General features: G+C 59.1%; 92 protein-coding genes and 4 pseudogenes (1 of these 96 only partly in view). 50 read left to right on the top strand and 46 right to left on the bottom strand.

All coding sequences use genetic code 11. The features are described from left to right. Nucleotides 1-656, bottom strand: the 5' portion of a protein-coding gene (locus ACXX83_RS08125) for a peroxidase family protein (protein ID WP_458548071.1). It extends 5,290 nt beyond the left edge of the window; 656 of the gene's 5,946 nt are visible here — the first part of the coding sequence; the start codon lies at nt 654-656; its stop codon lies beyond the left edge, outside the window. A gap of 77 nt (nt 657-733) precedes the next feature. Here ACXX83_RS08125 and ACXX83_RS08120 point away from each other — a divergent pair, with 77 nt between their 5' ends. Further along, a complete protein-coding gene (locus ACXX83_RS08120) occupies nt 734-2,221 on the top strand; it encodes a sensor histidine kinase (RefSeq protein ID WP_458548070.1) in 1,488 nt (495 codons plus the stop codon). Here ACXX83_RS08120 and ACXX83_RS08115 read toward each other — a convergent pair. Then, the gene (locus tag ACXX83_RS08115; protein ID WP_015094728.1) at nt 2,218-2,922 is read right to left on the bottom strand and encodes a response regulator; all 705 of its coding nucleotides are present in this window, start codon (nt 2,920-2,922) and stop codon (nt 2,218-2,220) included. The genes ACXX83_RS08120 and ACXX83_RS08115 overlap by 4 nt on opposite strands. Before the next feature lie 731 nt (nt 2,923-3,653). Between ACXX83_RS08115 and ACXX83_RS08110 the strand changes: the two genes are divergently transcribed. From ACXX83_RS08110 to ACXX83_RS08100, 3 genes are all read left to right on the top strand, one after another. Continuing rightward, entirely contained in the window at nt 3,654-3,950 is a 297-nt protein-coding gene (locus ACXX83_RS08110) for a hypothetical protein (RefSeq protein WP_217838060.1), read from the top strand. Nucleotides 3,951-4,147: 197 nt separating this feature from the next. Next, a complete protein-coding gene (locus ACXX83_RS08105; RefSeq protein WP_458548069.1) occupies nt 4,148-4,801 on the top strand; it encodes a hypothetical protein in 654 nt (217 codons plus the stop codon). A gap of 90 nt (nt 4,802-4,891) precedes the next feature. After that, complete coding sequence (locus ACXX83_RS08100; protein WP_116583088.1) at nt 4,892-5,098, top strand: co-regulatory protein PtrA N-terminal domain-containing protein; 207 nt, start codon at nt 4,892-4,894, stop codon at nt 5,096-5,098. A 419-nt stretch (nt 5,099-5,517) separates the two neighbouring features. Here the strand turns inward: ACXX83_RS08100 and ACXX83_RS08095 are convergent, their stop codons facing one another. The 6 genes from ACXX83_RS08095 to ACXX83_RS08070 form a co-directional block, all read right to left on the bottom strand. Then, nucleotides 5,518-6,045 carry a hypothetical protein gene (locus ACXX83_RS08095; RefSeq protein WP_458548068.1) on the bottom strand — a complete coding sequence of 176 codons (528 nt, stop codon included), beginning with the start codon at nt 6,043-6,045 and terminating at the stop codon, nt 5,518-5,520. 401 nt (nt 6,046-6,446) lie between these two features. Next, a complete protein-coding gene (locus tag ACXX83_RS08090; RefSeq protein ID WP_458548067.1) occupies nt 6,447-7,196 on the bottom strand; it encodes a transporter family protein in 750 nt (249 codons plus the stop codon). Between the two features lie 102 nt (nt 7,197-7,298). Then, nucleotides 7,299-8,846, bottom strand: coding sequence for a DUF5666 domain-containing protein (locus ACXX83_RS08085; RefSeq protein WP_458548066.1), 1,548 nt, complete (start codon nt 8,844-8,846; stop codon nt 7,299-7,301). Continuing rightward, a complete protein-coding gene (locus ACXX83_RS08080) occupies nt 8,843-9,685 on the bottom strand; it encodes a DUF6502 family protein (RefSeq protein WP_217838057.1) in 843 nt (280 codons plus the stop codon). The genes ACXX83_RS08085 and ACXX83_RS08080 overlap by 4 nt, the downstream gene beginning before the upstream one ends. Nucleotides 9,686-9,963: 278 nt before the next feature. Next, nucleotides 9,964-10,395, bottom strand: a complete 432-nt coding sequence (locus tag ACXX83_RS08075) for a glycine zipper domain-containing protein (protein WP_458548065.1) — start codon at nt 10,393-10,395, stop codon at nt 9,964-9,966. A 243-nt stretch (nt 10,396-10,638) separates the two neighbouring features. After that, nucleotides 10,639-11,229: a CGNR zinc finger domain-containing protein gene (locus tag ACXX83_RS08070; protein WP_458548064.1), complete on the bottom strand. Its 591-nt coding sequence runs from the start codon at nt 11,227-11,229 to the stop codon at nt 10,639-10,641. A gap of 129 nt (nt 11,230-11,358) precedes the next feature. On the opposite strand from ACXX83_RS08070, the gene ACXX83_RS08065 reads away from it, so the two are divergent. Next, on the top strand, nt 11,359-12,240 hold the full coding sequence (locus tag ACXX83_RS08065; RefSeq protein ID WP_458548063.1) for an alpha/beta fold hydrolase: 882 nt from the start codon (nt 11,359-11,361) through the stop codon (nt 12,238-12,240). Between the two features lie 13 nt (nt 12,241-12,253). Here ACXX83_RS08065 and ACXX83_RS08060 read toward each other — a convergent pair whose 3' ends face one another. Further along, entirely contained in the window at nt 12,254-13,039 is a 786-nt protein-coding gene (locus tag ACXX83_RS08060) for a FadR/GntR family transcriptional regulator (protein WP_458548062.1), read from the bottom strand. Between the two features lie 160 nt (nt 13,040-13,199). On the opposite strand from ACXX83_RS08060, the gene ACXX83_RS08055 reads away from it, so the two are divergent. The 7 genes from ACXX83_RS08055 to ACXX83_RS08025 all read left to right on the top strand — a co-directional run bounded on the left by ACXX83_RS08055 (nt 13,200) and on the right by ACXX83_RS08025 (nt 28,296). After that, nucleotides 13,200-14,510: an MFS transporter gene (locus ACXX83_RS08055; protein ID WP_116582214.1), complete on the top strand. Its 1,311-nt coding sequence runs from the start codon at nt 13,200-13,202 to the stop codon at nt 14,508-14,510. A 15-nt stretch (nt 14,511-14,525) separates the two neighbouring features. Then, entirely contained in the window at nt 14,526-15,518 is a 993-nt protein-coding gene (denD, locus tag ACXX83_RS08050; RefSeq protein ID WP_458548061.1) for a D-erythronate dehydrogenase, read from the top strand. A 2-nt stretch (nt 15,519-15,520) separates the two neighbouring features. Beyond that, the gene (gene otnK / locus ACXX83_RS08045) at nt 15,521-16,813 is read left to right on the top strand and encodes a 3-oxo-tetronate kinase (RefSeq protein WP_458548060.1); all 1,293 of its coding nucleotides are present in this window, start codon (nt 15,521-15,523) and stop codon (nt 16,811-16,813) included. Next, nucleotides 16,810-17,448 carry a 3-oxo-tetronate 4-phosphate decarboxylase gene (gene otnC, locus ACXX83_RS08040; protein WP_458548059.1) on the top strand — a complete coding sequence of 213 codons (639 nt, stop codon included), beginning with the start codon at nt 16,810-16,812 and terminating at the stop codon, nt 17,446-17,448. The genes otnK and otnC overlap by 4 nt, the downstream gene beginning before the upstream one ends. Nucleotides 17,449-17,482: 34 nt before the next feature. After that, nucleotides 17,483-18,286 carry a 2-oxo-tetronate isomerase gene (gene otnI, locus ACXX83_RS08035; protein WP_458372769.1) on the top strand — a complete coding sequence of 268 codons (804 nt, stop codon included), beginning with the start codon at nt 17,483-17,485 and terminating at the stop codon, nt 18,284-18,286. Between the two features lie 278 nt (nt 18,287-18,564). Next, on the top strand, nt 18,565-27,216 hold the full coding sequence (locus ACXX83_RS08030) for a GH36-type glycosyl hydrolase domain-containing protein (RefSeq protein WP_458548058.1): 8,652 nt from the start codon (nt 18,565-18,567) through the stop codon (nt 27,214-27,216). Between the two features lie 357 nt (nt 27,217-27,573). Further along, a complete protein-coding gene (locus ACXX83_RS08025) occupies nt 27,574-28,296 on the top strand; it encodes a Crp/Fnr family transcriptional regulator (protein ID WP_458548057.1) in 723 nt (240 codons plus the stop codon). A 190-nt stretch (nt 28,297-28,486) separates the two neighbouring features. On the opposite strand, the gene ACXX83_RS08020 is transcribed toward ACXX83_RS08025, so the two are convergent. Further along, entirely contained in the window at nt 28,487-29,014 is a 528-nt protein-coding gene (locus ACXX83_RS08020) for a hypothetical protein (protein WP_458548056.1), read from the bottom strand. 379 nt (nt 29,015-29,393) lie between these two features. Continuing rightward, nucleotides 29,394-30,026, bottom strand: coding sequence for a DUF6988 family protein (locus ACXX83_RS08015; RefSeq protein ID WP_458548055.1), 633 nt, complete (start codon nt 30,024-30,026; stop codon nt 29,394-29,396). A 680-nt stretch (nt 30,027-30,706) separates the two neighbouring features. On the opposite strand from ACXX83_RS08015, the gene ACXX83_RS08010 reads away from it, so the two are divergent. From ACXX83_RS08010 to ACXX83_RS08000, 3 genes are all read left to right on the top strand, one after another. Continuing rightward, nucleotides 30,707-30,904 (top strand): hypothetical protein, encoded by a 198-nt coding sequence (locus ACXX83_RS08010; RefSeq protein ID WP_458548054.1) that lies wholly within the window; start codon nt 30,707-30,709, stop codon nt 30,902-30,904. A gap of 217 nt (nt 30,905-31,121) precedes the next feature. Further along, the gene (locus tag ACXX83_RS08005) at nt 31,122-31,529 is read left to right on the top strand and encodes a hypothetical protein (RefSeq protein ID WP_217838046.1); all 408 of its coding nucleotides are present in this window, start codon (nt 31,122-31,124) and stop codon (nt 31,527-31,529) included. Between the two features lie 764 nt (nt 31,530-32,293). Continuing rightward, complete coding sequence (locus ACXX83_RS08000) at nt 32,294-32,758, top strand: hypothetical protein (protein ID WP_217838045.1); 465 nt, start codon at nt 32,294-32,296, stop codon at nt 32,756-32,758. Between the two features lie 726 nt (nt 32,759-33,484). Here the strand turns inward: ACXX83_RS08000 and ACXX83_RS07995 are convergent. The 4 genes and pseudogenes from ACXX83_RS07995 to ACXX83_RS07980 form a co-directional block, all read right to left on the bottom strand. Then, nucleotides 33,485-33,850 (bottom strand): hypothetical protein, encoded by a 366-nt coding sequence (locus ACXX83_RS07995; protein ID WP_217838044.1) that lies wholly within the window; start codon nt 33,848-33,850, stop codon nt 33,485-33,487. A gap of 47 nt (nt 33,851-33,897) precedes the next feature. Then, nucleotides 33,898-34,092 (bottom strand): annotated as a pseudogene (locus ACXX83_RS07990) (transposase domain-containing protein); the annotation flags it as partial. Nucleotides 34,093-34,187: 95 nt separating this feature from the next. Then, on the bottom strand, nt 34,188-35,555 hold the full coding sequence (locus ACXX83_RS07985; RefSeq protein ID WP_217838043.1) for a tetratricopeptide repeat protein: 1,368 nt from the start codon (nt 35,553-35,555) through the stop codon (nt 34,188-34,190). A gap of 264 nt (nt 35,556-35,819) precedes the next feature. Further along, nucleotides 35,820-36,407, bottom strand: coding sequence for a TetR/AcrR family transcriptional regulator (locus ACXX83_RS07980; protein ID WP_458548053.1), 588 nt, complete (start codon nt 36,405-36,407; stop codon nt 35,820-35,822). 144 nt (nt 36,408-36,551) lie between these two features. Here ACXX83_RS07980 and ACXX83_RS07975 point away from each other — a divergent pair. The 4 genes and pseudogenes from ACXX83_RS07975 (at nt 36,552) to ACXX83_RS07960 (ending at nt 40,513) form a co-directional block, all read left to right on the top strand. After that, nucleotides 36,552-37,651: pseudogene (locus tag ACXX83_RS07975) on the top strand (alkene reductase). Nucleotides 37,652-37,703: 52 nt separating this feature from the next. Further along, nucleotides 37,704-38,492: an SDR family NAD(P)-dependent oxidoreductase gene (locus tag ACXX83_RS07970; protein WP_458548052.1), complete on the top strand. Its 789-nt coding sequence runs from the start codon at nt 37,704-37,706 to the stop codon at nt 38,490-38,492. A gap of 84 nt (nt 38,493-38,576) precedes the next feature. After that, nucleotides 38,577-39,446 (top strand): alpha/beta fold hydrolase, encoded by an 870-nt coding sequence (locus ACXX83_RS07965; protein WP_458548051.1) that lies wholly within the window; start codon nt 38,577-38,579, stop codon nt 39,444-39,446. A 68-nt stretch (nt 39,447-39,514) separates the two neighbouring features. Continuing rightward, nucleotides 39,515-40,513 (top strand): NADP-dependent oxidoreductase, encoded by a 999-nt coding sequence (locus ACXX83_RS07960; RefSeq protein ID WP_458548050.1) that lies wholly within the window; start codon nt 39,515-39,517, stop codon nt 40,511-40,513. A 298-nt stretch (nt 40,514-40,811) separates the two neighbouring features. On the opposite strand, the gene ACXX83_RS07955 is transcribed toward ACXX83_RS07960, so the two are convergent. Next, on the bottom strand, nt 40,812-41,249 hold the full coding sequence (locus ACXX83_RS07955) for an NUDIX hydrolase (RefSeq protein ID WP_217838390.1): 438 nt from the start codon (nt 41,247-41,249) through the stop codon (nt 40,812-40,814). Nucleotides 41,250-41,498: 249 nt separating this feature from the next. Here ACXX83_RS07955 and ACXX83_RS07950 point away from each other — a divergent pair, with 249 nt between their 5' ends. From ACXX83_RS07950 to ACXX83_RS07940, 3 genes are all read left to right on the top strand, one after another. Next, nucleotides 41,499-42,311: a lytic transglycosylase domain-containing protein gene (locus ACXX83_RS07950; RefSeq protein WP_458548049.1), complete on the top strand. Its 813-nt coding sequence runs from the start codon at nt 41,499-41,501 to the stop codon at nt 42,309-42,311. 238 nt (nt 42,312-42,549) lie between these two features. Further along, a complete protein-coding gene (locus ACXX83_RS07945; RefSeq protein WP_458548048.1) occupies nt 42,550-43,704 on the top strand; it encodes an HD domain-containing phosphohydrolase in 1,155 nt (384 codons plus the stop codon). Nucleotides 43,705-43,742: 38 nt separating this feature from the next. Continuing rightward, the gene (locus ACXX83_RS07940) at nt 43,743-48,164 is read left to right on the top strand and encodes a response regulator (RefSeq protein ID WP_458548047.1); all 4,422 of its coding nucleotides are present in this window, start codon (nt 43,743-43,745) and stop codon (nt 48,162-48,164) included. A gap of 35 nt (nt 48,165-48,199) precedes the next feature. On the opposite strand, the gene ACXX83_RS07935 is transcribed toward ACXX83_RS07940, so the two are convergent. The 5 genes from ACXX83_RS07935 to ACXX83_RS07915 all read right to left on the bottom strand — a co-directional run bounded on the left by ACXX83_RS07935 (nt 48,200) and on the right by ACXX83_RS07915 (nt 54,507). Next, nucleotides 48,200-49,519 carry an outer membrane protein transport protein gene (locus ACXX83_RS07935; protein ID WP_458548046.1) on the bottom strand — a complete coding sequence of 440 codons (1,320 nt, stop codon included), beginning with the start codon at nt 49,517-49,519 and terminating at the stop codon, nt 48,200-48,202. Between the two features lie 163 nt (nt 49,520-49,682). Continuing rightward, nucleotides 49,683-51,584, bottom strand: coding sequence for an acyl-CoA synthetase (locus ACXX83_RS07930; RefSeq protein ID WP_458548045.1), 1,902 nt, complete (start codon nt 51,582-51,584; stop codon nt 49,683-49,685). After that, nucleotides 51,584-52,540, bottom strand: coding sequence for a fumarylacetoacetate hydrolase family protein (locus tag ACXX83_RS07925; protein ID WP_015094698.1), 957 nt, complete (start codon nt 52,538-52,540; stop codon nt 51,584-51,586). The genes ACXX83_RS07930 and ACXX83_RS07925 overlap by 1 nt, the downstream gene beginning before the upstream one ends. A gap of 175 nt (nt 52,541-52,715) precedes the next feature. After that, entirely contained in the window at nt 52,716-53,807 is a 1,092-nt protein-coding gene (locus tag ACXX83_RS07920) for a VOC family protein (RefSeq protein WP_458548044.1), read from the bottom strand. 85 nt (nt 53,808-53,892) lie between these two features. Then, nucleotides 53,893-54,507: a TetR/AcrR family transcriptional regulator gene (locus ACXX83_RS07915; RefSeq protein WP_015094696.1), complete on the bottom strand. Its 615-nt coding sequence runs from the start codon at nt 54,505-54,507 to the stop codon at nt 53,893-53,895. 348 nt (nt 54,508-54,855) lie between these two features. Between ACXX83_RS07915 and ACXX83_RS07910 the strand changes: the two genes are divergently transcribed. Beyond that, nucleotides 54,856-56,094 carry an NADH:flavin oxidoreductase/NADH oxidase family protein gene (locus ACXX83_RS07910; RefSeq protein ID WP_015094695.1) on the top strand — a complete coding sequence of 413 codons (1,239 nt, stop codon included), beginning with the start codon at nt 54,856-54,858 and terminating at the stop codon, nt 56,092-56,094. 18 nt (nt 56,095-56,112) lie between these two features. Here ACXX83_RS07910 and ACXX83_RS07905 read toward each other — a convergent pair whose 3' ends face one another. Both ACXX83_RS07905 and mhpA read right to left on the bottom strand, forming a co-directional pair. Beyond that, nucleotides 56,113-56,760: a TetR/AcrR family transcriptional regulator gene (locus ACXX83_RS07905; protein WP_217838011.1), complete on the bottom strand. Its 648-nt coding sequence runs from the start codon at nt 56,758-56,760 to the stop codon at nt 56,113-56,115. Between the two features lie 2 nt (nt 56,761-56,762). Beyond that, complete coding sequence (gene mhpA, locus ACXX83_RS07900; protein ID WP_458548043.1) at nt 56,763-58,421, bottom strand: bifunctional 3-(3-hydroxy-phenyl)propionate/3-hydroxycinnamic acid hydroxylase MhpA; 1,659 nt, start codon at nt 58,419-58,421, stop codon at nt 56,763-56,765. A 385-nt stretch (nt 58,422-58,806) separates the two neighbouring features. Between mhpA and ACXX83_RS07895 the strand changes: the two genes are divergently transcribed. The 6 genes and pseudogenes from ACXX83_RS07895 to ACXX83_RS07870 form a co-directional block, all read left to right on the top strand. Continuing rightward, the gene (locus ACXX83_RS07895; protein WP_458548042.1) at nt 58,807-61,704 is read left to right on the top strand and encodes an AAA family ATPase; all 2,898 of its coding nucleotides are present in this window, start codon (nt 58,807-58,809) and stop codon (nt 61,702-61,704) included. Nucleotides 61,705-61,818: 114 nt separating this feature from the next. After that, nucleotides 61,819-62,034 (top strand): hypothetical protein, encoded by a 216-nt coding sequence (locus ACXX83_RS07890; RefSeq protein ID WP_015094691.1) that lies wholly within the window; start codon nt 61,819-61,821, stop codon nt 62,032-62,034. 218 nt (nt 62,035-62,252) lie between these two features. Beyond that, the gene (locus ACXX83_RS07885; RefSeq protein WP_458548041.1) at nt 62,253-63,671 is read left to right on the top strand and encodes an efflux transporter outer membrane subunit; all 1,419 of its coding nucleotides are present in this window, start codon (nt 62,253-62,255) and stop codon (nt 63,669-63,671) included. 30 nt (nt 63,672-63,701) lie between these two features. Continuing rightward, nucleotides 63,702-64,814, top strand: coding sequence for an efflux RND transporter periplasmic adaptor subunit (locus ACXX83_RS07880; RefSeq protein ID WP_217838008.1), 1,113 nt, complete (start codon nt 63,702-63,704; stop codon nt 64,812-64,814). Then, entirely contained in the window at nt 64,811-67,906 is a 3,096-nt protein-coding gene (locus ACXX83_RS07875) for an efflux RND transporter permease subunit (protein WP_458548040.1), read from the top strand. The genes ACXX83_RS07880 and ACXX83_RS07875 overlap by 4 nt, the downstream gene beginning before the upstream one ends. 255 nt (nt 67,907-68,161) lie before the next feature. Continuing rightward, a pseudogene (locus ACXX83_RS07870) lies at nt 68,162-68,500 on the top strand (lytic transglycosylase domain-containing protein); the annotation flags it as partial. A gap of 124 nt (nt 68,501-68,624) precedes the next feature. Here ACXX83_RS07870 and ACXX83_RS07865 read toward each other — a convergent pair. Both ACXX83_RS07865 and ACXX83_RS07860 read right to left on the bottom strand, forming a co-directional pair. Then, on the bottom strand, nt 68,625-69,059 hold the full coding sequence (locus ACXX83_RS07865) for a GFA family protein (RefSeq protein WP_458548039.1): 435 nt from the start codon (nt 69,057-69,059) through the stop codon (nt 68,625-68,627). Between the two features lie 71 nt (nt 69,060-69,130). Continuing rightward, complete coding sequence (locus ACXX83_RS07860) at nt 69,131-70,072, bottom strand: carbon-nitrogen hydrolase family protein (protein ID WP_407801800.1); 942 nt, start codon at nt 70,070-70,072, stop codon at nt 69,131-69,133. A gap of 103 nt (nt 70,073-70,175) precedes the next feature. On the opposite strand from ACXX83_RS07860, the gene ACXX83_RS07855 reads away from it, so the two are divergent. The 4 genes from ACXX83_RS07855 (at nt 70,176) to ACXX83_RS07840 (ending at nt 73,304) form a co-directional block, all read left to right on the top strand. After that, nucleotides 70,176-70,877, top strand: a complete 702-nt coding sequence (locus ACXX83_RS07855) for a winged helix-turn-helix transcriptional regulator (protein ID WP_217838004.1) — start codon at nt 70,176-70,178, stop codon at nt 70,875-70,877. 95 nt (nt 70,878-70,972) lie between these two features. Next, complete coding sequence (locus ACXX83_RS07850; RefSeq protein WP_458550168.1) at nt 70,973-71,425, top strand: thiol-disulfide oxidoreductase DCC family protein; 453 nt, start codon at nt 70,973-70,975, stop codon at nt 71,423-71,425. A gap of 113 nt (nt 71,426-71,538) precedes the next feature. Beyond that, nucleotides 71,539-72,411, top strand: coding sequence for a GNAT family N-acetyltransferase (locus ACXX83_RS07845; protein WP_095967176.1), 873 nt, complete (start codon nt 71,539-71,541; stop codon nt 72,409-72,411). Next, nucleotides 72,411-73,304 (top strand): polysaccharide deacetylase family protein, encoded by an 894-nt coding sequence (locus tag ACXX83_RS07840; protein WP_458548038.1) that lies wholly within the window; start codon nt 72,411-72,413, stop codon nt 73,302-73,304. Before ACXX83_RS07845 ends, ACXX83_RS07840 begins: the two co-directional genes overlap by 1 nt. Before the next feature lie 546 nt (nt 73,305-73,850). Here ACXX83_RS07840 and ACXX83_RS07835 read toward each other — a convergent pair. Further along, the gene (locus ACXX83_RS07835; RefSeq protein ID WP_458548037.1) at nt 73,851-74,108 is read right to left on the bottom strand and encodes a hypothetical protein; all 258 of its coding nucleotides are present in this window, start codon (nt 74,106-74,108) and stop codon (nt 73,851-73,853) included. 117 nt (nt 74,109-74,225) lie between these two features. Here ACXX83_RS07835 and ACXX83_RS07830 point away from each other — a divergent pair, with 117 nt between their 5' ends. Beyond that, nucleotides 74,226-75,098 (top strand): helix-turn-helix transcriptional regulator, encoded by an 873-nt coding sequence (locus tag ACXX83_RS07830; protein WP_458548036.1) that lies wholly within the window; start codon nt 74,226-74,228, stop codon nt 75,096-75,098. Nucleotides 75,099-75,123: 25 nt separating this feature from the next. Here ACXX83_RS07830 and ACXX83_RS07825 read toward each other — a convergent pair whose 3' ends face one another. From ACXX83_RS07825 to ACXX83_RS07790, 8 genes are all read right to left on the bottom strand, one after another. Further along, nucleotides 75,124-76,068: a hypothetical protein gene (locus ACXX83_RS07825; protein WP_458548035.1), complete on the bottom strand. Its 945-nt coding sequence runs from the start codon at nt 76,066-76,068 to the stop codon at nt 75,124-75,126. Continuing rightward, nucleotides 76,065-77,744, bottom strand: coding sequence for a hypothetical protein (locus ACXX83_RS07820; RefSeq protein WP_458548034.1), 1,680 nt, complete (start codon nt 77,742-77,744; stop codon nt 76,065-76,067). Before ACXX83_RS07820 ends, ACXX83_RS07825 begins: the two co-directional genes overlap by 4 nt. A 7-nt stretch (nt 77,745-77,751) precedes the next feature. Then, nucleotides 77,752-78,261: an SMI1/KNR4 family protein gene (locus tag ACXX83_RS07815; RefSeq protein ID WP_458548033.1), complete on the bottom strand. Its 510-nt coding sequence runs from the start codon at nt 78,259-78,261 to the stop codon at nt 77,752-77,754. Between the two features lie 722 nt (nt 78,262-78,983). Further along, the gene (locus tag ACXX83_RS07810) at nt 78,984-80,180 is read right to left on the bottom strand and encodes an ABC transporter permease (RefSeq protein WP_458548032.1); all 1,197 of its coding nucleotides are present in this window, start codon (nt 80,178-80,180) and stop codon (nt 78,984-78,986) included. Further along, nucleotides 80,180-81,391: an ABC transporter permease gene (locus ACXX83_RS07805; protein WP_458548031.1), complete on the bottom strand. Its 1,212-nt coding sequence runs from the start codon at nt 81,389-81,391 to the stop codon at nt 80,180-80,182. The genes ACXX83_RS07810 and ACXX83_RS07805 overlap by 1 nt, the downstream gene beginning before the upstream one ends. Then, nucleotides 81,391-82,077, bottom strand: a complete 687-nt coding sequence (locus ACXX83_RS07800) for an ABC transporter ATP-binding protein (RefSeq protein ID WP_015094670.1) — start codon at nt 82,075-82,077, stop codon at nt 81,391-81,393. Before ACXX83_RS07800 ends, ACXX83_RS07805 begins: the two co-directional genes overlap by 1 nt. Next, nucleotides 82,074-83,225 carry an efflux RND transporter periplasmic adaptor subunit gene (locus tag ACXX83_RS07795; RefSeq protein WP_458548030.1) on the bottom strand — a complete coding sequence of 384 codons (1,152 nt, stop codon included), beginning with the start codon at nt 83,223-83,225 and terminating at the stop codon, nt 82,074-82,076. The genes ACXX83_RS07800 and ACXX83_RS07795 overlap by 4 nt, the downstream gene beginning before the upstream one ends. A 933-nt stretch (nt 83,226-84,158) precedes the next feature. After that, the gene (locus ACXX83_RS07790) at nt 84,159-84,530 is read right to left on the bottom strand and encodes a hypothetical protein (protein ID WP_458548029.1); all 372 of its coding nucleotides are present in this window, start codon (nt 84,528-84,530) and stop codon (nt 84,159-84,161) included. Nucleotides 84,531-85,102: 572 nt separating this feature from the next. On the opposite strand from ACXX83_RS07790, the gene ACXX83_RS07785 reads away from it, so the two are divergent. The 4 genes and pseudogenes from ACXX83_RS07785 to ACXX83_RS07770 all read left to right on the top strand — a co-directional run. After that, nucleotides 85,103-86,272 (top strand): PAS domain-containing sensor histidine kinase, encoded by a 1,170-nt coding sequence (locus ACXX83_RS07785; RefSeq protein WP_458548028.1) that lies wholly within the window; start codon nt 85,103-85,105, stop codon nt 86,270-86,272. Between the two features lie 465 nt (nt 86,273-86,737). Further along, nucleotides 86,738-88,138 (top strand): GABA permease, encoded by a 1,401-nt coding sequence (gene gabP, locus ACXX83_RS07780; protein ID WP_458548027.1) that lies wholly within the window; start codon nt 86,738-86,740, stop codon nt 88,136-88,138. Nucleotides 88,139-88,247: 109 nt separating this feature from the next. After that, nucleotides 88,248-89,360: a choline metabolism transcriptional regulator GbdR gene (gene gbdR, locus ACXX83_RS07775; protein WP_458548026.1), complete on the top strand. Its 1,113-nt coding sequence runs from the start codon at nt 88,248-88,250 to the stop codon at nt 89,358-89,360. Nucleotides 89,361-89,467: 107 nt separating this feature from the next. Further along, nucleotides 89,468-89,677 (top strand): annotated as a pseudogene (locus ACXX83_RS07770) (histidine phosphatase family protein); the annotation flags it as partial. A gap of 270 nt (nt 89,678-89,947) precedes the next feature. Here ACXX83_RS07770 and ACXX83_RS07765 read toward each other — a convergent pair. Beyond that, nucleotides 89,948-90,301, bottom strand: a complete 354-nt coding sequence (locus ACXX83_RS07765) for a BON domain-containing protein (RefSeq protein WP_217837986.1) — start codon at nt 90,299-90,301, stop codon at nt 89,948-89,950. A gap of 283 nt (nt 90,302-90,584) precedes the next feature. Here ACXX83_RS07765 and ACXX83_RS07760 point away from each other — a divergent pair, with 283 nt between their 5' ends. The 3 genes from ACXX83_RS07760 to ACXX83_RS07750 all read left to right on the top strand — a co-directional run bounded on the left by ACXX83_RS07760 (nt 90,585) and on the right by ACXX83_RS07750 (nt 94,305). Next, nucleotides 90,585-92,093: a sensor domain-containing diguanylate cyclase gene (locus ACXX83_RS07760; protein ID WP_458548025.1), complete on the top strand. Its 1,509-nt coding sequence runs from the start codon at nt 90,585-90,587 to the stop codon at nt 92,091-92,093. A 747-nt stretch (nt 92,094-92,840) separates the two neighbouring features. Continuing rightward, entirely contained in the window at nt 92,841-93,455 is a 615-nt protein-coding gene (locus ACXX83_RS07755) for a 3-keto-5-aminohexanoate cleavage protein (protein ID WP_458548024.1), read from the top strand. A gap of 280 nt (nt 93,456-93,735) precedes the next feature. Further along, nucleotides 93,736-94,305, top strand: coding sequence for a hypothetical protein (locus ACXX83_RS07750; RefSeq protein ID WP_015094646.1), 570 nt, complete (start codon nt 93,736-93,738; stop codon nt 94,303-94,305). Nucleotides 94,306-94,502: 197 nt separating this feature from the next. On the opposite strand, the gene ACXX83_RS07745 is transcribed toward ACXX83_RS07750, so the two are convergent. Together ACXX83_RS07745 and ACXX83_RS07740 are read right to left on the bottom strand one after the other, a co-directional pair. After that, complete coding sequence (locus ACXX83_RS07745; RefSeq protein ID WP_458548023.1) at nt 94,503-95,258, bottom strand: tetratricopeptide repeat protein; 756 nt, start codon at nt 95,256-95,258, stop codon at nt 94,503-94,505. 403 nt (nt 95,259-95,661) lie between these two features. Beyond that, nucleotides 95,662-96,207: a hypothetical protein gene (locus ACXX83_RS07740; RefSeq protein ID WP_041474827.1), complete on the bottom strand. Its 546-nt coding sequence runs from the start codon at nt 96,205-96,207 to the stop codon at nt 95,662-95,664. Here ACXX83_RS07740 and ACXX83_RS07735 point away from each other — a divergent pair. Next, the gene (locus ACXX83_RS07735; RefSeq protein WP_217837982.1) at nt 96,206-96,715 is read left to right on the top strand and encodes a YkgB family protein; all 510 of its coding nucleotides are present in this window, start codon (nt 96,206-96,208) and stop codon (nt 96,713-96,715) included. The two genes, ACXX83_RS07740 and ACXX83_RS07735, sit on opposite strands and share 2 nt — an antisense overlap. A 45-nt stretch (nt 96,716-96,760) precedes the next feature. Here the strand turns inward: ACXX83_RS07735 and ACXX83_RS07730 are convergent, their stop codons facing one another. Further along, entirely contained in the window at nt 96,761-97,606 is an 846-nt protein-coding gene (locus tag ACXX83_RS07730; RefSeq protein ID WP_458548022.1) for an AraC family transcriptional regulator, read from the bottom strand. Between the two features lie 124 nt (nt 97,607-97,730). After that, nucleotides 97,731-98,687, bottom strand: a complete 957-nt coding sequence (locus tag ACXX83_RS07725) for an AraC family transcriptional regulator (RefSeq protein WP_458548021.1) — start codon at nt 98,685-98,687, stop codon at nt 97,731-97,733. A gap of 199 nt (nt 98,688-98,886) precedes the next feature. Here ACXX83_RS07725 and ACXX83_RS07720 point away from each other — a divergent pair, with 199 nt between their 5' ends. The 4 genes from ACXX83_RS07720 (at nt 98,887) to ACXX83_RS07705 (ending at nt 101,927) form a co-directional block, all read left to right on the top strand. Continuing rightward, a complete protein-coding gene (locus ACXX83_RS07720) occupies nt 98,887-99,840 on the top strand; it encodes a diiron oxygenase (protein ID WP_458548020.1) in 954 nt (317 codons plus the stop codon). A 58-nt stretch (nt 99,841-99,898) separates the two neighbouring features. Further along, complete coding sequence (locus ACXX83_RS07715) at nt 99,899-100,333, top strand: MAPEG family protein (RefSeq protein ID WP_217837978.1); 435 nt, start codon at nt 99,899-99,901, stop codon at nt 100,331-100,333. Between the two features lie 88 nt (nt 100,334-100,421). Next, nucleotides 100,422-101,036 (top strand): dihydrofolate reductase family protein, encoded by a 615-nt coding sequence (locus tag ACXX83_RS07710; protein WP_458548019.1) that lies wholly within the window; start codon nt 100,422-100,424, stop codon nt 101,034-101,036. Nucleotides 101,037-101,129: 93 nt separating this feature from the next. Beyond that, nucleotides 101,130-101,927: a glycosyltransferase family 2 protein gene (locus ACXX83_RS07705; protein WP_458548018.1), complete on the top strand. Its 798-nt coding sequence runs from the start codon at nt 101,130-101,132 to the stop codon at nt 101,925-101,927. 75 nt (nt 101,928-102,002) lie between these two features. Here the strand turns inward: ACXX83_RS07705 and sorB are convergent, their stop codons facing one another. The 3 genes from sorB to ACXX83_RS07690 all read right to left on the bottom strand — a co-directional run bounded on the left by sorB (nt 102,003) and on the right by ACXX83_RS07690 (nt 104,615). Beyond that, complete coding sequence (gene sorB / locus ACXX83_RS07700) at nt 102,003-102,635, bottom strand: SorB family sulfite dehydrogenase c-type cytochrome subunit (RefSeq protein ID WP_458548017.1); 633 nt, start codon at nt 102,633-102,635, stop codon at nt 102,003-102,005. Between the two features lie 10 nt (nt 102,636-102,645). Beyond that, nucleotides 102,646-103,887: a SorA family sulfite dehydrogenase catalytic subunit gene (gene sorA, locus ACXX83_RS07695; protein WP_458548016.1), complete on the bottom strand. Its 1,242-nt coding sequence runs from the start codon at nt 103,885-103,887 to the stop codon at nt 102,646-102,648. A gap of 419 nt (nt 103,888-104,306) precedes the next feature. After that, nucleotides 104,307-104,615 (bottom strand): DUF6124 family protein, encoded by a 309-nt coding sequence (locus tag ACXX83_RS07690; RefSeq protein WP_458548015.1) that lies wholly within the window; start codon nt 104,613-104,615, stop codon nt 104,307-104,309. A gap of 477 nt (nt 104,616-105,092) precedes the next feature. Here ACXX83_RS07690 and ACXX83_RS07685 point away from each other — a divergent pair, with 477 nt between their 5' ends. Then, nucleotides 105,093-106,124, top strand: coding sequence for a hypothetical protein (locus ACXX83_RS07685; RefSeq protein ID WP_458548014.1), 1,032 nt, complete (start codon nt 105,093-105,095; stop codon nt 106,122-106,124). A 114-nt stretch (nt 106,125-106,238) separates the two neighbouring features. Here ACXX83_RS07685 and mqo read toward each other — a convergent pair whose 3' ends face one another. Next, nucleotides 106,239-107,882, bottom strand: a complete 1,644-nt coding sequence (gene mqo / locus ACXX83_RS07680; RefSeq protein WP_458548013.1) for a malate dehydrogenase (quinone) — start codon at nt 107,880-107,882, stop codon at nt 106,239-106,241. A gap of 401 nt (nt 107,883-108,283) precedes the next feature. Here mqo and ilvD point away from each other — a divergent pair, with 401 nt between their 5' ends. After that, nucleotides 108,284-109,966 carry a dihydroxy-acid dehydratase gene (ilvD, locus tag ACXX83_RS07675; protein ID WP_217837954.1) on the top strand — a complete coding sequence of 561 codons (1,683 nt, stop codon included), beginning with the start codon at nt 108,284-108,286 and terminating at the stop codon, nt 109,964-109,966. A gap of 72 nt (nt 109,967-110,038) precedes the next feature. Here the strand turns inward: ilvD and ACXX83_RS07670 are convergent, their stop codons facing one another. After that, nucleotides 110,039-110,854, bottom strand: coding sequence for an AraC family transcriptional regulator (locus ACXX83_RS07670; RefSeq protein WP_217837951.1), 816 nt, complete (start codon nt 110,852-110,854; stop codon nt 110,039-110,041). Between the two features lie 134 nt (nt 110,855-110,988). Between ACXX83_RS07670 and ACXX83_RS07665 the strand changes: the two genes are divergently transcribed. Continuing rightward, nucleotides 110,989-111,507, top strand: coding sequence for a carboxymuconolactone decarboxylase family protein (locus tag ACXX83_RS07665; protein WP_458548012.1), 519 nt, complete (start codon nt 110,989-110,991; stop codon nt 111,505-111,507). A gap of 184 nt (nt 111,508-111,691) precedes the next feature. Here the strand turns inward: ACXX83_RS07665 and ACXX83_RS07660 are convergent, their stop codons facing one another. Together ACXX83_RS07660 and ACXX83_RS07655 are read right to left on the bottom strand one after the other, a co-directional pair. Further along, nucleotides 111,692-112,780, bottom strand: coding sequence for a polyamine ABC transporter substrate-binding protein (locus ACXX83_RS07660; RefSeq protein ID WP_458548011.1), 1,089 nt, complete (start codon nt 112,778-112,780; stop codon nt 111,692-111,694). A gap of 55 nt (nt 112,781-112,835) precedes the next feature. Further along, complete coding sequence (locus tag ACXX83_RS07655) at nt 112,836-114,137, bottom strand: NAD(P)/FAD-dependent oxidoreductase (protein ID WP_458548010.1); 1,302 nt, start codon at nt 114,135-114,137, stop codon at nt 112,836-112,838. A 157-nt stretch (nt 114,138-114,294) separates the two neighbouring features. Between ACXX83_RS07655 and ACXX83_RS07650 the strand changes: the two genes are divergently transcribed. Next, nucleotides 114,295-115,182, top strand: a complete 888-nt coding sequence (locus ACXX83_RS07650; protein ID WP_458548009.1) for a LysR substrate-binding domain-containing protein — start codon at nt 114,295-114,297, stop codon at nt 115,180-115,182. The last annotated feature ends 161 nt before the right edge of the window (nt 115,183-115,343 follow it).

Genomic DNA, 115,343 nt, shown 5'->3' with positions numbered 1-115,343 from the left:
CCGCTGACAGTATTCTGGTTTCGGATGTAGTACTGGCCGGAGTCCGGCGACGTGGTATCGACTTCGCCAATGGTGCTCAGGATCCCCGGATCCGTAACGATCGCAACGCCAGTGGCTGTGTGCTGTATGTGCCCGCTGGCATCGGTGGCAAACGTCACTCCACCACTGACGATGGTCTGGCTGATCATCCGTGGCGTGTAGTCCACCAGTGAAGCTGTCGGATCGCTATACAGTGAACTACTGTCAATCATGGGCGTAGCGCCCACAGGTACACCCGCCCCCGTCAATGCCGAATTGCTCAGGTTCTGTTGGACGTAGTGCGTGTAGTCCGAATGGGTCAGGCGTATGAAGTTTTGGCCGAAACTGCCCCAGGCCTGCCCATCCAGGGTCATGTTATTGAAGTGCCCCGAGACGTTGCGCAAGCCGATCGGGTCGCGGGCACCGTTGTACCAGATGGCTTCACCAAGAGGCGCGTCAAGCGGATTGAAACTTCCCAGCACGCCGAGCACATGGACACTACCATCCGAGCCCTGATAGCCGTAGAGCGGATCACCGGCGGTGTTGTAACCGACGACATGAATGGTCGGAAAGGAAACCTGCTGGTCAAGAAACGAAATATCGTTTTGATTGAGGGTGAAGCGCTTTAGCTCATACATGATGGCAATCTCCGAATGACCTTTGAGTTGCAGGGTTTACCAACCGACTTGTCACCTATGTTCAGGGAATCAAGGCCATGGCAAAAGATGCAAAGGTCGAATCAAAAAACGAGACTTTTATCGCAGACGAGCCTGAAACTTTGGTCGGACCTGCCTCTGTTTCCAATGTCGATGGCAAGGGACATTGGCGCACCCGGATAGCGGCCCAGACGCGCAAGCTGAGTCGCTCGACCCAGTTTGTCATTGCCGCCGCACTGATCCTGGGACTGACCATGTTCTTCGTCGGCAAACTGGTGAGCACACGAATAGAAAGCGCCGCGGTACAGAGCGCGGCAGAAGCGGGCGCCCACTACATGGAAGCTTTTCTGGAGCCCTATGTGCAGGAGATGGGGCGGGACAACAGCCTCTCGGCTGAAAGTATCCAGTCCCTGGACCGCCTGATGGAAAGTCGTTCGCTAAATCAGCACATTGTCTCGATCAAGATCTGGCGAGCGGATGGCACGGTGCTCTACAGCACGAACAAAGCCATCACCAACCGCAAATTCCCGACAGACGAGATAAGCGAGGCGCTCAAGGGAAATGTGGTCACCGACCTTGAAGAACTGGACCAGGATGAAAACGTGTTCGAGCGCAAGCTCAACCTGCCGCTCTATGAGATCTACGCGCCGCTGCGGGACTTCGACTCCAGGAAAGTCATCGCGGTAGGCGAGTTTTATGAAAGGGCCGACAGTCTCAAGCGCGAGATCAATCGGGTCCGACAGCAGGTATGGATAGTTGTCGGCACTGCGACACTGGCCATGCTGACGCTGCTTTTCTTCATCGTGCGACGCGGCGACAAGATTATCCAGCAACAACAAGTGGCACTGCGCGTACGGCTGAAGGAGCAAACCCGCCTGCGCATCGGCATTGCCGCGCTCCAGCGCAAGATGGCGACGGCTACCCAAGAGTTTTCCCGGGTCAACGAACTCACCTTGCGGCGCATTGGTGCAGACTTGCACGATGGGCCGGCGCAGTTATTGACTCTGATCCTGATCCGACTCGACGATCTGGTGGAAAACTGCTCGGCTGTCGATCAAGAGTCGCTGGAAACCATTCGTGGTGCCGCCACCGACGCCTTGCGTGAAGTCCGCGATCTATCACGGGGCCTGGCGCTTCCGGAAATCAACGATTTGAGTCTGGTGGAAGAGTTGCAACTGGTGGCGCAACGGCACGAGCAGCGCACAGGCACCAGGGTCACATTAACCCTGGGGTCGCTACCGGAGGCCGCGCCGCTGCCGCTCAAACTCTGCTTGTACCGTTTTGTGCAAGAAGCCCTCAACAACGCTTACCGGCATGCCAACGGCGAGGGTCAGGTCATCCAGGCTCAATACGTTGATGACGTATTGGACATCAGTGTCCGGGACAGTGGTCCGGGCATGGCGGCGGACGCCATGCTGCTCGAGAAATCCGGTAGAACCCGATTGGGGCTTGCCGGTTTGCGTTATCGCATTGAAGCGCTGGGCGGGTTGTTCAGCATCGACTCCAGCACCTCGGGTACATCGGTCAATGCACAGTTCAAACTCTAGTAGTCAGGAGCCGCTCCGGGCATCCCTTGTGTTGTCCCTGCGCTGATGTGAAGTCGCCCGACAACTTCGCGCTCCCGGTAATGCCGCAAGGCCGTGACCGCTTCGACACGATTTCGAGCGTGCAGCTTCTGCATCACGCAAGTCATGTGGTGCTTGACGGTTTTTTCGCTGATCAACAGCTTTGACGCAACTTCCTTATTGGTCAGCCCCTTTGAAACTTCACGAATGACCTGCTCCTCGCGATGGGTCAGATCAATCTTGTGAATCTCCGCTGCGCGCTTCTTGAAGTTACTCAGCAGCTTATTGGCAAACTCGGGGGTGATATACGTCTCACCCTTGGCAACCGACCTGATCGCAAAGACCAGTTCCGGTCCGCTGACACCTTTCAAAACATACCCGCGCGCGCCGGCCTCCAGTGCCGAATAGGCGTGATCTTCGGATTCTGAAACCGTCAGCATCAGCACCTTCACATCCGGTAATTCAGTGGAAATGAACCGCACCGCGGCGAAAACATCGCCCGGCATATTGACGTCCATCAGCATCACGTCCGGGAGCGCCCTCTGGGCAATATCCCTGGCATCCTGCGCATTGACGCCCTGCTCCACGACCTGAAGATCCGCCCGTTTTCTCAACGTATTGGCAACGCCCTCACGCAACAATGGATGATCGTCGGCAATGCCGATGCGAATGACTGGATTCATGAGACGCTCCCGAAAAGATAAGCACTCGAACATTGATTGATTAATAGCAGGTTACCGGGGATGACGCGGGTCACCGGTCGTAAGTCCAAGTCTCCGGGGCGTTCGGAAATAAGACTTAAGTCGCACGAAATCCGTTCGTCAAAAAGCAATCACCTTCACATCAAGCTGAAGTTTTTGACGTTAACCTATTGTTTTATATTAGCTATAAAATCGTCAAAAACAAGGCACCCTCATGAAGCCCCGATCCATCATTTTTCCGACCAACAGTCGATCTCCTGCTTATATATAACAACCTCACTGGCTCCTCCGCCGGATAGACAAAACCTGCGACGCTCCAGGTTTATCGAAGCGGTCGCGCAGGCGACCTCGTTCAGGTCAGGCATCGCTCAAGGCGCAGTAACGGGTTCGTTCGCGGGTTGTAATCGTCACAGGCCGCGTTGGGAATTTCCGTCAGTCGCGCACGCACGCTTGATTCGCGCACGGCCTTCTACTACGGCTACACGTCACCGGCGGCCGCCCCTTTGAGTCGTTCTTCACGAAAGAGTGGCGCCCGAGCGAGGTCGAACGGGTTCGGTAAGACAAAAAACGGGTCAGTCAGCAGCACCTCCCAGGCGGTGTTGACCGCTCTGTTAATGCCGACGCAATCAACTGTCCGGAATGTGCTTTTTCGAGGGGAAAAAATGTCAGTGCATTAACCTGGTTTTTTACCCCGACCAGGGCTTTTTTGATGGTTGATTGGCTTACAACCGCCGATTTTCACCCTGGAATATGCAAAAAAACACGAAAAAATCGACGGGGCTCTCATCCGCCTCCCGACCCGCCGAAAGCCAGTGGTGCTGCTGGCTGCACCCTCTGGCGATAGCAATATGAAATCAATTTCGGTACTGCCGTTGGTCAGCAAAATTGATCAAAAAATGAACGGAGACGGCTTTTTTCGTTCAGAATACGCAACAGGTCACACGGGCTCCGATGCTCAGCTGACTCAAGAAGCGGAAGTTAAACCTCATATAGACGCCCAGTGCGAATGAGGTTTTTTGTTACCTGAAAATGGAACTAATCGAATGATCAAAAAGTTCATTCGCTAAACTCGCTTTTTTCTTCGCAGCACAATGCCGCAAGATTAAACAATAGAAATTTCTGGATCCTGACTGCAGTCAGTAACGGACAAATGCAACTAAGCCGTGCTGAAGTCATGTTGATCCACTAAGAGTACAAAGAGGTAATCATGGATCTTGGTATACTGACTTCGCCAGCCGCGGAATATGTTCGCCTGGGCGTTGTATATTTCCATCTTATCGCCTGCTGCGTTGCAATCGGGCTTGTGTTGACCAGTGACATTGCCATGGTCAAGCAACTCCTGAAGGGGGATGTGTCGGGTCACCATGATGACGCGCATCTGGAAAGCCTTCAAAAAACCGTATCACTTGCACTTGTTGCTCTTTGGATTACGGGCATTGGTATTATCGGAATAGATTATGCCGGCAAGGGGATGGAATATTTCCTCAATCCAAAGTTGCAAGCCAAAATCGGCATCGTTGTATTGTTGACCTTTAACGGTTTCCTGTTGCATAGCGCTGTATTGCCGGCGCTGAAAAAAGCCGGTTCGATACTCAAACTCTCCTTCAACTTGCGCATGCTGGCGCTGTTCTCCGGCGCGCTCTCTGGTGTGTCGTGGTTCTATGCCGCCATGCTCGGTGTCGGTCGTCCGCTGGCCTGGAAATACTCGCTGGTCGAGTTGCTGGCAGCCTATCCGGTTCTCATCGTCGGTGGCTTTGCAATGATGGTGCTGCTCACTGCCTGGGCGAAAAACAAAGACGCTGAAGGCCGTATGGAGCAACGCACCTGGGGAACCGGAAACGCCGCCCTGGCTGGCTGGTGAAGCCAGGTTGAACAAGCCCGTTCAGCCTTGGCCAATAAATTGCGCTTTTCACTGTTTACCCATTTCACTTTCTCACTTGAGGATATCCAAATGAAATCCATGAAAGCTCTCTTCGTAATCGCCGCTCTTACCGCTTCTTCTCTGGCGATGGCCACCGGTGGTGGTGACAAGACGTTCAATCGCATGGAGTCGGCCCGCAAGGTCTCGATGGAAGCCTTCCAGGTTGCGCAGAAGCAGAAGGCTGAAGCCGCTGTAGCTCAAAGCAAGGCCAAGGCAAGCAATCGCACCAACGGCTGATCCGTGTAGCGCGACCGCGCAACACGATGGCAAAAAAAGTCGCAAACCCTGCAGGGTTTGCGACTTTTTTTTCGATACGCCCTTCAAATTCCCTGGACGCTTTCTATGGGTATGCCTGCCGTTGTGTAGCGTGCAGGCCTAGTTCCGTGCCTCAACCACGTCGACATCCGGCGCGTCTGGGGCATCGGGAGCATCCGGGGCGTCTGGAGCGTCCGGGGCATCCGCCACATCCTCTCTGGCTGCCCTCTTATCGGCCTTGGCCGCCTCTCTGGCCGCGTTCGCATCAGCTTTTGCGGCGTTCCTGGCAGCATCTGCAGCAGCCCTGGATGCATCTCTGGCTGCATCTGCGTCTGCCTTGGCAGCGTCCCTGGCGGCATCTGCAGCGGCCCTGGCAGCATCTCTGGTTGCATCTGCACCCGCTACACCTGCAGCTTTTGCAGCGTCACGGGCAGCATCAGCCGCAGCTCTGGCGGCATCTCGGGCTGCGTCTGCATCAGCTTTGGCAGCGTCTCTGGCTGCATCTGCGGCATTGTTGTCAGCCCTATTAGCCTTGTCGGCTCTATCGGCCTTGTCAGCCTTGTCAGCCTTGTCAGCCTTGTCAGCCTTGTCAGCCTTATCGCCACGGGCATTGCCTGGGCCTGCGTTTCCGGCAACACCACCATGGTCAGCATCGCCGCGCCCCTTGCCGCCATGTCCTGCGGCACCATCACCGCCACCATCGCCATGGCCGCTGCCAGCGTTACCGCCACCGCCACTACCACCGTGACCACCGCCTCCGGAACCTCCACTGCCGGAGCCACTGCCACCACCGCTACCACCGTGGCCGCCTCCGCCGTCACCACCATGACCGCCGCCTCCGGAGCCAGAGCCTCCACCGCCACCACCGTGACCGCCACCGCCTCCGCCTCCGCTGCCGCCACCACCACCGCTGCCGCCATCTTTGGCATAAGCGCTGGAGAAGCTACCGATGTAATCGGGCACCAGCACAGTCGATGCAGACAGAACTGCGCCAATTGCCAGAGCCAACAAACATTTTTTTAGAAGCATGATGCACCTCCGCTTGGAGTTGCGTAGTCATGTCCGTATCGAACGCAATGTCCAGTGAGTTCCCGGCCGCCCATTGGAGCGGCCAGCCAACCGGCACGGCCATTAATTTGCAGCAATAACAAGCAACTGCGGTTTCCGAACGATCCTTCAGAGCCAGTCGGCATCCGTGCGTGGGAAATATTCCCACACTTTTAGATTAGGCCTGTCAGCCCGTGTGTCAACCACCGACCATCAGAACCGAAGCAGGCGAAGGCCTGGGTTGAGACGACGAAACCCATCGAGGCCCGGAAACTGGCAGGTATCAGTAGGTGTGGGTGAACACCAGCCCAGCCTCGCCATCCGGGCTGGCGTCGGAAAACCCCTTGACGGCATATAACTGAAACTTCCAGTTCTGATTGAGCTTGTGCGTGAGGAAGAGGGTGAGTTCCTTGATCTGGTCGCCCGTGGATACGACCTTCTGCCGCCAGTCGTAGGACACCCCCGCCGAAGTGCGCGCGAACACGGGCATGGCGAAGCCGAGGCCGGCGAATATCGGGTTGTCGAAGTCGGAGCCCGACGGATCGCCGAATTTTTTCCAGCCCAGCGTGGCGAACCCGGTCACCCTGCCGAAGGCTTTGGCGACATCGACCTGGGCGGAATAGTCGGTTTTTCCGGTGCCCAGGCACTTGTCTTCGTCGGCTGTGGGCAACTTGACCTTGCCGATCAGATCCACGAACAGCCCGCCAATATTGCCGTCAAGCAAGGCATAGTCGGCACCGACAACAGTGTCGCCCAAACCGCTTTCCACTTTGTCGCAACCGCCGGGCAACGGCTCGCCGTCAGGGCCGACCGAAGGATTGGTGATGCGCAGCCAGGGCACTGTGAGCTTGTAGGTCATGGGGCCGGTTTCGTATTTGCCCACCAGCGGGACGTACCAGGTTTCGGAAGTGGTGTCGGTGCCATAATCGCCCCGGGAGTAGTCGGTTCCGATCGAGGTCGAGAAGGTATCGGCCAGGGCCGGCAAGGCCAGGCTGGCCAGCCAACCGACGAGCAGGATGCGCTTGGGGTCCATGTTCACCTCGTGTCTTGCGTCATCGAAGTTCACACGCAGGCTTTGTTGCGTGACTTACACAGCCTAGTGACTTATGGCGCAAGTGCATCATGCCTTCACTGTTTAACCCGACTTGCCAGAGCGGTCGACTTTTTCAACGGTCTCGACCTTTTCGACTTTTTCGACTTTTTCTGGCCGATCAACCTTGTCTACTTTCTCAACCTTTTCTGGCCGATCGACTTTCTCGACTTTCTCCGGACGTTCAACTTTTTCGACTTTCTCTACCTTCTCTACCCTCTCCACTCTCTCGACTTTGCCGGATTGCTCGACCTTCTCGACACGCTCCGACTTGCCGGACTTGTCCACGTCCACGCGTTCGATCCTGTCGCCAGCGCCATGACTGTCATTGCCCCCGTGGCGAGTATCGTCGACGACGCTGCCACCGCTCTCGGAACGGCCGCTCCTGTCACTGCCCGAGTTCCCCGAATCCCGCGAGTTGCCGGAACTGTTGGAGCCGCTCGAGTCGCCGGCGCTGTTGAAATCGTCCGAGCTGCCCGAATTGCCCGAGCCGCTTGGGTCGTCCGTGTTTTGCTCGCTGTTTCGAATCCGCCCGTGCTGGTTGCCGGCTGGCGAATCGGAGCGCTCGCGGGGCAATTCGATACGCGTGGCCTGTACCTCCCGTGCGCCGCTGAACACGCCGGTGACCCGCACGCGTCGATCCAGCGTCAGCTGCGAAGACTGCACACCGACAAACACGGTGTCGCGCGCCATCGTCACTTTAAAGCCGCCCACCACCAGGCGACTGTCCTGCCGGCCCTGTACCAGGCCCTCGATCACCGCATTATGTGCACGGCCAATGAAAGGCAGGCTCGGGTCGGGGCGACTTTGGCTCACCTCCAGCTCGCGTCCCGACCACTGGCCGCGCACCAGCATTTCCTGCGCCGGTCCCGGATGGTTGCCGAGTTTGAGGCCCTGCAGATAACCGCTGCGATCGATCGGGCCGATGGCGCTGGCCTCCTTGAGGCCGGGCGCACGGTCGATGCGGCTGGCCACCACTTCACCCCGGGCATCGCGCAGCCCGCTGACCCGTACGGGATCACCCGCACGCAGGCCGGGAGCGACTTGAGCACCGTTGGCCAGGCGTACCGGCTGGCCCATGACACGCATGGGCAGGGAGTCTCTGGGCAGGGCTGTCAAAGGGCCTTCATAGACATGCAGGATAGCAATGCGCCCGGCCTCCAGACCGCGCCGGGAATTGAACGCTTCCACGGCAACCACCTGGCCAACTGCCAGACGGGTGCTGGTGGCGGCAATGCCGTTCTCGCTGACAGGGACGTTTTTGTTGAAGTGCACTTCCATGCCATTGACGCAGATCGAGGCGAACCCGGTGATGGTGCCGACAATGCCGGTGCCGCCGATCCCGCCGGGGCGCTTGTTCAGCGGTGCGCCGGTACCGCCCACCCCGCCGTTGTCAGTGCTGATGCCAGTACCGCCCATGCCGCCAGGCGCCGCGCCCGTACCGCCGGTGCCACCCGGCGCCTGGATGAGCGGCACTTCACTGCTGCCCGCGTCATTCTGGCTGACACAGGCCGGCGCGGCTTGCAACACAATCGCAAACCCGAGGCCCAAAGCGAGGGCGGCGGCTCGAATCAGGCGCAAATGGATGGTCATGGCTTGGGAGCCGTCGGTGAGTTGGGGTCACAAGCCTCAGTGTAGAAGTACAGGCCGACCGTGATGCGCTGGCGCGGTTCGAGGCTGGGCAGGTCGCGAAATTCCAGCTCGGCGGCGAGTCGGTTGAAGCTCAACAGGGCCTGCATTCCCTCGCTGGCAACGGCCTCGCGCAGCGCCTCGACGCTCATCGGGGCCAGTGCGTCATAGTGGACGCTACGTTCAAAAAAGGCCGGGGCTTCGCCGCTCAAGTTGTGTACCGCAGCGCAGGCATGATCGTGCAGGTTATGCCCCAGGTAAGCCGCTTTCTCATCGAAGCCCTTTTGCGGCACGAAGGCCTGGGCTTCGAGGTGCACACGCTCCTGTTCGTCAAGGCGCACGACGCCCAAGCGCAGCCATTCGTCCAGTACCACCCGCGCCCGGATGTCCGTGCTGACCTTCGCCACCAGAGCATCAAAGGAACGGTCGCCGCCGACACTGGCCAAGCGAGGCAGCGGCAATGGCTGGCCGGCGTCGTTGCAATAGGGGGCACTGGTCCAGGCGTTGACCAGTTGCGCACCGAAGGTGATGTTTTCCGGAAGCGTGGAAGTGGCGGGGTCGCCGCTGTTGCGCAAACGCCGTACGTCCTTGCGATGCACGCCGGTGAGCAGGCTGATGCGGCTGTCGGTCGGTGCCTTGTCGTCCAGACGGAACTCACGGTCCGCCACATCGACGAAAACCTCCTTGAGCAGGTCGGCGAAAACCAGGTACGTGACGCCTTTGCGCAGCATCAGGCGTACCAGCGGCCGCATGACATGGCGCAGGGCTTTGAGGAGCGAGGTGGGCAAGGTAGACGATTGCATTCAGCGCATTCCTGGACAGTTAACCCCAGTATAGCTACGTGGGAAATATTCCCATGAATGCAGGCAGTATCTTTTGCGTGCTCCCTTGCAGAACCGGTTCCCCGGGTTTTGCATGGGGCATCAGGCCGCTTCAGGTCCGGCTGTCGTCGCCGCCGACGTGGACACCATGATCGTCCCCCGCTTCTGCATGGATACCCACTGCGACCTGTGGCGGGGGAGCAAGCTCCCTCACCACAGGTTCAGGGTCTCGGCTTAGTCTCGGCTCTCGGCATCCGCGATCAGTCGTGATGTTTGTGTTTATGTTTGTTCTTGTGTTTATTCTTTTGCTTGTAGCCGGAATCGTGATGATCGTCGTCATCGGCCATATTGTTGCCGATCGCACCACCTGCTGCGCCGCCCAGACCCGCACCGATCAGGCCGCCGGTGGAACCACCGACACTGTTGCCGATGACCTGGCCACCCGCTGCACCGAGACCTCCGCCAATAGCCGACTCGGTCTTCTTGCCACTCTTGGCGGTCATCGCGCCCCCGGCCGCGCCACCGACGCCGGCTCCGATCGCAGCGCCGGTGCTACCTCCAACAGCCTGACCGACCACGCTGCCAAGGGCGCCGCCGACACCGCCACCGATAGCCGTATTGGTGGCTTCGCCAGCGAGGGAGTACTGCGATACAAGAAGGCTTAATGCCACGACAGTGAATGACTTACGCATCAGACAGACCTTTAGGAATACACAAAAGACGGAAGTCTGTTGGTACGAAACAGTCCGGTCAACAGATATTCGGCCGGGCATGGGATTGGATCAGCCAATCGGTGGGTAGCAGAACCGCCTATCGATCAACTCCCCTGTCCCGGGGCTCAAGCGGCGCCATCAGGATCACTTGAAATCCTGATGTCAAAGGACTCGACTCCGGAAACCAATAAACCCCGCCAATACCGCGCAGCGCTATGCCCTTCAGTCCGCGACACCCTGGCGTCGCTTGCGGAATTCGGCGACCTTATGCCGGTTTCCGCACAGCGCCATGCTGCACCAGCGTCGTTTGTGGGATTTGGTGCGGTCGTAAAACATCAATGAACATTCGGCGCTTTCGCATTTGCGTACCAGGCTGAAATCGCCTTCGGCCATTAACTGCGCAGCAGCGTAAGCGAGCCTGCCCAGACGCTGGTGGCCGGCATCGCCCTGGTGCAAGCGATCCAGCACCGGCGCGCCCGCCTCCTCCCACACCAGTTGCGGCACGACCCGCAGCAGAAAGGCATTGAGCGCTGCCGGATCCGCCACGCGATTCTCTCGACGGGCAGCGAGCAGGCTCTCGATGCAGTCGCGCAGCTTGCGCAATCGGGCAAGCAACTGCCCGTCACCCTCCGCCACTTCCGACGCCAGACCGAAACCGATCTGCTCCAGCCAGCGCGCCGCGTCGGCATCGCTGTTGAGCAGGTCGCGCCGCTGGCCTTCGACCACCATTCGGGTGTTCAGCAGATCCAGCGCCGGATGGTCGGCCAGCACCAGCGGTACGGGCAAGCCAGGCGTGGTCACAGCGTCAGTCATGGAAATCTCCCGGAAATCAATACCCGGATTGTAACCCATAAAAATGATTTGACCAGTTACGAAGTCCGTGCAAAATGAAAACAGGTAACCAGCAAAAACAAATTTAACAAGTTACATTGGAGATCCGTCATGACCACGCTCCCGCACACCACCACTGCCTGCAAATTCGTCGAAGCCGACGGCATTCGGGTTTTCTACCGCGAGGCCGGTGCTGCCGACGCTCCCGTACTCTTGCTGCTGCACGGTTTTCCCAGTTCATCGCACCAGTTCCGGGGCCTGATCCCGCTGCTCGCACACAAATACCGCCTGATTGCGCCGGATCTGCCCGGTTTCGGTTTCACCGAGGTGCCCGCCGAACGCAACTACGTCTACACCTTCGATGCCATCGGCGAGACGATCCGCCAGTTCGTCGATGTGCTGGGCCTCAAGCGTTACGGGATGTACTTCTTCGACTATGGGGCGCCGGTCGGCCTGCGCCTGGCGCTGGCGTACCCGGAGCGGGTCAGCGCGATCGTTTCGCAGAACGGCAATGCCTATCTCGAAGGCCTGGGGGATGCCTGGGCGCCGATCCGCCGGTATTGGGACGAGCCGTCGCCCGCCAATCGCCAGGTGATCCACGATGCCATCCTGCACCTGGAAGGCACGCGCTGGCAGTATGTGGAAGGCGTGAGCAACCCCGATCTCATTGCACCCGAGGGTTATCATCTGGACGCGCTATTGCTGGAACGGCCCGGCAACAAGGACATCCAGCTCGACCTGTTTTATGACTATCGGAACAACCTGAAGCTGTACCCGGCGTTCCAGCAATTCTTGCGCGATGCCCAGGTGCCGACGCTGGCGATCTGGGGCAAGGGCGACCCGTTTTTCATTCCGCCAGGTGCCGAGGCCTACAAGCGTGACAACCCCGATGCGGTGGTCGAGATGCTCGATACCGGCCACTTCGCGCTGGAGACCCACGCCGTGCAGATTGCTCAGCGGATAGTCGAGGTGGTGGGCAGCCATCTCGACTGAGATGGTGCACAGACTAGGACTTTCTCGTTCCCGGGTTCTGCCAGAACGATGGATCGGCGCTCTTGAGCCGCTCGACTGCGTTATTGATGTGATTGAGTGCCGCATGCCGCGCGCCTTCGGGGTCGCGCGCGGCAATGGCCGAGTACACCGCGAAGTGTTCGGCCCGCACGGTCTTGGCCAGATCCCGGCGGCGCTCTTCGTTGGAGCGCGTGATGCGGATCGCCTCTTTGATGAATTGCGCGATGAACTCGTGCAATGACGGGTACAGCGGATTGCCGGTAGCCCTGGAAATGGAGTGATGGAACCCCAGGTCTTCCTCTACCCCATCGCGTCCCGCCTGCTCGGCTGCATCGATGGCCTTCAGCGCCTGGTGGATGGCTTCAAGCTGAGCAGGTGAATGCCGCTGGGCCGCCAGTGCCGCCGCCTCGCCTTCGATGCCGCGGCGTAATTCAGTGACCCTCAATACCGCCTCGATCGAGCCGCCGACATCGAGGTCGATCGTGAACGCCTTGATGTGCGCACCTTCGCTGACCACGGTACCGCTGCCCTGGCGAACCTCCACCAGACCGGCTGACTTCAGGCGCGAGATTGCCTCGCGGATAACTGTCCGGCTAACGCCGAACCGTTCCGAGAGGACGGGCTCGGTGGGCAGGCGATCGCCCGGCAGTGCTTCGCCGCTGGCGATATAGGCCTTGAGGGCCGCCGTCACCTGATCGGACAGCGTGCCCTTGGCGGCGTCCTTCAGGACACCCAGCGCATCGGCGCTACAGGAAGATTTATCAGGAATGGGCATAGGCATCTCTGGGCTCAAATCGGTGAACGGTACTGCATTTTAGACCCGCCGTCCTCTTTCGATTTAGTCGTTGAGTTCGTATGACGTATTATGATAAAAAACGCCACATCATGTAATCCGACAAAAACAAAGTCACCCACTACAACAATAAGGATGGGGGAAACACATGACTGAATCAGTGATTCAAACCGGTGCCGCCGTGCCCGCCGATCGCTTCGAGGATCTGGCGTATCGCAAAGTGGCGTGGCGTATCCTGCCGCTGCTGTTGCTGTGTTACCTGGTCGCCTATCTGGACCGGGTGAACGTCGGTTTCGCCAAACTGCAGATGTCCGACGATCTGCAATTTTCCGAAGCCGTCTACGGCCTTGGCGCAGGGATTTTCTTCATTGCCTACTTCCTCGTGGAGATTCCCAGCAACCTGATCCTGCATCGCGTCGGCGCGCGGTTGTGGATCGCACGCATCATGATCACCTGGGGAATCATCTCCTCGGCCATGGCACTGGTGAGTACGCCAATGTCCTTCTACATCATGCGCTTCCTGCTGGGGATCGCCGAAGCCGGGTTCTACCCGGGGGTCATCCTCTATCTGTCCTACTGGTTCCCGACCCATCGCCGCGGCAAGATGTACGCCCTGTTCGCCACCGCCGTGCCGCTGTCCGGCCTGATCGGCGCGCCGTTGTCCGGCTGGATCATGAGCGCCTTCAACGGTGACCACGGGTTTGCCGGCTGGCAATGGCTGTTCTTTCTCGAAGGACTGCCCTCGATCGCCGTCGGCATCCTGGTGATTTTCTGCCTCAGCGACCGCATCTCCAGTGCCGGCTGGCTCACCCGGGAAGAGAAAACCCTGCTGCAGACGCGCATCGACGCGGAATCCGCCGGCCACCAGAAACACAGCCTCAAAGAGGTGTTCCTGCAGCCGCGCATCTGGCTGCTGACGGCCATCTACTTCTGCATGATCGCCGGTTTCTACACCGTCGGTTTCTGGTTGCCGACTCTTATCCGCCAGGCCGGCGTCAGCGATGTCCTGCAAGTCGGCATGCTCACCGCCATCCCTTACGCCGCGGCGGCAATGACCATGATCCTGGTCTCGCGTAGCGCCGACCGGCTGCGCGAGCGGCGTTGGCACCTGGCGCTGACCGCCGTACTCGGCGGTATCGGCCTGTTCATCTCCGCGACCTGGAGCGACAACTTCACGGTTTCCATGATCGGCCTGACCCTGGGCTCGATGGGGGCCATGAGCACCCTGCCCTTGTTCTGGAGCCTGCCGACTGCCTTCCTCGGCGGCACGGCAGCGGCAGCCGGCATTGCCCTGATCAACTCCTGGGGCAACCTGGCGGGCTTCGTCTCGCCGTACCTGATGGGGTTCCTCAAAGACGCCACCCACAGCACCACGATCGGCATGTATGTGATGGCAAGTGCATTGTTCCTCGGCGCCCTGCTGGTCTTCAGAATTCCCGGAAAACTCGTCAACCGCTGACGTTTGGAGTAACTCATGAATATTCTCGTGACCGGTGCGGCAGGCTTCCTCGGCCGCCGCCTGATCGAAGCGCTGTTGCTGCGTGGCTCGCTCACCGACCGTACCGGCCAGTCCCGGCCCATCGGGCAAATCGTCGCCTTCGACATGGTCGAACTCACGGGGATCGATGATCCCCGGGTGAAAGTGGTGTGTGGCGATATCGCCAACCCTGACGTGCTGGACCGCCTGATCGATGCCAACACCGACAGCATCTTCCATCTGGCTGCGGTGGTTTCCAGCCAGGCCGAAGGCGACTTCGAACTGGGCATGCGCATCAACTTCACCGCCACCCAGAACATGCTCGAACGCGTTCGCCGGCTCGGTACCTGCCCGAAATGGGTGATGACCAGCTCGGTCGCGGTGTTCGGCGGGCAGTTGCCGGAACGCGTGCGCGATGATCAGGTCTGGGCGCCGCAGAGTTCCTATGGCACGCAAAAGGCCATGAACGACCTGTTGCTCGCCGACTACAGCCGGCGCGCCTTCGTCGATGGCCGCAGCCTGCGCATGCCGACCATCGTGGTGCGTCCGGGCAAGCCCAACCTCGCCGCGTCCAGCTTCGCCAGCGGCATCATCCGCGAACCGCTCAACGGCCAACCCAGCGTCTGTCCGGTACCGCTCGATACCCGGCTCTGGCTGATGTCGCCCGCACAGGCGATTGCCAACCTGATTCATGGTCATGAATTGTCCGGCGAGCAATTGACCCAGGGTCGGGTGATCAACATGCCGGGCCTGTCGATCACCGTCGAACGCATGATCGACGCCTTGCGCCAGACGGCCGGTGCAGAAGTGGCCGGGCGCATCCGCATGGAACGCAATCCGGCGATCGAGCGCATCGTCGGCTCCTGGCCAGGCGCCTTTTGCGCCACCTACTCCCGGGACCTGGGCTTCACCGCGGACGAGGATTTCACCGATGTGATCGAGCAGTTCATCAACGAGTACCTGCCCGGCCAAACCCGATTGAGGAGTTGAACATGTTGAATGCCCCTGCCCGGCCGCTGCTGGGCTGCATCGCCGACGACTTCACCGGTGCCACCGATCTTGCCAACATGCTGGTGCGCGGCGGCATGCGCACCGTGCAAAGCATCGGCATACCCGCCGGCGATACCGCCGGCCAACTCGACGCCGACGCTATCGTCATCGCCCTGAAGTCGAGGACCGTGCCGGCCACCGATGCCGTGAAGGAATCGCTCGAAGCGTTGCGCTGGCTGCGCGAGCGTGGCTGCGAACAGATTTTCTTCAAATACTGCTCGACCTTCGACTCGACCCCGGCCGGCAATATCGGCCAGGTCAGCGACGCCTTGCTCGAGGCACTGGACTGTGATTTCACCCTCGCCTGTCCGGCCTTCCCGGAAAACGGTCGCACGGTCTTTCGCGGGCATTTGTTCGTACAGGATCAATTGCTCAGTGAGTCGGGCATGCAGCATCACCCGCTGACACCGATGACGGACGCGAACCTGGTTCGCGTGCTGCAAGCGCAGACCCGGAGCAAGGTTGGCCTGTTGCGCCATGACAGTGTGTCCGGGGGCGTCGAGAGCGTTCGAGCGCGCATCGCACAGCTTCGCGCCGAAGGGGTACGCATGGCCGTCGCCGATGCCTTGTCCGATGCCGATCTCCATGTGCTGGGCGAAGCCTGCGCCGACCTGGCGCTGCTCACCGGCGGTTCCGGGCTGGCGCTGGGCTTACCGGACAACTTTCGACGCGCCGGCCGGTTGCGCGACCTGGACGCCGCACAACGGCCTGCGGTCGAAGGCGGTGAAGTGGTGCTCGCGGGCAGCGCTTCGCAGGCCACCAATGGTCAGGTAGCGACCTGGCTGCAGGCAGGTCGCCCGGCCTTTCGTGTCGACCCCCTGGCCCTGGCGGCGGGACAACCGGTCATCGAGGAGGCATTGGCCTTCGCTGCTGACCATGGGCAAACAGTGCTGATCTACGCCACCAGTACCCCGGATGAGGTCAAGGCGGTACAACGTGAGTTAGGAGCCGAGCGCGCCGGGCATCTGGTCGAGCAAGCGATGGGCCGGATCGCCGGCAGGCTGCGCGAGGCAGGTGTCCGGCGCTTCGTGGTCGCCGGTGGGGAAACGTCGGGAGCCGTGGTCCAGGCGCTGAACATCCAGTTGTTGCAGATCGGCGCACAAATCGCCCCGGGTGTGCCCGCTTGCGTCAGCACGCCCGGAGAACCGCTGGCCCTGGCGCTCAAGTCGGGCAATTTCGGCGGCGCGGATTTCTTCGACAAGGCCCTCAAGCAACTGGCAGGAGTACTGGCATGAGTAACGAAAACGCTCTGCGCGAAGAGATCTGTGAAGTCGGCGCTTCGTTGTATGCCCGTGGCTACACGGTGGGCAGCGCCGGCAACATCAGCGCCCGGCTGGAGGACGGCTGGCTGATCACGCCCACGGACGCGTGCCTGGGGCGCCTCGACCCGACCGCGATTGCCAAGGTCAGCCTGGCGGGTGAATGGGTCAGCGGCGACAAACCGTCAAAGACCCTCGCCCTGCACCGCCAGGTCTACGATCGCAACCCGGGGGTTGGAGGCATGGTACACACCCACTCGACCCACCTGGTGGCATTGACGTTGGCCGGTGTCTGGCACGAGGATGACATCCTGCCGCCGCTGACGCCCTATCAGGTGATGAAGGTCGGGCACATCCCGCTGATCGCCTATGAACGTCCGGGTTCACCGAAGGTGGCCGAACGTGTGGCGCAACTGGCCAACCGCGTGCGCGGCGTGATGCTTGAACGCCTGGGCCCGGTGATCTGGGAAAGCTCGGTGTCCAAAGCCAGCTATGCCCTGGAAGAACTGGAAGAAACGGCACGCCTGTGGCTGATGAGCAATCCGAGACCGGCTCCGCTGCACCAGGCGGCGCTGGATGAATTGCACGAAGCCTTTGGTGTGCAGTGGTAACCCACAGATTGATTTTTTGACCGCAGGAGTCTTCATGCCTCGTTTCGCTGCCAACCTCAGCATGCTCTACCCCGAACATGACTTTCTCGACCGTTTCGCCGCCGCCGCAGCCGATGGTTTTCAGGCAGTGGAGTACATGTCCCCCTACGACTACAGCCCACAGCAATTGAAACAGCGGCTCGACGACAATGGCCTGGTCCAGGCCCTGTTCAACGCACCGCCTGGCAATATCGCGGCTGGCGAAAAAGGCACCGTGTCCTTGCCGGGCCGTGAGTCGGAGTTCCGCGCCGGTTTCGACCAGGCCCTGGAATACGCCGCAGTACTGGGCAACGACCGCATCCATGTCATGGCCGGGCTGCTGGCCAACGAAGCGGATCGCGCCAGGCACCAGCAAACCTACCTGGAAAACCTCAGCCACGCAGCGACACAAGCCGCCAAGGCTGGCATCACTGTATTACTGGAGCCGATCAACACCCGCGACATGCCGGGGTTTTTCCTCAACCACCAACATCAGGCTCAGGCTATCTGCAAAGCGGTCGGCCAGGCCAACCTCAAGGTCCAGTTCGACGTCTACCATTGCCAGATCGTCGAGGGCGACGTGGCGACGAAGCTGCGACGGGATATCGCCGGCATCGGCCATATCCAGATCGCGGGCGTGCCGGATCGCCAGGAGCCGGACATGAACAACGAGCTGAACTATCCCTACCTGTTCGAGCTGATCGATCAACTGGGGTACAGCGGTTGGGTGGGTTGCGAGTACCGGCCACGCGGCGACACCTCCAAAGGCTTGCAATGGCTGCGCGATTGGCAGGGTCGGTCAACTCAAGGCCAGGAATAGGCATACGACGCCAACGTTTAGCGAGCACTTCCACGGCGACGGTCATGCCGTCGCTTTGCGGCCAAAAGCGGCATCCCGGATCGCTCACTGATCACACAGCCCCGCCGCGTTTGACATGGCCTATGTTCGCTAGCGAACAGACTTCGCCGCGATGAATCCTCCACACTCGTCGGTGGAATGCAGCGCCCGGCGGCGCAATGCCCCGCACACCTGGCCTGGCGTAGAACCGCCTTCATTCCACAAGCGACCTGCCCTGCGCGGGTCGTACGAAGGAATTCATGCAAAATATCCTGACTCGCACGCTGTCCAGCCTTTGGCGCTCACCGGCCATCTGGCTCAGGTGGAGTGCAGCACGGCACAAGTTCGAGTACGAGCCCATTCTGCGTGCCGACCTGTTCAATGCCCAGCAGATGGCAGACCACGGCATCGTGCTGGCACGCCAGCATTTGCTCGGGCGCCTTTCAAAAAAGGATGCCTTGCTTGGCCGCCTGACTGACAACCAACTGCTTCTGGAACGTAGCTGCGCAGCGCTCAAGACCGTTCAACTGTCCACCCGACGCCCAACCCCTGCGGCGGAATGGCTGCTGGACAACTTCTACCTGATCGAAGAAAACATCCGTACCGCCAGGACCCACCTGCCCGACGGCTATAGCCGCGAGCTGCCACGCCTGGCCGAAGGCCCTTCGGCAGGCCTGCCGCGGGTCTACGACATCGCCCTGGAAACCATCGCGCACGGCGATGGCCGGGTCGACGCGCCAAGCCTGAACTGTTTCATCGCCTCTTATCAGACCATCACGCCGCTGACCCTGGGCGAGCTATGGGCGATCCCGATCATGCTGCGCCTGGCGCTGATCGAGAACTTGCGGCGCGTGGCATCCCGGGTCATGGCCAACAGGGATGACCGTAACCTCGCCGATGACTGGGCCGATCGATTGATCGAAATGGCCGAGCGCGACGCCAAGAGCGTGGTATTGACCGTTGCCGACATGGCGCGATCGGCGCCGCCGATGACGCCACCCTTCGTTGCGGAACTGGCGCGCCGACTGCACGGACAAAGCGCCGCGCTGATATTGCCCATGGCGTGGATAGAACAAACGCTCGGTGAGTCCGGCCTTACGGTCGAACGCCTGGTGCAGATGGATGCCCAGCAGCAATCCGGTGATCAGGTGTCCATCAGCAACAGCATCGCCAGCTTGCGCTTGCTGGCAGCGACCGACTGGCGCGAGTTCGTCGAGCTGCTCAGCCATGTCGAACAGGTATTGCGCACGGACCCGGCAGGCGTCTACGCGAACATGGACTTTGCCACCCGTGATCGTTACCGCCATGTGGTCGAACGCCTTGCCCGGCATTGCGTGCACTCCGAAACCAGGGTGGCACAAGCCACCATTGAACTGGCCGCGAGCACACAACCCACGGCCGGTGTAACCGGGCATGTGGGCTATTACCTGGTGGCTGACGGGTTGCTCAGCCTGGAGCAGGCGCTGCACGCCAGCATGCCGCTGCACGAGCGATGGAAGCGACTGCTGCAGAGCGCGCCGTTGAAGTTCTACCTGTACCCTGCCCTGCTGCTGACACTGCTGCTGGCCTGGCCATTTCTCGGCAGTGCCTATCACAGCGGCACGCCATTGTGGAGCCTGGTCCTGCTTGCCGTGCCCGCGTTATTGATGACCAGCCGCCTGGCGATCGGGCTGGTCAACTGGCTGGTGACGCTTACGGTAGTCCCGTCGCTGTTGCCGCGCCTGGATTACAGCAAGGGCATACCAGCCGAGGCGCGAACGCTGGTGGCGGTGCCGACGATGTTTGCCAACGCCGGCGACATCGAGGCCCTGGCGGAAGGCCTGGAAGTGCGATTCCTCGCCAATCGCGATGCCAACCTGCATTTTGCGCTGCTCAGTGACTTCATGGACGCCCCTGCCGAGGTGATGCCCGAGGATGCCGAATTGCTCGCCCTGGCGCGCCAACTGATCGAGGCGCTCAACCACAAGTATGCCGATGGCCAGGTCGACCGGTTCTTCCTGCTGCACAGGCCCCGGCACTGGAACGCGACCGAGCGGGTATGGATGGGGCATGAACGCAAGCGCGGCAAGCTCGCCGAGCTCAACGCGTTGCTGCGAGGTAAAGGACAGCAGCGCTTTGCATTGATCGTCGGTGATGTCGCGCCACTGGAATCGGTGCGTTTCGTCATCACCCTGGACACCGATACCTTGCTGCCCCGGGATGTCGCGCGCCAGTGCATCGGTGCGATGATGCACCCGCTGAACCATCCGGTATTCAATGAACAAAGCGGCAAGATCGTCAGCGGTTACGCCATCCTCCAGCCACGCGTGGGGATCAGCCTGCCCAGCACGGCACGCTCGACCTACGCCCGCCTGTTTGGCAGCGATGCCGGTGTCGATCCTTATACCCGTGCCGTCTCCGATGTTTATCAAGACCTGTTCCAGAACGGTTCCTTCATCGGCAAGGGCATCTATGCCGTCGACGCCTTCGAACAGGCACTCGAGGGCTGCCTGCCCGACAACCGCATTCTCAGCCACGACCTGATCGAAGGCTGCTATGCCCGCTGCGGGCTGCTCAGCGATGTACAGCTGTATGAAGAATACCCGTCTCGCTACAGCGCCGATGCCAAGCGCCGACACCGCTGGATTCGCGGGGACTGGCAAGTGCTGTACTGGGCCTTGCCGTGGGCACCGAAACCCCAGGGAGGATTTGCGCCCAACCTTCTTTGCAACCTTGCCCGCTGGAAGATTTTTGACAATCTGCGCCGCAGCCTGGAGCCAGGCGCCTTCCTGGTCATGCTGACATGGGGCTGGCTGGGTTCGAGCGAGGCCGTCTCCTGGACATTGGCGGTGGTCATCCTGGTATTTCTCCAACCCTTGCTGCAGTCGGTACTGGCGCTGGTACAGAAAGCTGCCGATATTCCATTGGGGCAACACCTGAGTGCGGCATTACGGACCTCGGGCCAGCATTTCATGCGCGCGCTGTTGTCGATTGTCTGGTTGCCGTCCGATGCGTTGTTGAGCTTCGATGCGATTGCCCGCTCACTGTGGCGCATGCTGATCAGCAAGCGCCGCCTGCTGCAATGGCAACCGTCTCGTGAGGTCGAGCGCTCCAGTGGCAACGATCTGTCCGGCATGTATAAAAGCATGTGGATTGCCCCTGCGCTGGCGCTGACTCTATTCGCGGCCCTGCTCCCCACTCTTCATGTACTCGCACTGGCGGCACCCTTGCTGCTGGTGTGGCTGGCAAGTCCGGCGATTGCCTGGTGGATCAGCCTGCCGACAACCCCGGCGGGGTTTGACCCGTCAGTGCAAGAGCTGCGCTTCCTGCGCATGCTGTCACGCCGGACCTGGGCGTTCTTCGATCGGTACGTGGGGCCTGAGGACAACTGGTTGCCGCCGGACAACGTCCAGGAGATACCCAAGCCAACCATTGCCCATCGCACCTCACCGACCAACATGGGCATGGCCTTGCTCTCGCACCTGGCGGCCCACGATTTCGGTTACCTGAGTACCGGGCGCCTGCTTGAACGCGTCACTGCCACGCTTGAGTGCATGGCCGGTCTTGAGCGACACCATGGGCACTTCTACAACTGGTACGACACCCAGTCACTCCTGCCGCTGGCGCCTCGGTATGTATCCACCGTGGACAGCGGCAACCTGGCGGGTCTGCTGCTCACCCTGCGGCCTGGGCTGCTGGGATTGATTGACACGCCCCTGTTCGATCAACGCACCCTCAGCGGTCTGGGCGACACCCTCGATGTGCTGCAGCAGGCCTTACAAGACGGGAACCTCGATGACCGCGCCGTGCTTGAACTGCGCGCGAAGGTGGCGTCGGCGATTGTCCAGGCCCCCCCGGACAACCTCCTGCAAGTACTCGATCTGGCGGATGCCTTGGCAATCGACACCGCTGCTGAAGAAGTACACTACTGGCTGCAGGCATTGCAGGCGCAGTGTGCGGATCTGCGGGCAGAACGACTGCGCTTCGAGCTGCCATTGGCACCCGCCCGGGCACCAGCACCAGCACCAGCACTCAGCCTGCGGCAAATGGCCGAGCTCGATTGCACGCTGTGGCAGCCTGCCGATCAGGCGCAAGTGCAGGCGGTACAACGCCTGGCGCGCGCACGAATCAGCCACCTTGAGCGTCTGGTCGAACTGTCCGCGTCACTGGCGAGCATGGACTTCACCTTCCTCTACGATGCTCAACGTGACCTGTTCTCGATAGGCTACAACGCCGACGAGCGCAGGCTGGACAACGGTTATTACGACCTGCTCGCGTCAGAGGTTCGCCTGACCAATTTCGTGGTCATCGCCCAGGGCCAGCTGCCGCAACAGGCCTGGTTCACCCTCGGACGCTTGCTCAGCAACAATCGGGGGGTACCGGTACTGCTTTCCTGGTCCGGATCGATGTTCGAGTACCTGATGCCCAACCTGGTCATGCCCAGCTATGAAGGTACGCTGCTGGAGCAGACTTGCCGCGCGGCCGTGGCCTTGCAGATCGAGCATGGCAACCTGTTGGGCATCCCCTGGGGCGTGTCCGAGTCGGGTTACAGCACCCTGGACGCCCACTTCAATTATCAGTATCGGGCGTTCGGTGTTCCAGGCCTTGGCCTCAAGCGCGGACTGGCCGACGATACCGTGATTGCGCCGTACGCCAGCGCCCTGGCGCTGATGGTCGAGCCGCAAGCGGCCTGCCGCAACCTGCAACGCCTGGCGGCCCAAGGGTCGGCCGGCCGCTACGGGCTGTACGAAGCGGTCGACTACACCGAGACACGCCTGCCACGCGGCCAGCGCTATGCGGTCGTGCGCTCGTTCATGGCACACCATCAGGGCATGAGCCTGCTGGCCTTGACCAGCCTGCTGCTGGACCGGCCCATGCAGCGACGCTTCGAGTCGATCCCGGCCTTCCAGGCGACCATCCTGTTACTGCAGGAACGCGTCCCCAAAACCGCCGCACCTTACCTGCATGCAACCCTGGCACCTGCCACAGATGAAAACGGACGCGCGCAGGAAACCAGGCTGCGAGTGTTCGCCGATCCCGGGCGCAAGCGCCCCGCCGTCCAGCTACTGTCCAACGGCCGTTACCACGTCATGCTCAGCAGTGCCGGCGGCGGTTACAGCCGCTGCAACGACATCGCCGTGACCCGCTGGCATGAAGACGCGACCTGCGACAACTGGGGCATGTTCTGCTACCTGCGCGATGTCAGCAGCGGCGTGTTCTGGTCCTCCGCCCACCAGCCGACCCGGCACAAGCCAGAAAGCCATGAAGCGATTTTCAGCGATGCCCGGGCCGAGTTTCGTGTTCGCGAGCTCGACTTCGATACCCACACCGAGATCGTCGTGTCCCCCGAAGACGATATCGAGCTGCGCAGGCTGCACATCACCAACCGCAGTCGCGTGCGCCGTAGCGTGGAGCTCACCACCTACGCCGAGGTGGTCCTGGCCCCGGCAATCAGTGATGCCATGCACCCGGCCTTCAGCAACCTGTTCGTGCAGACCGAATTGTTGCCGGCGCTGCAGGCCATCGTCTGCACCCGCAGGCGGCGCTCCAGTGAGGAAGCCGTCCCCTGGATGTGCCACCTGCTGGCCGCCCATGGCGTGGACATCGACGCCATTTCCTACGAGACCGATCGAGCGCGTTTCATCGGCCGCGGACGCAGCGTTGCAGCGCCGGCGGCGCTCGATGGCAATGTCGAGAAGTTGTCCGGCACCGCAGGCTCGGTGCTGGACCCGATCGTGGCCATCCGCTGCCGTATCACCCTGGAACCCGGACAAACGGCGACCATTGACCTGGTGACCGGCATCGCGGACAGCCGTGAGGACTGTCTGTACCTGATCAATAAATACCGCGACCGGCACCTCGCCGACCGCGTCTTCGACCTGGCATGGACCCACAGCCAGGTGTTGCTGCGCCAACTCAATGTCTCGCCGGAAGATGGGCGCCTGTTCGAACAGATGGCCTCTTCGATCCTCTACGCCAATGCCTCGTTGCGCGCGGAAAACAGCGTCCTGATGGCCAACCGACGCAATCAATCGAGCCTCTGGGGCCAGGCGATCTCCGGCGACTTGCCTATCGTTCTGCTGCAGATCGCCACCGTCGACAACATCGAACTCGTGCACCAGATGGTCAAGGCCCACGCCTACTGGCGGCAAAAGGGACTGATGGTGGACCTGGTCATCTGGAACGAAGACCAGGCCGGCTATCGCCAGCAACTCCAGGACTTGATCATGGGGGTGGTGACGTCCGGCAGCGAAGCTTCGCTGATCGATCGTCCCGGGGGCATTTTCGTGCGTCCGGCACAGCAGTTGTCGAACGAGGACCGTACGCTGATCCTGTCGGTGGCGCGCCTGGTGCTGAGTGAAGGCAACGGCAGCATTGCCGAGCAGGTACATCGGCGTCATGCAAGCCCGGCCTACCCGGCATTCGTGCCCACGCTCAAGCGCCAGGCAAAGGCCGCCGCTACCCTGCCCGCCATCGAAGGTTTGCTCCTGGGCAACGCCTATGGCGGCTTCAGTGCCGATGGCAGCGAATATGTCATGACCTTGCAGCCGGGCAGGCCGACGCCGGCGCCATGGGCCAACGTGTTGGCCAACCCGCACTTCGGTACGGTGATATCCGAAAGTGGGGGCGCTTACACCTGGATGGAAAACGCTCACGAATTTCGCCTGAGCCCCTGGCATAACGACCCGCTCACCGACGCCAGCGGCGAGGCGATCTATGTGCGCGATGAAGAAACCGGGCATTTCTGGTCGGTGACGCCACAGCCTTGTCCCGGTACTGGCGCATACCGCACCCGGCACGGCTTCGGCTACAGCGTCTTCGAGCACGATGAAGACGGTATCCACACCGAGTTGTGGGTGTACGTGGCGCTGGATGCTTCGATCAAGTTCTCGCACTTGCAGATTCGCAACCGTTCAGGCCGCGCCCGGCGCCTGTCGACGACCTGCTATGTCGAGTGGGTGCTGGGCGACCTGCGCAGCAAATCGGCGATGCATGTGGTGACGGAAGCCGACCCCAGCAGCGGCGCATTCTTCGCCAGGAACGCCTATTCGATCGAGTTTTGCGAACGGGTGGCGTTCCTCGATACCGACTCCACCGCCACCAGCATCAGCGGTGATCGCACCGAGTTCATCGGCCGCAACGGCAGCCTCAAGGCGCCTGCCGGACTGCAGCAGGCACGCCTGTCGGGCCGTACCGGTGGTGGCCTGGATCCCTGTGCGGCGATTCAGGTGGCCCTCGACCTCGACAACGGAGACGACCAGGACGTGGTCTTCCGCCTCGGTGCCGCCCGGGATACGACCTCAGCCCTGCGCCTGGTTCAACAATACCGAGGCCTGGGGGCGGCCACCGCAGAACTCGAGGCGGTACGCGAGCATTGGCGTTCGCAGCTGGACGTGATTCAGGTCCAGACCCCCGACCCGAGCATCGATGTCATGGTCAATGGCTGGCTGATGTACCAGGTGATCGCTTGTCGCTTCCAGGCTCGCAGCGGTTACTACCAGTCCGGCGGGGCCATCGGCTTTCGCGATCAACTGCAAGACAGCATGGCGATGATCCATGCCGATCCCGCCAGCGTACGTGGCCATTTGTTGCTGTGTGCAGCCCATCAATATGCCGAAGGCGACGTGCAACATTGGTGGCACCCGCCGCTCGATCGGGGGGTGCGCAGTGGCTGTTCGGACGATTATCTGTGGCTGGCGTTGGCGACCAGCCACTATGTCAGCGTCACTGGCGACCTCAGCGTGCTGGCCGAACCCGTGGGTTACCTTGAAGGCCGACCGCTCAATGCCGGGGAAGAGTCTTATTACGACCTGCCGGGCAAATCACACCTCGAAGAAAGCCTCTATCAGCATTGTGTACGCGCCATCGAACACGGCCTGCAGCGTGGCAGCCACGGCCTGCCCTTGATGGGCACGGGCGACTGGAACGACGGAATGAATCGGGTCGGCCATCTGGGCCATGGGGAAAGCGTGTGGCTGGGCTTCTTCAGCTTTGATGTGTTGCAGCAGTTTGCCATCACTGCCCAATTGCATGGCGACCCTGCTTTCGCACAGCGTTGTACCCGGCAGGCCGCCTTGCTGCAGGCCAGTCTGGAAGAGCATGCCTGGGACGGTTCATGGTACCGGCGCGCCTGGTTCGACGACGGTCAGGTCCTGGGCTCGGCCAACAATGACGAATGCCGTATCGACTCGATCTCGCAAAGCTGGTCGGTACTGTCGGGTGCCGCCTCGCCAACGCGGCGCCGCACGGCCATGGCGTCATTCGAGCAGCATCTGATACGGCCCGACACCGGCGCGGTCCTGCTGCTCGATCCGCCCTTCGACACAGGCTCGCTCGAGCCCGGCTATATCAAGGGCTATGTGCCGGGCGTACGGGAAAATGGCGGCCAGTACACCCATGCTGCGGTCTGGGCCGGCATGGCGTTCGCCGAGCTTGGCGACAACGTCAGGGCCTGGCGCTTGCTCAACATGATCAACCCCGCCGGCCATGACGTCGCCAAGCGGCTCGAAACCTACAAGGTCGAGCCCTATGTCATGGCTGCCGACGTCTACGGCACGCCGCCCCATGCAGGCCGTGGGGGGTGGACCTGGTACACCGGGTCGGCCGGCTGGACGTACCGCTTCATCGTCGAGTCATTGCTCGGATTGCAGCGGGTCGGGACTGCATTACATATCGTACCGCTGCTGGCGCAAGGCTGGCCTGGCTACACGCTGCGCTACCGCTATGGGGCGACGCATTACCATATCCATGTACGCCCCGGCACGAGCACTACAGCCTCGATCACGCTGGACGGCGAGCTGCTGGGCAACGACACGCTGGAGTTGCTCGACGACAGCACAGAACATCAGGTCGTGGTGACCTGCCCGGTAAAAGCACAGCAACCCGAAACCCCAGGGTGGGATAGAACCGTCGAAGCCGATCTTGAGCGCTGAGAGACAGCGCTCCTGGCGGGCCTGGATTCAGACTGGATGACTCGGACCCTGGTGGTGCGGCTGCAAGGCCTCGCCCAGTTTGATGTGTACGGGCGGCTGGTTGGCAGCCTGCCCGGGCTTGTCATGCAGGGGGACCGGCGTGCTCTGTGGCTGTTTCGCAGTGGGCTTGCCAGGGCCTTGGCGAAGATTCGGATCAATGTGCTTGCTCATACAACCTCCAACGTTCGGCGCTGCAGAGGCAGCGTCGCTCCCTTGAGCATCGCAGATGGCAGCAACTGCTTCGGTGCGCTGCCCCGCATAGCGCGCTTTGGAGTAACCTGTCCCCCTCAGGGAATTCTCCCTCGAAGGGTGGCTGATATGTTTGCTGTACCCAAGCCACAACAGAACTACCTGCTAGCGGCGCTTCCGGCGCCAGCGCTGGATCGCCTGCTCCCCCACCTCGAACTGGTCGAGCTGCCACTGGGCAAAGTGCTCTATGAGTCCGGCGGCGCCCTGCGGCATGTCTACTTCCCCACCGACTCCATCGTGTCGCTGTTGTATGTGATGGAGAACGGTGCCTCGGCCGAGATTTCGGTGGTCGGCAATGAAGGCCTGATCGGCGTTGCAGTCTTCATGGGCGGCGAAAGCACCCCCAGCCGCGCCGTTGTGCAAAGCGCCGGGCATGCCTACCGGTTACCCGGCCAGCAACTCAAGGACGAGTTCAACCGCCATGAAGAGATGCTGCTGCTGATGCTGCGCTACACCCAGGCCCTGATCACGCAAATGGCCCAGACGGCAGTGTGCAACCGCCACCACTCCATCGACCAGCAGCTGTGCCGCTGGTTGCTGTTGTCGCTCGATCGCTTGCAAGGCAATGAACTGACCATGACCCAGGAGCTGATCGCCAACATGCTGGGTGTACGCCGCGAAGGCGTGACCGACGCCGCGGGCAAGCTCCAGCGCCTGGGTGTCATCGAGTACAGTCGGGGACACATCAAGATCCTGGACAGGGCCCGGCTCGAGGCGCTGAGTTGCGAATGCTACGCCGTGGTCAGAAAGGAAACCGAACGATTGCTGCCCTACTTTCCCTGGGCGACGTGACCCGTGAAGGCCTGTCGGGACGCCCCCCCGGTCAGGCCACGACGACCGCTTTTTGCTCGATTTTTGTCAGGTGTAACGGGGAGGAGTCGGCCAGAAGCGGATCACCCGGCGAAAACTTTCACCTAAAAAAGGACTCCGCAAAAAAACAATCCAAAACTTCTAATACATGCCAGCGCTTACTACGACCAGACTAACTTTTAAATGCTTCGACCGCTTCGCACCAAGGACCATTTTCGAAACGCGGCTTTGTTTGTTTAACCTGCCTTGAATTTAACTTTACTTTTTGTATTAAAAAAACCGAAGCATCTAATACGTCTCTGCGAACCTCAAAATCACAGTTGTTATACACATTTTCCAGAATTACAGTGTATGCATCAGACTCATCCGCCCGAAATGTATACGTAGCATTGCAACTGCGGGGATAAAAATTCACTCCATCGAATGCGCTGCCCAAATACTGAAATGAAATAGTTTGATAGGGCTTCTTCTCTAAAGTCAGGGTGATATTTTTTTGCGTTGAATTGGTAGCAATTGGTTTAATATTGAAACAGTCGTAACTTTCTTCAAAATAAACAGCAGAAAGTTTATCTTTTGATGAGCGATTTATGATATCGATAGTAACCATATCTTTTGTTTTGCTTGTAGTATTACTGGGTGTAGCGCAGCCAGCCAAGCCAAGAAAAAGCGCCACACAGATGTACATGACTCTCATATTCATGACCCACCATTTATCGTAATATTTTTAGAAATCAAGATCAGTTAAAACCAGCCAATGTGTGCTCGTTCATTCTATTGGATAGTGCGGGATGATACTATTTAGCCACTACCCTGTCATCTGTTGTTTTGCTCAGCCGCAGTCGCTTTGGTGATGGATTGGAACAGATATCCATAAAGCCCTTTAAGACAAAGGGTTACACCAATTTTCTATTCCGCTCGTACCAATCCTGTACTACCCAACTCTCTCAACCCACCTTTTCGCCATGGCTAACTGCATCTACATCGGGCAGATAACGGCCAGAAGAGTTTGTATCGCCTCTGATTTCCTCGACACGTGCGGCTGCCTGATTTGGGTCGGGTGCCGTCGGTGGCCATAGGTCTCAGTCAATGACTTCGGGAATCTGATCCGGTAAAACCTGATGGTGCTTTTCCTGCACGGCTCTCACAGTACCTGACAGGCACGGGTCACCCGTAAGAATCACTCCGAGCTGAAGTGTCATGACGTTAAGCCCATTGCTATTCTGGATGCCACTCTGAATCAGCTCAGGTGGATAGCCTTCGGAGTGTCGGCGCAGAGGGTGAATACCGCTGTGTACGAACGAGTTCATGGCGTGATAATTCACATCCTTGAAATTCATTAGCATGCTCGATACCTGCACAGGAGCCCTTTCGACGATCTCATGGAGCATCTGCGAGAACATCGGGAGTTTCTTTGCGCTGTGTTCGGCTTCCAGTGTGAGTGCTGCCGCGAGGCTTTCGACCTGCTGATCCTTAGCCGCATACAGAAGCCAAACGGCTCTTGTAAGGGCTTCATATTGCAAACGCAGCATCGCCAGAGCTGACGTGTAGCATTGAGTTCTTACCAACAGGCGCAGACTAAGAGCATGTTCCAGCGCCATGTCGCAAGCCACCATTGCGACCTCATGCCGTGTGCCGGGGAACGGAGTAACTCCCTTCAAAAGGTGAAGGATCTCTATATGAAGCTCATCAGATCTATTCAGAAAATCTTCCATCACCCCGTCTTTCCTTATGTTTACGTGCAAGTTCATTTGGTCACAGTGAAGGCGTTCATACCTGAGCCTAAGCATGCAGTCGATTGCAGCCTGTCGCGAAGGGGAGGAAACGGCGAGTAGCAGACAGTGAGTACCAGCAGAAATCGATGAAATATGCCACAGCAGACTGGCTGCTATATTCAATGCACCTGTCCGCTCACGTTGCTCACCGACTAAGGAGGTAATGATTGATTTACTCCTCGCTATTCTGAACCTCTTAGGCCTGATTGATTCTGAGGCTGGAACAGATGGCCCATCCACGTGGCCTCGACGTCATCGAAAATTAATCCGAGTGGCGCTCATCATTTGCTCGGCTCCCGTCTGCGCAGGGCTTTTTATTCTCTTTGTCCAATGGCTGAGCGGCCTGAGCCCCGTGGCACAGAGGGTGGTTATAGGAGTGGGCGCAATCCAGCTGATTGGTTTTTTCGTCTTGCTAAATCGCCGGAACAAAGACTAGGCGCTCATTTTTTACACACTCCCGGGCCATCGGTAGCTTGCCTTCAAGAGCGCAAATCCTTCCAAGGCTTGACGGTCCACTTCACTTGGGTCGGTTGCAGCCCTTCGAGACAGGCAGCAATCGGCCAGAATAGTCATTCGGGTGTGTGCGTAGAAAAACCGACAAGGAAATACGAGGATCAAAAATGGAGTTCATCTCAGACATCGTAATCAACCTGTTGGCTCATCGCATCGGCGTTTGCGTGCTGGGCTTGATTACTGGCGGCCGATTTAAAGGGGAAAGCGGTTTTGCCTGGGGCTGCGCCGTTGCCGTAGGCTGCGTGGTACTGTTCGCTCCTTTCGCGGCTTTCATAGCCTGGCTCATCTATACCGATGGCCGGTGAGGTGATGTCCGGTATGGGTAGGTTTCAGCCCATCGCAACAGACCACAATCGGCCAGAAGTGGACATTCAACGCCAAAATCGTGCCCCCATGAGCAAACGGTCCATCCTGCCGCTTCTCGTCGCAATTACTGAACTCAGGTAGCAAAAGATCAGAAACCCGCTATTACGTTAGTAATTGCCCTTCATTCATTGCAGATCGTCACAGGTACGCCCCACGATGCGAAATCCACTTAAGCATTCGCGAGTTCGTTTTGTTTTCTTACTGGGTTTTATCTCATTGGGGCTGACCGCTTGCAGCAGCGACGAGAACTATATTGCATCGACTAAAGAAATCACTCGACCACCTGTCGATGACAGCGACACTTCGTCTGTGCGAGTCACGACCAGTTGGCTAAAACACTCACTTAGCCAAACTGGCTGCCTGGAGCACGCTAGAGCGGCTCTAAAAAAAGCGAGATATTTTGTTGAAGCAGGAGAAAGATCAGTCTATGGGTTGCGTGAAGGTATGACTTTTTCGATTCGCTGCGACTACGAAGGCGTTGCATTTTTTGCAGTTGCTTATCGCCACAGGCCAAGTACTCAAACCCAGGATCGGATCCTGAATGAAATCACCAGGTTATTTTAAGGACTCCAGGCAGGAGGCACGGGGCTCGCCCGCAGCGAGACCAATGCCGGATCTCCTCTCTGAAACAAAGACTTGGTCTTTCCCCTCCCAGGCGGTAGCCGGAATACGCGTTCGAGGGACAAGCCAGAAGACATTTTTCCTGTTTCTTCCCTTACGTCACCCACAGGCAGCAATCGGCCGATTCTGTTGAAAAAGTCGGCCATAGTTTCCACGATAGAAAAGTACGAGCTTGAGATTGAAATCTTTACTTTGAGCAGAGCAATTCCGGGCTCAGATTTCGCGTAGCTGCGCGCAAGCTAATCTGCGATCAGGTGGCTCCTGGAGCACCAAGAGCAAACATCAACGACTACAAGGCCGTTCTCTTGCAAGCGCTACCAGACCTTCCTTATACCGATGTCTTTGTCCCTCGTTACGGGTTGTCATACCGTCCATGGTCTAACTGGGAGGGCGATAAAAACCCAGACTGGTGGCGAAGTTACAACAACGTGAAACATGAGCGAGACACGCACTTTAACGAAGCAACACTCAACAACTCGCTGAATGCTCTTGGTGCCTTGCTCGTACTTACCGTCCACTATTACTCTCGAAAGTTGGCTCCAGAGTATGGACAGGTATTGAGGCCGAAGGACACAACGCGGCAGCTAATACCAGAATCGACGCTGCTTCGTCTTCAGGATGACAACTACTTTTCACACCTCATTGTGTGAACTCTCGGGAGCGGAGCGGTTACTGGGGTCTATTTCAAGTTGGCCAAGGGATACTTCATGAAAAAAGTGTTGATTTTAATGCTCGCGACTCTGATCGCTGGATGCTCTACGTCAGGAACATCCATTTTGATCGGTGAAGGTGGTGCGCTTCCACCCACAGACCCAAGCTCGATCTCATTGCTCTTGGGGCCACCGCAGAAGAAGCACACGGTCGTTGCCCTGGTTGAGGGTGTCGCGGCAACAGACGATTACTTCACGAAAGCAAAGACTGAAGCCGCTGCGATTACGGCCATGAAGGAAGAAGCCGCAAGGATTGGCGCAAACGCCATTGTGCTAACCGGTAAGGGCACTCAGCCTTATGGCCAGGTAACGGTTGGGAACAGTACTGGCTCGGCGTACGGTTCCGCAACGGCTACTGGCTTCAACACCAACTCTTATGCAACAACTGTCAGCTCTGCTATGGGCTGGGAAAAGATTACCTTTAGCGGCACAGCAATCCGATACACGGATGAGTCTGAGTAGACTGCTTTTCGCACTTCGTGCGCAAAACGCACCGGCCTCCGGTTATCAAAGGCGTTAGGGGATTTCATGAGAAAGCTGCTGGCTGTTTTCACAATTGTGCTTTGTGGGTGTTCAGGCTCGAACTCGGACTGGACCGCCTTCGTATACCCCGATGTAGAAAGCATTCCTGGCCCCGACCAAGTCCAGAATTACACCATAGGAAACTACAGTTCCTTTGAGGAATGTCAGGTTGCAGCCATTGATCGCTTGCGAAGAAATGATGCACAAAGCGGGAAGAGCGGTGATTACATGTGTGGCTATGAATGCAGCCACAGAGAAAACCCAGGTGGGTTACTGGTTTGCGAAGCAAAGCGCAAATGATCCTCCCCCTAACAACTCGTTAAAGGCGGACGCGCGCCGCGCCGCCTGCCTGAATGTCTGCAACGGGTTGAAGACGGTCGCTTGTGAGTGGCTGCTTTTGGCCCAGAGTGTGTAAAAACGCTTCGTCAAAATCGAGGTGTGCGTGTCTACGTTCAATCTGAAATTTGTCGGCACGTCAGAGATGTGGATTTCGCGTAGAAGCGCGATTTTCAGTCCGGTTTTGAGTACCTGCCGCGCTCAAAAACGTTTTTACACAGCCTCGGCCGATTTCTGCCCGTCACAAAGGGCTGCAGTCCAACGCAGCCGCTCGCCTAGGTGTACTTTCGGTACTTCCTGAACAGTGAGCCAACGTCGTCATCAGCCTATTCAAATCCCCCCCTGGCTGTTGAGGGAAGCCATTGCTCGCTGCTCTGAAATCGGCATAAGCACAGGATTTGTGTCCTCGACATGGATGTAGACAAACCAGCGATCCGGCGGGCAGTGAAGAATCCTGTGGGCATCGAACAGCCTTTTCCCGACTTTGCCACGGGCCCCTAACATTGTGTGATCCTGTCGGATTTCCACATTTTCAATACCGTGCTGCGCCATGGCTTTGCGAAACGCTTCGTCGATTTGTTTTTTGTTGCTGCGCTGATAGGTCACATGCGTGTGGTACATCACATAGCAAAAAAGTACGCTGAACGTCATCAACATCAGTTCGAGGCTAAACCTGCTCCAGAAAGAATCGCCCATGCCAGATAGTCCTGAGATAGTCCTTGGGTTGTACTGTCTGTAAACGTTTACCTACCATCCCTGCGTATGTTGATCAGACGTCCATTTATGTTATGCGGGAGCAGCTCGGCAATGTCATTTGCCTGCTGCGTCGGCAGACACCTGAGCACGTCCTTCAAAAAAGCATACGAACCATGCCCGTTGAGCCGTGCTGACGGGATTCGACTCAGCATAGCAGCGGCTCGCTGGCCGTTGCTTAGCGACGTTTACTTCTGCTCGAAAGCAGCTTTGGATCGAACGTCCGCTGCTGGCCGTTTTCTGCCTGTGGTGACCGGCTGAAACCGACCCATAGCGGTCATCAGTAAGCGTCGTCCTGTAGTAGACGGTATCCCGCAGGCAGCGACTGTAATTGATCAGTGCGCATTTTCCAGGCGCGGTTGATCGGGCTCTCAGGCTTTAATGCAAGGCGCTCGGCAACCAGTGCCTCGGCAAGTGCGCGGTTGCCAAGGCGAATAGCTGCTTCGGTCAGCGTCCATGAGAAGACATCACGCTGCGCGTGACTACCGCCGAAGCGGTTAGCTTTGGCGCGTAGAGGCATCAACGAAGCTATAGCTTGGGCGTAATCCCCACGACCAAACGCCACCAACCCTTCGCACGCTGGCACACCAATCTCTCTACTCATCATGGCTTTGGTACCACTGCCAGCAGCGGCCCGCCTCAGGGCATCCAACTGCTGAGCTTGTGCGCGACTGTTTCCAGTACCCACGAATGACATCATCGCGTTCACGTCGTTAAAGGCGTAGAAGCCGTCTTCACAACGGGACTCCCATTTTTTGGCCAGTCCTTTCCACCGGTCTCCAACGTCATGACCGAGCAGGGAGAGTCTCCAGAGCAGCGCTGATCCATCAAGTAGCTCAAGCGCTTGACCAAATCCACCAGCTGAAATGTCCTCATCAAAGAGACGAAGCGCGCCAGCCACGTCATTTGCCTCAAGGAGGAATAGCGCTTTGTGCCACCACAAGTGGAAGGCAAACATGCTATTGGGAGCCCAGGCATTGGCGCTGGATGAAAGGTACTTAGCCCCCTCTTCGCTACGGCCCTGCATTTCCATGACATGAGTGACGGCATGCACTGCCCAACCATCCTGCGGGTTCAAGGCAACAGCCTCGCGACCCTGCTCTTCGGCCTGCCGGTAATCACCTGCCTCTTCCAGGCCAAAGGCATACATCCCTTTCACAAAGCCAAAGCCAGGAACGTCGTTATCCCAGCGCGACATCACACGAGCCACGCGATCACGTAGCATGTGCGAGTAACCTAGATAGAAGTCGCCCAAATGGGCGTATTGCAGTGCCAGCAGATCGCGGGGGTGCTCGATCGAAACACGCCCCCAGATTTCGATGGCCCGCTCCCAGTCGCCGTCGAACCAAGCGCGTACTGCATGGATATGCTGCCGCTCGCGATCATTCGCTTTCGGTGCCAACTGCTCTGCCACGTCCAAGCTCTTGAACAGCTCTGAGTCAAACGCTTTGTCGGTCGCAGTCGCAATCGCGCCAGCACGAAAGGCGTAGGCCAGCGCAAAATCCGGGTGCTCCGCGATAATTTTGTCCGCCGCAGCCAGAGGATCGGCCTGGTAGGCATGCAGCAAGTCGCAAGCTCTATCCAGAGCATCGATTGCCTCCTGCGAGCCATAGGAAACAGGATTGCCACGCTTGTCGCGTTTGCTCATGGTTTCCTCCTGACCACGCCCTGAGGGCATAAATGATCGAGATGTGAAGATCGCTCTCGATTGTCTCCCCGAATTTGGCTCAGAGACACTTTTCCGACGAAACGTGAATGGCTGCTTCTGGCCGTTTTCTGCCTTTGGTGACCGGCAGAAATCGACCAAAATCCGTCATTCGTGAGCCGCAACTTTCGCCCCCCAAATTGACGTTCTGGTCCGAGCATAAAATCGAACTTCAACCGAAAACCACGCTATGAGCAATCCGCCCTTCTAAACCGCTTCCACATCATCGTTCGGCAACGAAGCAAACATTTCAGCGCGGCACACTTCAAGGATCTCATCCGCCAGCGCGGAATCATCCGGGCAGGCTCGCGACAAAATAATCGCGCCGACAGCACGTGACAGCAGGTCGATCATTTTCTTTCTCCCCTCTCCCTCCGAGGCATCCGGCCCCGTTGGATATCTCTCCCCCAGCGTTTGCAGGGTGTATTCGATCCCTTCGGCAAACGTCGTTTTCAAATCATCCGATTGACGCGCCGCGTCGCCACACAACGCGGCCATGGTGCAACCGCTGTCGCGTCCATCCCGGTGTTCCCTCGTCACATAGACGTCGATGAAGCCGGGAACGTCGAGCGCTTTGGCACCTGCCAGCGACTTGGCAAGACTGCAGGCAGAGGCTTCGGCCATCAGGGCGGCCTTCGAACCGAAATGCTTGTAGAAACCTCCGTGGGTGAAACCGGCAGCCGCCATGAGATCCGACACACCCACGCCGTCAAAGCCACGCTCACGGAACAGCCTGGATGCCGTCTCGACGATGTGTTCTCGATTGGCCTGCGCCTGGGCCTTGGTCACTCTCACGTGCAATACCTCATGTTCACTGGGAAATCATGCGGCCAAGCATACATAGATGCTGATCATAATCAAAGCCGTTGACAGTTTAGATTAAGATCATCATCCTAATTGCACACACCACCGATCCAACGGGCACGGAAGAAATACCAGATGACCGATCAGAATCTGTTCACCCCTTACACGCTTGGCGCCCTCACGCTGTCGAACCGCATCGTCCTGGCGCCGCTGACACGTAACCGCGCCGGTCAAGCTTTGTCCCCAGCGAGTTCGCGGCCACTTATTACAGCCAACGTGCCAGCGCAGGCTTGCTGATCAGCGAAGCCACGCAGATTTCCCGGCAAGGCCAGGGCTATCAGGACACCCCCGGGATCTACACACAGGCGCAGATTGACGGCTGGCGCACAGTGACCGATGCCGTCCATGCCAAGGGCGGAAAAATCTTTCTGCAGCTGTGGCATGTCGGCCGCGTGTCGCACGTTGATCTGCAAGAAAACGGCGCCGCACCCGTGGCCCCTTCTGCGCTGCGCGCCGCCACCAAAGTATTCGTCAACAACCGCTTTGAAGACGCTTCCGAGCCGCGCGCGCTGGACATCAGTGAGCTGTCAGGGATCGTCTCCGATTTCCGCCACGCCGCGGCAAACGCTGTCGCTGCCGGATTCGACGGTGTGGAGATTCACGGTGCAAACGGCTATTTGCTGGATCAATTCCTCAAGGACAGCGCCAATGTGCGCACTGATGCTTACGGCGGTTCGATTGAAAATCGAGCGCGTCTGTTGCTCGAAGTGACGGCGGCGGTCGTCAATGAGATCGGCGCGGATCGCACTGGTGTGCGCTTGTCTCCGGTATCGCCGGCCAATGGCGTATCCAGCAGTGATCCGCAGGCGCAATTCGATTACGTCGTGGAGCAACTCGACGCCCTCGGCGTGGTTTATCTGCACGTCGTCGAAGGCGCGACCGGTGGCCCGCGTGACGTGGCGCCATTCGATTTCGGCGCCCTGCGCAAGCGCTTCAAAAACACCTACATCGCCAACAACGGCTACGACCTGGACCTGGCGACTTCAAGGCTCGCCGAAGACCTGGCCGATCTGATCGCATTCGGTCGCCCGTTCATTGGCAATCCGGATCTGGTAGAGCGCCTCAAAAGCGGCGCGCCGTTGTCCGCTCTCAATCCCGCCACGCTCTATGGCGGCGGTGCAGAGGGCTACATCGACTACCCGACATTGGCTGAATCGAGCGCCCCCGCAAGCTGAGTCATCAGTGATCACGCTTTCTGTTTAACACATCCTCAAAGAGAGATAACCCATGAGCACTCGTCCCGCTGTTCTCATCACCGGCGCCTCCACCGGCATTGGCGCCGTCTACGCCGAGCGCTTCGCGCAACGCGGCCACGATCTGGTATTGGTCGCCCGAGACCAGGCACGTCTGGACGCACTTGCAACCCGATTGCGCAACGCACACGGCGTCACCATCGAGGTGATTGCGGCGGACCTGACCCAACTCGGCGATCTGACAACCGTTGAAAGCCGCCTGCGCGACGACGCCCGTATCGGCATCCTCGTCAATAACGCCGGCGCCGCGCTGTCCGGTCACTTTATCGACCAAAGCACCGACAGCGTCGCGCAACTGGTTGCCCTCAACACCACAGCGCTGGTGCGCCTGGCCAGCGCCATCGCCCCACGACTGGCCAAGGCAGGCGAAGGCGCGATCATCAACATCGGCTCGGTGGTGGGTCTTGCTCCGGAGTTCGGCATGTCGGTCTACGGTGCGACCAAGGCATTTGTGCTGTTCCTTTCCCAGGGCCTGAGCCTGGAACTTTCGCCTCAGGGCGTCTACGTGCAGGCCGTGCTGCCGGCCGCCACCCGCACGGAGATCTGGAATCGCTCCGGCGTCGACATCAACACCTTGAACGAAATCATGGAAGTGGACGATCTGGTGGATGCCGCACTGGTCGGTTTCGATCGTCGTGAACCGGTGACGATCCCGCCGCTGCACGAAGCTGAACGCTGGGATGACCTGCAGAGCGCACGTCAGGGCTTGCTGGGGCAAATCCGCCAGGCTGCGGTTGCCCAGCGCTACCAAACCCGACAGTGATCTTTTGGTAGCGAGCGTTCGCGCCGGATTCGATGCAGGCGCGCCAGACACTGCATCGAGTCAGGCTCGCTGTGCGGAGTAGAAATGAATCCAACGAAGACAAATACCCCCTCGGGTTCGCAGACGTCGTTCATCAACGCGGCGAACCAGTCGATCACGGTCAACGGCATTCCCTTCGCCTACCGCGACACCGGCCCCACAACCGGTGTGCCTCTCGTACTGTTCAACCATTGGGGCGCGGTGCTGGACAATTTCGACCCCGCGATCATCGATGGCCTGGCACAAACCAGGCGCGTCATTACCACCGACTATCGCGGTATCGGCGGCTCTGGTGGAACCGCACCACTGACGGTCGGCGAAATGGCTGACGATGCCATCCAACTGATGCAGGCACTGGGGTTCGAAACCGTTGATTTGCTCGGTTTTTCGCTCGGCGGCTTCGTCGCTCAGGACATCGCCCTGAAGGCGCCTGAACTGGTGCGCCGTTTGATTCTGACCGGCACCGGGCCGGCCGGCGGCACCGGTATCGACAAGGTCGGCGCGGTCACGTGGCCATTGATACTCAAAGGCTTACTGACCTTACGCGATCCCAGGTTCTACCTGTTCTTTACTTCGACGCCCAACGGCCGTCGATCCGCCTCGCAGTATTTGCAACGCTTGAAAGCGCGCAAGAAAAATCGCGATAAAGGCCCGACGCCCTGCGCTTTCCTGCGGCAGTTGAAAGCCATCACCGCGTGGGGCAATCAGGCGCCGCAAGACCTCGGGCGCTTGCAGGCGCCGACGCTGATAGTCAACGGCGACAACGACATCATGGTGCCCAGTGTTAACTCGCTGGCGCTGGCCAACCGCGTCCCCAACGCACAGTTGGTTATTTATGAAGATGCCGGGCACGGCGGAATTTTCCAGAACTACGCTGACTTCGTGGCCAAGGCACTGGCATTCCTCGATGCCTGACAACGCGGCACATCAACACCGAAAACGTACCGCCCACCCTCCCTCCAACCGACAAGAGCCGCACCACGATGAAGGCATTTCTAATTGATCGCTATGGCAATAACAACGGGCGCATTGGCGAAGTGCCCGTCCCTGAAGTCGGCGCCCACGACGTCTTGATCGAGGTACACGCCAGCAGCGTCAACGTGCTGGATTCGAAGATCAGCAAAGGCGAATTCAAACTGATCCTGCCCTATGCATTTCCGCTGGTGCTGGGCAATGACCTGGCCGGCGTAGTGGTTCAGATTGGAGCACAGGTGACGGGGTTCAAGCCGGGAGACGAGGTCTACGCTCGCCCGCCTGAAGCACGGATCGGAACGTTCGCCGAATTGATCGCTGTGGACGAAAACGCGGTCGCACACAAACCCGCCAATACCACCATGGCACAAGCCGCGTCCCTCCCCTTGGTTGCACTGACCGCCTGGCAAGTGCTGGTCGAAACCGCCCAACTGAAAAAGGGCCAGAAAATACTGATCCACGCCGGCTCCGGCGGCGTCGGCACGCTCGCCATCCAGCTCGCCAAACACCTCGGCGCTTTTGTCGCGACCACCACCAGCACCGCGAATGTCCAATGGGTGAAGGCACTCGGGGCCGATGCAGTGATCGACTACACACAGCAGAACTTCGAGAGTGTCCTGTACGACTATGACGTGGTGTTGAACAGCCTCGGCGCCGATGTACTGGAGAAGTCACTCAAGGTCCTCAAGCCCGGCGGCCAGCTCATTTCCATCTCAGGTCCACCCACTGCACAGTTCGCGCAGGAGCAAAGGTTGTCCTGGCCATTGCAGCAAGTCATGCGCCTGCTGAGCCTTGGCATTCGTCGCAAAGCGCGCAAGCAGGATGTCAGCTATGCGTTCGTGTTCATGCGGGCCAATGGCGCTCAACTGCAACAAATCACCGCGCTCGTTGAGGACGGAATCATCAAGCCTGTAGTTGATCGCTCCTTCACCTTTGAATCAACGGCAGTGGCGTTGAAGTACGTCGAGCAGGGACGCGCCAAGGGCAAGGTCGTTGTTACGCTCAAATGACGACGCCACAGATCGATGAGCTAACCGCAGGGGCTGAGCAATTTTCACTGCCTCAGCAGTCATCATCCGGGGTGACCTCGCCAGAGTCGCGAAAACAGCAAGGGCCGCAACCGGACGTTGTGTTCATTGAACCGCCAGTGATCGTTTGGCGCAGTTTGATGCTTGAGCAGCAGGAAACCGGTTGCATGAAGGGGGGGCGAGCATGGCTGGCTCCAACTATCGCTAACGCCGACTCACTATCCGAGGGCGGCAGAATCGGGTGACGCTTCCAGCCAAAAGCAGTCGTTCGTCAGCTGAATCAAGGATGCTTGTCCATCAAGTGACCACGCGCCTCTAAGACCTCACACAAAAAGACCAGCGCTCGACGAAAAACAGGGTGGCAATCTTCATAAGGTAAACGGTCGAGCGAAGCCCAGAAAAACTCGAAGAGGTGGCCATGGTCATCGAGCGTCTGGTGTGACCATTGTTCAGGTAGTGGTCCACCCGCGTGGCAAAGTTGAAACGACCAGATCTGACCGTGATGACCGGACTCCCAACATCCTAGATCGTCTTCGATTGCGGCGGTGCTTATACCCGATTCTTCCGCCAGTTCACGCAGGGCTGCTTGACCCGGTGCTTCTCCCTTTTCAATGGTTCCCTTCACCAGTTGCACCCCAGCCTGAGGATGACGGAACAAAAGGATTCTGGGGAGCCGCGCGTAAGAAAGCACTACTGAGCAGGCCTTGTCGGGAAGCATGGCGATTTCCTTATCGGTAATGAAGCTCAGCATCATACGCTTTCAGCTATTGCGTAACGGGTGCGGGATTGCATCGTGATTGTCAGCCTGGGTCGCAAGCAGCCCGTACGTCAACGCAAGTTCCAAGGCCGGTAACAAGGGGTATAACTATCAGAACAAAAGGCGGGTCACCCAGAACAGGCCCTCCAACGGCAGCGCCCGGACCAGGCGCCCCAAGCCTGATCGGCGCCTGCGGCGCGGAGCGATGTGATGAGTTCCAGTGCATGGCGATGGGCTCGCAAGAGCCTTCTTGGCTGCATCGAGCTGACCTTGCTGGTCGCTCCACTGTGCGCCAGCGCCATGTACAAGTGCCAGGCCAGGGACGGAGCCATCAGCTACACCAGCCAAGCCATCGCCAGCGCCCGCTGCACTCGCCTCAATGGCATGGCAGGCGCCGGTGTCGGTGTCGGCGCCAAGGCAATGGCCCAGCCACGGCTTGTGCGGGACGACAGCTCGGGCGCGGTGCGGGTTCGGGTGTTCACCTTCATCCACAGGGGTGTTCGTCAATATGTGAGCCGGCGCCCCGTCGGGATTTCCGCACGGGTCGATGTCATTGATCTCTATTACATCAAGGGCTGCTATCTGTGCAGGGCGCCGAAGGATTTCAAGGTCGCCTCACTGCGCCTGGACACCCAATCCTATCGGTGGGAAATCGAAGCCGCTTCGGGTCTTTATGGTGTCGACCGGGCGCTGGTCCGCGCAGTGATACATGCCGAATCGGCGTTTCGCCCCTACGCCATTTCCGAAGCCGGCGCCCAGGGGCTGATGCAGTTGATGCCCGCCACCGCCGCGCGTTTCGCCGTGGACGATCCGTTCGACGCACGACAGAACATTCGTGGCGGCGTGCGCTACCTGGCCTGGCTGCTCAAGCGCTTCAACGGCAACCAGGTGCTGGCATTGGCAGGTTACAACGCCGGCGAAGCGTCCGTGGTCGAGTACAACGGGGTGCCTCCCTACGCCGAGACGCAATCCTACGTCACCCTCGTGCAGTCCTTGACCGAGCGCTATCGCAACCATCGCTAGTACCGGGAATCACTCAAGCGAACTTTCACGATCAGCGGTCGCTATCGGCTGTGGGTTCAACCGGTCGTTGCAACAGATTGGCTGAATCGTTCAGCGGGTGTTTCGTAGTGTCGTGTGTTCCGAGGGCGGCTATTGAGCTGCCTTGATTCTCCATCAGCAATTGCGATGAATAGAGCTACGCTTGTCTGCAATGGAGGGACTTTGCGCAGTCCTTCATAGGGCAGCGGAGCCAAAAGACATGGGAATTGAACAGGATGTTTATCCTGCGGCCACCGTTCTGGTGGTCGATGACACGCCAGACAACTTGATGCTGATGGCCGACCTGCTCAAGGACAGGTATCGGGTCAAGGCCGCCAACAGCGGCGAAACGGCGTTGCGCGTGCTGCAAAACAATCCACTGCCGGATCTGATCCTGCTCGACATCATGATGCCGGGGTTGTCGGGTCATGACGTCGCCCGGCTGCTGCAGCAAGATCCGCGCACCCGCCAGATTCCAATCATTTTCCTCACTGCCCTGGCGTCAATGGAAAACGAAATCCAGGGCCTGGAGCTGGGCGCGGTCGACTACATCACCAAGCCGATCAGTCCGCCATTGGTCCTGGCCCGGGTGCAGACCCAACTGAAGATCAAGGCCGCGGCTGACTTCCTTCGCGATCAGAACGACTTCCTCGAACAGGAAGTCCAGCGCCGTACCCGTGAGGTGGTAGCCATTCAGGATGTCACTATCCAGGCGATGGCTTCGCTGGCAGAGACCCGCGACAACGAGACGGGCAACCACATCCGTCGTACCCAACACTACGTCAGGCTGCTGGCTGAACTGTTGCGCGATCATCCGCGTTTCAATCCGTTCCTGGACGATGACAGCATCCGCCAGCTGTTCAGGTCGGCACCGCTGCACGATATCGGCAAGATCGGCATTGCTGATCACATCCTGCTTAAACCGGGGCGATTCACCCCGGAAGAATTTGAAATCATGAAGACCCACACCACCCTGGGGCGCGATGCCATTCAGCGTGCCGAGGATCAGTTGGGCCTTTCGGTGGACTTTCTGCGCATGGCCAAGGAAATCGCCTACAGCCACCAGGAGAAGTGGGATGGCAGCGGCTACCCGCAGGGACTGGTTGGCGAAGAAATCCCTATGAGTGCCCGATTGATGGCGGTTGCAGATGTCTATGACGCACTGATCAGTCGTCGTGTGTACAAGGCTGGAATGCCGCATGAACAGGCCGTGGAGATCATTCGGCAGGGGCGCGCGAGCCACTTCGACCCAGACGTCTGTGATGCCTTCCTTGCCAACGCCGAGCAATTCCATGTCATTGCCGAGCGCTTTGCCGACAGCGATCAGGACATGGCCATGCTGGTCGACCTGCAACGCACTCTCCAGAAACCCTGAACGGTCAACGCGCCGGTTTTTCATCAGCGGGAATTGCCATGACCCGAGTACTCGCTCAGCTTGAACGTCTGCCTCTTCGTATCAAGCTGATCCTCGGCTTCGCGACGCTAGGGGCGCTGGTTCTGGTGCTCGGCGTGCAGAGCCTGCGTACCCAGGATTTGTTGAAAGCGGATATGCAGAGGCTGTACCAGCATGAGTTGGCGGGCATAGAACCCTTGCAGGAAGCGCGGGTGCAGATGTCGCATCTCATGCAGGGATTGCAGCATGCCGTCGGCAGCAGCAGCAGCAGCGAAGATGATCGTAGCAAGGGCGTCGAGCAATTTCGTGAGGCTCGACAACATCTTCAAGAAGCGTTGCTGCAAACACAACCGACCCTCTGGCGCGAGGAAAATCAAGAGCGATTCGCCACCTTCGAGGTTTTGTTGAAGCGTTTGCTGCACGACGGTGAAACAGCACTGGAACTGGCCGATAAAGGGGAGCAAGCGCAAGCCTTGCGGCTGATCAATAGCATCGGGTTCCAGGGGGTGGATGAGCGAGGGGACAACTTGCTCAAGCAGATGGCGCAAATCAAACAGGCGTCCATTCATAATACGGCCAAACAGATCGCAGAATTTGCCGGGCGCAGCACCCGGCTCACCTATCAATTGCTGCTCGGCGGCCTGACACTGGCGCTGTTGATGGGCTGGTTGATCAGCCGTTCGATTCGCCTGCCCCTTTACCGGGTTCGCGCCGCCGTTGACGAGCTGACCGCCGGCCGACTGGACGGGACGATTCCCCATACCGATCTGCAAAATGAAACCGGTGATCTGGCGCGTGCAATCGCGACGCTGCAGACCGAGTCGCAACAATTGGAACGCCAACGCTGGGTCAAGGCGCAAACCGAGCAACTCCAGGCTGACTTGCCACAAGCGGAAACGCCACGCGAGCTGGCCCAGGTCTTTTTGCGGCATATGGCGAACATGCTCGGCATCTGCCGGGGCGTGCTCTATAGCGTGCAAGAGCAGGATGAAAGCCTGCAGCTGATTGGCGGTTACGCGACCGATCCCGATTACCCGCCGGCGCCGACGGTGGCTCTGGGAGCCGGGCTTCTAGGGCAATGCGCGCTGGATCGAGCGCCCCGTGAATTGCAGGGGCTGACGCAGCCGCTCGGACGGTTGCATTCGCAGTTGGGTGAAGTGCCGGCCAGCTATCTGCTGGTGCAGCCGGTATTGCGTGGTGAACGTCTGCTCGGCGTGCTCGAGCTGGCGGGTCATCAACCGCTGGGGGCCCGTGAACAGTCGCTGTTGCAGGAGGCCATGCCACGCCTGGCCGGGGCCTTGGCGGTGATGGAGCGTCATCTGGCGGTGCAATCCTTGCTGATCGAGACCCGGCGCCAGGCCGACGAAATGGGTCAGCAGGCCTTGCGGCTTGAGCTTCAATCGAAGGAGCTGGAGGCACAACAGACTGCGTTGCGTGCCACCAAGGCCTGGTATCGCGCGATCCTCGAGGCGGCACCGGACGGCATGATCGTCATCAATGCCGAGGGCGAAATCCTGATCACCAACCCGCAACTGGACACGCTGTTCGGTTATGCCACGGGTGAGTTGGTGGGCGAGACCATCGAGCGGCTGGTGCCTGATGCGGCGCGCGGCCGGCATGTGACGTTGCGCAATGGCTTCATCGCCCATGGCAGCACCCGGCAGATGGGCGCGAAACTGGATGACCTCAAAGGCCTTCGCAAGGATGGCAGCCAGTTTTCCGTGGAGATCGGCCTGTCGCACTTGCCGCTTCTGGAGGGGCGAGGCACCTGTATCTGCGCTTCGGTTCGTGATGTCAGCGAGCGACGGCAGATGCAAGCGGCGCTCAAGTCCAGCGAAACGCAGTTGCGTGCGGTATTGGACAGCAGTCCGGTGGCCATGCTGATCCGTGGCGATGATGGCCGCCTGAGTTACTGCAACCCGGAGCTGGAGAGCCTGTTCGGCGTCAGCCGCGAGCAACTTGGCGAGATGGACGAAAGTCGCTTCTGGTGCGATGCACAAGCGCGCGACCGCTTCCTGGACGCGGCCGCCAAGGGCGCGGTTTTAAACTTCGAGGCCAGCCTGCAGCGCGATGGTGGAAAGCGTTTCGAGGTCTTGCTCTCGGCCGTCCCCCTGACACTCGGTGAGCGCAACATCAGCGCCAGTTGGTATTACGACATCACCGACCGCAAGGCCGCCGAGGCGCTAGTACAGCACGCCCGGGAGATCGCCGAAGAGGCGACACGGGCCAAGAGCGAATTCCTCGCCAACATGAGCCATGAAATCCGCACGCCGATGAATGCCATTATCGGCATGAGTCACCTGGCGCTGCGCACCAACCTCGATAACCGGCAACGCAACTACATTGTGAAAGTGCATCGCTCGGCGGAGAACCTGCTGGGGATCATCAACGACATCCTCGATTTCTCCAAGATCGAAGCCGGCAGGATGGACCTGGAGCGTATTCCGTTCCGCCTGGAAGACGTGCTGGAGAATTTCACCAACGTGGTGGGCCTGAGGGCCGAGGATAAAGGCCTGGAGCTGCTCTACAGCACGGTTGCCGATTTGCCGACCGCACTGATTGGCGACCCGCTGCGGCTGGGCCAGGTCCTGGCCAACCTGGGTAACAACGCGACGAAGTTCACCGAACAGGGTGAAATCGTGCTGGGCATCGAGCGCCTCGGGAGTGACGAGGGCAAGGTCGAGCTGCATTTCTGGGTGCGCGACACGGGCATCGGCATGAGCGAAGAGCAATGCCAGAGAATTTTTCAGTCTTTCATCCAGGCCGATAGTTCCACGACTCGCAAGTACGGAGGGACCGGCCTGGGACTGGCGATTTCCAAGCGACTGGTGGAGATGATGGGAGGCCGCATCTGGGTCGAAAGCGCACTGGGCAGCGGTTCGACGTTTCACTTTTGTGTGAGTCTGGACATGCAGGCAGATGCTCCTGCGCGACGCATGTTCACCGCCGATGAGCTGCTGGGCATCCGCGTGCTGGTGGTCGACGACAACGCCAGTGCCCGGGAAATTCTTTCGGGCATGGCGCACAGCTTCGGTGTCGAAGTGGACGTCGCCGAAAGTGGTCGCATGGCCTTGCGCATGCTGGCGCAGGCCGAGAAAGATTCACTGCCTTTCGACCTGGTCCTGATGGACTGGCGGATGCCGGGCATGGATGGGGTGGAGACGGTCCGCCAGATGCGCTGCGCCAACCTGGCACGCACACCGTCAGTCATCATGGTCACCGCCCTTGATCGCGAGGAGTTACTTGAACAGGCCAGGCACCAGGATGTACATCTGCCGGTGGTGCTGACCAAGCCGGTCACTCCGTCCACCTTGCTGGAAGCCTTAGGCACAGTGTTCGGCAAAGTGCCGCAAACCGGTACCCGCGCCCATGAGCGCAATGAGCAGAGCGCTGACAACATGGCACGCCTGAAGGGTGCACGCCTGCTGCTGGTGGAGGACAACGAACTGAACAGGGAGCTGGCGTGCGACTTGTTGCAAGAGGCAGGCATCGAGCTCGAACTGGCATTCGATGGCCAACAGGCACTCGACTGGTTGGCCCGGGACAGCGATTTCGACGGTGTGCTGATGGACTGCCAGATGCCGGTGATGGACGGCTATACCGCGACCCGCAGGATTCGCCAGCAATCGAACTTCGCGGCGTTGCCGATCATCGCCATGACCGCCGACGCCATGGCCGGGGACCGCGAACGCGCCCTGGCCTGCGGCATGAATGACCACCTGTCCAAGCCATTGGACGTAGACGGCATGTTCGCCACGCTGGCCAGGTGGATCAAGCCACGGCCCGGGCGTGGCGGCCGGGCGCGGGAGGTGACCGTTGCCGAGACATCCGGACAGTTGCCCGCCGAGCTTGCAGGTATCGATCAGGTCGCCGGACTGGCTGCCTGCTCGGGCAAGACGACCCTTTACTTGCGACTGTTGCGCACATTCCATGGGACCCAGAAGAACTTCGTCGAACAGTTCAAAACGGCAATCACCGATGCCGATCCGACGGCGGCTGTTCGAATGGCTCACACGTTGCGTGGTAACGCGGGGAACATCGGCGCCAAGGCGCTGGCACAGGCTGCAGCACTGCTGGAGCAAGCTTGCCGGGCTGGCGAGCCGAGCGATGGAGTGCAGGCTCACTTGACCGAGGTCAGGCGGTGTTTGATACCCGTGTTGAGCGCGCTGGCGCTTTTGCCCGAGGAAAAAACGCCTATAGGGGCGAAGCCGCCGCAGGCCGAGGCGGAACTCGGTGACCGGCTCACTCGGCTCGGGCAATTATTGGCCGAGAGTGACACCGCAGCCTTTGAAGCGCTTGATGAGTTACGGCGGTTGTCTCTCGATAATGCATTGGCCAGGCGTCTGAACCGGGTGGCGCAGCAACTTGAGCGCTTCGACTTTGATCGGGCCCTGGCGTTGCTGCAAGGGGAAATCGAACGCTCCGCCCTGCCCCCCGACTGACCAGAGTGCACCGACAGCAAGGAACCTGGAGTCGCTTAGTACCGATAGGTTGCCTGCACTGAAACGCCATGCGCACTATTTTGGTAATTGGCACTGTATTCCGGTTGAAGACCGGAGTTGTTCGACTGCTTCACCGAGACTTTGGAATCCCAGAGATAACCATAAGCAAAGTCTATCGTCAGATCTGGACTCGGCGAGTAAGCCCCCCCAAGGGTCACGGCCTGGCGATTGCCAACCGGAACGCGCACGCTGCGATCGGCATTTCTGATGGGCGAAGGATCATAGGCGTAGCCCGCGCGCAGCAGCCATTGTTGGTTCAATTGATACGAGGCGCCAACGGCGGTGCTCCAGGTGTCCCGCCAGTTCATTTCTTCGATCACATGTCCCAGGCCAACCGCCTGGCCCAAGGGGGTAAGACCGCTGTTGACGGCCTCGACCTTCTGGATCCGGCTCCAACGTTTCCAGGTGGTTCCCAGGTAGCCCGTCCAGCGACTATTGAAATGATGGGTGATAGACGTGTCCACGGATTCGGGCATCGTGAGGTCTATCTTGTTGTCATAATTTCCGTCCAGCGGAATAACGCTCGGGGAGCCAGAAACCTCAGTATGCCCCTTGAGTTCATAGTCCACCTTCGAGTGGTAGTTGATTCCCCAACTGGTTGCCTCAGTAAAGTCGACCAGGATGCCGACGTTGTAGCCTAGTGCCGTGTCATCGCCTTTGACGGTGACCAGTGTGTCCTCGCCGTTGTTCAGGGCGCCGGTGGCCAGGTAATTCTGAAGCTTTGCATTGAAACGGTTTATGGTCGGTCCGCCACCAATGGACACGTAATCATTGATCCGCCAGGCAATGGTGGGCTGCAGGGTGACTTCTTTGGTCGTGCTATAGGAACCATGGTAGCGGCCCTGAAAAGAGCCCTCGTAATCATTGATCAGACCACTAGGCGCATAGAGGCCCAAACCAATCGAAAAACGATCATCAAGTGGCGTCGACATATAAGCGAAGGGCACGACCCCCAAAGGTACCGAGTCCCCCTCATTCGTTCCTGGGGCGCTGCTCTGCGCATCACTGATATCGTCGCTCACCGAGACGACCGCGGCTCCGCCGGAAATCTCACTACGCTTCAACTTGGTCAAGCCCGCGGGGTTTCCAAAAATGGTGCTGGCGTCCAGCGCGGAAGACGACCTTCCCGCATAGGCAGTTCCTGCACTGCTTGCACTTTGTTCGTTCAGGGCAATGCCATTGGCGCTTGCAATGGTGGAGGCGCTGAGTAGTGCGATGGCACTGCTGAATTTAATCCAGACAGCACACTTACGCTGTGCAGAGAGACACGGGATCACGCGGCTATTCAGTTTCATTATCCACCTCTTGTTTATTGTTTTTGTTGGTTGCACGCAGGCAAGGCTTCGCCGTCCCGTGCACTTCTTAGTGCCGGTTGGAGTTGATTGATGTTGTGTAAAACACCCTGACTGAACAGCGCCAGGGCATGTCTGCCGGACTTACAGATTACAAATCAGGAACTCAATTGATCCACTCCACATGAAAGCTGTAACGCCCCAGGAGCGGAGCCAGCACTTGCTGGCCAGTGCCGGCCCTGACGCAGGCAACCTGCCCACGACGATTGTCCTGCACGACTTCAACAGCAATATCCGAAAGCCCCAGTCGTTCCACTTCCTGCTGAACTACTTTGGCAATTTCGCGCTGCTGCAAAGCGGGCTTGAATATCTTGCCCACGGCAGTCAGTGGCAGTGCTTCGAGGATTTCAATTCGCTTGGGAACGGCTGCCCGCTCGCTGATGTTGAGATGAGCGAACGCCTCAAGTTCTTCGGCATTGCACACTTGCCCGGGGCGTAGTTGAACGTAGGCGACCGGCACCTCGCCCGAGTAGGCATCGGGACTGCCGATAGCGGCGGCCAGAGCGACGGCGGGATGCGCCTGAAGCGCCTCCTCGATTTGCTTGGGATCGATGTTGTGGCCGCCACGGATAATCAACTCCTTCTTGCGCCCGGTCAGCCAGAAATAACCCTGCGCATCCTGGCGACCCAGATCGCCCGTATTCAGCCAGCGCTGACCGTCGATGTCGATCCAGAGGCCGTGGTTATGACGCTCCTCCAGATAACCCTCGAAGAGGTTCGGACCGCAGATTGTGATCAGACCGATCTCATCCACGTTGGCGTCGCGCAGATACTCTCCCGAATCATTGAGCACGACCGCGCGCATATTCTGGTAGGCGATCCGTATCCCGATAGAGCCAATATGGCGCTCGCCATGGGGCGGATTGATTGATGAGACGCAGGCGCCCTCAGTGAGGCCGTAACCTTCAAGGATTTTTACCCCGGTACGGTTCTCGAACTCTCGGAAAAGCTCAGCCGGCATGGGTGCGGCGCCACACATGGCAAAGCGAAGACTGGACAGGTCGCGGCCCTGCCATTCATTTTGCAGAAGTGCGGCATAGACAGTGGGCACGCCGGAAAAGAGGTTGATACCGAAGTGCTCGACCATCTCCCAGAATCGTGGGATCACGCCCTCGCCACGATACCCTTGAGGCGTGCCGAGAATCACATGGTCGCCTTGAGTCCAAGGCATCAGCCCAGTCACCAGCTGGCCATTGACATGAAACAGCGGCAGGCCACAAAAGATAACCTGGCCACCATTGCGTGGCTGCAAGTGAGCGGCCACGGCCCATGCATTGAATACTTCAGAGCCATGGCTACGCGCGGCGATCTTGGGAAGTCCCGTGGTGCCGCCCGTACAGATGTAGGAGGAGCACTCATCCTGGCGAATTTGCCGTCCGCTCTTGAGGTGCGTGTGCGGCTGGGCATTCATCAGCGTTTGCCAATCGTGGATCGCAATATCGCTGTGTAAGTCTCGTTCCTTCAGTGCCACGGCTTTCAGGACCCCACGCACTGGTTCGTCGACATAGGGCGCCATGCCGACCCAAACGACAGACCTGATCCCGGGCAACTGATCCAGCTGCGAAGACAGTTTCGGCCACAAGTCGCTGCCTGGAGTCGGCGCGAGAGTCACCACCACCGATGCCTTCGCGGCATTCAGCAAGCCAGCCATCTGCTTGGCCTCAAGCAGAGGATTGATCGCCATGACGATCCCTGCCGCCTCCCCGCCCCATATCGTGAAATGGGTTTGCGGCAGGTTGGGCAGGATGAAGGCAATCACCTCGCCCGGTTTTATGCCCAGGTCATGGAAGGCATTTGCCGCGCGGGTGATATCCGCCAAGAGTTGGGAGTAGTTCCACTCGTGGGTGCGCTTGAAATCGGCGGCATCGACGAAGAAACTGAGCGCCGGTGCCTGAGGGGTGCGCTCGGCTGCCTGACGCAGCGCTTCATAAGTGCTGCAAGCCAGACCACGCTCCGACAAGGGGACTCGTTCGAGGCTTTCGATGTCATTCAGGGTCTGCACGACCATCAGGCTTCCCCCACGACTCGGTTGCGTTGTACGCCGAGGTCGACCACACCATCGGCACTGCGAATACGCGCCTCGACCACGTCACCGGCGTTAAGGTACTGCGTCCGGCCCTCTTGTGCCTTGAGGAAGAGTTTCCATTTGGTGGCTTCGGGCAGCAGGGCTGCTATGCGCATTTTGGCGGGTGACGGGATCGTCAGGGCACAGCCGGCAGGCGTACCGGTGGCGATCAGGTCTCCAACGGCGAGATCTTGCAAGGCAGAAAGTTCGGTCAGGGTTTCAGCGGGGCCGTAAACCAGGTTGGCCGTGCTGTCGTCCTGTCGCACCTGGTCGTTCACCGTCAGGCGTAGCTGCAGTTCCTTCAGGTAATGAATGTTCGAGGCATCCAGAAGGCACAGGTACGGGCCGACCGGACCGAAAGTGCGGTAGCTCTTGCCCTTGTAGAACTGCATCTGGGGAATCTGAATGTCACGCGCCGAGTAGTCATTGACAATGACGACACCTGCAATGAACTCATGCAGATTGGCGTCGGTGACAGCAACAGCGCCGGTGATCGAGCGCTTCATCACAAGGCCCAGCTCGATCTCGTAGTCAAGGAAGCGCACGTGGCGCGGCTTGATCAGGTCGCTGTCAGCCGCCACCAGGCAACTCGTCGCCTTGGTGAAGATCATGTTGAATTTCTTCGCATCAGGGTCCATGCCAGACTCGATCATGTGCTGACGGTAATTGGCACCCTGGCAGACAAACTGCTGGTTACGGGTCACCGGCGACAGCAGTTTTACTTCGCCCGCCTCCAACTCAGAACCTTTCAGTTGAGCGAGGTCGTCGAGACTGTTCTGGCTAATGAAGTCACCGGTGGTTTCGAAAACACCAGGGACAATTGTGATACGGCCCTGGCGAAGCACGCCCCAGTGGATACCGTTTTGATATTCAAAGCGGACTACGTGTACAGCAGACATTGAAGGTACTCCTGGAGCGGCGTTTGTCCCGCGTTCGGTGGCGCGGGAACTGTGGTGTTGTTCTGAAGGCGGGCTGGAAACGGTGTACACCCACGCACCGCCAGCAATCAAAGCGCCGGCTTTAAGCACGTCCCGCCGGCCAAACCGGGTTGAGTTGTCCGACATGGCGGCAGCTCTACCCAAACATCCGCATGAGTGTTATCAGCTTGCGAATGGTCAGGTCCGGGCTGCGTCGCAGGTTGCGGATCAGCAGCAGCACATTGGGTAGGGACAACTTGGGTTTGGTAAAGCTCTTGGGCATGCGCTGCCCCCACTGCGCCATTGCCTCGGGACTCACCGGATGAATGCCGGTAGGCCGAGTGGCCGTGAAAACATCTCCGTCGCAGTAATGCTCGTGCTTGTCGCCCCAAGGGTCTTGCCAGTAATCGAAGATCTGACTGCCCAGAATGTGCCGGCCGATGCCCCATGAGTGCGCCCAACCCCGCTCCCGCAGGACGCGCTGCCCCATGCCCACGGCGTCTGCATCGACAACTTCATAGGCGCTATGGCTGTAGGTGGCCATGAACCCTTGCGCAATCGCGAGCGTATGGTGAGCCGCGGGAATGTCACCGAGATCAAGGCGCATGAAAGTGACGATAGGCGTGCCGTCGTGGAGTACCTGCACATCGCTGGGAATAAACCCGAAATGCTGCGTATACCATGCACAGGTCGCTTGATAGTCGGCCACTTCAATGACGATGTGACCCAGTTTGAGGACTTCAGGGGGAGCAATCGGCGGACGCTGCGTGGCGTTGATCCGCGGTTGTTCCTGCGCCTGATTCCAGATGAGAGGAGCTCTGTGTGCCAGCGTCTTGCCCGGCGTCTGATCGCAGACGGCTTCCACAATGAAACCAGACGGATCCGTCAGTCTGACGCAATACCCTTTACCGGGATGTTCCGATTTCTCGACCGATGACGCACCCGGGATTCGAGTGAGCTTTTCCAGATCTTCCAGGGACTGCACGGCAAGTCCGAACCCGATAAAGCGCGCATGTTCGCCACGTTGGACACGGTAACAATAGGCAGTGGCTTCGGTGGCCCGCATATAGAGCGTATCGGCCTCCTGCCGACTGACCGTCAGGCCGAAGTCAGTCAGGAAACGCGCCGCCTCATTCAAGTCCGGCCGCTGGAAGATCAGGTGAGTCAGATCCTGGGCCTTTACCGTCGGCTGCGGATGCCGCGCAGGGTGTGGTGTCGTCAACCGGTGCAATTCGTTTTTGTTGTTCATTGTTTTTGTTTTCCGGGTTTTTAGGGCAAAGCTGTCCCGCCCCCCTGAAAAATCGGGGGTTTATCCAGTCAAATCAGTTACGGACTCAGTCGAGAGTAGGCAGTACCGGCAACTCCTGGATCGCCAACAGACGAGCCTCCTCTGGTGGCACACCCAATGCCCGCAACACCAGCTCAGCGGTGTCAGAGCCCGATTCGCGCCACGTTTTGTGACCTTCCAGTACCAGGAAAATCGAGCCAAGCACGCTGCTCGATATCAGCGTCAGTACCGAGAGCAATTGCTCCTGCGCAAACGTGTAGCGCCCAGTAGTAAGCCCGCTCAGAAGATCCTTGGTCGCCTGGCTGCTGAACATTTCGCGCAACGCCGAATTGCTCATGGCGAATTTATGGATGAACGCGCCCCACTGGGAGTCTTCATGCGCACGGCGAATGAAGAATCGAATGCCATTGGCAAGGCGATGAGCGGGATCCGAGAGGGAATCGAAGCTCTTGTTGATGCGCTCATGCATTTCCCTCGCGAGATGGCTGGCGACCGCCTCGAACAGGTTTTCCATGCTGTCGATGTTGCTATAGACCGTTCCGCGCGCTACGCCTGCCTCTTGTGCGAGATCGAGGATGTTCACTTGTGAGGTGCCTCTCTCGGCGAACAGGCGAAAGGCAGCTTGATGAATGCGGCGCTGTGTTGCACTCAGGGATTGCACGGTTCTCTCTCCAGGATTACCTCATGAACACATTGAACACTTGTGTTCACTTATCGTCAACCGCATTTTTATGCATGTTGGATTTTTCGTCTGAATATGGCATTTAACCCTAATAATCTAGATACCCTGATCGACGTCGCCGGATCAACACAAGTCCTTCACATTGACATAATTGAACACACATGTTCAATTATGTCACGATCTGGCTCGCCCTCTCGGCAGCCTTCAAACCGGCCCATCGATGGAATGCAGGAGCTCAACCTCTGAGCAAGTACTGTGCATACAGCGCTCAAACGGTATGACCCTCAGCGATCGCTGGCCGACTTTTCATTAGCTGAAGGACAGAACATGACCGGCTCAAATATCTTCAAACCGCTTCGATTACCCAACGGCACGGTGATTCCAAACCGAATCGCCAAGGCTGCTATGGAGGAGAACCTTGCCAATGAGGAACACGCACCAGGCGAAGCGCTGATTAAGCTCTACCAGCGTTGGGCGGAGGGTGGAGCCGGCCTGATCATCACTGGCAACGTAATGGTCGACCGCCACGCCTTGACCGGCCCAGCTGGCGTAGTGCTTGAGGACGATCGGGACCTGGGTAAATTCAAGCTATGGGCAGACGCTTGTCGCAGCCGTGGAGCCCAGGCCTGGATGCAAATCAATCATCCCGGACGGCAGCTCTTGGCTTCAATGGGGCAATCGGCAAGGGGCCCCTCCGCTGTTGCGGTCGATATTCCCGGACTTTCAAAAGCGTTTGTGCTGCCCAGGGCTTTAGAAGAGCAGGAGATCGAAGAGCTCATCGGGCGCTATACCCAAGCGGCGGTGCTGGCGGAGCGTGCCGGATTCACCGGCGTGCAGATTCATGCCGCGCATGGCTATCTATTCAGCCAATTCCTTTCGCCCTTGACCAATCGACGTGATGACTGCTGGGGCGGTAGCCTCGAAAATCGTGCAAAAATCCTATTGAAAACTATCGACGCAATTCGCCAGCGAGTGGCGCCGATTTTTTGCGTCGCTGTGAAGCTCAACTCGGCGGACTTTCAGCGCGGCGGGTTCGATGCCGAGGATGCGGCTCGCGTAGTGGAAATGCTTAACGCCAAGGCGGTCGACCTGGTCGAGTTGTCGGGTGGCAGCTACGAAAGTCCGGCCATGCAGGGGCAGACCCGCGATGGCAGCAGCCTGGCTCGAGAAGCCTACTTTCTCGAGTTCGCAGAAAAAATTGGAGAAATAGCGCGCATGCCGTTGATGGTCACCGGCGGCGTGCGCAGAAAGGAGGTCGCGGAGCGTGTGGTGAGCGGCTCGGTGTCGATGGTCGGACTTGCCACTGCACTGGCAATCGAGCCAGCCCTGCCGAAACAGTGGATGGCAGGTCGGGACATCAAGGTGGAGCCCATCGTCGTCCGCTGGAAGAACAAGACGCTGGCATCGCTGGCAGTGGCATCGGTGATCAAGAAGCAGCTCGGCTTGCTAAGTCAAGGGAAACGGACAAAACCCGGGACGTCGCCACTCATGGCATTGATCGGCAATCAGTTGAAGGCCCGTCGCCAGGCGAAGAGCTATCGGCAATGGATCGATCAAGCCAGGTAGATCAAGAACGATATCGGATCAGGCCGGTAGCGGCTTGCTGGCGATTTCCCTGGCTCTGGCAGGTGTGACGCCCAGAGCCTGGAGAACCATTTCGGCGACCCGTAGATCGTGCTCCACTACTGCCCGCCCCTCGACAACCGAGCGCATTGCTCCGGTTGTGCACGACAATACAATATCCAGGGCGACCCCTTCGTCCTCGTAAGCAAGCGCGCCCGCACGCAGCCCCTCACGCAGATCGCCCAGTACATGGTCAGCCAGACGCGAGCGCATCGCCTGGTCGAAATGGATGATACGCAGCAACGCATTCGCCCATTGGTGGTCGGCAGCGGCCCGGCACACAAACATGCGCACACCGATCGAAAGCCGCTGTGCTCCGCAGTGCACATCCGCGTTCAGGACGGCAATGGCGTCGGAGAACTCGGCGGCCATGGCAATGCCCACTGCTTCGAAGACTTCGTCGCGCGTTCGGAAATAGTTGTAGATGGTGCCGTTGGATACCTCTGCCTCCGCGGCCACCTCGAGCAGTGTGATTTCCCCCGCCTCCTTACGTGCGACAAGGCGCAATGCCGCGTCCATCAGGCCACGACGGGTGCGCTCACGCTTCTTGTGCCCCCGAGTGAGAGGTTCTGGTACAGCAGCTTCTAAAGGAGGTGTGGAGGAATGCATGATCAAGCTCGTAATCTAATCGGCTCGTTGATGGTAATGGAAGCGCTGTCAGCAGTGGCGTCATCACTCATCAGCAGGTCCCGGCAGTCTTGAAGGAGTCTGCTGGCCTCTGTGCCAGGGGCGTGGTGCATGATGATACGGTCAGGACGAACGGCGACCAATGTTCCTTTTGCAGCCAGCGACAGGATCTCATGGTTCATGTCTTCAATGAAGTCACAACGGCCGTCGGAGCGTAGGCCACGGGGTCTGACTTCCAGGAAGTGGCCGCCCATCTTTTCCCAGGCAACGATTTGATCAGTGGTGAGCAGTGATAAGGGGTCGACACCGAATCCAACCAGGGTCAGGTTGTCGCCCAGCGCATCGTCGCTCAGCGTGATCTGCTTTTGCAGGGTGCGAACCCAAGCCTGGGGAAACAGGCTGCCACGTACCAGCTTATCGCCGCGACGATGTGGCACGAACAAGCCTTTCTTGAAGGTGTTCTTCGGCTTGATGTCCAACTGCTCGAAGTACCTTCTGGTGGCGGGGGTCAATCCCAGCATGCGCATCAAGCCGTGGATAAAGAACGCTGCGATCTTGTTCTTGGGCATGACCAGGCGACCCATGAGTTTCGCCAGATTAATCATGGCCTGAGCATGTGGTCGCCGCTCTACGTCATAAGTATCGAGTATCGCCGGCGCCGCATGACCACGAAGAACCCAAGCCAGCTTCCAGGCCAGGTTGGCACCATCACGCAGGCCCGCTACGAGACCTTGTCCCACAAAAGGGGGAGTGATGTGTGCGGCGTCGCCGACCAGGAAAGTACGCCCCTTACTGAATCTATTGCAGCAACGCGCGTGGAATCGATAGACCGCCTTGCGCTCGATTTCCAGTTCCTGCGGATTGACCCATGGCGCAATGAGCCGCGCGATGCTTTCCGGGCTTTCCAGCTCCTCCCGGGATTCGCCGGGCTGCAGCATGAATTCCCAGCGTTCCCTGCCACCGGGGGCGGGCATGTGCGGCGTGGGCCGCCGCGGATCACAGATAAATTCAATGTGATCAATGGCTGACTGATGCCGGTTCCTGGCATCGACAATCAGCCAATCCTCTGCATAGGTTTGCCCTTCGAACTCCTGGCCGATCAGTGCCCTGACCCTGGAGCTGGCGCCATCCGCTCCGATCAGGTACTGGGCGCGAACGGAGTGCGAATGCCCATTTTCATCCCGTACGGTGGCGATCACGCCGTCCGCTTCCTCAACCAGACTCTCCAGCTCGAAACCACCCAGGCTGGTCACTGATTTGAGTCGGGAAACCTGGCCACGCATCGCTCGCTCGAGGTCGGGTTGATAGAAGGTCACAAGCTTGGGATGGCCATCGATGCACCCTTGAGTATCGGCTCGACCGAATTGCCCGAGGACCGGAGAGTGCATCTTCACTTCAGGGATAACGATCTTCTCGAAAGCGTCCTCCGACAATCCGGCGAGTTGCAAGATGCGCAGGGCTTCGTTGTCCAGAGCAATGGCACGAGGCATCAGTACGATTTCATGGAGCTTGTCCAGCACCAGGGTCGTAACCCCGTAGCGGCCGAGCAGCGCCGCGATTGTCGCCCCTACCGGACCGTTACCGACGATCAGTACATCGACGGTGGAGGTAGGCAATTCGGAAACGTTCTTGTTGTTGTTCATCTCGAGCCCTTGTTGTGATTGAAGTCGTGAGGCGCATAGGTCTCATCGTCAGGCGGAATCAAGATAAGCAAAATTGAGACATATTTCAATATTGATGATTTTGTCATATTTTTTTGAGATAATTGAAAAGCCGTGATGTGGTCGAATGAACCAGCGCAGAGGCCAGGTGTCACTGCCCGCGTTTAGGCAAACAAGGCTCGTGGCATAAAGTTTTGGGTACGCCAGTTTCCGACCGACGACGCTTGGCGTCAGGGTCGATCAGGGGTGTCATGGGAACAGTGGCCCATGACTAAAGCGCGTCACTGCGAGGGACCGAGGCTAGATCGAAGACGATCGATACCGTGCGAATTTTCAGCACCACGTTTTAAGTTTTCAGGAATTACCCGTGGCCCGTCCGCAGCCCCATCCAACCCCCGTCCTGCTGAGCTTCGGCGAGTTCGAGCTCGATGAGGCCAACGCTTGCTTGTTCCACGCTGGGCAAGCGGTGGCTTTGGCGCCGACCCCTTTCCTGTTGTTATGTGTGCTTGCCCGCCAGCCGGGGTCATTGGTATCCAAGGATTCTTTACTGGATGCGGTGTGGGGGCATCGGTTTGTCAGTGATTCAGTCCTGAAAACGGCCATCAGTGACCTGCGCAAGGTATTGGGCGATGACCCCAAGCACCCTCGTTTTATTGAGACGGTGTCGCGGCGCGGCTATCGCTTCATCGCCGTCTCGTCTCTTACTGCTTCGGTGCCTCCTGCATCTACGGCAGTCCCGGAAGCCGGCTCACCTCAATTGCCGACATTCATCGGTCGCATTGCCGAAGTCGCCAGGCTGCAACGGGCGTGGGAACGGGTTAGTGGAGGCCAGCGGGCCGTAGTTTGGCTGGCTGGAGAACCGGGGATCGGCAAAACCACATTGATCGAGCATTTTCTTGCCGGTCTTGGCGGCATCGCCTGCGCCCGCGGCCATTGCATGGAGCACTTCGGCACCGGTGAACCGTACCTGCCGGTACTGGAGGCGTTGGCCGATCTGTGCCGCAGCGACCCGACCCTGCCGGCGTTGTTGCGCGAAGTAGCACCCACCTGGCTGTTGCAATTGCCGTGGCTGAGTAGCACGCAGGAACGAGACACATTGCGGCGCGAGCTGGCCGGCGTCGGCCCGGAACGCATGCTGAGGGAATTTGGTGAATTGTTGGACCGCTTCACAGAACTGCGCCCGCTGTTGCTGGTAACCGAAGATCTGCACTGGAGCGACCGGGCGACGGTTCAGTTGATTAACTACATGGCGCGACGCCGTGGCCCCGCACGGCTCATGTGGCTATCAAGCTTGCGTCTTGCCGAAGTGGTGGCTCTCGAACATCCACTCAGCTCATTACGTCACGAACTGCGTCTGCAACGCTTGTGCGAGGAAGTAGTACTCGACCCGTTTTCCGAAACCGAGGTCGCCGACTATGTGGCGTTGCGTTCAGCCTCACTGGCATGCAATGAAACCTTCGTGCGCGCCCTGCACGAACGGACCGACGGCGTACCGTTGTTCGTTTCCTCAATCATCACTGAAGTGATGGATGTAAAAGAGGACGAAACCACCATCGAAGCTCGGCTGGCGGATCTGGTGGTTCCCGAGAACCTTGCGGCCATCATCGATCACTACATTGCCAAGCTGGCTCCCGAGCAACGAACACTTCTCTGCGCGGCTGCGGTGTGCGGGTCCGATTTCCGGATTGAGACGGTTTCGCTCGCCCTCGAGCGCAATCTCTCTTCGGTGATCGGGGCCTGTGAGGAACTGATGCGTGAGCAGGTATGGCTCACACAATCGCGGACACCCGATATTGACGAAGCGGTAGAGCGGCCTTACTCGTTCCGCCATGCCCTTTTTCGTCAGGTACTGTACGAACGCACGCCTCGTCCGTTGCGCATCGATCTCCATCGCCAGGTTGGCACTGTCCTCGAACGCGAGCGCTCGACCGGTGTGCCGGTTGCGGCCTCGGAACTGGCGATGCACTTCGACCGTGCTCGGCTACCGATGATCGCGCTGCGCTATTACGCCGAAGCGGCAGAAGCCGCGCTACTGCACTTCAGCCCGGACTTGTGCATCGGCCTCACTGAGCGCGCCTTGGCCCTACTTATGCAGGCCCCCGCAGGAGCGGAACGCGATACGCTCGAAATTACCTTGGCCACGTTGCAGGGGGTTTCGGCTTTCCACATGTTCGGTGTCGGCAGCAAGGCCAAGGGCGCTTTCGAGCGGGGTTACACTCTGCTAGTGGAAGTCCCCGAGCACCCCATGCGCGGTCGCCTTTTGCACGGATTCGGCTATCTACTCGGTCTACGCGGCGACTATTTGCAGGCGTTGGAAGTGGCAGAGCGCGCTGAGGCTCTCTCCCTTAACGCAAACGACCAAGAGCTCATGCTGGCGGCATGCATCGTTCAGGGCGAGGTGCATCACCTCCAGGGCCGCACGAAAATGACACGCAGCTGGTTAGAGCGCGCCCTCGCGATCGCCGAGCCGCTGGGCATAGGGACAAACGAGATCTTTGCGGCAGATCCCCAGGTCATGCTGCACGGCATGCTGGCTATCGAGCTGGTTCGGTCTGGTCTGATTGAGCAAGGGCGAACCCATATGCAGCAGGCACGAACCCGCGCGCATACGCTTCGACAACCTATGACATGGCTGGTCGCTACCTGGCAGGAGGTGTTGATCGAGGTACGACTGGGAAACTCTGTGCGGGTGGCAGCGCTGGCTGATGACATGCACAAGCTCGTCGATGAATATTCGCTCGCGCTTGGGCGCACGGCTTGCCGCTGGTGGCGCGGCTGGGCCGACGCGCGCAACGGTGCCCCCCACGACGGCTACCGTCACATCCGTGAGGCCTACGAGGAACACACTGGACTCGGTATGCGCTCCGGTGCCAGCGAGGTACTCGGCTACGCCGCCGAGGCGCTGCTACTGACAGGCGATTACGACGCAGCGCACGTTGAATTGCAGGAAGCCCTCCGGGTGGGAGAGGAATTGGGCGAACGCGTATACCTGCCGCAACTGTTGCTGTTGGAGGCCGCGATCGCTCGAGCTCAGGATCGGTCGGATGCCAGTAACGCGGCGGTACGGGCTGCGATTGAAGAGGCGCGCGACCAGGAAGCATTGTGGCTGGAGCTGCTCGCGCTGGTTGAATTATGTGAGTACCACGACGCCGTACCAGCGGATCGCCAAGCATTGGTGATGCTGATTGATCAGTTACCCGAAACGCATGCAACCGAACAGGTCAAACGTGCACGCTCGCTGGTTGAGGCTGCTAAACGGGCTTGAAGTGACGGTTGTGGGAGCGGAGGTCATCCGACCGAAGTCTGACCTTTTGCTTACGACTCGAACCAGGGGGACGGCTTACGCTGGCATCGAACCTTCTAGAACCCCAGGTCTGCGATGAGCCTTAACCCTGAATCCAAATACCCGAGCCGCCGCGCATACGTCGTCAAGCTGCGCAGTGATGCCGGACCGGAGGCCCTGATGGGCCGACTCGAAAACCTGGTCACCGGACGTCAGCGCGAGTTCTCGTGCGCCGAAGAGTTGCTGGAGTCGATTGGCGAGGATCTGGCGACAGCAGTCGGTGAGCAGGCGATAGAAAGCGATGGTGAATGATCCTTTCCAGCATCGACAGACAAAGCGCATGGCGACCGAACGCTGACGGTTCGCTGACGACTTTGCGCACGCAGTCCCCCTACGCTGACGCCACCTCGAACTACACGAGTCCATTTCTAATGCCGCGACTTTCAATCCCCCATCCGCTGCCTTGCCATGCCGGTGGGGCAACTTTGCAACGTACCAAGTGCCCGACCGCGGTTGTCATGGCGGCGGCCTTGGCCACGTCGATCGCCTTCGCCCTTTCTGGCTGCTCCACACCGGTCGCCAAACCCTCGGTCGACGTGCCAAGCAACTTCGCCGCGAGTACGGCGTCCGAGATGGAACCCGAGGCGGCCTGGTGGGAGGTCTACCACGACCCATTGCTGACGGATCTGGTCCGTCGAGCCGCGCGGGAGAACCGCGACGTCAAGATTGCCGCCGAACGGTTGCGTGCCGCGCGTGCTGGAGAAACGGTCAGCCAATCCTGGCTACTTCCGAGCGTCGGTGCGTCGGTCTCCGGCAGTGACCGCAGCACCGGCTTCAATTCGGCCATAAAGCAGGGGTATCCGGATATCAAGAGCGCCAGTGCGGGCTTGGACGTCTCGTGGGAACTCGATCTGAGTGGCCGCCTTAGAGCCGGCGCGGCGGCGGCTGACGCCGATGCGCTAGCCGCGGAACACAGCATGCGGGGAGTACGCCTGCTGGTGATGAGCGATGTCGTCAGCAACTATTTCACACTGGTCGGCGCGCAACGCCAGGTCGCAACGCTACGAGCAATCTCGGCGATGCAGGATGAAACGCTGCGCTTGGTTACCGCACGTCAACAGGTGGGGCTGGCATCCGCCTTCGACGTCGAGCGCGCACAAACCGACGCCTTGTCGGCGCGGGCGCAGATTCCGCCGTTGGAGACCCAAGTGGCGGTGGCCCGCCACCGTATCGCGGTGTTGATCGCCGACCAGTCTTTCAACAGCACCAACATTCAGCCCTCGAGCGGCGATATGACGGATGTGCCTGAGGCCAAGCCCGGGCAGCCGGCCGAATTGCTGCAACGCCGACCTGACGTGCTGGCGTTGATGGCTCAACTCGACGCTGCCAATGCACGTCGTCAGCAAGCGAAAGCTGAGTGGTTCCCGCAACTTTTTCTCGGTGCGTCCTTTGGACGCCAGGGTCTGAACCTGAACGGAGCCGATCTTGGTGCTGCGCGCTTCACCAATGTCGCGGGTCTGCTGGCAATGCCGCTCTTCAACGCGGGGCGTACGCAAGCAATCAACGATGCGGCCGAAAGTGCTCAACAAGAGGCCGTACTACGTGCCGAAGACGGCATCGTGCGTGCGCTTGAGGATGTGGAAAACGCCTTGGTCACACTTGCGCAGGAACGCCGCCGTTCCGGGTCGCTGCAATTGGCCGCCGCTTCCGCAGAGACGGCGCAAAGTCGCGCCCAGTCGCTCTATAACCGCGGACAGATCGACCTGTTGCCACTGCTGGACTCGCAGCGCGCGCGCCTGGCGGCACGCCTGAGTTCCAACGAAAGCAACACCCGCCTGCTGCTTGATAGCGTGCAGCTCTACAAGGCACTGGGCGGGGGCTGGCAGGTGTTCGAACAACCCGCCACTCCAACCGCATCCACCAAAGCCGAACGGCCACCACTTTCCTAAGAATCTGTCGTTTTCCAAAGAGGAACCGTCTTGAAGAATTCCCTTACTGCGGCCGGCATCTTGGCCGTAGCGGTCATGCTGTCCGCGTGTAGCCCCGACCAGCCCTCTGTGCAGGCACCACGACCGGTGCGCACCGTTGCAATCAGCTACGACAATGCCCGCGACATCAGTCGCTATGTGGGCACCGTACAGTCGCGACATGAGGTAGACCAGGCCTTCCGCGTGGGTGGCAAGGTAGACCAGCGCAAGGTCGATGTAGGCCAGTTTGTGCGTGAAGGCGACATCCTGGCTGTGCTGGATGATAGCGACTACCGCCTCGCTGAGGAAACGTCGCGACAACAGTGGTCGGTTGCCGTCGAGCAGACTCGCCAAGCCGACTCGGACAATCAGCGCCTGTCCGCGCTAAAGACTGACGGCTCGGTCAGTGCGGCCGATGCCGAGCGCGCGCATACCAATGCCCAAACCGCGCATGCGACCGCCGAGGCCGAAGCGCGAAAGCTCGAACTCGCGCGCAACCGGCTCAAGTACACCGTGCTGCGCGCCTCGCGTAGCGGCGTCGTCACGGCTGTGCGCTTTGAGGCAGGGCAGGTCGTGCCGGAGGGTCAACCGGTTGTCTCGATCGCGAACCCGGGCGAATCCGAGATCGTCATCGACGTGCCCGAGGATCAACTGGCTGTCTTCAAGGACGCGCGCTTCAAGGCCTCGCTGGCCAGTGCGCCGAACGAGATCTTCGATGTCACGCTGCGCGAGCTGTCGCCACAGGCGGCAGCGCAGACACGCACCTATCGCGCGCGGCTCAAGCCGTTACAGGCACTGCCGCTGGGCGCCACCGCCACGGTGATGGCCGAGCGAGTCATGACCAGTGTATCTGTGGCGGCAGTGCCAGCCACGGCATTGACGCAGAACGGCGGTCAGCCGGCGCTGTGGGTGGTCACGCCCACGGGCAAGGACCCCGTAGGCATCGTCGATCTGGAGCGTGTGGCAGTTTGGGGTTACCGCAACGACCAGGTGCTCGTCTCCGGGCCGCAGGCTGGCGCATTGATCGTCACCGCCGGTGTCCAGAAGATGACGTCCGGACTGAAGGTCGCGCTTCCCGGTGCGGCGATTGTTGACGCGAATACCACGCAGCAGGCCACTCGATGAACAATTTCAACCTCACCGACTGGGCGCTGCGCCATCGCGCCATCGTTCTGTTCATGCTCCTCATTGTCGCGGTGGCCGGCGCCTTCAGCTTCACCCGGCTCGGCCAGCTCGAGGATCCGAACTTTTCCGTGCCTTCCATGACCGCCATGGTCATCTGGCCGGGCGCCACTGCCCAGCAGTTGCAGGACCAGGTCCTCAACCGTATGGAGAAGAAATTCGAGCAGATTGACAACTTCGAGAAGGTTGTCACCTATGCGCGGCAAGGCTATGCCGGCATGACGCTCACCGTGCGCGGCGGCACTTCCAAGGCTGACCAGCGCGAAGCCTGGTACCAGGCGCGCAAGAAACTCAACGACCTGAGCCTCGAGATGCCTGACGGCGTGATCGGCCCGATCCTCAACGACGAGTACGGCGACGTGTATGGCTTGATGTACGCGGTCAAGGGCGACGGTGTCGGCCACGCCGACCTGTCGGACGCGGCCGAGGACATCAAGCGCCAGATGCTGAAGGTGCCGATGGTCAAAAAGATCGATCTGATCGGCAAGCAGGCCAAGCGTGTCTACGTCGAGTTCTCACACGAACGCCTGGCAGCGCTGGGCATTACACCGCTGGCCATCGCCGAAAGCCTCAAGAGCCAGAACGCGATGTTGCCCGCAGGCCAGATCGACACCCGAGGCGACCGCGTCATGGTGCGCGTGAGCGGCCAATTCGCCAGCGAAGAGGCTATCCGCAATGTGCCCATCTCCGCGGGCAGCCGGCTGATCAAGCTCGGCGACGTCGCGACCGTTACCCGTGGCTTCGAGGATCCGCCGACCTACACGGTACGTCACAATGGCCAACCCGTACTGATGCTCGGCATCACGATGACCAGCGACGGCAACATCGTGGACCTTGGCAAGGCGATGGACATGGCAGTCGCCAAGATCCAGTCGGAACTTCCGCATGGTGTGGAGCTGGAGCTGGTGGCCGATCAGCCCACCACGGTGAGGGATGCAATCCTGGACTTCGGGCGCGCGCTAGTCGAGGCGCTAATCATCGTGATTGCGGTGAGCCTGGCCAGTCTGGGCTGGCGCGCAGGCCTCGTGGTCGCAGCCACGGTGCCGCTGGTGCTGGGCGGCGTGGCGCTGGTGATGTTGGCGATGGGCTGGAACCTCGAGCGCATCTCGCTCGGCTCACTGATTATCGCGTTGGGACTACTGGTGGATGACGCCATCATCGCCATCGAGATGATGGTGGCGAAGATGGAAACCGGCATGGACCGCGTGAAGGCCGCCGCCTTCTCCTATCAGTCCACCGCCATGCCGCGCCTGACCGGCGCGCTGATCACGGTCGTGGGCTTTCTGCCGATCGGCCTGTCGAAGTCCACCACCGGCGAGTACGCGGGGGGCATTTTCTGGATCGTCGGCGCCGCAGTGCTGTTCTCGTGGATCTGTTCCGGCATCTTCACACCGTACCTGGCGGTCAAGATGCTGCCCAACGACTTGGGCACGCACCAGCACGCTGATCCACACGACACCAAGTTTTACCGCAGCCTGCGCCGCCTGATCGACGCCGCCATCGAGCGTCGCTGGGTGGTCATCGGTGCGACGGTGGGCGCTCTGGTGCTTGCTCTGGCCTGTATCAAGCTGGTGCCGCAGCAATTCTTCCCCAACAGTTCGCGTCCTGAACTGGTCATTGACCTGCGTGTCAAGGAAGGCTCCTCGTTCGCCGCGACGACCGAGCAGGTCAAGCACATGGAGGAGATCCTGGCGAAAGACGAGGACGTGCGTTTCTATACCGCCTACACCGGCGCCGGCGCACCGCGCTTCTATCTCTCGCTCAACCCCGAGCTGCCCAATCCGGGTTTTGCCCAGTTCGTTGTGATGACCAAAGATCTGGAGGCACGCGAGCGAGTACGTGCGCGGCTGGTGGCCTCGGCTGACCAACAATTCCCGCAGGCGTGGGTGCGCGTGACCCGGCTCGAGTTGGGGCCGCCTGTCGGCTACCCGGTGCAGTTCCGCGTCGTAGGCCCCGATACCCAGGTGGTGCGCAAGATCGCCCGCGACGTAGAGAAGGTAGTGGCGTCCAATCCGAAGGTGCGCGACCTCCAGCTCGACTGGAATGACCCGGTGCGAACACTGAAAGTGGAGCTTGATCAGGACAAGGCGAGCGCGCTTGGCCTCACGCCGGCCGACGTGTCGCTGGCGACCCAGACCGTGATGAACGGCGCAACCCTGTCGCAGCTGCGTGAGCGCGAGGACCTGATCGACATCGTGGCCCGTGCCGTGCCAGAGGAACGCTTGAACCTCGACACACTGAAAAACATCAACCTTTACACACGCCAGGGCACAGTGGTGCCGCTGTCGCAAGTCGCCCAGGTGCGCGCTGAACTGGAAGAGCCAGTACTGTGGCGCCGTAACCGCGACATGGCGATCACTGTGCGTGCGGACGTGAAGGATGGTGAACAGGGTGTATCGGTGACGCAGGAAATCCAGCCGTTGCTCAAGGACATCGAAGCCAAGCTGCCGACCGGATACCGCATCGATGTAGGCGGAGCGGTTGAGGAAAGTGACAAGGCCAACAAGGCGCTGCTCGCGGTAGCCCCGTTGATGCTGGTCACTATCCTGCTATTGCTCATGCTGCAATTGCAGAACTTTTCCCGCATGTGGATGGTGATGCTGACCGCACCGCTGGGCTTGATCGGTGTGGTGCCCGCGCTGCTGGTGTTTCAATCGCCGCTGGGCTTCGTCGCGATCCTGGGCATCATCGCACTGGGTGGCATGATCATGCGCAACGCGGTGATCCTGATCGATCAAATACAAATCGAGATCGCTGAGGGCCGCGCCCCCTGGAATGCTGTGCTGGATGCCGCCATTCACCGAGCGCGTCCGGTGATGCTGACGGCGCTGGCCACCGTTCTTGCGATGATCCCGTTAACGCGCAGCGTGTTTTGGGGGCCGATGGCGATCGCGATCATGGGCGGCCTCACTGTGGCGACGCTGCTGACGATTTTCTTCGTCCCGGCGCTATACGCCGCATGGTTCAAGGTGGATCGCCAGACGACCACTGATACCCAAAAGGTACGGGGGAAGGCCACGCTTGCTTCTGAGTGATGAGTGCCGTGACTTTTGTCCCCGGCCCCACCGCTGTTAGAGAAGTTTTTTCAGCACGGTTTCTGAAACAACCGAGGTCAGCGGTGGGGGGGGCCTGCGAAAATTCCTTTTCTTTCGCACTTCGCGGCTCACAGGCAAGGCTGATGGCCATAATAGCTGCTGACGGCATAGCCCACGATCAGCATGCGGATCATCAGCTCAGGGTCAATCGAAGGACGCCCAATTGGGCTTTAAAAATCGGCGAGGTAATGGCGCAAGTCGCTGGTCCGCGCAGTGATACATGCCAAATCGGCGTTTCGCCCCTACGCCATTTCCGAAGCCGGCGCCCAGGGACTGATGCAGTTGATGCCCGCCACCGCCGAGCACTTCGCCGTGGACGATCCGTTCGACGCACGACAGAACATTCGTGGCGGCGTGCGCCACCTGGCCTGGCTGCTCAAGCGCTTCAACGGCAACCAGGTGCTGGCGTTGGCAGGTTACAACGCCGGCGAAGCGTCCGTGGTCGAGTACAACGGGGTGCCTCCCTACGCCGAGACGCAATCCTACGTCACCCTCGTGCAGTCCTTGACCGAGCGCTATCGCAACCATCGCTAGTACCCTGGGGCGCATAACCCGCAACAGGTAATACGCCGGGCGGGGAATGGATCAAGCGAACTTCCACGCTCACCGGTGGCTATCGACCCATAGCGACCCGTCACAGCCTCTGGAAAACCTGGCGCTACTCGTCCACGCTGACGCCCGATCCGCCTGATTCGCTGGGGACATCCTTCAGCTTGGGCAACCCATCCTTGATGCGCAGCCTGGCCTCCTGATAGTGGACATGAACGCCTGGCGAATACACGAGATCCGGGATGACAGCGGCATACACGTCGATGAGCCCCATCCCCGGGTGTTCGGTGAAGAGGTGCCCGCCGCAACGCTTGCACCACTTGCGATAACTCTGCGGTGTCTTGTTGTAGGTGCCAATGTTGTCAGCCCCCCGGGTTACTTGCACCGCCTCGGGTTTCCACAGCGTGAAGGCATTGACCGGCGCTGCTGACCAATGTCGACACGACTCGCAATGGCAATAGCCCATTGCAGCCGGCTCACCGCTGACGGTGAACTCGACTGCGCCGCAAAAACAACTGCCTTTGTAAGACCTTTGAATGCTCATGGAATGACTCCTTCATCAGTTGTTACGCATACCGTCGAAGTTGAGATGGATCGCCTGAGCGTTGGTGACTTTCACCCGTCGATATAGCGCACCGCTGTCGCCGGCGTGCGTCGCACCTGCAGTTCGAAAATGTCAGGGCGCGCATAGTGCCCGGTGACGTCGAGCGTGCGCCGCGCTGGCGCCACGAGTGAGACGTCGATGTCCGCATACAGAATGCCTGTCTCTCGGTGCAGTGGACCGGCTGTGATCCGGCCTTGAGGGTTGACCACCACCGAGTCGCCGTCGTTGATCCACTCTTGCGGATCGGGAAACAGTTGCATGCGAGCCGGAAAGTCATCGGGAATGTCGCTGCCGCGCAGCGAGGTGCCACTGCCGAGCACCCAGCATCGCCCTTCGAGTGCAATGTGACGCATCGTGCTGATCCAGCCCTCGCCGGTGTCGTACGTGGGGGCGACGTAGATTTCCACGCCCTGGGCATACAATGAATAGCGCGCCAGGGGCATGTAGTTTTCCCAGCAGATGAGCGTACCAATGCGGCCGACGGGTGTATCGACCGTACGCAACCCTGACGCATCACCGAAACCGTGGACCATGCGCTCGGGGTTCGTTGGCATCAGCTTGCGATGCCGGTTGAGCACTTCGCCGTCCGTACCGATAACGACTACGCTGTTGTAGAGCGTGCCGCCTCCATTACGCCCCTCGCATTCATTGATGCCGCATACGATTGTCACGGCATGAGCGCTGGCGGCCTCGCACAATTCGTTCAGGTCACCGTTCGCGATATCGACGGCGTTGGCCAGCAGACGCGTGTGCAACTGGCCCATTAAAGCTCCGTCTTTTCCCGCCGCCAGCCGCCAGATCCACGACGGGTAACCTGGAATGAACGATTCGGGTAAAACAATCAACGAGGCTCCCGCCGCCGCGGCCTCAGCGACCGATTGCACGGCTCGGGCGATCGTCGCGCTGCGATCGAGCAGCACTGGCGGCCGCTGAATGATGGCTATCTTGGTCATGACGTTCTCCTGAGACAGTGGGTTTCGCAGGTTTGAGCGTGCACGTGGCGAAGTCGCGAGGCTAGTTCAGAAACTGAAGCGTTGTAGTTGCGGAGTACAGGCGATGGACGAAAGCTACGGTCAGTTTTGTACGGTCGCGCGTGGTGCTGAAGCACTGTGCGAGCGCTGGACGCCTTTGGTCGTGCGCGAGCTGCTATGTGGCAGTAAGCGCTTCAATGAACTGCACCGCGGCGTACCGCGAATGTCCACCAGCTTGCTGGCACAGCGGCTGCGCCACCTGGAAGATATCGGTGTCGTACATCGCACAGCCGCAGGCAAGGTCTGGGAGTACAGCCTGACCGAGGCAGGCGAGGAATTGCGCCCCATCATAATGGCGCTAGGCCATTGGGGCGCGCGCTGGATAGGTAGCCGCCTTCGCGATAACGAACTCGACGCGGGCCTGCTCATGTGGGACGTGCGCCGGTTCGCGCGCATCGAGATGTTCCCGTCCCGGTCGGTGGTCATCCACTTCAGGTTCCGCGACGCGCGCTCCGGCGAGCAAGAGTGGTGGCTCGTGGTCGAACATGGCGTGGCAGATCTGTGCCGCGATGACCCCGGACGCGAACTCACGCTCGTCGTAGACTCTAGCGTGCGCGCCTTGACAGAGGTGTGGACTGGCGACCGCACACCCAGGGAGGTTCTTCAGTCGCGGGAGCTGCGTGTAGACGGCGCTGTGCAGGATGCGGAAAACTTGTGGCGCTGGCTTGGCACGAGTGCGTTCGCCGGTTCCCGGAGCGCTGCAATCCAGCCTTTGCAATCGCCATAGAGAACTGTCCGCTTGTGGCCATCAGCCAATTGCAGACTTCAACGCCGGCGCACGGTTATGATCGCGGAGACCCAGGCGCCCTTGGACCCACGCTCATGCCAGCCTCGAAAACCCTCCCCTCCCCCGCGCCGCTGCTCAAACCCGGTGAGACGGTGGTGTTGTTCGACGGTGTCTGCAAGCTGTGCAATGGCTGGGTGAGGTTCGTGATTCGCCATGACCGCCAGCGGCGCGTGCGGTTGGCGGCGGTTCAGTCACCCGAGGGGCAGGCGCTGCTTGCCTGGGCAGGTTTGCCCATGGATCAATTCCACAGCATGGCGGTGATCCGCGACCGATACTACTGGGAGCGTTCGCAAGCATTTTTCGAAGTCTTTGCCCAGTTGCCCGCCATCTGGCGCCCTGTGAACCTGTTACGCATCATCCCTCGCCAACTTCGAGATTGGGCCTACGACCGCATTGCGCTCAATCGTTATCGGCTCTTTGGCAAATACGACACCTGCCTGTTGCCGGATCCGGATCATGAGCAGCGCTTTTTGAAAGCGCCCCGGTGAACGCCTTGAGGCGACGTGACGAGCTGGATCATTACCCGGCTTGAAGCTATACCGAAAGGGTTCCGGGCGGGGATGGACCACACACTCGATTAGCGTCTGAGGAGAATTTCACGGTGTCGAATCAGCTGGTCATACGCAACATGACCCGTCCCGAACTGGACGAACTCGTCGAGTGGGCTGCCCGTGAGGGCTGGAACCCCGGCCTTCACGATGCCGAGCTGTTCTGGGCCACGGACCCTGCCGCCTTCATCGCGGCGTCCCGGGGCGAGGAATTGATCGGCGGTGGCGCCATCACCTCCTACCATGGCGAATTCGGTTTCATGGGCTTTTTCATCGTCCGGCCCGAGTATCGCAGCCAGGGCCTGGGCAATACCCTCTGGCACGCACGCCGCGAGCGACTCCTCGCCCGCCTGCGCCCGGGGGCGAGCATCGGCATGGATGGCGTCTTCGCGATGCAGGACTACTACGCCAAGGGTGGTTTCGTCTTCTCCCATCGCAACCTGCGTTTTCGTGCCGAAATCACCGAGCGCCCGACGACCTCCCAGGCAGACGACCAGGACATCGTCCCGTTGGCCGCCTTCCCGTTCGATCAGGTGGTCGATTACGACCGCACCTGCTTCCCCGCCCCGCGCGCAACCTTCCTGAGCGGGTGGATAACCCAGGCCGATGCACTCGCCGTGGGTTGTCGGCGCGAAGGCAGGCTGAGCGGCTATGGCGTAATAAGGCGCTGCCGGGAAGGCTGCAAGATCGGTCCCTTGTTCGCCGATGACGCCCTGGCGGCCAATGCCCTCTACGCGCGCCTGGCGGAATTTGCGCAGGGTGGCCCGCTGTTTCTCGATGCCCCGGAGAACAACCCCGCCGCCATGGCGCTCGTGCGCCAACAGGGCATGACCGAGGTGTTCGGCTGCGCCCGCATGTACCTCGGCCCTCCTCCGGCGATCGCGCACGAACGTGTGTTCGGCGTCACCACCTTCGAGCTGGGCTGATGTCCGCCCGCGACCTCATCGGTTATGGCGGCCGTCCACCCCACCCGCGATGGCCCGGTGAAGCGCGCGTCGCGGTCCAGTTCGTACTCAACATCGAAGAAGGCGCGGAATCCTGCCTCCTCAATGGCGATCCCCAGTCCGAAGCCTGGCTTCACGAGCTACCCGGCCGCCCGCCGTGTGTGGGGGAACCGGACTTGAGCGTCGAGGGCATGTACGAATACGGATCGCGCGCAGGGGTGTGGCGCATTCTGGAACTGTTCGGCGCCCGAGGCCTGCCGCTGACCGCCTTCGCCGTCGGCCGGGCACTGGAACTCACCCCGGCGATCGGCCAGGCGCTCTGCGCGGCCGGGCATGAGATTGCCGGGCATGGCTACCGTTGGCTGGACTATCGCGACATGCCTGAAGACCAGGAGCGGCACCATATCCGCCTCACCCTCGACGTGATCGAGCAGGCCTGCGGCAAACGCCCCGTCGGTTGGTACACAGGAAGGGTCAGCCAGAACACCCGCCGCTTGTTGCGTGAGGAAGGCGGGTTTCTCTACAGCTCGGACGCCTACAACGATGACCTGCCCTACTGGCTCCCGGGCTCGCCCGCTCACCTGGTGATCCCCTACACACTGGTCAACAACGACGCCCGCTATCTGCTGCCAAACGGTTTCGCCTGCGGTGAAGACTTCTTCCGGCTGCTCAAGGACGCGTTCGACCTGCTGTGGCAGGAAGGCGCGCAACACCCGAAGATGATGAGCGTCGGCCTGCATGGGCGGATCAGTGGCCATCCCGGTCGTGCGATGGCACTGGCGCGCTTTCTCGATTACGTGCAAGGCCACGATGCGGTGTGGATCTGCCGGCGCGAAGAGATTGCCAGGCACTGGATAGCCCGGTTCCCTGCCTGAGTGGGGTTCGCAACGGCCTGAGCCTCGCAGGCTTGTCAAAATCACCCGTTCTGCATCAGGCGCCCTGCTCCTCCTTGAACATCGTCGAGGCGTTGCCTGCCACTCATGTGCGTTTTGGGTCGGTTTCAGCCGGTCATGGAAGGCAGAAACCGACCCAAAGCTGATGGTGGCCACAGGCAGAAATCGGCCGATTCTGTTGAAAAAGTCGACCATGGTTTCCGCAGCAGAAAAGTATGCGTCCGAGATTGAAGTCTTTACTTTCGGCAGAGGCTTCCGGACTCAGATTTCACGTAGCGGTGGGCAAAAAAGGCGTTTTAACCAGTCAATGACCAGGCTGTTTGGGCGAACCGACTTTTTCAACAGAATCGGCCAGAAACGGACGCTCACCTGAAGGTCCTTATCGGTTTTGGCTACCTCCTTCAATCCATACCTACATATTGCAAACCACGACCGTGCAAGTATTCGCTCAACACAAGCTCCGCATCAGTTCCAAGACATCACACATGCTCCAACGTTCTCGACTGTGCGATAGACTACGGGCAATATTCATTTGCCCTCGGGCAACAGTTCTTCCAGCAACGTTACCTTCCTCTGCAACTGATCTACATGCGCCCTCTCAGCGCGTAGAGCCGAACGAAGCTCCTTGTTCTCCGACTCATGAATGCGCGCCCAGCGCAAAGTCGTACGGCAATTGACAATCGTGTCCCACACCTTTTGCAACTTCAGATAATGGGCCAGCAGCAGCACAGCAATCACCACCATCATCACCAGGGCTGCTGTCGAAATTACATCCGTCGTAGTCATGTTGAATCCTTTCGCTAAGTCATTTATTCCGAAGACAGCCAAAGGATATGTAGCGATTTATTACACGTATAGATTGTAGACTTGTACAGGTAAACAAACCACGCACATGGACGGGCCATGAAACGCGCACAAGAGATCAATCAGGTCCGCTGGGACCTGGCACTTCGCTATCGCTTGATCGAAACCGTGACCTGGTGGGAAGGCCGTCTTACCACGGGCCACCTGATGCAGAGCTTCGGCATCAGCCGCCAACAGGCGTCCAAAGACATCAACACTTACATCACCGAGCATGCGCCTAAAAACCTTACATATGACAAGCAGCTAAAGGGTTACGTACCAAGCAAGCAATTCAAGCCGCTGTTCATCGATGACAGTGCCAATGCCTATCTGCAACTGCTGAACCAGACTCACTCGCGGGCGCCGCATGTGGAAGGATTGGCACTGGCTTATGCGCATACCAAGGTACTGGAGGTGCATGACCGCACGATTCGTCCGGGCGTACTGCGCCCACTGCTCAGGGCCTGCCGCAACGGCGAAGTGATTTCCATCGAATATGTGTCGCTAGCCAATCCGGCTCCGGAAACGAGGCTGATCTCACCTCACACCTTGATCTATACCGGCATGCGTTGGCATGTGCGGGCTTACTGCGAGAAGAACCGCAAGTATCGCGACTTTGTGTTGAGCAGGTTCCGGGGCGAACCAGAGTTTGAGCGCATGAGCGAGAACCTGATTAGCGAAGACGAGGAATGGAACACCATGGTCGATGTAGTCATCGAGCCGGATTCGCGCCTGAAACCTGCACAGAAGGCAATCATCGAAGTCGACTTCGGTATGGAGGAGGGAGAACTGGTGATCCCGACGCGATGCGCATTGGTTGGTTACGTTTTACAGCGCTATCAGATCGATCCAAAAAAACTCGAGCCCAAGGCGTCAGCACAGCAGATCGTGGTTAAAAATCTGGACGCGCTGAAGCCATGGCTTTACGAGTAAGGCACTGCCTAACAGTAAGTTCGCCTCAGAACAGCACCACCGCTACTCCAACCCCCAGCAAGGCGACGCCGAGGACGATCGATCTGAGCAAAACGCGCTTGGCCAGCCGGGTATGCTCGGCGGAAAGTTGCTCCAGCCGCCGCTCCATTGTACGGACCAAATCGAGGCTGGATTCAAGATGTTTACTGATTGAAGTTTCGAGCTGTCCAGGCAATGCCTGATTGAATGCATTGAGCTTACCGTCAATAGTTTCGCTATGGTTGTTCAGCTTTTGTTGCTGGTCCTGCGCGATACGCAGCAACTGTTTATCGCGAGCTTCCAACGTGCTCACTGCGGTCGACAGGGAGTCGTAAACATCCTTGCGGACCTGATTGAGCTGTTGGCCTATTTCTACCAGGACCTCTTCGTTGATCTGAACAATACGCGCTTCGGCTGCTTCTACGCGACGCACGCAGCCAATCAGGTCGCGCGCCTGGGTAGCACTCAGGCCTTTGGCTTCAAGCAGCCCTTGGTTAGCCGCTCGGATCTCCCCTTGCTGGGCAGCCAGTTGTTGCTGTTGGTCAAGGATCTGCGTGTTCTGTGCCCGTAGCTGCATCGCCTGTGCTTCGAGGCGCTGCTGCTGACTCAACAGAACATCCTGCTGATCGCAAAGCACTTTTGAAACGGCAGTATTGAAGATCAACAACTGCGATGAGTGCCGATTGAGGTTGGAGATCTCAGTGGTCAGGCTTAGCTGCGCATCCTTGATCTTATCCTCGGTATTATTCCACCAGTTGCTCAGGACGTTCTGAGTGCTTTTCTCGCTTCGTGCCTTTTGCAATGCATCGTTGGCGCTCTTGGCCTGATGTTGCGCATCGACCACGGCGGTAATCAAATCCTTTACACAGCTGCCACCGATGACCGACTCCGACAAATCCGCTTGAGACAAAGCAGTAACGATCTGGATTTCCTTGCCTTTCAAACTGCTCATTGCATCTCCTTGTTGCCTTGAAAAAAATCATCCAGCAGCGCTTGGGTGTCATCCAGATACGCGACCATATGACGCGTTTCATTGACTTGTGCCTTGGCCGTCTCGATACATGCCGTGATACTGAACAGGGTTCCCCGAGAAGTCTGGTATGCGTCGCTCAACGAGCTCTCGGTAGCCTCGTAGCTACTGATGGAGTCAGCGTATTTACCGATCGATTGCAGTGAAACATCTGCCTGCACAAGCAGGTCTCCGGCCAGCCGTTCGGCCAAGCGCCCATCGAGGATGATCGCGTCCAGGAGTTTTTCGTCGTACGCGTAGCGGTAACGTTCGAAGAGATTGTCCAATTGATATGCCAGAAAGGCACTGAGCAACCCCGTCAGCATACCTATCAGCACGCACGCGACCATATCGGCGACCGGCAGCAAGAACGGCAGCGTTTTCAGAAAAGTCGCCACGCTTTCCTGCAACAGAAACCCCACACTCGTGACCACTACAGCGGTGAGGATCTTCAAGCCTTCCTGAAGGGCTTGGTCCGATGTCATACCCTTGGGTGGGAACATGATCATCTTCATCGCCTTGACCAACCCCAGCAGGCCATCACGAATAATGGTGACAAAACGCTTGGCGGTGGAGAGGAAGTTGTTAATCAGGAACGTGATCAGATTGCTCATGAACCCGCTAACCCCCCCCTGTATTGCCTGGGATGCAGCGTCCGGTACTTTCTTGATGACCGACGCTATCACCCGTTGCAGGCGTTCTTTGATCTCCTCGAACAAGGTTTTACCGGCGCTGACACCTGCCTTAATCAATACTTTGAATTCGTTGAATAGACCGTTGACCAGCTCAGTCAGTAGCACACCGAGTGACTGTCGCAGGCCCATCATTGCGGCCTGTTTGCCACCTGTTGTGAAAAGCTCGCCGGCTTGTTTCTTCAACAAGGCTCTATTGGCTGTGCGGTCAGCATGAGCCCTAGCTTTTTGGTAGGCCTCATCGACCATACCTGGATCGAGCCCGAATTCGTCAATATTGGTGGTTCCGTCGTCACGTTCGCGGTTCGCCCACTCCTGAAGATCGTGAGCTTTTTTAGAACCGTTGGCAGGCTTATTGGTTAACGCAAGGTTGTCATCATCGTTGACCATCTTGCGCATACGCCCAGTATCAACACGCTTTTCGCCTGTCGTTGAATCGACCACTACATCGCCAAGCGCGAGATGGTTCTTGACAGTACGGTGGGTTTCGCCGATGGATACGACGTGATCCAGTTCAACTGTAACTGTCTCGCCAGTGCGCATGGTAGTAGTGCCATCGGAAGACACTTCAGCGCCTGTGTAGTCATCCCGGCCCTGGGCTATCTTCTCTGCACGCTTCTCTTCCCAAGTTTTACCGCCGGCAGCTTCAGCCTTCTTCTTGGTGTTAATCTCATACTGGGACCGGACGTCTTCGTCGTATTCGATCTTTGAATGCGCATGCAGAGTTTTGTCCGACTCGGTCGCGACGTATTGGTCATCGTCCCGGGAAAAATTATGCAGGGTGGTGACATTGCCACCGTTCCTGTCCTCGAACATTGCCGTGGACAGCCCAAACGGCCCGATAATTTGCCCTATGACCTGTTGCTGGCAATCACTGAACAGTTTTTGCAGGCTCTGCTCGCGCATTTCAATAAGCGTCATTTTCATAGGGGCCTCAGGCATGCACGCGCTTGGCTACAGCCTCGAACCATACGGAAAAACTTGGCGCCTTCACCGAGCGTCGAGGGAATTCATGGGAATAGCCGATGACTTGGCCAAGGTTGCCGGCGGCTGCCGGCGCGAGGTCGAGGCAGAGATTGTCACCAGCACCATTGGCGGCGAAAGGAATCCAGCGTGTGTCCCACCAGGTGTGAAGCACCGCGGGGTCGGGCTTGCCCAATGGCTCATCTAGATCACCTCGGTCGAGCAGGCGGCGCAACGCCGACCACTCCAAAAGGATCTTCCGGGCCGAAAGAAACTCATAGCCCTCGAACAACCTTTCTGCTTTACCCAGTTGCCCGTCATGAAGCATCAGGCACTGCACGAAATCGCTGGGCAAAGTCACACCAAGTTGCTCTTCCAGCTCTTTGATCTGGACACGAGACGCGGGAGGATTTAAGTCGGCGAAAAGCTCTGGGTTGTGTCTTCGCAGAAATGTTTCAAGGTCAAGCCAAAGCTGTTTCACGATCATCCTCCTTTGTTGTCTGCGGGGCGCAGCCTTCCCTTCACTAATGCTTGGTAGCAATTAGACACTATCTAGTATCGTGCCCGATCACATAACGCTTGTCATCTTCGTAACGGCTCAAGCGTTTGCTTTCACGTAATTAAGCGATGAATCTTGGGAGATCAGTGAGGCCTTGTTCAGACTCATAAGGCAGGCGATCGTCCGCCCAAACTAGGAAGGCCAGTCATGCTTTACTCAATCTTGGACGATATCTACAAGGTCCAAGTGGTCGAGTTGTATCGTCTGACCGTCTGCTTCTGGCCGATTCTGTTGAAAAAGTCGGTTCGCCCAAACAGCCTGGTCATTGACTGGTTAAAACGCCTTTTTTGCCCACCGCTACGTGAAATCTGAGTCCGGAAGCCTCTGCCGAAAGTAAAGACTTCAATCTCGGACGCATACTTTTCTGCTGCGGAAACCATGGTCGACTTTTTCAACAGAATCGGCCGATCGCTGTCTGTCGTGAAGGGCTGTATCCGCCCCTAAGCGATCACTCGAAACATTGATCAACGTAAACCTGCAGGAATTTATCCTCTATGGACACTCTGAATTCCGAGGACTTGTTGCCGGAGTTTTGCACTCGGTTTTAGCCGCCGCCAACTCATTAAAATCACCGGCCCAGCGCCGGCGGTTTCGTTATCGTCACCCAGCATACAACCAGCCCGTCAGGCTCATTGGCCTGGCCGCTATTCACTGCGCAGAGCCGCCACCGGATGCAGGCGGGCCGCCCGCAGTGCCGGCGCCAGGCCGGCGAGAATGCCGAGCACCGCCGCCAGCAGCAGTGCCAGCAGCAGAAACATTGGCTGCAGCGCCAAGGGCAGGCTCGGCATGGCCAGGTGCAGTAGCCCGAGCAGCAGGCCCATCAACAGCAGTCCCAGCAGACCACCGGCCAGGGACAGCAGCGTCGCTTCGGCGAGAAACAGCCCGAGCACCTGCCGCGGACTGGCACCTATCGCCCGCAGCAGGCCGATTTCCGCCGTGCGCTCGCCCACAGTGGTGGTCATGATGGTGAGAATGCCGACGGCGCCGACCAACAGGGAAATGCCCCCCAAGGCACCGATGGCCAGGCTCAGGGTGCCGAGAACGCGGTTGAAGCTGCGCAACATGTCGTCCTGGGTGCTCAGGCTGAAGTCCTCCTCGCCGTGCCGTTCGCCGAGCACCTGGCGAATCTGCTGACTCAACGCCCGCGAAGTGGTGCCGGCGCCGAACACCACATGGACTTTGACCACCCCGGTGCGGTTGAACAGGCTTTCGGCCCAATCCACCGGGATGTAGGCGATATCGTCGAGGTTGAAGCCGAGCAACTGGCCCTTCTGCGCCATCACGCCGATCACCCGGAAACGCACGCCGCCGACGCGGATCAGCTCGCCCAGCGGATTGCGTGCACCGAACAGCTCGACTCGCAGCTGATGGCCGAGCACCACATAGGGCGGCGAACGACCGTCACGGGCCACGGGCAGGAACTCGCCCAGGCTCAGTTGCATGCGCCAGGCCTGCGCCAGCTGATGGCCGCCACCGAGAATGTCGCTGCGCCGGCTCAGTTGACCGAACTGGATATCCCCGCTGCCCGGAATGATCGGCACCGCCGCCTCGACATGCGGCAAGCGCCGCAGGGCGTCGGTATCACTGATGGTCAGTGGCCGTACGCTGCCGAGCAGACCGCCGAGGCCGCTGGTCTGGGTCTTGCCCGGGCGCACGGTGATGATCCGCGTACCAAACTGCGAGAAGTTCTCCAGCACGTAGCCGCGCACGCCTTCGCCTATGGCCGTGAGCAGCGCCACGGCGGCTATCCCGATCGCTACCCCGAGCAGGGTCAGCAGGCTGCGCAAGGGGCGACAGGTGAGCGCCGAGCTGGTCAGCCGGAAACCATCTTGCCAGCGCATCAGTGCGCTCCCGGCGGGCGTAGCGCCGCCACCGGCTCCAGCGCCGAGGCCCGAGCGGCCGGCAGCCAGGCGAACAGCAGCGCCGTGACGAGTGCCAGCAGCACCGCGCTAGCCCGCGCCCACCAGGGTGCATAGAGCGGCAGATCGAACGCCAGGCGCCCCAGCCAGAGCAAGGTTTCGGCCAGCAGCAGCCCCGCCAGCGCCCCCGCCAGGGCGAGCAGCGCCGCCTCGCCGAGGAACAGCAGGCGCAACTGCGCCGCCGTCACACCTATGGCTTTGAGCAGGCCGATCTCGGCGCTGCGCTGGCTCACCGCAATCCAGGTCACGTTCATGATCAGGATGCCTGCCACCAGCAGGCTGATCGCGGCAATCCCGGCCACCGCCAGGGTCAGCACCGTGAGTATCTCGTCGAAGGCGCTGAGCAGGCTGTCCTGGCTGATCAGGGTGATGTCTTCCTCACCCTCGTGGCGCTCCTTGAGCGCGGCGAGTATCAGCCGCTTGCTGCGCTCGAGAAAGCTCGGCCCACTCACCTCGACAAACACCCGCAACAACCCCTCGCGATTGAACAAGGCCTGGGCACTGGCCACCGGGATGATCAACATCTCGGCGAAATCCATCCCCAGGGATTCGCCCCGCTCACTGAGGATACCGACCACCCGAAAGCGCCGGTCGCCGGCGCGCAACCATTCACCCAGGGCCGGGCGCGCACCGAATAGCTCGCGCCGGAGTTTGCCGCCGATCACGCAGACGGCCTCGGCCTGCTCAGGGTCCAGCTCCGGCAGGGGCTGGCCCTGGACGACCGTCAGTTGGCGAATGGCGAAGAAGTCTCGCGTGGTGCCCAGGGTCAGCACCTCACGATTGCGGTTGCCGACTATCACCTCCATCTGCCCGGCCTGCATCGGCGCGACCCGGCGGATGCCCGGCAACCGGGTGATGGCCTGGACGTCCTGCAAGGTCAACTCGTGCGGCGTCAGTCCGGTGAGCGGCGGCATGCGCCCCGTGGTTTCCTTGCGGCCCGGGAAAACGATCAGGATGTCGCGCCCGAGCAGTGAGAACTCGTTCAGGACGAAGGCCCGCGCGCCCGCGCCGAGACCGGTGAGCAGATTGACCGCCACCACCCCGATAGCGATGGCCAGCAGCAGCATCAGGCTGCGCGAGCGATGCCCACGCAAGGCGCCGAGCCAGAAGGCCAGGGCATCGGCGGCGCGCATCAGGCCAGCGCCTGCTGCGACGCAGCACTGTGGATCCGCCCGTCACGCATGTGTAACTGGCGGTGCGCGCGGGCGCCCAGGCTGGCGTCGTGGGTCACCACTATCAGGGTCAGCCCCTCGTCGTTGAGCTCCTCCAGCAGGCTGAAGACTTCGGCGCCGGCCTGGCTATCGAGATTGCCGGTGGGCTCGTCGGCCAACAACAGCGCCGGTTGCATGACCATCGCCCGGGCGATGGCGACGCGCTGGCGCTGTCCACCGGACAGCTCGCCCGGGCGGTGGGCAATACGATCGCCCAGCCCCAGGCGCGCCACCAATTGGCTGCTGCGCTTGTGCCGTTGCGCCGCGCCGATACCGGCGAGGACCATCGGCAGTTCGATGTTCTCCAGCACCGTCAGCCGTGCGATCAGGTGGTAGGACTGGAACACGAAACCTATCAGTTGGCTGCGCAATTGGGCGCGCCGCGCCTCGCTCAGCGTCGCCGTGGCCTCGCCCTGCAGCCAGTATTCGCCAGCGCTCGGCGCATCGAGCAAACCGAGGATGTTCAGCAGGGTCGACTTGCCCGAGCCCGACGGGCCCATCACCGCCATGTAGTCACCGGCGGCGATGTCCAGATCCAGGCCGTCCAGCCCCATCACCTTCTGCTCGCCCAACTGGAAGCTGCGGCTGCCGCCGCGCAGGCGGATCATTGCTGAGTCTCCGACGCATCCACCGGGATCACCGACACGGTGTCCTTGAGCCCTTCCTGCTCGAGGCTGGCGACTATGCGCGCGTCCTCGTCCAGCCCTGCGAGCACCTCGGTCCAGCGCCAGTTGCTCAACCCGGTTTGCACCTCCACCTCGCGCAACACCCGGGCGCTGGGGTCATAGCGCAGCACGCGCTGCCCCTCCAGCAGGGTCTCGGTGGGGATACGCAAAGCACGTTCGCGCTGCTCCAGGAGGATCTCGACATCGGCGCTATAGCCAGTGAGCAGAACCAGATCGGCCGGCGGCTGGTCGAAGCGCACCTCGACATCGACGGTACGCGCCTGCTTCTCCAGTTCACGCACATAGGGCGCGATGCGGCTGACGCGGCCAGCGAAATGCTGCCCACGGAAAGCATCCAGGCTGATCCGCACCGCGGTTCCGGGGCGAACCCGGGCAGCGTCCACCTCATCGATCGGCGCCTCGACATACAGGCAGCTGTCGTCGATCAGGTCGACCGCCGGCGGCGTGGGAATACCCGGCGGCGAAGGGGTGACGAACTCGCCGAGTTCGCCGTTGATTTCTGCAACTATGCCGGCGAATGGCGCACGCAGGGTCGTCTGCTCCAGCAGTGAACGCTGTAACTGCAAGCTGGCGTCGGCCTCGCGGATCAGCACGGCACTGGCATTGCACATCAGCTTCGCCAGGTTAGCCTTGGTCTCGGCCTGATCGAGGCGATCGGCGGCAACCAGCTTGCGGTCGGCCAGTTGGCCCAGGCGATCGAGGTCGCGCCGGTCCAGATGAGCCTGCTGGCAGCGCTGTTCGCGGGCGTTGCGTTGGGCCTCCAACCGCGCCTCGGCCTCCTGCAACCGGGCCTGCTGCTCGACCTGCCGCAAGCGCATGAGCACCTGACCCGCCTGGACCCGCTGGCCCTCGGCGATCAGCAACTCGGCAACCTGGCCGCCGACATTGAAGGACAGATGCGAGCGCCGACAGGACTTCAGCGTACCCGCGCGGGTGTTGGCAACCAGCGTCTCCACCGGCCCGCGCTCAACCTCCAGCAGCCTGACCGGCAACGGCTGTGGTCGACTCAACCAGCCGCCCAGCACCACCAGACAGGCCAGTATCGACGAGCCAATCAATAATTTGCGCATAGACTTCACCTCCTCCCCACATGGCTTGAGCCTAGGTCAGGAGGGTAAAAGAACAACGCGAAACGTCATTTATCCGACGCTTTTCAGACGAGCGTCAGACGAGCGCCAGATAAATGGCGAATGAGATTTATTTCTCTCGCAACGGCTGTTCGCCAGCCATGCCAACTCAATAGAAATCCTTGCCGCGGCAACGCTGCGACGTCGAAATATCTCCGGAAACTGTGCCACGCTTTGCCCATACCCGAATGTCTTCTCGCGGTTGTGGGTTCAACCGCTCGACGCAACACAACTAAATTCTGTGTAAGCAGAAGGAAAGCTGCAAACCCCGCGACGCTTAAGGGCTTGCGACTCATTGCCGATACGCCTCTCATGCGAGCCGGTTTCTACCGGAAGGCCTGCCGTGTTCATTACGGAACACGCAAGCCTATTTGCTTACCTCAGGCGCATATCCGGGGCGTCTCGGGCGTCTGCCAGATCCTCTCGGGCATCTTTCGCCTCAACTTTGCCAGCCTCTCTGGCATCTTTCGGCCGGACTTTGCTCGACTCTCTGGCAAATTGCCTGAACTTTGGCGTCCCGGGCTGCATCTGCAGCAGCTTTGGCAGCATCTCTGGCTGCATCTGCGCCTGCCTTGCCGGCGTCCCTGGCTGCATCCGCAGCGGCCCTGGCAGCATCCCTTGTGGCATCCGCGCCCGCTACGCCAGCAGCTCTTGCTACGTCCCTGGCTGCATCCGCCTGAGTTCTGGCTGCGTCCCTGGTTGCATTTGCAGTGGCTATTGCCGAATCCCGGACTGCATCCGCATCAGCTTTGGCAGCGTCCCGGACTGCATCCGCGTCGTTCACGGCAGCGTCTGCGCCATTGTTGTCTGCGTCGTTGTCATGCGCATTGCCATTGCCTGCTACACCATCATCGCCTGCCACATCATGATCGCCTGCTACACCATCATCGCCTGCCGCATCATGATCGCCTGCCGCACCATGATCACCACCCTTTCCATCGCCTCCTGCTCCATGATCACCACCCTTTCCATCGCCTCCTGCTCCATGATCACCACCCTTTCCATCGCCTCCTGCTCCATGATCGCCACCCTTTCCATCGCCTCCTGCTCCATGATCACCACCCTTTCCATCGCCTCCTGCTCCATGATCACCACCCTTTCCATCGCCTCCTGCTCCATGATCGCCACCCTTTCCATCGCCTCCTGCTCCATGATCACCACCCTTTCCATCGCCTCCTGCTCCATGATCACCACCCTTTCCATCGCCTCCTGCTCCATGATCGCCACCCTTTCCTTGGCCACTGCCACCCTGACCACCGTCGCTGCCACCTTCTTTGGCATACACGCTGGAGAAACTGCCGATGTAATCGGGCACCAGTACAGTCGATGCCGACAGGACTGCGCCAATTGCCAGAGCCAATAAACATTTATTGAGCTGCATGTTCCAACCTCCGGTTGGAGTTGCGTAGTCATGTCCGTATCGAACGCAATATCCAGTAAGTTCCCGGCCGCCCATTTGAGCGGCCAGCCAACCGACACGGTCATCAATCTGCAGCTTTAACGAGCAACTGCGGCTTGCGCATGATCCTTCAACACCAGTCAGTATCGCTTCGCGGGAAATATTCCCACGTATAGGTTAGATGAGTGCTTTCAGCCCGAGTTCAACAAATCAATCTCAGGACCAGGACATGCGTTGAGCGGTACGCGTTATCGTTAACGACCATCGCTGGCAAGCCAGCTCCCACAAGGGGCGGTGACCTCCAAACCAGTGAACGCCCCAAAAAAAACATCGAGGTCTGAAAAGGGCAAGTTCTGAGTGCCCTTGCGCAAGCCGTGTCTATAATTTTCCAGATATCGGCCCCATTGGTCAGTGAATACAAATGTCCGAAGATGAAAATTCGCAGCCCGGTTCTGACGTTCTCTTCGACGAAGCTGACTGTGGATTGCTGCTGACCGCAGAAAATGGCGAGATCGCACGGGTCAACCTCACGTTCTGCCGCTGGTTAGGCTTGCGGCGAAAAGAGCTGCTCGGGCGTCACATCCAGGACTTGATGAGCCTCGAGGGAAGGACGTTCCACAAGATGTACTGGGCGCCCCTCATGCAGATTCAGGGCGTCGTTGCTGACGTGAAGTTCGATCTCGTTCACCACAACGGAGATTTCATTCCAATGATGCTCAGCGCCATCAGCTGTGAGCATTCTGCTGGCATATTTCATGAAATGACGCTATTCAAGGCCGCGGATAGCCAAAGGTACGAGCGCGAACTGCTCAATGCCCGAATGCTTGCCGAAAGGCATTTGGCGAAACACCTCAAGGACCAACGCGTACAGGACATGACCCAGGACAAGTTGCGTCTAACGTACGCTGCGGCTGAAGACAGGGCCCTGTTCGCCGAGCAACTGATCGGGATTGTCAGTCATGACCTGCGCAATCCGTTGTCGGCCATAAAAATGGCCACGGAACTGCTGGGCCGCCGAGAGATGGATGCCAAACAGGTCCAGATACTTGGCCACATCACCCACTCGGCCGAGCGTGCGCAGCGCTTGGTGGCCGATCTGCTGGATTTCACCCTGACTCAGGTGGGGCGAGGTATCTCGGTCCTGCCCAAACCCATCGATTTACACGAACTGATAGCCGATTGCCTGGACGAGTTGAGCCTGGCTTTTCCCGGGCATACGTTGACCCATCTGCGGTATGGGCAAGGTGCTTTCTCTGCAGACAGCGATCGGCTTTATCAGCTCATCGGCAACCTGGTCGCCAATGCAGTCGCCTACGGTGCCAACGATAGCGAAGTCACCGTTTCCACACGCTTTGAAGATCAAGTTCTCGTTATAACCGTGCACAACTTCGGCACCCCTATACCTGAGGCGTTGCTTGGGGATTTGTTCGAGCCGATGATCCGAGGCAGTCATGACAATGCCGAACTCAGAAGTGTCGGGTTGGGTCTGTTCATTGTTCGGGAGATCGTTAAGGCGCACTGCGGCGAAGTGGCTGTAACTTCTACTCTCACCACCGGTACAACATTCACTGTAACCTTTCCTCGCACCTGATATTTACCTGGATTGCCCTTCCCCCCTCCATTACTAGCCGACGATAGCCAGGCATGACTGGCCGCTTCACGCCCCGAGGAAGTCAGTCAACCCAAATAGAGGTTCTTGAGGAGCGATGAGTTTATTCCTTATAGGCAACGAGTCTCGCTACCTGATTAAAAGCACTCTCAATGAACCGAGATGATTACCCTTGGCCGCGTAGTGACTCGTTGGTTTCCATCGCGAACACAATAACTTCCTGTGTCGATATCAGACACGGATGTGGCGTGATCAGATAACTGAATCATCGGACAAGCCGGGTAAGGTGGCGCACCTTTTCATCGAAACAACCACGTCACGATGATGGGCTTGATAAGAACTGCAGCGTTTGAAGGGTGCTTCTTTCAGGAAGCCCGGCAGGCAGCAATGATGATCTGTTGCCCTATCCATCCGCTTAAATGTCGATCGGCAGAGAAAAAAAAACCAATGATTAGCCCGAGCTCCAAGGATTCGAGTGGCCAATTGGCGCAGGGCTTCAAGCCTCGTCACGTAACAATGCTGTCAATCGCCGGTATTATCGGCGCCGGTTTGTTCGTTGGCTCAGGACACGCCATTGCGGCGGCTGGCCCGGCGGTCCTGCTGGCCTATCTATTCTCTGGCCTGCTCGTCGTCCTGGTCATGCGCATGCTCGGTGAAATGGCGGTGGCCAACCCGGACACCGGCTCTTTCTCCACCTATGCCGACCAGGCCATCGGCCGTTGGGCCGGCTTCACCGTCGGTTGGCTCTACTGGTGGTTCTGGGTGCTGGTGATCCCTATCGAAGCGCTGGCCGCCGGTCATGTATTGAACCAGTGGTTTCCCCAAATCGATGCCTGGCTGTTCGCCCTGGTGTCGATCATTGTACTGGTGGTGACAAATCTGTTCAGCGTGTCCAAGTACGGCGAATTCGAGTTCTGGTTCGCCATGGCCAAGGTCGTGGCGATCATCGGTTTCATCGGCGTGGGCTTTGCCGTGTTGATGGGCTGGATTCCCGATCGGGAAGTCAGCGGATTGAGCGGCCTGATGGCCGAGCACGGCGGGTTTGCTCCAAACGGGCTGTCGGCGGTAGTCGGCGCCTTCATCACCATCATGTTCAGTTTCATCGGTACCGAAGCGGTCACCATCGCCGCCGCCGAATCCGACAATCCCTCGCAGAACATTGCCAAGGCCACCCGTTCGGTGATCTGGCGCATCGGGGTGTTTTACCTGCTGTCGATTTTCGTGGTCATCTCCGTGGTGCCCTGGAATGACCCGCTGTTGGCTTCGGTAGGCTCCTACCAGCGGGCCCTGGAAATCATGAACATTCCCCACGCCAAGTTCATGGTGGACGTGGTGGTGCTGATCGCCGTGGCCAGTTGCATGAACTCCTCGATCTACATTGCCTCGCGCATGCTGTACTCGCTGGGCCGTCGCGGTGATGCGCCGAAGGCACTGAAGGCGACCTCCTCCGAAGGCGTGCCGCGGGCAGCAGTCATCGCCAGCACCGTGTTGGGCGCGGCGATCACCGTGTGGAGCTACTTCATGCCCGCCGGGTTGTTCGAGTTCCTGCTGGCCAGTTCCGGCGCGATTGCCTTGGTGGTGTACCTGGCCATTGCAGTGTCGCAGCTGCGCATGCGCCGGATGTTGCGTCGGCAGAACGTCGAGCTGACCTTTCGCATGTGGCTGTTTCCATGGCTCACCTGGTTGGTGATCCTGTTCATCTGCGCGGCGCTGGCGGTGATGATGGCCTCCCCTGAACACCGTACCGAAGTGAGCACGACCATTGGCCTGGCGCTGGCGATTTCCTTTATCGGCCTTGTGACATCGCGTCAGCCTGCGCAGGCTGCGAGAGCGACATCGGCGGGATAAAACCAGGGAGGTAGTTGCGCCGAACCTGATACCCCCTACGCCAGGACTGGGGGTATTACCCGCTCCTGTGTCACAGGCCGTCATCGCTTTTTGTGAGGACATGACCACGATGTCATCGAACTCCACCGTGTCCGACGGAAAGACTCAATCCGTCGGTTTTCTGCTGCTGGACAAATTCACACTTATTTCCCTGGCGTCCGCAGTAGAACCACTGCGCATGGCCAATCAGTTGTCGGGGCGAGAGCTATATCGCTGGCATACGTTCAGCCCTGGTGGAGAGCCTGTCTGGGCCAGTGACGGCGTGCAGATCACTCCGGATGCTTCGTGGAACAACCCATTGGTGGCGGACACTGTAATCGTGTGCGGCGGCATTGGAATCCAGAGCGTGATTACCCGCGAGCACATTACCTGGCTGCAAGCCTTGGCGCGTCAGTCCAGACGCTTGGGAGGTGTATGCACCGGTAGCTGGGCGCTCGCAAAAGCCGGGCTGCTCGACGGCTACGAGTGCAGTGTGCATTGGGAATTTCTGGCTGCCATGCAGGAAGCTTTCCCGCGAGTCAGCATCAGCGCGAGCCTGTTCACCCTCGACCAAAACCGCTTTACAAGCTCCGGCGGAACGGCCCCCATGGACATGATGCTGCACCTGATCGGTCGCGATCATGGTCGTGAATTATCGGCAGCCATTTCTGATATGTTCGTTTACGAGCGCATACGCAACGAACAGGATCATCAGCGCGTTCCACTCAGGCATATGCTCGGAACTCATCAGCCCAAGCTGCAAGAGATCGTCGCGTTGATGGAGGCCAATCTCGAGGAACCGATCGACCTCGATAACCTTGCAGAATACGTTGACCTGTCACGTCGACAGCTGGAGCGGCTATTTCAGAAATACCTTCACTGTACGCCGTCACGCTATTACTTGAGGTTACGTCTTGTTCGAGCACGACAACTGCTCAAGCAAACATCACTGTCGATCATTGAGTTGGCGTATGTATGCGGTTTCGTGTCGACACCCCATTTTTCCAAATGCTATCGCGAGTACTTTGGTGTTCCACCCAGTGAGGAGCGTTCCGGCTCTGAAATGAATCGCAAATTGGCAACGCTTGCGACTACGCAGCCGTCATTGACCAAACCGCTGACAGCACTCGACCAGGCGCGAAACGAATCGACCTTTGCCAGTGTTCGCATGATGGATCGTTCCGGTTTGGCGGAGTCGAGGTGATCGGCGGTTTACGCGCTGCAAGCCCTCCTGGCAGGGCAAGCTTATTGCAGTGAATCGCTCCAGCCCTACCACTTCTGCCTGAGTCGTTAATCATGGATGAAGCCAGCGTCGAATCCGCCGCAACTGCGAGGATACGCGCCAGCACGGCAGCTCGACGACTTCAGTCCCTTGCCAACGAAGGACCGGTTCTGCTGCTCGGTCATGGCTTTATGAATCGAATGATCGCCAAACAACTGGTGGCCGATGGATGGGTTCGCCAAAAACGTAACGGCAGCCAGTATTGGAGTGCGACGGTGTATCAATATAGCGGTGTTTAAAAGTGCCATCTGGCGCGGAGATTAAACGAAGGGGAAGTTCAGGTTGCTCGTTCATTTGTAGAGACTTCTTTGGGACGCGAAAACCACGTTTTTGGTTGACTGACTTCCTCAGGGCGTGAAGCGGCCCTCCGTGAGGGGCAGAAACCGACCATGAGCAGCCAGTCGGAAATATCCACGAAACCATGGGCGCTTCACTCTGGGACACATAGGCATTGAGCTTCCCTCCGCTCTCGGTTCCCGACTGGGAGCGCGGCGCCTATAAAGTTGCCATTATGATTTGTCGTCCATCTTTTTTGACGATTGTGGCCGGCGTTCAGTGCTCTCTTCGGCGTTGGGCGCTTCTGGAAAACTCCCTGGCGTGAACACATGGGTCTGCAGGTCGCTGGCATCGACTTCGGCGACACCATGAACCGAACGGGCCAGATCAATGGCCTGTTCACACTGTCTATGAGTGTTGACGCGGCCGCTTAACCCCACTATGCCCGCATGGGTTTTGACATTGATATGCAGACTAAGGGTCGGATCGGAAAATGCCAGGGCCGACTTCACCTTGGCGGTAATCCATGCATCGTGAACGGCCATTTCCAGACCATGAGAGTAATGCTGGAAGGAGTGAATTTTCATGGCTGAACCCTCTCTCGCGTAATCAGACGTATTGCCCATCCCTTCTGCTGTGCTGCCCTCTGCCTGTGAGGTGAACGCTATGGATACCTGATTCGTTTTGGAGCGCTCGCCACACAAACATTGACAGAAATTAATTATAGTACGGCCGTTGCCTGCGGTCAGAGCGCTGCAACTATGCGTAACGACTTGTATCCTTATTCAAGACAAGGAAAAACAGCTGCCGTTATGGCCTTGGCCCAACAGTAGCTGGAACGGAAAACTGGACTTTCCATAAGGTAGTGACGTGAAGCGTGATACCCACCTGGTTGTACTTTTGCTGTTGTTTATCGGCTGTTCCCTGGCATCACTGACTGTCTGGAAGGTGCTGGCCTCCCGAGATCGAGCGCTGGAGGATGTGAATGTCCACGGATTGAATCTCACTCAGGCGCTCGCTACCTACTCCGAAGGCATTGTCCGCCAAAGCTCCTTGCTCTTGCTCGGGCTTGTCGAACGCCTGGAAACTGAAGGTAGTGGCCCCATACAGATCCGGCGGTTAAGTGCGCTGGTCAATCGACAGCAACCCCTGATGCCACAGCTCAGTGGTATCTCCATCTACGACAATCAGGGACGCTGGTTGATGTCTTCCAATCGGCCGATTCCGGCCGGGGCGAACAGCAGTGATCGTGCCTATTTCATTCATCATCGCGACGATCCATCCCGTGAGATCCTTATCGGTCCGCCAATCCAAAGCCGTTCCAATCAGGAGTGGGTGATCACCGTCAGCCGGCGCTTCAATGATGCTCGCGGAGAATTTGCCGGGGTGGTGGCGGTAACGTTGGGGATAGAAAACTTCCTGCGGCTGTTTGGAAAGATCGACGTAGGGCAAGAGGGTGCCATCGGGTTGTCCTATACCGATGGCACGTTGTTAGCTCGCTATCCCTTCCGCGAGCAGGACATGGGGCGCAACTTTTCGAAGTCGCCGATCTATGCGAAGTATCTTGTGGACCGATCCGTCGGCACCGCGTCGTTCACCTCCAGCCTGGACGGCGTGGAACGGCTCTATGCATTCCAAAAGAGTGACAAGCTGCCGCTGATAACCACCGTCGCTCTCGGGAAGCGAGAAGCGCTCACTGCGTGGCGAATGGAGGCACTGCTGTCGGCGGTAGTGGTGACGGGGTTGCTGGGGCTCACCGGCCTCATCGGTAGGCTTTTGATCCTGGATATCCGTCGGCGTACCAAGGTAGAAGGTCAGTTGAGGGGCACTCAGGAGCAATTGCTCTCATCGAATCGGCAACTGGAGCTACTGGCGATGAAGGATGCCCTAACCGGTTTGGCGAATCGGCGCTACTTTGATGTGACATTGGCCATGGAGGCGCGACGAGCACAGCGCGAGGGGACGTCTTTGGCACTTCTGATGATTGACATCGACTATTTCAAGCTGTTCAACGATTCCAAAGGACATGTTGCCGGAGACTTCTGTCTGCAGAGCGTTGGTAAGGTCGTGGAGGAATGCGTACGCCGACCATCGGATCTAGTGGCGCGGTATGGTGGTGAAGAGATGGGCGTAATCATGCCTGATACGGACATTGATGGTGCGCAGGTTGTGGCGCAACTAATCCTGCGTCGGTTGAAAGAAGAGAGTATTTCCCACGAAGCCAGCCCATTGGGTCGAGTGAGTGTAAGTATAGGGATTGCCACTGCCGCGGGTTCCCGATTGGACCAATTGCAAAGTTTAATCGAAGCCGCAGATCAGGCGCTGTATAGCGCCAAGACACTTGGACGAAACCAGTTTGCGACGCACTGTAAAGGATGAGGGTTCGCAACTGTAATCGCCTAGCAAATTGAATCATCGCGGATTATTTGTTCCGCAAATTTTCGGTTCTGTTCGGTGCATTGCTCATATCAACCTGGATTTTCGATGTTTAGGGAAGCCTTAAGTTTCCGCTTCTGGCCGAATTCAGGCTGCCTCCACCGTCAATGGGTCGCAGGACGAAGAACCTGAGAGCTGTCCAGCTCCTGCCTGGTCATACGAAGCTTGAAAACACCGTCAGATACCTGGGAATCGAGGTCGGTGATTGACCGTCGCTATCCGGCCTGAAGTAGACGACCAGAGAAATGTGTTCATAGCCCATCAGCATCTTGGAAAGACAGATCAAGAATGTTTTATCAGTACAGGTTTCAAGCTGCGTTTAACTCGGCACCCCCTATTTGACTCAGATATGAAACACCTTGGCATTGTATTAAAAATCCCCTGAATTACTTCAGTTGACACAACACTGATAGTTCCTATGCTTGCTTTTGCCGGTTGTGGATCCGGTAGGAAATGGAGGCTTCACTTAAAGTTTCAGCCAACAGTTCCCGGACAGGAGAAGGATTAGTACAACTTACGAAAATAGTGTCCCTGGCTTCGCTTTCTCCCGGATGCCACCGCGCGTGACCACTCGATTGCGTGACGGTGACCACTGGCACAACCTTGTGGGACATTACCCAGGCCTTTCAACCGGGTGACGCGCAAGGGACTCACTTGGCCGATCCTACAGTGACAGCCGCCTGAAGCGGCATGGTCGTCGATTCGACTCCCGCGTTTTACCTTGAACATCTCAAACGACTCACCGCGAACAAGATCCAGCCTTACTTCGTACCCGCTACGGTTCACCAGCTTGAAATCATCGAGCGGCTGCTGCGCGCCGGGGTGTACAAGGGCCCGATGAATGTCGCGTTGTACGGCTATGGCTGCGGCACAATGGGGCGCAATCCATTCGACTGGATGGAGATGCTGCGTCGCACGCCGCACGGCGCCTCCAGTGTGACGTTCTGGAGCAGCATGCGCGGCAACATCGCGATTCAGCAGATGGCGACCATCCTGGGTGTCCACGTACGCGTTGGCAACGAAGACAACATCTGGGACATGCACAAGCAGCGCTGGCCGTCGGTCAAGCAAGTCGAATGGGCGGTCAGGCAGAGCGAGCAGTTCGGGCGCAAAGTGGCCAATGCCGACGGAGCGCGCAAGATCATGAAGATTGGCGTTTGGTACGAGACAGTGGAAGAAACGCTTTTCCACCTCGGCCTGCCACCGAATCGGCCAGAAGGCTACAAGGGCTTCATGACCTACGACACCGACGGGCGCCTGCCGAAGGCGGCGCAAGTATCGTCAAACCCCACCAGCATCCTGTAGCAGCCTCGTAACCCGTCAATGAACTTGTCGATCGTCTGGTCGCCATTGAGTAGGGGCAATCGAAATGCTTGTAACCAGGCGATGCAGTCGTTCAGATACTGAATCGAACCCCTGAACTTGCAGATACCCGAATGGATCCAACCGACATGTACAGATAATCGCCAAAAATGCTGATTCGATTACTCTGAAACTTGTTGTTACAAGCAGGAATACGTATCATTAATATTCAAGCTCAGGACGCAGGGAGTGCATTGTCCATACAATAAGGTCAATAAAAATAATGCTAAAAATGCTCCTCGTGTACGTTCATCTGCTCGCCAGTTGTATTGCCCTCGGCAGGGTATTGCTTGCCGATCACAAGCTTTGGAGTTGGCGCAAGGAAGCGCTGGATCAGGCGAAGCTTGAGTATCTGGAAGAAACCAGGAAAATCGCCACTCTCGCGTTACTGGCCCTTTGGGGCAGTGGTCTGCTGTTGGTCCTTCAGGGGTATCTCCTCGAGGGCACTGCGTACTTGCTCAACCAGAAGCTCTGGGCCAAGGTGGCGGTTGTCGCGCTGCTGACTCTGAACGGAGGTCTGTTGCATCGCGTCGGCTTCCCGCTGTTGCAAAAAGCCCCCTTCGTCTTGTTACCGGGTTCCGACCGCGGTCGCCTGGCACTCTTGGGGGCGTTCTCCATGAGTGGCTGGTTGTTCGCCGCTTTTCTGGGGGTGGCTCGAGCCTGGAATCATGTCATGCCATGCTTGCATGTGATGGGGGTTTTCACGGCATTCGCATTGCTGGCTTGTGCCGTGGCGCTTGTGGTCGCCAGCACGGCGGGCACGATACGTGGTGAGGAGCCTACGGTTTCATAGTGGGTGTAGCACAAACTCAAGCGTGGATAGCATGAGACCTCCCTCGGCACAGGAGTCTACCCAGGCATCCATGCTTGAAGTCGTGGATTGAATCAGTACTGACACCTGATCGCCACACGAAGGCCACTTGGCTGATTGATGAACCTTTCAGCCAACGTCTTGACCCGCGACCCGTTAACCCTTTCGGAGTGAGGAGCTCACCCGCGCACCAGATAGGCCCCTGAAGGAACCCGATAGCGCAGCTTCTTGCATTTACCGGGTGCAGGCTGATGCCCTGGCGGACGATCAGGAAACCAGATTCGGCATTTGCCCGGAGGCGGCATATGGCCGCGGGGAATCTCAACCTCGGCGTACGCCCGCTCTGGCCCGATATTAGCCATTTGCAATTGTCCTTCGGACCCTACTCTGCCAGCCGTCGGTACATCCGAAACCCGACCTGCCTCTGCGCCAGTGAAGTTGCCAGCGTCACGCCCGGTGTCCGCAGTGGATTGCTCAACAACCGCCTGCGCTGCGCGGCGCTTTTGGGTCTCCTCTGACAGCCCCTTCTGAACGGCGACCACGTCCGCGTTGGGCGAGGTTCCCGAAGATTGGGCCTGCTGCGCCGCCTGGATCAATTGGAAGTTGCGGTTGCGCAACTGGACATTGTTACCAACCCGCATGTTCGAGCGCGCCGCCAAGGTTTCAGCCTGCTGGTACTGCCCCTGCTGAAGACGCAACACACCGAGGTAATGCAGCGTCGCGGGATTGTTCGGCTGGATATGCAGGGCACGCTCAAGCGTGGCGGCGGCCTGGTCCAGTTGGCCGCTTTCATACTGCCGCGAGGCTGTTTCGATCAGGGTGGTTGATGCGTTGTTGCTTTGCGCGGGCGCTCTTCGCTCGGCAGCGACAGCACTAAACGAGGCGACAGCGCAGAACACCAGGATGAGGACCGGCGGAAAACTCTTGTTTGGCATCGGGGGCGGACTCGACTGAACTCGGACGGCACTGCCGTAAAACAGACCACAGCGCTGCTCGGCACTTCCGATACAGGGCCGCTATAGACCTGGCCAACACCCTGAAGTTCCTACTGCAACGGCCGTTGCCACCGCTTCTGTTTGTTATCAGCCCACGACTGAGATCGTTGGCTATTTAAGCAACGGCCCCCTAGAACTTTTTCCTATTTACCGGTCTATGTGGATAGGCACATGCGCTCGGTAAGCACGCCCCCTGCAAGCTTCCCGCCGCCATATAGCCACACGTCCAATTGTCCATCAGAGGTTGTCTTCGCTCATGAAATTCCATGTCCCACGGATGGTGCTCTTCGGCCTGTTCGCGTTCGCGGCAGTGGGCTCGGCATCAGCCACACAGATGAAGGATTCAACCCCTGTTTCTGCAACTCAAGCCCCAGCCATCCAGACGCCCGTCCAGGCCGCCGGCAACCCTTGGCCGAACTTGGCCAGTGTGGCCGGCAAGCAGCCAGGGCCGTTGCTTGCCCATGACGACCGATACTGGCATGACGGCCGTTGGCACGATCATAGAGACGATTGGCGCCGAGACGACTGGCGCAGGGATCAGTGGCGTAGAGATCAATGGCGTAGAGAGCAAGCCCGCCGGGAAGCCGAGCGCCGTCGTGATTGGGAGCGCCACCAGGATCGGGCCATGCGGCACCGTTACGAGGACGATCGCCGTTACTATCGTCGCTAGTGCAAATATGTTCCGGCCCGAACGCAGATGTTCATCGACTTTCTTTGCGAACGCCTGCTCTTTCAAGACCTGCCATGAGTCAAGACGATCTGCACTGAACGCAATACGTTCAGACGCCACGAGCGTGGAATCAAAGGCAACACTGTCTCCACTCCCAACGCACACCGCGCCGGGTTGCTGATTAGCGTTCCTCACCAAACTCCTGGAAGCCTTGATCATGAAAACCTTAAGCATCGAGAACTACAAAACCAACAACGCACAACACCCTTCCACGCTGGGGATCAAAACCATGGCGCTCGGCACTTACGGTGCCTACTTTGCACTGGCCGTCATTTACTTCTGGTTCGGCGGGATGAAGTTCACGCACTACGAAGCTGCCGGGCTGGTGCCGCTGGTGAGCAACAGCCCTTTCCTGGGTTGGGTTTATGACATTTTCAGTGTCGATACCTTCTCCAGTTTGCTCGGGGTTCTGGAGGTGTCGATCGGTATCCTGATTGCAGGTCGCTTGCTGTCACCCAAGCTTTCATTGATCGGCGGTGTGCTGTCTGCAGGGCTGTTCTTCACGACCTTGAGCTTCATGATCTCGACCCCCGGCGTGATTGAACCCGGCCTCGGTTTTCCAGCCATCACGGTTGCGCCGGGCCAGTTTCTGCTCAAGGACATCGGATTGCTCGCTGCTTCGATATTTGTCGCCGGCCATTCCCTGACTGAGCTGCAAAGCCGTTAAACCGATGATCGACCTCTCGCGATGGCCTGAAGCAGTTCGATGCTTTCAGGCCATTGCCCCGTCATCTTCTCCTGCCAGAACTTTCATCCAGTCCCGAGGGCTGTAGCCCGTCTTGCGTCGAAACGCGCGTGCCAGTGCCGAAGGGCTCTCATAGCCGACCTCGGCGGCGATCAGCGTTATCGACCGCCCTTCACGCAGACGCTTCTGCGCCAGGCTGATGCGCCAACTCAACAGATAATCCGCCGGCGTCTGCCCGATAACGGCGCGAAAATGCACGGCGTAGGCAGCGCGAGACATGTTCGACTCGCTCGCCAGTTCCGCAATCGACCAGGCTCGATGAGGCGCGTTGTGGATCTGCACCAGAGAGCGCGCCAGCCGCGAATCGGCCAGCCCAGCCATAATCCCCGTACGCAACTGGTGATGGTCCAGCAGGTGCCGGAACAACAAAATGATCAACAATTCGAACAACCGATCCAGCGCTGCCTCCCTGCCACAATGTCCACCTGCCGCCTCGGCGAACATCCATTTCAGCGTATCGGCCAGCATTGGCAGCTCATCCAGGGACAACACCAGACAATCGGGTAACGAAGCCGACAACGGGTTATCGACCCCGCCCTCAAACTCCATTGACGCACACAACAGTTGAGCGCCCTCGGACTCACCGGCAAACAGTTGATGCCGGCTGGGGCGTGGCATAAAAATCAGACTGGGCCGCGTCAGCAGCAAGTCCTTGCGATCGGGTCCCAGCAAGGTGACGCTACCAGCCTGCAGCAGATGGATATAACCACGTCCCTCAGCGCCGTTGTAGGACGCCAGGCCGCAAAGTCTGCCGTTGTAAAACAGGTTTGCGCGCACGCCGAACTGCGACAACAAGGTAGACAAGCGATCCATGGGCAATCTCTTGGCGAGATACAGACGCTCAGATCATAACACCGCCGGTTTGCGCTCCGACGGGGCTCAAATGCTGTACCAATTGATTGGCCATGATCGGTCCGCCCTCAGGCACCGGACCTTCTCATGACGATTGTCTGCGCCAGGTGCCGGGTGATGTGCCGAACTGGCGTTTGAATGCGCGACTGAACGCCGCTTCGGATTCGTAGCCCACTGCAAAGCCGATTTGCGCCACGTTACCGCGACCTTCGCGCAGGTGTTGAGCCGCCACGTGCATCCGCCAGAGCGTCAGGTATTGCATCGGTGGCTGCCCGACCAATGCCGTGAATCGCTCCGCGAATACCGAGCGCGACATGCCCACTTCAAGCGCCAGGGCTTCTGCCGTCCAGCCCTCGGTTGGACGGGCATGGAGCAGCGCCAGTGCGCGACCGATATGCGTATCTCGCAGACCCGCCAGCCACCCGCGCCGTTCAGGGGGGAGGTTCGCGACATACTGGCTGACGGCTTCGACGAACAGCAGTTCGGAGAGCTTGGCGATGACCGTTGCCGAGCCGACGCGCCCCGCCGCGATCTCACTGACGGCGAAACGGAAAGAGCTTTCAATCCAGGCGCCCGAAGCCGTCGCGCGCACATCCAGCTTCAACAAGGATGGCAGCGACGAAAGCAACGGGCTGAACGGTGTTTCAGAACCGAGGAACCCGCACAGCAGCTGTGTAGCCTCGCCGCCCCCACCGCACTTGATTCGTGATATGCCGCCGACTTCCGGCGGCTGAATGACTTCGCGTGCCGACATGGGCGCAACGCCCAGATCACTGCCAAAGGTATGAACGTCGTTGCGAGGAAGCAGAATGAGTTCGCCTGCCCGCACGTCGAGGGTGGCACCATCGTCGACACGCAATTGCATGTGCCCCGCCGCGACAAAATGCGAGGCGATGATATGTCGAGGGGCGGCCAGGAACGGTTTGCAATCGTCGGCCGAGATTCTTCCGCTCAGACACCAGGGCGCAGTGAACTCCGCCTCGAGGAAGACCCCTCCAGACAGCCGGATCACCCGCAATACATCAGATAGCGCATCCAGCAATTGCCAGCCCTCCTTTCCGGAGTCCGGAGCAAGTAATCAGGCGCACTGGTCATTCGCCGCCAGAATGGCGAGGCCTAGATTAGCACCAACGCGGACTCAGTGATCGAGACCATCCCCAGACGCTTCACCGATTGTCATTGACTCCTGCGTTAGCCGTAACTGGCCCATTCCAACTCGACCACGCAAGCCGGAGATCAGTATGAACACCGCCGCTACCCTGCCTCGCCCGGATTCGGGCAACGCCGCCCGTTATGCGCAACTTGTCAGATCCTCGAAGAAAGCGGAGTGGCAGATCGACCGCGACTTGCTGCAGGACCGCAGCTTCGACTTCTCGCGCAAATTCTTGCCCGACGGCCTATCGCATATCGACCGCCTGACCTTCCTCGGCGCAGACGAGGCACGCCTGCTCAGCCAGATTCAGGGTCGAACCTATGCGTACATTTTTGGCCTGGTCGAGCGTTTTATCAGTGCCAAGATGCTCGATCAGGGTCGGGCCCATGTATTTGACAATCAACTCGCACTCGAAGCGCTGGTGCGTTTTTCCAACGACGAGATCAAGCATCAGGAGCTGTTCCGGCGCATTGAGACGATGATGGGTACTCGATTGCCAGCGGGATACCGTCAGGTTGCCGATCCGAACGATGTGGCCCGCGCGGTTCTGGCGGCCAGCACCTGGGCAGTACTGGCGCTGACCTGTCATATCGAGCTGTTCGTTCAGACGCACTACGTGCAGAGCATCGCCCCGCGCGAGGAGTTGTGCCCACTGTTCAAGGACGTCTTCAAGTTTCACTGGAAGGATGAAAGCCGGCACGTCGTCCTCGATGAACTGGAGTGGGAGGCGGAGCACGCGAAACTCACGCCAGGCGAGCGTGACCAGGCCGTGAACGATCTGATTGCGCTGGTGGCGGCCGTCGACGCGATCCTGCAGGCACAATCGGCAGCCGATGCCGACTACTTCATGGGAAATGCTTCACGATCGTTCAGTGCCGATGAGACCTTGCAAATCAAGGCCTGCGTGCTGAGCGCCTACCGCTGGCAATACATTATCTCGGGCGTGCAGCATCCACACTTTGGCCGGCTGCTTGCGCGCATGACAACGCCGGCACAGATGTCCAGGGTCCAGACTGCACTGGCACCCATCATGGGCCATTGATCGACAGGGCGCGACCGTGGGATGACGTGTTGAAAATGATGGATTGAGGATGGCAGCCATGACGATTCCGATGTGGATGCTGCTTGGCTTTGCGACCTGGACCTTACTGCTGTTGATGGCAACCGTCGGGGTCTATCGCTGGGTCAGAATCCTGTTCTCGAATGTGCCGATCGCTTCTTTCCGAAGCGATCAGCTCGAAGGCGAGGATTGGTATCGGCGCGGGACAAGAGCACACGCCAACTGTGTGGAAAACCTGCCGGTCTTTGGCGTCATCGTGTTCGTGATTTCAGCCCTTGGTGTCGACGGCCCTGCGGTGAGCTACTTGTCCATGATCGTCCTGATCGCTCGTGTGTGTCAGTCTCTGGTTCACGTATCCCATGTGCAGACCGACAGGTTCGTGGCGGTTCGGTTTACCTTCTTTTGCCTACAATTGATCTGTTTTCTCGCACTCATTGTCATCGCCGCTGGTTACGGCGCAGGCATACTCAAATAGAGGTTCGACCATCCGGCAGGAAATGTCTCAACTTGATCGCAGATGCCCCTGTCTAAACTCTTTAACCAGGACGAATCAGGAGAAAAACATGCGCTCACTGACCGTTGCCGCGTTCGTCAGTCTGGACGGCGTCATGCAAGCGCCCGGCGGGCCTGAAGAGGACACCAGTGGCGGATTCCGCTTCGGTGGCTGGATCGTGCCCTACGCCGACCAGACAACCGGCCAGGCCGTACAGGACCTGTTCTCGCAACCGTTCGAGTTGTTGCTGGGGCGTCGTACCTACGACATCTTCGCCGCCTATTGGCCGCACGCTTCGGCCGACTCACCCCACCACACCATTGCCGATCTGTTCAACGGCGTGCCCAAGCACGTGGCCACCCATCGCGGCGATTCGCTGGAGTGGCACAACAGTCACGCGCTGCCGGGCAACCTGGTCGACGCGATCAGCGCGCTCAAGCGCCAGGACGGTCCTCGGCTACTGACCCAAGGCAGCGGCGACCTGGTGCGCCAACTGCTCGCCGCCGGCCTGGTGGACGAGTTGCGGCTGATGATTCACCCCATCCTGCTGGGACGCGGCAAGCGCCTGTTCGACGACAACGCACAGGCGGCGGCCTTCACCTTGCTGAACTCGATCAGCTCGCCCGGGGGTGTGCTGATCGCCCGCTATACCCGCAGCGGCGAGGTGCGCACAGGTACGTTCTAACGTGGCGGGCGGCGATAGCCCAAGTAAAATTAAGCTTGGGCTAAGGTTGCTTGTTTAGTCTTCGAAGCTTTCAGGTAGTCGAGCATTTCGAAGATGGCCCGTGTCGATACAAGCGCCAAACCGCCGTTCAGCATCGTGCTGGTGAATTACAAAACCCTCGATCTGACCAGGATCTGCCTGGACCTTTTGCGTGAGCCTGCACGCAAAGCCGGCATACCCGTCTGGGTGGTGGACAACGATTCGGCGGACGCCAGCGTCGAGTATCTGCGCTCACTGGACTGGATCAACCTGATCGAACGCGATGCCCCCACCAAAGAGCCGGGCCATATCGCCCATGGCAAGGCACTGGACATGGCGCTGGCCAGGATCAATACCGACCATCTGTTCCTGATGCACACCGACACCTTCGTCTTCGATGCCAACATCTTTGCGCTGATGATGGAGCACTGCACCAGGGACCGAAATGTCATCGCGGTCGGTTGCACCGAACAACTCAATCGCGGGTTGCCAAGGACTGTCTGGCGCTTCACCTCACGCTTCGCAAAGCACCATTTGCGTCGCCTGAAACTGTCCCTGGGCCTGCGCTCAAGAGAACCGAAGCCCTACACCGAGACTTACCTGAAAAGCTTTTGCACGCTATGGAATTGCAGGCTGATGAAGCAGCAGGGCCTGCATTTCCAGATCGATGACCGGGTGCCCGGTTATGAGCTGCAAGACCGCGCGATCGACCTCGGCTACAAGGTGGTGTTTCTGTCCCCCGGCAAAATCTTCAAGTACCTGGACCACGTCCAGGCCGGCACCGTCGCCGCTGCTGGCGGATATGGCCGGGATCACCGGCGGACCAGGATGTACCAGGACATTCTCAAGCGCTTCAGTGCCGCCAACCCCTAGATGGATTGAACAAATCGCACTCACAGAAAAGCCCACTGAACCGGCGACGGTCAGTGGGCTTTTTTGCATCAGGTGTCACTGGCTCATGATGAACGTCGCGAGGCTTTTCAGGTCGTCCGGGCTCAACTGCGCGAAGGGCGGCATGGGCACCTCCCCCCACTTCCCGCTGCCGCCGTGCTGAATGCTGGACATAACCTGGGCCATTGCCTGCGGGTCATTGGCATATTTGGCCGCCACATCGTGATAGGCCGGGCCGACGACCTTATGGTCGATTGCGTGGCAGGACAGGCAGGCGTTGTCCTTGAGCAAAACCGAAGCCTCTTTTGCCAACGGCACCTTCGGCGGCTCCATCGACAGATTCGAGGCCGCCTGGACATCGGCGTCGCTGGCCTTGGCACTGCCGTAGGTCGCCGCCAGGTAGGCGCCGATCACACTTACGTCCCGGTCGCTGATCGGAGCACCGTAGACGTGCTGCATCTTGCCCGCTTCGGCAGTCCACTGCGCCAGGTTCATGCCGGGCGGCTGGAAGTTGATGTAGTCGGCCGAATGGCAGATGGAACACTTCTGCTGCGCCAATGGGTAACCAGGCAGCGAACTGGGCTTGAACACTGCCGTTTCGGGCGGCAAGGTGATCGAGAGTGGCGCGGCGTCAGCCAGGGTCATCAGGCAAACCTGAGCGGCGCACAGCAGAGAGGTCAAAAGTTTCATGCATCCCTCCTCAGGCGACGGTCACGTGGCGGGTTTCGACGACGTGGCGGCGGTAGCCACCGGGGTTCCAGTCCGCTTGCAGCGGCTGCGTCTCGCCGGCGCTGTTGCTGGCGCGCACCATCAGCTGAGTGGCGCCCTGGCGGGTAAAGGTGATCGGCAGCGTCCACTCACGAAAGGAGAAACGGCCCAGGTCCTGCCCGAGGGTGGATTCGCGCCAGGTGGCTGCGCCATCGATCGACACCTCGACCTTGTTGACCCCGACGCCGCCGTCGAACGCGATGCCCTTGAGCACCAGGCTTTTGTTCAGCGGCAATACATCGCCGTGTTTGACGCTGGTGATGAAACTGCGCACCGGCAATCTGGAAATCGGTTGGGTTTTCGCCGCCGTGGTGCCGGGGGCAATGCACAGGCAATCGTTATCCGGAACCCGGTACCCCTTGGCCATGAAAAAACCATCGTAGGTATGGTCGACGACTTCGATCTCACTCAGGTGCTTGACCCAGTACGTGCCGAAATAACCGGGCACCACCAGACGAATCGGGTAACCGTTGAGAAATGGCAGGTCGGTGCCATTCATCGACCAGGCGATCATCGGCTCGCCGTCCATGGCATGGCTGATGTCCAGCGCCTTGATGAACTCCGGCGTGCTCGGCAGCACGGGTTTATCGAGTCCACGGAAGGTCACTTGCATGGCACCGGCTGTCACTCCGGCCTTTTCCAATACCGCCTTGAGCGGCACCCCCAGCCACCGCGCATTACCCATCGAGCCATTGCCCAACTGAGCGCCGAACACCCGCGGCATCGAGAAGCCACGGCTGTTGCCCGAACACTGATTGACGGCCACCACCTCCACCGGCTCGGCAAGCGCCTTGAGTTCGGCAAGGGAAAGCGACAGCGGCGTATCGACCAAGCCCTTGATCGTCAGGCGGTAGCTGTCCGGATCGATGCTGGTCGGAAAATTGGCCAGGTGGTAACGCACGAAAAACGCGTCATTGGGCGTGATGGCCCCTTCGTTGAAGACAGAGAACGGCGTCTCCAGGTGCGGCGGGCGTGTGGTCACCAGGGTCAACGGGCGTTTTTGCGGGTATTGCACCAGCGGTCGCGGGCCCGCGGCAAAGGTCACTTCTTCAGTGTTTTCCTCCGCGGCCCTGGCCAGATTTGCCACCGGCGAAGCCGCCAACGCCAACGTGAAAGCATCGCGTAAAACCCGCCGGCGGCTCGGCTGGCGGCTGTCTATAAAACTGAACTTCATTCTGCGCTCTCTATGATTGTTTTATCGAGATGCAACTGACTACTGTGGGAGCGAGCCTGCTCGCGATGGTCGTTAACGATTACGCGTGTTTACTGGATAAACGCAGCGCACTTGAGTCCATCGTCGGAACGCCGCCCGGAGCAAGCTCGCTCCTACATATTCCCGCCAGGGCGAAGGGGTCTCAGACTTACGGTTTCGCGTTACCCAGGTCGGAAAACAAACCAGTATCGTCAGGCCCAACCTGTCTGCTTCTCATTGAGCGTCAGCGACTTGACAATTGATGACAGAAAACCCCGTAAAGGCCGTTGTAGACACTCCGGACTCAAAGCATTGTCTGCACCATCGCCCACAAAAAAGCCCACTGACCGTCGCCGGTTCAGTGGGCTTTTTCCCTTCAGGCTATTAACTGCCCTCGCCTGCTACTGCGGATCGACCTGATCCAGCACGCGGTTCACCGACAACTCCGCCAAGGCAATCATCTGTTGAATCCCCAGCGCCAAATTGCATTTAGGGCCGCTGAGGATAAACGCCAGTTCACTGGCCATGACACTGGCCGAGGCCAGGGTTTCACAGGCGTGAACCAGGAGGGTTTCGTTGTTGACGTTGGGGGCGATGGTGAAGATGGGATTGGGACGGCGCTCGGCCATCCGGGGCTTGCGAGATGAGGACTCGGAATCGGTGTCCATCTGCGCGTCCGTATCAGGGGGATTCGGAGTTGGTTTTATCATTGTGAAGCTCCTATGAAAGTGAGCCCCTCCCCATCCGCTACCACGCAAAATAGGGAGACGGCTGTACACAGGGTGGTAGACCGGTCATAGGAACCCGGCAGGCCGAAGCCTCCCATGCACAGCCGCCACAAAGCAGCCAGCACAAAAAAACGCCCTGAGGCGTTCTGGGTCTATGAAGAAACCGGGCTACCACACCCGTTCGCTGAATTGGCAGCGACGGGGAGAAGGTTAGCGGGGTGGGTTGTGAAGTGCAAGCTCGGTGAGGGCATGCGGGAGTGGTGCACATATCCCACATAAGAAAATTGCGAAGCTGTTAACGTCCGATAACAATGCCACTAAATGTTTTTGGCTTTTTCTCCATAGCCAACTAAATTGTTAAGGTGCCTTCCACTTTCACACAAACAAGCAAGACACAATCACATTAAAGCACTCTAAATACATCCGGCTTAAAAACACTGACATGGAGCGTACAGCTTAATGCCATCACTAGCTAATCATTGGACAGGAAGACTATTCGGGACTAACACGGGGAACATCTTCTTAGAGCTGTCCCAGTCTAACAACAACATCTCCGGCCAACTCAGAATCATGGACTCTGTATTTGGAGTAAGTTTGTACTCATACACTGGAACCATAGGAGATGAAATAACCTTACACTGCACACCATTAAAGTCGGACGAAGGGGTACAAATCAGTGTGGTAGATGTAAAAGGCACGCTAACGCCTCAAGGCAGTATTCGAGGCGAATGGAAGTCTGAAATAGGCACCGCTGGAACTTTCGAAATATTCCCTCACGACATCAAAAACACTCAAAACTCCGAAAACACCGAAAACTCTCAACCTGAACAAATACACAACAAAACAATTCAACTGGGCTCTGTACGCCTATTCAAAGAGGATATAATCCAACTAATAAATTTTATAAAAAAAGACTTCACCACTGACAAAGTCGTCATTACATACTCACAAAGAGGAAGCGAGTTAACAATATATGCAAACGCCTTTCTAAATAAAACAGAAACAATTGAGAAACTAAATTACCTTAAGCTTGTCATTCAGGAACCAGAAGCATATGGAATAAATAGAGTTGTAATTATCGAACTAACAAATACAGGAACAAGCGAAATCAGGGTATCAGGGATAAATGAGTCCTGGGTGCTTGGAAAAGCCGAATCCACTTTCCAGCTATTAAAACCAAAGCAAAATCTTCTGGTTACAAACTATAGGAAATATGGACTGAATTTGAACGGAGTAATTTTTTTCGCAATGCTGATTACCATACCTGAAATCACTGACCTAACAAAACGCCTAGTATTTGTATTCTCCGTATTCATCTTGCTGAATTTACTTCTAACAACTCACAACAAACTCATCCCCAACACAGCAATTTATTTAACACAAACAAACGTAGGTCTTTTTGCAAGATCATGGCCAACCCTACTATCCTGGCTCATTGCTGTAACCAGCTCTGTAGTTGCAAGCATAATTTTCGCTCTTCTGAAAAGTTAAGCGCTGAATGAACTCCCTCATATCGCATATATATATCCAGAACAAAAACCATCACCACAAAAAAACCCACTGACCGTCGCCGGTTCAGTGGGCTTTTTTTGATCCGGCGTCTAGTTACAGAGCCATATCACTCGCAGCACTAGCCTTCGGCGCTTTCGCATCCGTATCGACAGTCACTGGCTTCACAGCCGGTGCAATCACCGGTGGCGGAGTCAGTTCCAGCACCTTGGCGGTGTAGGCCCACTCTTGAGCAACCTTCTCGGGGCTGTTGTTCAGCTGGGTGCCGTAGCTCGGTACGATCTGGTGCAGTTTTGCCTGCCACTCAGGGCTCGCGACCTTGTCCTTGAACACTTTCTGCAGCACGGTCAGCATGATCGGTGCGGCGGTCGATGCGCCTGGGGAGGCGCCCAGCAGGCCGGCGATGCTGCCGTCTTGCGAAGCGACGATTTCGGTGCCCAGTTTCAGCACGCCACCGGCGGCTTCGTCACGCTTGATGATCTGCACGCGCTGGCCGGCTTGCCACAGGCGCCAGTCTTCAGCCTTGGCGTTCGGGAAGTATTCCTTCAGGGCGTTGAGGCGGTCTTCGTCAGACAGCATCAGCTGGCCGGCGAGGTACTCGACCAGCGGGTATTCCTTGATGCCGACCTTGGTCATTGGCCACACGTTGTGGGTGGTCGTGGTGGTCAGCAGGTCCAGGTAGGAGCCTTCCTTGAGGAACTTGGTGCTGAAGGTCGCGAACGGGCCAAACAGGATCACGCGCTTGCCGTCCAGCACGCGGGTGTCCAGGTGCGGAACCGACATCGGCGGTGCGCCCACCGAAGCCTTGCCGTAGGCCTTGGCCAGGTGTTGTTCGGCGATGGTCGGGTTCTCGGTCACCAGGAACGAGCCGCCTACCGGGAAGCCTGCGTATTCCCGGGCTTCAGGAATGCCGGACTTCTGCAGCAGGTGCAGGGCACCGCCGCCGGCGCCGATGAACACGAACTTGGCGTCGGTTTCGGTCTTGCTGCCGTCTTTGAGGTTCTTGTAGCTGACGCGCCAGCTGCCGTCTTCGTTACGGGTGATGTCCTGCACTTCGCTGGACAGCTTCAAGTCGAACTTCGGCGTGGTTTGCAGGTGTGCAACGAACTGACGCGTGATTTCGCCGAAGTTCACGTCAGTACCCAGCGGGCTCCAGGTGGCCGCGACCTTCTGGCTCGGGTCACGCCCTTCCATCATCAGCGGCACCCACTGCTTGATCACAGCCGGGTCTTCGGAGTACTGCATGCCGGCGAACAGCGGGCTCGCCTGCAGGGCGTCGTAGCGTTTTTTCAGGAACTTGATGTTGTCATCGCCCCACACGAAGCTCATGTGCGGCGTGGAATTGATGAACGAACGCGGGTTCTTCAGCACGCCTTGCTGAACCTGCCAGGCCCAGAACTGACGGGAGATCTGGAAGGCTTCGTTGATTTCAACGGCCTTCGGGATCGAGACCTTGCCGTTCTCGTCTTCCGGGGTGTAGTTCAGCTCGGCCAGAGCGGAGTGACCGGTACCGGCGTTGTTCCAGCCGTTGGAGCTTTCCTGGGCGACGCCGTCGAGGCGCTCGATCATTTCCATCGAAGTGCCAGGTTCCAGCTCGTTGAGCCAGACACCCAGGGTCGCGCTCATGATGCCGCCGCCAATGAGCAGTACGTCGACTTTCTTGGCTTCTTCAGCCTGGGCTGTCGTCATCCCCAACGACAAGGCCAGCCCCAGCAGGGCTGTGTTCGCTTTCTTAAACATCTGTAGCACCTATGATAAAACGCCATCCACCCCTCCATCCTCATGCGCACAGCCCCGTGTTTCACGGCAGTCACGGATGCGGCACTCAAGGATTGCAGGGTGGGCACACAAGGCCGATGAACCGCATCGACCCCAGTTTTTTGTCCCTTCTGAACTGACTTTTTATCTTTATTGGCTTCAGCTACTTGAGCGACAGTGATTCGTTCGCCCGTCGCGAGGACAGGTAAACAGAATAGGTCAAACCAAGTTGTTGCGAAGAATATCACGACAAGGCTAACCCGCGCGTCTGTTCCCGACTCGATGGTCCGGTCACTGAATGAGCCGTAGCAGCCGGTGCACGAGGAGACGGCGGATCGGCGACTATACTCAGTGGTCTTCAGATGAGCCGGTGAGGACAAGTCATGAGCGACAAAGACGATCTGCGCAAGTACTCCTCTCAAGTGATCGACGGCGTGGAAGCCGCACCGGCCCGCGCCATGCTGCGGGCCGTGGGCTTTACCGATGCAGACTTCAAAAAGCCGCAGATCGGCATCGCGTCCACCTGGGCCATGGTCACGCCATGCAACATGCATATCGACAAGCTGGCGCTCGAGGCCGAAAAAGGCGCGAATGCCGCCGGTGCCAAGGGCGTGATCTTCAACACCATCACTATTTCCGACGGCATCGCCAATGGCACCGAAGGCATGAAGTATTCGCTGGTATCGCGCGAGGTGATCGCCGACTCCATTGAAGTGGTCACCGGTTGCGAGGGTTTCGACGGCCTGGTGACCATCGGCGGCTGCGACAAGAACATGCCGGGCTGCCTGATCGGCATGGCGCGGCTCAATCGCCCGTCGATCTTTGTCTATGGCGGCACCATCCAGCCGGGGGCCGGGCATACCGACATCATTTCCGTGTTCGAGGCCGTGGGCCAGCACGCGCGGGGCGACATCAGCGAGATCCAGGTCAAGCAGATCGAGGAAGTGGCGATTCCCGGTCCCGGCTCCTGTGGCGGCATGTACACCGCCAACACCATGGCCTCGGCCATCGAGGCGCTGGGCATGAGCCTGCCCGGGTCCAGCTCCCAGGACGCCATTGGCGGCGACAAGGCCTCGGACAGTTTCCGCGCCGGGCAGCAGGTCATGGAGCTGCTCAAGCTCGACCTCAAGCCGCGCGACATCATGACCCGCAAAGCCTTCGAGAATGCGATACGCGTGGTGATCGCCCTCGCCGGCTCGACCAACGCCGTGCTGCATCTGCTGGCCATGGCCAACGCGGTGGATGTCGAGCTGACCCTGGATGACTTCGTCGAGCTGGGCAAGATCTCCCCGGTGGTCGCCGACCTGCGCCCCAGCGGCAAGTACATGATGAGCGAGCTGGTGGCCATCGGCGGCATTCAACCGCTGATGAAGCGCATGCTCGATGCCGGCATGCTGCACGGCGATGTGCTGACCGTCACCGGCCAGACCCTGGCGCAAAACCTCGCCGGCGTGCCCGACTACCCGGCCGGCCAGGACGTGATCCGGCCGTTCGACCAGCCGATCAAGAAGGACTCGCACCTGGTCATCCTGCGCGGCAACCTCTCGCCCACCGGCGCCGTGGCCAAGATCACCGGCAAGGAAGGCCTGCGCTTCGAAGGCACGGCGCGGGTCTATCACGGCGAGGAAGGTGCGCTGGCCGGCATCCTCAATGGCGAAGTGCAGCCCGGCGAAGTGATCGTGATCCGCTACGAAGGGCCCAAGGGCGGGCCGGGCATGCGCGAAATGCTCTCGCCGACCTCGGCGGTCATGGGCAAGGGCCTGGGCAAGGAGGTGGCGCTGATCACCGACGGGCGTTTTTCCGGGGGCTCCCACGGTTTCGTGGTCGGTCACATCACGCCGGAAGCCTTTGAAGGCGGGCCTATTGCGCTGGTCGAGAATGGCGACAGGATCATCATCGATGCGCAAACCCGGCAGATTACCGTTGATGTGTCCGATGCCGTGCTGGCCGAGCGCAAGTCGCGCTGGGTGCGACCGCCATCCAAATACACGCGCGGGGTGCTGGCCAAGTATGCGAAGACCGTGTCCAGTGCTTCGGAGGGGGCGGTGACGGATAAGTATCTTTAGGCCATTGGTCCAGCGTTGTCTGGACTATTGCCATCGCGAGCAAGCCCGCTCCCACAGGGGGATTTGCGGTGGTCAGCTGCCCTTCCACTCCCGCGGGCTCAGCCCGGTCTTGCGCCTAAACGCCCGGGCCAGCGCCGAGGGGCTCTCATAACCCACTTCCTCGGCAATCAGCGCTATCGGCCGGCCCTCGCGCAGGCGCTTCTGCGCCAGGCTGATGCGCCAGCTCACCAGGTAATCCACCGGCGTCTGCCCGACCACCCGGCGAAAGTGTTCGGCGAAACTGGCCCGCGACATGTTGGCGGCGACCGAGAGTTCGGCCACGCTCCAGGCCTTGGCCGGGCTTTGATGCATCAGGCTCAGGGGCCGCGCCAGGCGCGCATCGGCAAGGCCGGCCATCATGCCCGGTTGCTGGCCCGTGGTGCTCAGGATGTGCCGCAGCAACAGAATCACCAGCAGCTCGAACAGGCGATCCATCACCGCTTCACGCCCGCAGGTACCGTCGAACGCCTCGTTGAACAGCCATTCCAGGGTCCCGGCCAGGGTCGGGATTTCATCGAGCTTGAGCACCAGGTAATCCGGCAGGGCCGCCGCCAGGGCATTGCCCGCACCGCCGTCGAAATCCAGGGTCGCGCACACCAGTTGCGTGCCGGATGCTTCGGACGCAAACAGACGATGTCGATAGGGCCGGGGGAAAAAGATCAGACTCGGCTCGGTCAGTTGCAGGTCCGGCTGGTCGCCCATTTTGAGCAGCAACTCGCCCGCCTGGAGCAGGTGCAAATGACCGCTGGCCTGTTGGCCGTCGTAGGCGACGGTGCCGCAGAACATACCGCTATGGAAAGTACCGGCATTGACGCCGAAATGGGTGAGCAACGTGGACAAGCGATCCATGACAAGGCTCCCGCAGGCAGCTCTGGACGATCTGTCGCATATCCTCGACGATTTGCATCCAATACACCAGACCTTCTCCCTAACATGAGCTCCGTACCCAGCGCATTCCGCGCCTCACACCACGGAGTATCACCATGACCCGCATTGCCCCGATCAGCCTGGAACACGCCACCGATGCCACCCGTCCGCTGCTGGAAGGCGTGCAGAAGAAAATCGGTTTTCTGCCCAACGTCTTCAAAGTCCTGGCCCACGCACCGGCCGTGCTGGCCTCGTACCTGCAAAACTCGGCCGCACTGGGCAAGACGTCCCTGAGCGCCACGGAAAAGGAAGCGGTGTTCCTCGCCACTTCGCAAGTCAACGGCTGCGAATACTGCCTGGCCGCTCACACGCTGTTTGCCGGTAAGGCCGGACTGTCGAAGCAGGATATCCTCAGCGCACGACACGGCGAGCTCAACGCCATTGCCACCCTCGCCCGCCAGGTCACCGAAAGCCGTGGGCACCTGAGCGTCGAGCAGATCGCCGCTGCCCGTAATGCCGGTATCGACGACGGCAGGATCATCGAAGTGATCGCCCATGTGGCTTCGCAAACGTTGACCAACTACCTGAACAACGCAGCCCTGACCGACATCGACTTCCCGGCCATCGACGCCTGAACCCATCTAGCGTAAATCCTGTCTGAAACATTCTGTCGGAGCGAACCGAAACCTGTGGGAGCGAGCTTGCTCGCGATCGCGGTAGTCCATTCAACATCAATGTCGTCTGGCCTGACGCTATCGCGAGCAAGCTCGCTCCCACAGTGATTTTGCTCAAGCGACAGATGTGCGCATGACGTAGCGATCAGGTATTGGTTTTCAGCTTGGTCCACAAGCGGGTGCTGAGGCGGGCGATGGCCGCGGGCAAGTCCTCGACGGTGAACAGCTTGTCCATCACGGTTTTCGGTGGGTAGATCGCCAGGTCCTGCTTCACCGCCGGGTCGACGAAGGCATCCGCCGCGCTGTTGGGGTTGGCGTAGTGGATGCTGTTGCTGATGTTGGCAATCACCTTCGGCTCCAGCAGGTAGTTCATGTAGGCGTAGCCGTTCTTCTCGTGTGGCGCGCTCTTGGGCATGACCACCATGTCCAGCCACAGGGTGGAGCCCTCGTCCGGGATCGAGTAGGCAATATCGATTCCGTTCTTCGCTTCCCTGGCGCTGGCGGCCGCCTGCACGATGTCGCCGTTGAAACCGATCACCACGCAGACGTTACCGTTGGCCAGGTCGCTGATGTACTTGGACGCGTGGAAATACTGGACGTAAGGCCGAATCTTCAGCAGTGCCTGCTCGGCTTTCTTGTAGTCGGCCGGTTCATGGCTATGTGGCGGCAGCCCCAGGTAGTTGAGGGTGATTGGCAGGATCTGCGTCGGGTTGTCGATGATCGCCACGCCGCACTCGCTGAGTTTCTTGATGTTGTTCTCGTCGAAGAACAGCTTCCAGGAATGGGTGACGTCGGTATTGCCGAAGATCGCCTTGATCTTCTCGACGTTATAGCCGATGCCCGCCGTACCCCACATGTAAGGGAAGCCGTACTGGTTGCCCGGGTCGTTGACCTCGAGTTTCTTCATCAGTGCCGGGTCGAGGTTTTTCCAGTTGGGCAACTGGCTCCTGTCGAGCTTCTGGATGGCACCGGCCTTGATCAGGCGCGACAGGAAGTGGTTCGACGGGCTGACCACGTCATAACCGGTATTGCCGGTCATCAGTTTCGATTCCAGCACTTCATTGCTGTCGTGGATGTCGTAGGTCGCCTTGATCCCGGTTGCCTTGGTGAAGTCGGGCAAGGTGTCGTCGGCGATGTAACCGTTCCAGTTGGAAATATTGACCGTTTCGTCGGCGCAGGCGACAGCGGAAAAGGTCGAGATCAGGGCCACAAGGGAAAGCGTATTGACGCGCATGTTGAATCACCTTCGATGGGAAGTGCTGTTGTTCTTGTTGTGAAGTTCGTGTTGTTCAGACTTCGCTTCTGGCCCGAACCGTTTCCACGCGCATACGCAGCATGGCACCGATGTCGAGCAACGGCTTGGGCGGCAGCCAGCCGGGTTGTGCCCGCGAGATGACCGATTGCAGCAGCGGTGAATCACCGCCCGAGGCCCACTCCGCGAGCAAGCGCCCCCACAACGTGCCCCGCGCCACGCCGGAACCGTTGCACCCGGCCACGGCGAACACGCCCTCCTCGACCTTGGCAAAGTACGGTTGTCCGGAGCGCGAAGCGCTGAGATGACCGGTCCAGGTGTATTCGATGTCCTGCTCGCCGAGCATCGGGAAACGCCGTTGCAACCCCAGCACGTGGTGTTGGCGACGGGTCGACAGCTCGCCCAATGACAAATCCCGGGAACGGTATTCCGCGGTGTTGCGGATCATCACCCGGCGATCCGGCGTCAGGCGCACCGTGGCGCCCAATGGCCGGGTCGACAGCACACCCCAGGAAGCTGGCGCCCCCAGGGCTTGAAACTCTTGGTCGCTGAGGGGCCGCGTGAGGCTGGCGCTGAGCTCCATCGCGAAGGTGCCGCTGTCGTCTATCCCAGAACGAGGAATGAAGGCGTTCAGGCAGACCAACACCTGTTTGGCCTCAATGCAGCCGTCTTGGCCCCGGGCGCGAATCCGGTCGTCGCCGAGGCGCTCAAGACCTGCGATATCGCTGTTCTCATAGACCGTCACTGTCGACGGCAAGGCATCGAGCAGGCCCTTCACGTACTTGGCCGGTTGCAGCAGCGCATTGCCATTGCCGCACCAGATTCCGGCACGGTAGTGGCGGGTGCCGAGTTTCTCGATCAGTTGCTCGCCTTGCAGGAACTGCGCGCTGGCGCCAACGGTCCGCAAGGTCTGCAACTTGGCCTCGACGTGGCTCAGCTTGCGTGGATCGCTGACGGCAAAGAAATAGCCCGATTCCCTGAGGTCGCATTCGATGCCCAGCCGGGCGATCTGCTTGCGCACTTCATCGGCGGCGGCGCGGCCGATCGCCGTATCCACTTGATAACCGGCGAACCCGGCGCTGCCCAACAGCTCGCCGGCGACGGGGTGTTCGTGGGCCACCACAAACCCGGAATTACGCGCCGATGCCCCCTGCGCAGCCCGCTGGCGGTCGACGACCACAATGCGTGCCTGGGGGTGCATGTGCGCCAGGGCGTGCGCCGCACTGAGGCCGGTAATGCCAGCGCCGATCACCAGCCAGTCGGCGTGCTGCGTGCCTTTGAGCTGATCGCGCAACGGAGAACTCCCCGCTTGCGCAATCCAGCCACAGATATTTTCCATGCGTCACCTCAGGTTCTTGTTCTGTGAACCGTCTCGATCAGCGCTTTATGCAGGATTCGCATAAATGGTTTTCGTGAACGGCGTCAATGACTAGAATCTAAAGGCTGATAACCCGGACAACCAACGTTATTAAATCATCGAGGCATTCTGAAAACGCATGGATAAACTACGCCACGTGCCTTCGCTGCAGGGCTTGCAGGCCCTGGTCGAGGTCGCCGGGTCGGGCAGCTTCACCCAGGCGGCGCAAAAGCTCTGCCTGACCCAAAGCGCCGTTAGCCGACAGATCCAGCAACTGGAGAGCCACTTCGGTGTCGCGCTGTTCGTGCGCAGCAGCCGCAGCCTGCAACTGACCCCGGAAGGCGACCAGGTGCTGGCCAGCGCTCGCACCATCCTCGAGCAACTAAGGTCGCTCGAAGACCGGCTCGCGCCAAAGCAACGCCCGTTCCGCATTCGCATGCACGTGTCACTGGCGGTGCGCTGGCTGCTGCCCAAGCTGAGCGATTTCTACCGGCATCACCCGGACGTCTCCCTGTCCATTGAAACCGTGGCCACGGAAGTCGTGGAACCTGCCAGTGACAGCGACGCCTACATTCTCTATCTGCCTGAACCATCCACGGCGCCCGATTGCCTGACGCTGTTCGAGGAAGCCCTGGTGCCGGTGTGTGCGCCTGGGCTGGGCACACCGACCCGGCCATTGGCTTCGCTGGAGGATCTGTCGGGGTTCGCGTTGCTGCACCGCTCCTGCGATCAACATGACTGGCAGGTATGGCTGTCGGCCAATGGCGGCAAGGCGTTGCAGGACTATCGGCATATCCCCTTCAACCTCGACGAACTGGCACTCGATGCCGCCGCACGAGGGCTGGGGGTGGCGATGACTGACATGACGCTGGCAGGCGAGTCGATCCAGCGCGGTGAACTGGTGATTCCGTTTGGTGAGCCCTTGAAGACCCGGGGGATTTACTCGTTGTGCCTGCAACCCTCGGCGGCCTCCCATCCGGCGTGCGCACCGGTCATGCAGTGGTTCACTGCACAGACCACTGCATGACCCTGTGGGAGCGGGTGTACGCAATATTCGTGAACGACCGAAATTACTGTGGGAGCGAGCCTGCTCGCGAAGGCGTCGGGTCAGTCAACTTATCTGTTGAATGACACACCGCTTTCGCGAGCAAGCCCGCTCCCACAGGGTTAGCGGGTGTACGCAGTATT

The organism is Pseudomonas sp. GNP012 (genome assembly GCF_054343835.1).
The sequence above is the reverse complement of the archived record's forward strand: the minus strand, read 5'-3'. Positions and strand labels throughout refer to the sequence as shown.

Excerpts from the sequence above, each read along its gene's own strand:
- ACXX83_RS07840 (WP_458548038.1), top strand. The coding sequence starts at position 72,411 with ATGTCCGCCCGCGACCTCATCGGTTATGGCGGCCGTCCACCCCACCCG.
- ACXX83_RS07650 (WP_458548009.1), top strand. The coding sequence starts at position 114,295 with ATGGATAAACTACGCCACGTGCCTTCGCTGCAGGGCTTGCAGGCCCTG.
- ACXX83_RS07820 (WP_458548034.1), bottom strand. The coding sequence starts at position 77,744 with ATGAAAATGACGCTTATTGAAATGCGCGAGCAGAGCCTGCAAAAACTG.
- ACXX83_RS07890 (WP_015094691.1), top strand. The coding sequence starts at position 61,819 with ATGAGCCTTAACCCTGAATCCAAATACCCGAGCCGCCGCGCATACGTC.
- ACXX83_RS07765 (WP_217837986.1), bottom strand. The coding sequence starts at position 90,301 with ATGAAAATTCACTCCTTCCAGCATTACTCTCATGGTCTGGAAATGGCC.
- ACXX83_RS08090 (WP_458548067.1), bottom strand. The coding sequence starts at position 7,196 with ATGGACCCCAAGCGCATCCTGCTCGTCGGTTGGCTGGCCAGCCTGGCC.
- ACXX83_RS07960 (WP_458548050.1), top strand. The coding sequence starts at position 39,515 with ATGAAGGCATTTCTAATTGATCGCTATGGCAATAACAACGGGCGCATT.
- ACXX83_RS08080 (WP_217838057.1), bottom strand. The coding sequence starts at position 9,685 with ATGCAATCGTCTACCTTGCCCACCTCGCTCCTCAAAGCCCTGCGCCAT.
- ACXX83_RS07655 (WP_458548010.1), bottom strand. The coding sequence starts at position 114,137 with ATGGAAAATATCTGTGGCTGGATTGCGCAAGCGGGGAGTTCTCCGTTG.
- ACXX83_RS08100 (WP_116583088.1), top strand. The coding sequence starts at position 4,892 with ATGAAATCCATGAAAGCTCTCTTCGTAATCGCCGCTCTTACCGCTTCT.
- ACXX83_RS07905 (WP_217838011.1), bottom strand. The coding sequence starts at position 56,760 with ATGCATTCCTCCACACCTCCTTTAGAAGCTGCTGTACCAGAACCTCTC.
- ACXX83_RS08015 (WP_458548055.1), bottom strand. The coding sequence starts at position 30,026 with ATGGAAGATTTTCTGAATAGATCTGATGAGCTTCATATAGAGATCCTT.
- ACXX83_RS07795 (WP_458548030.1), bottom strand. The coding sequence starts at position 83,225 with ATGCGCAAATTATTGATTGGCTCGTCGATACTGGCCTGTCTGGTGGTG.
- ACXX83_RS08000 (WP_217838045.1), top strand. The coding sequence starts at position 32,294 with ATGAAAAAAGTGTTGATTTTAATGCTCGCGACTCTGATCGCTGGATGC.
- ACXX83_RS08030 (WP_458548058.1), top strand. The coding sequence starts at position 18,565 with ATGCAAAATATCCTGACTCGCACGCTGTCCAGCCTTTGGCGCTCACCG.
- ACXX83_RS08025 (WP_458548057.1), top strand. The coding sequence starts at position 27,574 with ATGTTTGCTGTACCCAAGCCACAACAGAACTACCTGCTAGCGGCGCTT.
- ACXX83_RS07710 (WP_458548019.1), top strand. The coding sequence starts at position 100,422 with ATGCGCTCACTGACCGTTGCCGCGTTCGTCAGTCTGGACGGCGTCATG.
- ACXX83_RS08055 (WP_116582214.1), top strand. The coding sequence starts at position 13,200 with ATGACTGAATCAGTGATTCAAACCGGTGCCGCCGTGCCCGCCGATCGC.
- ACXX83_RS07985 (WP_217838043.1), bottom strand. The coding sequence starts at position 35,555 with ATGAGCAAACGCGACAAGCGTGGCAATCCTGTTTCCTATGGCTCGCAG.
- ACXX83_RS08085 (WP_458548066.1), bottom strand. The coding sequence starts at position 8,846 with ATGACCATCCATTTGCGCCTGATTCGAGCCGCCGCCCTCGCTTTGGGC.
- mqo (WP_458548013.1), bottom strand. The coding sequence starts at position 107,882 with ATGTTTAAGAAAGCGAACACAGCCCTGCTGGGGCTGGCCTTGTCGTTG.
- ACXX83_RS08115 (WP_015094728.1), bottom strand. The coding sequence starts at position 2,922 with ATGAATCCAGTCATTCGCATCGGCATTGCCGACGATCATCCATTGTTG.
- ACXX83_RS07865 (WP_458548039.1), bottom strand. The coding sequence starts at position 69,059 with ATGAGCATTCAAAGGTCTTACAAAGGCAGTTGTTTTTGCGGCGCAGTC.
- ACXX83_RS07940 (WP_458548047.1), top strand. The coding sequence starts at position 43,743 with ATGACCCGAGTACTCGCTCAGCTTGAACGTCTGCCTCTTCGTATCAAG.
- sorB (WP_458548017.1), bottom strand. The coding sequence starts at position 102,635 with ATGAAACTTTTGACCTCTCTGCTGTGCGCCGCTCAGGTTTGCCTGATG.
- ACXX83_RS07755 (WP_458548024.1), top strand. The coding sequence starts at position 92,841 with ATGGTCGTCGATTCGACTCCCGCGTTTTACCTTGAACATCTCAAACGA.
- ACXX83_RS07920 (WP_458548044.1), bottom strand. The coding sequence starts at position 53,807 with ATGAACAACAAAAACGAATTGCACCGGTTGACGACACCACACCCTGCG.
- ACXX83_RS07965 (WP_458548051.1), top strand. The coding sequence starts at position 38,577 with ATGAATCCAACGAAGACAAATACCCCCTCGGGTTCGCAGACGTCGTTC.
- ACXX83_RS08060 (WP_458548062.1), bottom strand. The coding sequence starts at position 13,039 with ATGCCTATGCCCATTCCTGATAAATCTTCCTGTAGCGCCGATGCGCTG.
- ACXX83_RS07910 (WP_015094695.1), top strand. The coding sequence starts at position 54,856 with ATGACCGGCTCAAATATCTTCAAACCGCTTCGATTACCCAACGGCACG.
- ACXX83_RS07955 (WP_217838390.1), bottom strand. The coding sequence starts at position 41,249 with ATGCTTCCCGACAAGGCCTGCTCAGTAGTGCTTTCTTACGCGCGGCTC.
- ACXX83_RS07690 (WP_458548015.1), bottom strand. The coding sequence starts at position 104,615 with ATGATAAAACCAACTCCGAATCCCCCTGATACGGACGCGCAGATGGAC.
- otnK (WP_458548060.1), top strand. The coding sequence starts at position 15,521 with ATGTTGAATGCCCCTGCCCGGCCGCTGCTGGGCTGCATCGCCGACGAC.
- ACXX83_RS07830 (WP_458548036.1), top strand. The coding sequence starts at position 74,226 with ATGAAACGCGCACAAGAGATCAATCAGGTCCGCTGGGACCTGGCACTT.
- mhpA (WP_458548043.1), bottom strand. The coding sequence starts at position 58,421 with ATGAACAACAACAAGAACGTTTCCGAATTGCCTACCTCCACCGTCGAT.
- ACXX83_RS07860 (WP_407801800.1), bottom strand. The coding sequence starts at position 70,072 with ATGACCAAGATAGCCATCATTCAGCGGCCGCCAGTGCTGCTCGATCGC.
- ACXX83_RS07665 (WP_458548012.1), top strand. The coding sequence starts at position 110,989 with ATGACCCGCATTGCCCCGATCAGCCTGGAACACGCCACCGATGCCACC.
- ACXX83_RS07740 (WP_041474827.1), bottom strand. The coding sequence starts at position 96,207 with ATGATCAAGGCTTCCAGGAGTTTGGTGAGGAACGCTAATCAGCAACCC.
- ACXX83_RS07715 (WP_217837978.1), top strand. The coding sequence starts at position 99,899 with ATGACGATTCCGATGTGGATGCTGCTTGGCTTTGCGACCTGGACCTTA.
- ACXX83_RS08065 (WP_458548063.1), top strand. The coding sequence starts at position 11,359 with ATGACCACGCTCCCGCACACCACCACTGCCTGCAAATTCGTCGAAGCC.
- ACXX83_RS07855 (WP_217838004.1), top strand. The coding sequence starts at position 70,176 with ATGGACGAAAGCTACGGTCAGTTTTGTACGGTCGCGCGTGGTGCTGAA.
- sorA (WP_458548016.1), bottom strand. The coding sequence starts at position 103,887 with ATGAAGTTCAGTTTTATAGACAGCCGCCAGCCGAGCCGCCGGCGGGTT.
- ACXX83_RS07945 (WP_458548048.1), top strand. The coding sequence starts at position 42,550 with ATGGGAATTGAACAGGATGTTTATCCTGCGGCCACCGTTCTGGTGGTC.
- ACXX83_RS07835 (WP_458548037.1), bottom strand. The coding sequence starts at position 74,108 with ATGACTACGACGGATGTAATTTCGACAGCAGCCCTGGTGATGATGGTG.
- ACXX83_RS08105 (WP_458548069.1), top strand. The coding sequence starts at position 4,148 with ATGGATCTTGGTATACTGACTTCGCCAGCCGCGGAATATGTTCGCCTG.
- ACXX83_RS07995 (WP_217838044.1), bottom strand. The coding sequence starts at position 33,850 with ATGGGCGATTCTTTCTGGAGCAGGTTTAGCCTCGAACTGATGTTGATG.
- ACXX83_RS08095 (WP_458548068.1), bottom strand. The coding sequence starts at position 6,045 with ATGCCAAAGATGGCGGCAGCGGTGGTGGTGGCGGCAGCGGAGGCGGAG.
- gbdR (WP_458548026.1), top strand. The coding sequence starts at position 88,248 with ATGTCATCGAACTCCACCGTGTCCGACGGAAAGACTCAATCCGTCGGT.
- ACXX83_RS07730 (WP_458548022.1), bottom strand. The coding sequence starts at position 97,606 with ATGGATCGCTTGTCTACCTTGTTGTCGCAGTTCGGCGTGCGCGCAAAC.
- ACXX83_RS07825 (WP_458548035.1), bottom strand. The coding sequence starts at position 76,068 with ATGAGCAGTTTGAAAGGCAAGGAAATCCAGATCGTTACTGCTTTGTCT.
- ACXX83_RS07925 (WP_015094698.1), bottom strand. The coding sequence starts at position 52,540 with ATGTCTGCTGTACACGTAGTCCGCTTTGAATATCAAAACGGTATCCAC.
- ACXX83_RS08005 (WP_217838046.1), top strand. The coding sequence starts at position 31,122 with ATGCGAAATCCACTTAAGCATTCGCGAGTTCGTTTTGTTTTCTTACTG.
- ACXX83_RS07750 (WP_015094646.1), top strand. The coding sequence starts at position 93,736 with ATGCTAAAAATGCTCCTCGTGTACGTTCATCTGCTCGCCAGTTGTATT.
- ACXX83_RS08010 (WP_458548054.1), top strand. The coding sequence starts at position 30,707 with ATGGAGTTCATCTCAGACATCGTAATCAACCTGTTGGCTCATCGCATC.
- ACXX83_RS07705 (WP_458548018.1), top strand. The coding sequence starts at position 101,130 with ATGGCCCGTGTCGATACAAGCGCCAAACCGCCGTTCAGCATCGTGCTG.
- ACXX83_RS07935 (WP_458548046.1), bottom strand. The coding sequence starts at position 49,519 with ATGAAACTGAATAGCCGCGTGATCCCGTGTCTCTCTGCACAGCGTAAG.
- denD (WP_458548061.1), top strand. The coding sequence starts at position 14,526 with ATGAATATTCTCGTGACCGGTGCGGCAGGCTTCCTCGGCCGCCGCCTG.
- ACXX83_RS08075 (WP_458548065.1), bottom strand. The coding sequence starts at position 10,395 with ATGCGTAAGTCATTCACTGTCGTGGCATTAAGCCTTCTTGTATCGCAG.
- ACXX83_RS07810 (WP_458548032.1), bottom strand. The coding sequence starts at position 80,180 with ATGCGCTGGCAAGATGGTTTCCGGCTGACCAGCTCGGCGCTCACCTGT.
- ilvD (WP_217837954.1), top strand. The coding sequence starts at position 108,284 with ATGAGCGACAAAGACGATCTGCGCAAGTACTCCTCTCAAGTGATCGAC.
- ACXX83_RS07735 (WP_217837982.1), top strand. The coding sequence starts at position 96,206 with ATGAAAACCTTAAGCATCGAGAACTACAAAACCAACAACGCACAACAC.
- ACXX83_RS08070 (WP_458548064.1), bottom strand. The coding sequence starts at position 11,229 with ATGACTGACGCTGTGACCACGCCTGGCTTGCCCGTACCGCTGGTGCTG.
- ACXX83_RS07805 (WP_458548031.1), bottom strand. The coding sequence starts at position 81,391 with ATGCGCGCCGCCGATGCCCTGGCCTTCTGGCTCGGCGCCTTGCGTGGG.
- ACXX83_RS07660 (WP_458548011.1), bottom strand. The coding sequence starts at position 112,780 with ATGCGCGTCAATACGCTTTCCCTTGTGGCCCTGATCTCGACCTTTTCC.
- ACXX83_RS07685 (WP_458548014.1), top strand. The coding sequence starts at position 105,093 with ATGCCATCACTAGCTAATCATTGGACAGGAAGACTATTCGGGACTAAC.
- ACXX83_RS07785 (WP_458548028.1), top strand. The coding sequence starts at position 85,103 with ATGTCCGAAGATGAAAATTCGCAGCCCGGTTCTGACGTTCTCTTCGAC.
- ACXX83_RS07875 (WP_458548040.1), top strand. The coding sequence starts at position 64,811 with ATGAACAATTTCAACCTCACCGACTGGGCGCTGCGCCATCGCGCCATC.
- otnC (WP_458548059.1), top strand. The coding sequence starts at position 16,810 with ATGAGTAACGAAAACGCTCTGCGCGAAGAGATCTGTGAAGTCGGCGCT.
- otnI (WP_458372769.1), top strand. The coding sequence starts at position 17,483 with ATGCCTCGTTTCGCTGCCAACCTCAGCATGCTCTACCCCGAACATGAC.
- ACXX83_RS08120 (WP_458548070.1), top strand. The coding sequence starts at position 734 with ATGGCAAAAGATGCAAAGGTCGAATCAAAAAACGAGACTTTTATCGCA.
- gabP (WP_458548027.1), top strand. The coding sequence starts at position 86,738 with ATGATTAGCCCGAGCTCCAAGGATTCGAGTGGCCAATTGGCGCAGGGC.
- ACXX83_RS07930 (WP_458548045.1), bottom strand. The coding sequence starts at position 51,584 with ATGGTCGTGCAGACCCTGAATGACATCGAAAGCCTCGAACGAGTCCCC.
- ACXX83_RS07970 (WP_458548052.1), top strand. The coding sequence starts at position 37,704 with ATGAGCACTCGTCCCGCTGTTCTCATCACCGGCGCCTCCACCGGCATT.
- ACXX83_RS07670 (WP_217837951.1), bottom strand. The coding sequence starts at position 110,854 with ATGGATCGCTTGTCCACGTTGCTCACCCATTTCGGCGTCAATGCCGGT.
- ACXX83_RS07720 (WP_458548020.1), top strand. The coding sequence starts at position 98,887 with ATGAACACCGCCGCTACCCTGCCTCGCCCGGATTCGGGCAACGCCGCC.
- ACXX83_RS07800 (WP_015094670.1), bottom strand. The coding sequence starts at position 82,077 with ATGATCCGCCTGCGCGGCGGCAGCCGCAGCTTCCAGTTGGGCGAGCAG.
- ACXX83_RS07950 (WP_458548049.1), top strand. The coding sequence starts at position 41,499 with ATGAGTTCCAGTGCATGGCGATGGGCTCGCAAGAGCCTTCTTGGCTGC.
- ACXX83_RS08020 (WP_458548056.1), bottom strand. The coding sequence starts at position 29,014 with ATGAATATGAGAGTCATGTACATCTGTGTGGCGCTTTTTCTTGGCTTG.
- ACXX83_RS07850 (WP_458550168.1), top strand. The coding sequence starts at position 70,973 with ATGCCAGCCTCGAAAACCCTCCCCTCCCCCGCGCCGCTGCTCAAACCC.
- ACXX83_RS07745 (WP_458548023.1), bottom strand. The coding sequence starts at position 95,258 with ATGCCAAACAAGAGTTTTCCGCCGGTCCTCATCCTGGTGTTCTGCGCT.